92 protein-coding genes and 1 tRNA gene (1 of these 93 running past the window's edge) are annotated in these 96,685 nt (G+C 66.4%); 44 read left to right on the top strand and 49 right to left on the bottom strand.

Annotated elements, in window-relative coordinates; translation table 11 throughout:
- On the top strand, positions 1 to 243 hold a 243-nt coding region (locus tag ACFX59_RS07700; RefSeq protein ID WP_387431195.1), incomplete at its 5' end, for a transposase.
- Between the two features lie 416 nt (positions 244 to 659).
- Here the strand turns inward: ACFX59_RS07700 and ACFX59_RS07695 are convergent.
- The 5 genes from ACFX59_RS07695 to ACFX59_RS07675 form a co-directional block, all read right to left on the bottom strand.
- On the bottom strand, positions 660 to 1,772 hold the full coding sequence (locus tag ACFX59_RS07695; protein WP_309702733.1) for an S-(hydroxymethyl)glutathione dehydrogenase/class III alcohol dehydrogenase: 1,113 nt from the start codon (positions 1,770 to 1,772) through the stop codon (positions 660 to 662).
- 73 nt (positions 1,773 to 1,845) lie between these two features.
- The gene (locus ACFX59_RS07690; RefSeq protein WP_387431192.1) at positions 1,846 to 4,428 is read right to left on the bottom strand and encodes a TonB-dependent receptor; all 2,583 of its coding nucleotides are present in this window, start codon (positions 4,426 to 4,428) and stop codon (positions 1,846 to 1,848) included.
- 189 nt (positions 4,429 to 4,617) lie between these two features.
- The gene (locus tag ACFX59_RS07685) at positions 4,618 to 6,276 is read right to left on the bottom strand and encodes an AMP-binding protein (protein ID WP_387431189.1); all 1,659 of its coding nucleotides are present in this window, start codon (positions 6,274 to 6,276) and stop codon (positions 4,618 to 4,620) included.
- A gap of 201 nt (positions 6,277 to 6,477) precedes the next feature.
- The gene (locus tag ACFX59_RS07680) at positions 6,478 to 7,344 is read right to left on the bottom strand and encodes a cupin domain-containing protein (protein WP_387431187.1); all 867 of its coding nucleotides are present in this window, start codon (positions 7,342 to 7,344) and stop codon (positions 6,478 to 6,480) included.
- 174 nt (positions 7,345 to 7,518) lie between these two features.
- The gene (locus ACFX59_RS07675; RefSeq protein ID WP_307098714.1) at positions 7,519 to 8,025 is read right to left on the bottom strand and encodes an antibiotic biosynthesis monooxygenase; all 507 of its coding nucleotides are present in this window, start codon (positions 8,023 to 8,025) and stop codon (positions 7,519 to 7,521) included.
- A 179-nt stretch (positions 8,026 to 8,204) separates the two neighbouring features.
- On the opposite strand from ACFX59_RS07675, the gene ACFX59_RS07670 reads away from it, so the two are divergent.
- Both ACFX59_RS07670 and ACFX59_RS07665 read left to right on the top strand, forming a co-directional pair.
- Positions 8,205 to 9,698, top strand: coding sequence for a PLP-dependent aminotransferase family protein (locus ACFX59_RS07670; RefSeq protein ID WP_387431184.1), 1,494 nt, complete (start codon positions 8,205 to 8,207; stop codon positions 9,696 to 9,698).
- A gap of 138 nt (positions 9,699 to 9,836) precedes the next feature.
- A complete protein-coding gene (locus ACFX59_RS07665; RefSeq protein WP_387431182.1) occupies positions 9,837 to 11,243 on the top strand; it encodes an aldehyde dehydrogenase family protein in 1,407 nt (468 codons plus the stop codon).
- A gap of 431 nt (positions 11,244 to 11,674) precedes the next feature.
- Here ACFX59_RS07665 and ACFX59_RS07660 read toward each other — a convergent pair whose 3' ends face one another.
- From ACFX59_RS07660 to ACFX59_RS07620, 9 genes are all read right to left on the bottom strand, one after another.
- Positions 11,675 to 12,397 carry an NTP transferase domain-containing protein gene (locus ACFX59_RS07660; protein WP_387431179.1) on the bottom strand — a complete coding sequence of 241 codons (723 nt, stop codon included), beginning with the start codon at positions 12,395 to 12,397 and terminating at the stop codon, positions 11,675 to 11,677.
- The gene (locus ACFX59_RS07655; RefSeq protein WP_387431177.1) at positions 12,394 to 13,491 is read right to left on the bottom strand and encodes an inositol-3-phosphate synthase; all 1,098 of its coding nucleotides are present in this window, start codon (positions 13,489 to 13,491) and stop codon (positions 12,394 to 12,396) included. The genes ACFX59_RS07660 and ACFX59_RS07655 overlap by 4 nt, the downstream gene beginning before the upstream one ends.
- Before the next feature lie 6 nt (positions 13,492 to 13,497).
- Positions 13,498 to 14,346 carry a CDP-alcohol phosphatidyltransferase family protein gene (locus tag ACFX59_RS07650; RefSeq protein ID WP_387431175.1) on the bottom strand — a complete coding sequence of 283 codons (849 nt, stop codon included), beginning with the start codon at positions 14,344 to 14,346 and terminating at the stop codon, positions 13,498 to 13,500.
- A gap of 199 nt (positions 14,347 to 14,545) precedes the next feature.
- A complete protein-coding gene (locus tag ACFX59_RS07645; protein WP_387431172.1) occupies positions 14,546 to 16,876 on the bottom strand; it encodes an FdhF/YdeP family oxidoreductase in 2,331 nt (776 codons plus the stop codon).
- A 467-nt stretch (positions 16,877 to 17,343) separates the two neighbouring features.
- Positions 17,344 to 18,765, bottom strand: coding sequence for an efflux transporter outer membrane subunit (locus tag ACFX59_RS07640; RefSeq protein ID WP_387431169.1), 1,422 nt, complete (start codon positions 18,763 to 18,765; stop codon positions 17,344 to 17,346).
- Positions 18,762 to 19,655, bottom strand: a complete 894-nt coding sequence (locus ACFX59_RS07635; RefSeq protein WP_387431166.1) for an efflux RND transporter periplasmic adaptor subunit — start codon at positions 19,653 to 19,655, stop codon at positions 18,762 to 18,764. The genes ACFX59_RS07640 and ACFX59_RS07635 overlap by 4 nt, the downstream gene beginning before the upstream one ends.
- A gap of 4 nt (positions 19,656 to 19,659) precedes the next feature.
- Entirely contained in the window at positions 19,660 to 19,884 is a 225-nt protein-coding gene (locus ACFX59_RS07630; RefSeq protein WP_307098731.1) for a DUF1656 domain-containing protein, read from the bottom strand.
- Entirely contained in the window at positions 19,881 to 21,890 is a 2,010-nt protein-coding gene (locus ACFX59_RS07625; protein ID WP_387431163.1) for an FUSC family protein, read from the bottom strand. The genes ACFX59_RS07630 and ACFX59_RS07625 overlap by 4 nt, the downstream gene beginning before the upstream one ends.
- A 4-nt stretch (positions 21,891 to 21,894) precedes the next feature.
- Entirely contained in the window at positions 21,895 to 22,314 is a 420-nt protein-coding gene (locus tag ACFX59_RS07620) for a MarR family winged helix-turn-helix transcriptional regulator (protein ID WP_307098736.1), read from the bottom strand.
- Between the two features lie 215 nt (positions 22,315 to 22,529).
- On the opposite strand from ACFX59_RS07620, the gene ACFX59_RS07615 reads away from it, so the two are divergent.
- Together ACFX59_RS07615 and ACFX59_RS07610 are read left to right on the top strand one after the other, a co-directional pair.
- Entirely contained in the window at positions 22,530 to 22,970 is a 441-nt protein-coding gene (locus tag ACFX59_RS07615) for a hypothetical protein (protein ID WP_387431161.1), read from the top strand.
- Entirely contained in the window at positions 22,967 to 23,893 is a 927-nt protein-coding gene (locus tag ACFX59_RS07610) for a cation transporter (protein WP_387431158.1), read from the top strand. Before ACFX59_RS07615 ends, ACFX59_RS07610 begins: the two co-directional genes overlap by 4 nt.
- Before the next feature lie 6 nt (positions 23,894 to 23,899).
- Here ACFX59_RS07610 and ACFX59_RS07605 read toward each other — a convergent pair whose 3' ends face one another.
- A complete protein-coding gene (locus tag ACFX59_RS07605) occupies positions 23,900 to 25,726 on the bottom strand; it encodes a DUF885 domain-containing protein (protein WP_387431155.1) in 1,827 nt (608 codons plus the stop codon).
- Positions 25,727 to 25,803: 77 nt separating this feature from the next.
- Positions 25,804 to 26,259 (bottom strand): Lrp/AsnC family transcriptional regulator, encoded by a 456-nt coding sequence (locus ACFX59_RS07600; protein WP_387431152.1) that lies wholly within the window; start codon positions 26,257 to 26,259, stop codon positions 25,804 to 25,806.
- A gap of 92 nt (positions 26,260 to 26,351) precedes the next feature.
- On the opposite strand from ACFX59_RS07600, the gene ACFX59_RS07595 reads away from it, so the two are divergent.
- Positions 26,352 to 26,663: a cupin domain-containing protein gene (locus ACFX59_RS07595; protein ID WP_387431149.1), complete on the top strand. Its 312-nt coding sequence runs from the start codon at positions 26,352 to 26,354 to the stop codon at positions 26,661 to 26,663.
- Between the two features lie 220 nt (positions 26,664 to 26,883).
- On the opposite strand, the gene ACFX59_RS07590 is transcribed toward ACFX59_RS07595, so the two are convergent.
- The 4 genes from ACFX59_RS07590 to purM are packed head-to-tail and all read right to left on the bottom strand — an operon-like array spanning position 26,884 to position 29,465.
- Positions 26,884 to 27,483 (bottom strand): hypothetical protein, encoded by a 600-nt coding sequence (locus ACFX59_RS07590; RefSeq protein WP_387431147.1) that lies wholly within the window; start codon positions 27,481 to 27,483, stop codon positions 26,884 to 26,886.
- Positions 27,480 to 27,767, bottom strand: a complete 288-nt coding sequence (locus tag ACFX59_RS07585) for an MmcQ/YjbR family DNA-binding protein (RefSeq protein ID WP_387431144.1) — start codon at positions 27,765 to 27,767, stop codon at positions 27,480 to 27,482. Before ACFX59_RS07585 ends, ACFX59_RS07590 begins: the two co-directional genes overlap by 4 nt.
- On the bottom strand, positions 27,764 to 28,342 hold the full coding sequence (purN, locus tag ACFX59_RS07580) for a phosphoribosylglycinamide formyltransferase (RefSeq protein ID WP_387431142.1): 579 nt from the start codon (positions 28,340 to 28,342) through the stop codon (positions 27,764 to 27,766). Before purN ends, ACFX59_RS07585 begins: the two co-directional genes overlap by 4 nt.
- Positions 28,332 to 29,465 carry a phosphoribosylformylglycinamidine cyclo-ligase gene (gene purM / locus ACFX59_RS07575; protein WP_387431140.1) on the bottom strand — a complete coding sequence of 378 codons (1,134 nt, stop codon included), beginning with the start codon at positions 29,463 to 29,465 and terminating at the stop codon, positions 28,332 to 28,334. Before purM ends, purN begins: the two co-directional genes overlap by 11 nt.
- A gap of 83 nt (positions 29,466 to 29,548) precedes the next feature.
- On the opposite strand from purM, the gene ACFX59_RS07570 reads away from it, so the two are divergent.
- Genes ACFX59_RS07570 through ACFX59_RS07555 form a run of 4 tightly spaced genes read left to right on the top strand, consistent with a single transcriptional unit; the run spans position 29,549 to position 35,078 of the window.
- Positions 29,549 to 30,784 carry a heavy-metal-associated domain-containing protein gene (locus ACFX59_RS07570; RefSeq protein WP_387431138.1) on the top strand — a complete coding sequence of 412 codons (1,236 nt, stop codon included), beginning with the start codon at positions 29,549 to 29,551 and terminating at the stop codon, positions 30,782 to 30,784.
- Positions 30,781 to 31,389: a chromosomal replication initiator DnaA gene (locus ACFX59_RS07565; protein WP_307098758.1), complete on the top strand. Its 609-nt coding sequence runs from the start codon at positions 30,781 to 30,783 to the stop codon at positions 31,387 to 31,389. Before ACFX59_RS07570 ends, ACFX59_RS07565 begins: the two co-directional genes overlap by 4 nt.
- Positions 31,390 to 31,413: 24 nt before the next feature.
- Positions 31,414 to 33,579 (top strand): RNA degradosome polyphosphate kinase, encoded by a 2,166-nt coding sequence (locus ACFX59_RS07560; RefSeq protein WP_387431136.1) that lies wholly within the window; start codon positions 31,414 to 31,416, stop codon positions 33,577 to 33,579.
- Between the two features lie 17 nt (positions 33,580 to 33,596).
- Complete coding sequence (locus ACFX59_RS07555) at positions 33,597 to 35,078, top strand: Ppx/GppA family phosphatase (RefSeq protein ID WP_387431134.1); 1,482 nt, start codon at positions 33,597 to 33,599, stop codon at positions 35,076 to 35,078.
- Here the strand turns inward: ACFX59_RS07555 and ACFX59_RS07550 are convergent.
- Together ACFX59_RS07550 and rnd are read right to left on the bottom strand one after the other, a co-directional pair.
- Positions 35,056 to 35,358, bottom strand: coding sequence for an I78 family peptidase inhibitor (locus tag ACFX59_RS07550; RefSeq protein ID WP_387431131.1), 303 nt, complete (start codon positions 35,356 to 35,358; stop codon positions 35,056 to 35,058). The genes ACFX59_RS07555 and ACFX59_RS07550 overlap by 23 nt on opposite strands.
- Positions 35,355 to 36,533: a ribonuclease D gene (gene rnd, locus ACFX59_RS07545; protein WP_354292978.1), complete on the bottom strand. Its 1,179-nt coding sequence runs from the start codon at positions 36,531 to 36,533 to the stop codon at positions 35,355 to 35,357. Before rnd ends, ACFX59_RS07550 begins: the two co-directional genes overlap by 4 nt.
- A gap of 149 nt (positions 36,534 to 36,682) precedes the next feature.
- Here rnd and aspS point away from each other — a divergent pair, with 149 nt between their 5' ends.
- On the top strand, positions 36,683 to 38,497 hold the full coding sequence (aspS, locus tag ACFX59_RS07540; protein WP_387431129.1) for an aspartate--tRNA ligase: 1,815 nt from the start codon (positions 36,683 to 36,685) through the stop codon (positions 38,495 to 38,497).
- Between the two features lie 95 nt (positions 38,498 to 38,592).
- On the opposite strand, the gene ACFX59_RS07535 is transcribed toward aspS, so the two are convergent.
- Positions 38,593 to 39,243 carry a carbonic anhydrase gene (locus ACFX59_RS07535; protein WP_354292980.1) on the bottom strand — a complete coding sequence of 217 codons (651 nt, stop codon included), beginning with the start codon at positions 39,241 to 39,243 and terminating at the stop codon, positions 38,593 to 38,595.
- A gap of 153 nt (positions 39,244 to 39,396) precedes the next feature.
- Here ACFX59_RS07535 and lipA point away from each other — a divergent pair, with 153 nt between their 5' ends.
- Together lipA and ACFX59_RS07525 are read left to right on the top strand one after the other, a co-directional pair.
- Positions 39,397 to 40,320 (top strand): lipoyl synthase, encoded by a 924-nt coding sequence (lipA, locus tag ACFX59_RS07530; RefSeq protein WP_307104519.1) that lies wholly within the window; start codon positions 39,397 to 39,399, stop codon positions 40,318 to 40,320.
- Complete coding sequence (locus ACFX59_RS07525) at positions 40,320 to 40,778, top strand: type II toxin-antitoxin system RatA family toxin (protein WP_307098770.1); 459 nt, start codon at positions 40,320 to 40,322, stop codon at positions 40,776 to 40,778. Before lipA ends, ACFX59_RS07525 begins: the two co-directional genes overlap by 1 nt.
- Here the strand turns inward: ACFX59_RS07525 and ACFX59_RS07520 are convergent.
- The 3 genes from ACFX59_RS07520 to ACFX59_RS07510 are packed head-to-tail and all read right to left on the bottom strand — an operon-like array spanning position 40,739 to position 42,926.
- Positions 40,739 to 41,239 carry a CinA family protein gene (locus ACFX59_RS07520; protein WP_387431126.1) on the bottom strand — a complete coding sequence of 167 codons (501 nt, stop codon included), beginning with the start codon at positions 41,237 to 41,239 and terminating at the stop codon, positions 40,739 to 40,741. The genes ACFX59_RS07525 and ACFX59_RS07520 overlap by 40 nt on opposite strands.
- Positions 41,239 to 41,769 carry a hypothetical protein gene (locus ACFX59_RS07515; RefSeq protein ID WP_309702674.1) on the bottom strand — a complete coding sequence of 177 codons (531 nt, stop codon included), beginning with the start codon at positions 41,767 to 41,769 and terminating at the stop codon, positions 41,239 to 41,241. The genes ACFX59_RS07520 and ACFX59_RS07515 overlap by 1 nt, the downstream gene beginning before the upstream one ends.
- Positions 41,766 to 42,926, bottom strand: a complete 1,161-nt coding sequence (locus ACFX59_RS07510; protein WP_387431123.1) for a bifunctional 2-C-methyl-D-erythritol 4-phosphate cytidylyltransferase/2-C-methyl-D-erythritol 2,4-cyclodiphosphate synthase — start codon at positions 42,924 to 42,926, stop codon at positions 41,766 to 41,768. The genes ACFX59_RS07515 and ACFX59_RS07510 overlap by 4 nt, the downstream gene beginning before the upstream one ends.
- A gap of 93 nt (positions 42,927 to 43,019) precedes the next feature.
- On the opposite strand from ACFX59_RS07510, the gene dusB reads away from it, so the two are divergent.
- The 7 genes from dusB (at position 43,020) to hflX (ending at position 52,126) form a co-directional block, all read left to right on the top strand.
- Positions 43,020 to 44,021 carry a tRNA dihydrouridine synthase DusB gene (dusB, locus tag ACFX59_RS07505; protein ID WP_387431121.1) on the top strand — a complete coding sequence of 334 codons (1,002 nt, stop codon included), beginning with the start codon at positions 43,020 to 43,022 and terminating at the stop codon, positions 44,019 to 44,021.
- The gene (locus ACFX59_RS07500) at positions 44,005 to 45,072 is read left to right on the top strand and encodes an ATP-binding protein (RefSeq protein WP_354292984.1); all 1,068 of its coding nucleotides are present in this window, start codon (positions 44,005 to 44,007) and stop codon (positions 45,070 to 45,072) included. The genes dusB and ACFX59_RS07500 overlap by 17 nt, the downstream gene beginning before the upstream one ends.
- The gene (ntrC, locus tag ACFX59_RS07495; RefSeq protein WP_387431119.1) at positions 45,069 to 46,520 is read left to right on the top strand and encodes a nitrogen regulation protein NR(I); all 1,452 of its coding nucleotides are present in this window, start codon (positions 45,069 to 45,071) and stop codon (positions 46,518 to 46,520) included. Before ACFX59_RS07500 ends, ntrC begins: the two co-directional genes overlap by 4 nt.
- 52 nt (positions 46,521 to 46,572) lie before the next feature.
- Positions 46,573 to 48,819: an ATP-binding protein gene (locus tag ACFX59_RS07490; RefSeq protein ID WP_387431117.1), complete on the top strand. Its 2,247-nt coding sequence runs from the start codon at positions 46,573 to 46,575 to the stop codon at positions 48,817 to 48,819.
- 7 nt (positions 48,820 to 48,826) lie between these two features.
- Entirely contained in the window at positions 48,827 to 50,203 is a 1,377-nt protein-coding gene (locus ACFX59_RS07485; RefSeq protein WP_307098786.1) for a sigma-54 dependent transcriptional regulator, read from the top strand.
- A 142-nt stretch (positions 50,204 to 50,345) separates the two neighbouring features.
- Entirely contained in the window at positions 50,346 to 50,837 is a 492-nt protein-coding gene (gene hfq / locus ACFX59_RS07480) for an RNA chaperone Hfq (RefSeq protein WP_387431205.1), read from the top strand.
- Entirely contained in the window at positions 50,834 to 52,126 is a 1,293-nt protein-coding gene (hflX, locus tag ACFX59_RS07475) for a GTPase HflX (RefSeq protein WP_387431113.1), read from the top strand. The genes hfq and hflX overlap by 4 nt, the downstream gene beginning before the upstream one ends.
- On the opposite strand, the gene mazG is transcribed toward hflX, so the two are convergent.
- The 10 genes from mazG to radA all read right to left on the bottom strand — a co-directional run bounded on the left by mazG (position 52,107) and on the right by radA (position 61,133).
- A complete protein-coding gene (gene mazG, locus ACFX59_RS07470; RefSeq protein WP_387431111.1) occupies positions 52,107 to 52,850 on the bottom strand; it encodes a nucleoside triphosphate pyrophosphohydrolase in 744 nt (247 codons plus the stop codon). The genes hflX and mazG overlap by 20 nt on opposite strands.
- Positions 52,851 to 52,890: 40 nt before the next feature.
- A complete protein-coding gene (locus ACFX59_RS07465; protein WP_387431108.1) occupies positions 52,891 to 53,466 on the bottom strand; it encodes a TIGR02281 family clan AA aspartic protease in 576 nt (191 codons plus the stop codon).
- Positions 53,463 to 54,227 (bottom strand): MBL fold metallo-hydrolase, encoded by a 765-nt coding sequence (locus tag ACFX59_RS07460; protein ID WP_387431105.1) that lies wholly within the window; start codon positions 54,225 to 54,227, stop codon positions 53,463 to 53,465. Before ACFX59_RS07460 ends, ACFX59_RS07465 begins: the two co-directional genes overlap by 4 nt.
- The gene (locus tag ACFX59_RS07455; RefSeq protein WP_309695469.1) at positions 54,224 to 54,997 is read right to left on the bottom strand and encodes a TatD family hydrolase; all 774 of its coding nucleotides are present in this window, start codon (positions 54,995 to 54,997) and stop codon (positions 54,224 to 54,226) included. The genes ACFX59_RS07460 and ACFX59_RS07455 overlap by 4 nt, the downstream gene beginning before the upstream one ends.
- The gene (metG, locus tag ACFX59_RS07450) at positions 54,997 to 56,553 is read right to left on the bottom strand and encodes a methionine--tRNA ligase (RefSeq protein WP_387431102.1); all 1,557 of its coding nucleotides are present in this window, start codon (positions 56,551 to 56,553) and stop codon (positions 54,997 to 54,999) included. The genes ACFX59_RS07455 and metG overlap by 1 nt, the downstream gene beginning before the upstream one ends.
- Before the next feature lie 45 nt (positions 56,554 to 56,598).
- On the bottom strand, positions 56,599 to 56,928 hold the full coding sequence (locus ACFX59_RS07445) for a DUF423 domain-containing protein (protein WP_387431100.1): 330 nt from the start codon (positions 56,926 to 56,928) through the stop codon (positions 56,599 to 56,601).
- A gap of 2 nt (positions 56,929 to 56,930) precedes the next feature.
- A complete protein-coding gene (locus ACFX59_RS07440; RefSeq protein ID WP_387431098.1) occupies positions 56,931 to 58,679 on the bottom strand; it encodes a cation:proton antiporter in 1,749 nt (582 codons plus the stop codon).
- The gene (locus ACFX59_RS07435; protein WP_387431095.1) at positions 58,679 to 59,110 is read right to left on the bottom strand and encodes an iron-sulfur cluster assembly scaffold protein; all 432 of its coding nucleotides are present in this window, start codon (positions 59,108 to 59,110) and stop codon (positions 58,679 to 58,681) included. The genes ACFX59_RS07440 and ACFX59_RS07435 overlap by 1 nt, the downstream gene beginning before the upstream one ends.
- The gene (locus tag ACFX59_RS07430; protein ID WP_307098809.1) at positions 59,107 to 59,661 is read right to left on the bottom strand and encodes a CvpA family protein; all 555 of its coding nucleotides are present in this window, start codon (positions 59,659 to 59,661) and stop codon (positions 59,107 to 59,109) included. Before ACFX59_RS07430 ends, ACFX59_RS07435 begins: the two co-directional genes overlap by 4 nt.
- A 98-nt stretch (positions 59,662 to 59,759) precedes the next feature.
- A complete protein-coding gene (radA, locus tag ACFX59_RS07425; RefSeq protein WP_354292996.1) occupies positions 59,760 to 61,133 on the bottom strand; it encodes a DNA repair protein RadA in 1,374 nt (457 codons plus the stop codon).
- A 97-nt stretch (positions 61,134 to 61,230) separates the two neighbouring features.
- Between radA and ACFX59_RS07420 the strand changes: the two genes are divergently transcribed.
- Positions 61,231 to 62,376 carry a glycosyltransferase family 4 protein gene (locus ACFX59_RS07420; RefSeq protein WP_387431092.1) on the top strand — a complete coding sequence of 382 codons (1,146 nt, stop codon included), beginning with the start codon at positions 61,231 to 61,233 and terminating at the stop codon, positions 62,374 to 62,376.
- A 3-nt stretch (positions 62,377 to 62,379) separates the two neighbouring features.
- On the opposite strand, the gene ACFX59_RS07415 is transcribed toward ACFX59_RS07420, so the two are convergent.
- Both ACFX59_RS07415 and ACFX59_RS07410 read right to left on the bottom strand, forming a co-directional pair.
- Positions 62,380 to 62,670 carry a DUF2218 domain-containing protein gene (locus ACFX59_RS07415; RefSeq protein ID WP_307098813.1) on the bottom strand — a complete coding sequence of 97 codons (291 nt, stop codon included), beginning with the start codon at positions 62,668 to 62,670 and terminating at the stop codon, positions 62,380 to 62,382.
- On the bottom strand, positions 62,667 to 63,281 hold the full coding sequence (locus ACFX59_RS07410) for a PadR family transcriptional regulator (protein ID WP_387431090.1): 615 nt from the start codon (positions 63,279 to 63,281) through the stop codon (positions 62,667 to 62,669). Before ACFX59_RS07410 ends, ACFX59_RS07415 begins: the two co-directional genes overlap by 4 nt.
- Before the next feature lie 116 nt (positions 63,282 to 63,397).
- Here ACFX59_RS07410 and ACFX59_RS07405 point away from each other — a divergent pair, with 116 nt between their 5' ends.
- The 13 genes from ACFX59_RS07405 to ACFX59_RS07345 all read left to right on the top strand — a co-directional run bounded on the left by ACFX59_RS07405 (position 63,398) and on the right by ACFX59_RS07345 (position 75,361).
- Positions 63,398 to 64,732 (top strand): replication-associated recombination protein A, encoded by a 1,335-nt coding sequence (locus tag ACFX59_RS07405; protein ID WP_387431088.1) that lies wholly within the window; start codon positions 63,398 to 63,400, stop codon positions 64,730 to 64,732.
- Entirely contained in the window at positions 64,722 to 65,576 is an 855-nt protein-coding gene (locus ACFX59_RS07400) for a hypothetical protein (protein WP_387431086.1), read from the top strand. Before ACFX59_RS07405 ends, ACFX59_RS07400 begins: the two co-directional genes overlap by 11 nt.
- 19 nt (positions 65,577 to 65,595) lie before the next feature.
- Positions 65,596 to 65,670: transfer RNA gene (locus tag ACFX59_RS07395), tRNA-Thr, on the top strand.
- Between the two features lie 53 nt (positions 65,671 to 65,723).
- A complete protein-coding gene (locus ACFX59_RS07390) occupies positions 65,724 to 66,419 on the top strand; it encodes an endonuclease/exonuclease/phosphatase family protein (RefSeq protein WP_307098819.1) in 696 nt (231 codons plus the stop codon).
- Positions 66,419 to 68,701: a patatin-like protein gene (locus ACFX59_RS07385; RefSeq protein WP_387431083.1), complete on the top strand. Its 2,283-nt coding sequence runs from the start codon at positions 66,419 to 66,421 to the stop codon at positions 68,699 to 68,701. The genes ACFX59_RS07390 and ACFX59_RS07385 overlap by 1 nt, the downstream gene beginning before the upstream one ends.
- A gap of 99 nt (positions 68,702 to 68,800) precedes the next feature.
- On the top strand, positions 68,801 to 69,121 hold the full coding sequence (locus ACFX59_RS07380; RefSeq protein ID WP_307098822.1) for a hypothetical protein: 321 nt from the start codon (positions 68,801 to 68,803) through the stop codon (positions 69,119 to 69,121).
- 7 nt (positions 69,122 to 69,128) lie between these two features.
- On the top strand, positions 69,129 to 69,803 hold the full coding sequence (pyrF, locus tag ACFX59_RS07375) for an orotidine-5'-phosphate decarboxylase (RefSeq protein ID WP_307098824.1): 675 nt from the start codon (positions 69,129 to 69,131) through the stop codon (positions 69,801 to 69,803).
- A gap of 37 nt (positions 69,804 to 69,840) precedes the next feature.
- Entirely contained in the window at positions 69,841 to 70,482 is a 642-nt protein-coding gene (locus ACFX59_RS07370; protein WP_309702629.1) for a phosphoribosylanthranilate isomerase, read from the top strand.
- A 48-nt stretch (positions 70,483 to 70,530) separates the two neighbouring features.
- Positions 70,531 to 71,763: a tryptophan synthase subunit beta gene (trpB, locus tag ACFX59_RS07365; RefSeq protein ID WP_387431079.1), complete on the top strand. Its 1,233-nt coding sequence runs from the start codon at positions 70,531 to 70,533 to the stop codon at positions 71,761 to 71,763.
- Complete coding sequence (gene trpA / locus ACFX59_RS07360) at positions 71,760 to 72,572, top strand: tryptophan synthase subunit alpha (RefSeq protein WP_387431077.1); 813 nt, start codon at positions 71,760 to 71,762, stop codon at positions 72,570 to 72,572. Before trpB ends, trpA begins: the two co-directional genes overlap by 4 nt.
- Positions 72,569 to 73,423 (top strand): acetyl-CoA carboxylase, carboxyltransferase subunit beta, encoded by an 855-nt coding sequence (accD, locus tag ACFX59_RS07355; RefSeq protein ID WP_387431075.1) that lies wholly within the window; start codon positions 72,569 to 72,571, stop codon positions 73,421 to 73,423. Before trpA ends, accD begins: the two co-directional genes overlap by 4 nt.
- A 97-nt stretch (positions 73,424 to 73,520) precedes the next feature.
- The gene (locus ACFX59_RS07350; protein WP_387431072.1) at positions 73,521 to 74,840 is read left to right on the top strand and encodes a bifunctional folylpolyglutamate synthase/dihydrofolate synthase; all 1,320 of its coding nucleotides are present in this window, start codon (positions 73,521 to 73,523) and stop codon (positions 74,838 to 74,840) included.
- Positions 74,841 to 74,932: 92 nt separating this feature from the next.
- Positions 74,933 to 75,361 carry a DUF6628 family protein gene (locus ACFX59_RS07345; RefSeq protein WP_307098835.1) on the top strand — a complete coding sequence of 143 codons (429 nt, stop codon included), beginning with the start codon at positions 74,933 to 74,935 and terminating at the stop codon, positions 75,359 to 75,361.
- Here the strand turns inward: ACFX59_RS07345 and ACFX59_RS07340 are convergent.
- Together ACFX59_RS07340 and ACFX59_RS07335 are read right to left on the bottom strand one after the other, a co-directional pair.
- Positions 75,351 to 76,679: an AmpG family muropeptide MFS transporter gene (locus ACFX59_RS07340; RefSeq protein ID WP_387431069.1), complete on the bottom strand. Its 1,329-nt coding sequence runs from the start codon at positions 76,677 to 76,679 to the stop codon at positions 75,351 to 75,353. The two genes, ACFX59_RS07345 and ACFX59_RS07340, sit on opposite strands and share 11 nt — an antisense overlap.
- 80 nt (positions 76,680 to 76,759) lie before the next feature.
- On the bottom strand, positions 76,760 to 77,191 hold the full coding sequence (locus ACFX59_RS07335; protein ID WP_387431066.1) for a response regulator: 432 nt from the start codon (positions 77,189 to 77,191) through the stop codon (positions 76,760 to 76,762).
- Positions 77,192 to 77,297: 106 nt separating this feature from the next.
- On the opposite strand from ACFX59_RS07335, the gene ACFX59_RS07330 reads away from it, so the two are divergent.
- Positions 77,298 to 78,692, top strand: coding sequence for a pseudouridine synthase (locus ACFX59_RS07330; RefSeq protein ID WP_387431064.1), 1,395 nt, complete (start codon positions 77,298 to 77,300; stop codon positions 78,690 to 78,692).
- Entirely contained in the window at positions 78,692 to 79,228 is a 537-nt protein-coding gene (rsmD, locus tag ACFX59_RS07325) for a 16S rRNA (guanine(966)-N(2))-methyltransferase RsmD (protein ID WP_307098843.1), read from the top strand. The genes ACFX59_RS07330 and rsmD overlap by 1 nt, the downstream gene beginning before the upstream one ends.
- Here rsmD and ACFX59_RS07320 read toward each other — a convergent pair.
- The 3 genes from ACFX59_RS07320 to ACFX59_RS07310 form a co-directional block, all read right to left on the bottom strand.
- On the bottom strand, positions 79,219 to 80,493 hold the full coding sequence (locus ACFX59_RS07320; RefSeq protein ID WP_387431061.1) for an MFS transporter: 1,275 nt from the start codon (positions 80,491 to 80,493) through the stop codon (positions 79,219 to 79,221). The genes rsmD and ACFX59_RS07320 overlap by 10 nt on opposite strands.
- A 66-nt stretch (positions 80,494 to 80,559) precedes the next feature.
- Complete coding sequence (locus ACFX59_RS07315) at positions 80,560 to 82,200, bottom strand: inorganic phosphate transporter (RefSeq protein WP_387431059.1); 1,641 nt, start codon at positions 82,198 to 82,200, stop codon at positions 80,560 to 80,562.
- A 127-nt stretch (positions 82,201 to 82,327) separates the two neighbouring features.
- Positions 82,328 to 82,636: a UrcA family protein gene (locus ACFX59_RS07310; RefSeq protein ID WP_387431057.1), complete on the bottom strand. Its 309-nt coding sequence runs from the start codon at positions 82,634 to 82,636 to the stop codon at positions 82,328 to 82,330.
- Positions 82,637 to 82,843: 207 nt separating this feature from the next.
- Here ACFX59_RS07310 and ACFX59_RS07305 point away from each other — a divergent pair, with 207 nt between their 5' ends.
- Complete coding sequence (locus ACFX59_RS07305; protein ID WP_387431055.1) at positions 82,844 to 85,156, top strand: ATP-dependent helicase; 2,313 nt, start codon at positions 82,844 to 82,846, stop codon at positions 85,154 to 85,156.
- Positions 85,157 to 85,240: 84 nt separating this feature from the next.
- Positions 85,241 to 85,801, top strand: coding sequence for a glycine zipper 2TM domain-containing protein (locus ACFX59_RS07300; protein ID WP_307098853.1), 561 nt, complete (start codon positions 85,241 to 85,243; stop codon positions 85,799 to 85,801).
- Positions 85,802 to 85,860: 59 nt separating this feature from the next.
- On the opposite strand, the gene ACFX59_RS07295 is transcribed toward ACFX59_RS07300, so the two are convergent.
- Both ACFX59_RS07295 and ACFX59_RS07290 read right to left on the bottom strand, forming a co-directional pair.
- Positions 85,861 to 86,220 carry a hypothetical protein gene (locus tag ACFX59_RS07295; RefSeq protein ID WP_307098855.1) on the bottom strand — a complete coding sequence of 120 codons (360 nt, stop codon included), beginning with the start codon at positions 86,218 to 86,220 and terminating at the stop codon, positions 85,861 to 85,863.
- Positions 86,221 to 86,315: 95 nt separating this feature from the next.
- Complete coding sequence (locus tag ACFX59_RS07290; RefSeq protein ID WP_387431051.1) at positions 86,316 to 88,430, bottom strand: prolyl oligopeptidase family protein; 2,115 nt, start codon at positions 88,428 to 88,430, stop codon at positions 86,316 to 86,318.
- Between the two features lie 182 nt (positions 88,431 to 88,612).
- Here ACFX59_RS07290 and ACFX59_RS07285 point away from each other — a divergent pair, with 182 nt between their 5' ends.
- The gene (locus ACFX59_RS07285; RefSeq protein ID WP_387431049.1) at positions 88,613 to 89,437 is read left to right on the top strand and encodes an alpha/beta fold hydrolase; all 825 of its coding nucleotides are present in this window, start codon (positions 88,613 to 88,615) and stop codon (positions 89,435 to 89,437) included.
- A 31-nt stretch (positions 89,438 to 89,468) separates the two neighbouring features.
- Here ACFX59_RS07285 and ACFX59_RS07280 read toward each other — a convergent pair whose 3' ends face one another.
- Both ACFX59_RS07280 and eno read right to left on the bottom strand, forming a co-directional pair.
- Positions 89,469 to 89,789, bottom strand: a complete 321-nt coding sequence (locus ACFX59_RS07280) for a septum formation initiator family protein (RefSeq protein WP_307098861.1) — start codon at positions 89,787 to 89,789, stop codon at positions 89,469 to 89,471.
- Between the two features lie 23 nt (positions 89,790 to 89,812).
- Positions 89,813 to 91,093, bottom strand: coding sequence for a phosphopyruvate hydratase (gene eno, locus ACFX59_RS07275; protein WP_309695534.1), 1,281 nt, complete (start codon positions 91,091 to 91,093; stop codon positions 89,813 to 89,815).
- Positions 91,094 to 91,251: 158 nt separating this feature from the next.
- Between eno and ACFX59_RS07270 the strand changes: the two genes are divergently transcribed.
- From ACFX59_RS07270 to ACFX59_RS07250, 5 genes are all read left to right on the top strand, one after another.
- Positions 91,252 to 91,776 (top strand): hypothetical protein, encoded by a 525-nt coding sequence (locus ACFX59_RS07270; RefSeq protein ID WP_309695536.1) that lies wholly within the window; start codon positions 91,252 to 91,254, stop codon positions 91,774 to 91,776.
- Positions 91,773 to 92,126: a phage holin family protein gene (locus ACFX59_RS07265; protein ID WP_354293018.1), complete on the top strand. Its 354-nt coding sequence runs from the start codon at positions 91,773 to 91,775 to the stop codon at positions 92,124 to 92,126. Before ACFX59_RS07270 ends, ACFX59_RS07265 begins: the two co-directional genes overlap by 4 nt.
- Positions 92,123 to 92,374 carry a phosphatase gene (locus tag ACFX59_RS07260; protein WP_307098869.1) on the top strand — a complete coding sequence of 84 codons (252 nt, stop codon included), beginning with the start codon at positions 92,123 to 92,125 and terminating at the stop codon, positions 92,372 to 92,374. The genes ACFX59_RS07265 and ACFX59_RS07260 overlap by 4 nt, the downstream gene beginning before the upstream one ends.
- Before the next feature lie 55 nt (positions 92,375 to 92,429).
- A complete protein-coding gene (locus ACFX59_RS07255) occupies positions 92,430 to 92,870 on the top strand; it encodes a hypothetical protein (protein WP_387431044.1) in 441 nt (146 codons plus the stop codon).
- Positions 92,871 to 93,029: 159 nt separating this feature from the next.
- The gene (locus ACFX59_RS07250) at positions 93,030 to 94,859 is read left to right on the top strand and encodes a DUF885 domain-containing protein (RefSeq protein WP_387431042.1); all 1,830 of its coding nucleotides are present in this window, start codon (positions 93,030 to 93,032) and stop codon (positions 94,857 to 94,859) included.
- Positions 94,860 to 94,901: 42 nt separating this feature from the next.
- Here ACFX59_RS07250 and ACFX59_RS07245 read toward each other — a convergent pair whose 3' ends face one another.
- Both ACFX59_RS07245 and ACFX59_RS07240 read right to left on the bottom strand, forming a co-directional pair.
- On the bottom strand, positions 94,902 to 95,435 hold the full coding sequence (locus tag ACFX59_RS07245) for a response regulator transcription factor (RefSeq protein WP_307098875.1): 534 nt from the start codon (positions 95,433 to 95,435) through the stop codon (positions 94,902 to 94,904).
- On the bottom strand, positions 95,435 to 96,685 hold the 3' portion of the coding sequence (locus tag ACFX59_RS07240; protein ID WP_354293022.1) for an ATP-binding protein. It continues 63 nt past the right edge of the window; the window shows 1,251 of its 1,314 coding nt (coding positions 64-1,314); its start codon lies off the right edge, out of view; the stop codon is at positions 95,435 to 95,437. Before ACFX59_RS07240 ends, ACFX59_RS07245 begins: the two co-directional genes overlap by 1 nt.

The raw sequence follows: 96,685 nt of genomic DNA, 5'->3' as shown, positions 1-96,685 counted from the left end.
CATGGTGTGGTGCTCGACTTCAGCAGGCCTGGAAAGCCGACTGACAATGCGTTCGCGGAGGCGTTCAACGGCCGGGTACGGGCCGAATGCCTCAACGCATACTGGTTCTTGAGCCTGGACGACGCACGGGTAAAATGTGAGGCGTGGCGGCGCGATTACAACGAGCACCGTCCGCATGGCTCCCTCGGCAACCAGACCCCGATGGAGCGCGCTTTTTCGTCAGGGCAGGCATGCCTGCCCTGACGAAAAGAGAGCCGGTTTTCTCATAAAGACCGAACCAGAGACGGGGTGAGGCTCATTTTGGTCCAGACTGGCATAGTCGATGGACCACTCAGAAGGGGGAAGCTTAATCCACGATCACCCATCGCCGACCTTGCGTGGTTCACCGTAGAGGCTGGGAGGCCGGGCCTTCAGATGGCCTGACGCCATGGCTGGCCCGCAAAGCCGCACGGCAATCGAAAACGCGTGCGCCATAATTTGGAGCAGCAGGTATCGGACGGCGGCATGGCTACACCGTTCAGAGGTTTCGGCGGACTGACCGCGAGGTTCGACATGGGCAAACCTGCGGCTCACGAAGGAAAAAGCTCCTGTAGGAGGAGCAGAGCTTTTCAGCCGCGACAATCGCCGCCCGTACGCTGCGCCGCGGGGTCGCTACAATGCTAAAACAGTACGACCGAGCGGATGCTTTCGCCCTTGTGCATCAGGTCGAAGCCCTTGTTGATCTCCTCCAGCGTCAGCCGGTGGGTGATCATCGGGTCGATCTCGATCTTGCCGTTCATATACCAGTCGACGATCTTGGGCGTGTCGGTCCGCCCGCGCGCGCCGCCGAACGCGGTGCCGCGCCAGTTGCGGCCCGTCACCAGCTGGAACGGCCGCGTGCTGATCTCCTTGCCCGCCTCGGCCACGCCGATGATGATCGAGGTGCCCCAGCCGCGATGGCACGCCTCCAGCGCGGTACGCATCACCTCGGTATTGCCGGTCGCATCGAAGCTGTAATCCGCGCCGCCATCGGTCAACTCGAGGATCTTCGCGATCGTCTCTTCGCGCGACAGGCCCTTGGAATTGAGGAAGTGGGTCATGCCGAAGCGGCGGCCCCATTCCTCGCGCGCCGGGTTCAGGTCGACGCCGATGATCCGGCCCGCGCCCGCCAGCTTGGCGCCCTGGATGACGTTCAGGCCGATGCCGCCCAAACCGAAGACGACGATATTCTCGCCCGGCTGGACCTTGGCGGTGTTGACCACCGCGCCCACGCCCGTCGTCACGCCGCAGCCGATGTAGCAGCTGGTGTCGAACGGCGCGTCCTCGCGGATCTTAGCGACCGCGATTTCGGGCAGGACGGTGAAGTTCGAGAAGGTCGAGCAGCCCATATAATGGAAGATCGGCTGGCCCTTATAGCTGAACCGGGTCGTGCCGTCGGGCATCAGCCCCTTGCCTTGCGTCGCGCGGATCGCGGTGCACAGGTTGGTCTTGCCCGACAGGCACGACTTACACTGGCGGCATTCGGGGGTGTAGAGCGGGATGACATGGTCGCCCGGCACGACGCTGGTCACGCCCGCGCCCACCTCACGCACGATGCCGCAGCCTTCATGGCCGAGCACGCTGGGGAAGATGCCCTCGCTGTCCAGGCCGTCCAGCGTATAGGCGTCGGTATGGCAGATGCCGGTCGCCATGATCTCGACCAGGACCTCTCCGGCCTTGGGTCCTTCCAGATCGAGTTCGACGATTTCGAGCGGCTTCTTCGCTTCGAAGGCGACGGCGGCGCGGGTCTTCACGACAAGATTACTCCAGTGACAGAATAGGAAGGTCGGTGGGGAAGGGGGGATCGCGGGGGGATCCCCCCTGTCGTCAGAAGCGAACAGTGGCTTCCACGCCGAAGGTCCTGGGCAGCGCCCGAACCAGATAGCCCGCTCCGGTGATGCCCTCATTGGGATAGCCGCCCGGAAAATAGAGCCTGTTCGACAGGTTCTTGCCCCATACCGAAAGGGTGTAGCGATCCGTCACATAGCTGATACGGCTGTTGAACACCCAGTAATCGCCCTCGCCATTTGTATAGAGGCCCGTCGCAAGGTTCTTCAGGACGCCGCGACTATAGTCCTTGAACGAGTCGTAGTAGAAGCGGCCCGAATAGGCGGTGTCGCCATGTACCTTGATCGTGCCAGCCCCGACATCCGCCGCATCCCAGTCGAAGCCCAGGTTGATCGACGACTTCGGTGCATAGGGGAAGGGGTTGCCGCCGACGCTGACACTGCCCGCGCCCGATTGAACGCAAGACCCTTTCTGTGCCGGATACAGGCCGCTGAGGTTCAGCGCTGCGCAGCTTGCCTGATCGAAATCCTTATACTTGCTGTCGAGCAGGCCGAGCGATGCGCTGAGCGTCAGGCGATTGGTGGCGGCGAATTCGACATCCAGTTCCAGCCCCTTCATCGTGCCGTCGAGCGTGATGACGTTCGCCGTCACGCTCTGGTCGACGACCTGGCTTTGCTGGTTTTTGTAATCATAATAGAAGAAGCTGCCATTGACCTGCAGCCGGTTGTCAAGGAACCGGGTCTTGAACCCCACCTCATAGGCGTTCACTTCTTCCGGTTTGACGAAATAGACCTGCGGCGAGCTGATATAGGCCAGGCCGTTGAAGGTTCCGGCGCGATAGCCGCGACTATAGCTGGCATACAGCATGACGCCGTCCACCGGCTTCCAGTCCAGAATGGCGCGGCCCGAGATGCGGCTGGTCTTGCCGTCCTTGTTGACGCCGCCGGGCATGCTTCCCCCGGTTGCCGGGATCACCACGGCCCCGGCCTCGTTATAGACCGGCGACAGGAAATAGGGTGCGCCATAGGCGGAAACGGCGAGCATTCGCGCATTGCCCGCGTCGTCATAATAGGTGGTGATGCCATCGCGATATCGGGTGATGTCGGTCGTGTAGCGCAGGCCCGCCGTGAACTTCACCGTCGGGGTGATTTCATAGCTGCCTTCGCCATAGACGGCCCAGCTTTCGCGCTCCTGCCGGAAATGCTGCTTGCCCATAATGCCGGTCGGCACCGAACCGGCCGACAACACCTTTCCGTTGAAGCCGCCCGCCGGGTTGAACCAGGTCGAGGGCAGGCCGACGGCGGCACGCACGTCGCTCAGCAGGTTGAAGATGTCGATGGCGTTGTTCGACGTGACCGAATCCCAGCCATAATAGGCGCCCGCGATCATCTTGAACGGGCCGCTGCTGTAATCGAGCCGCATATCCTGATTGAAGGCCTTGAAATCGGACCGATAGCCGTTCGAACAGAGGCGCAGCGGGCCGCTGTCGCAATCCGTCTGTGTCTGGAGATAGAGGCCGGAATCATAGCCGGTGATCGAGGTGAGGCTGAGCCGGTCGGCAAGGTCGGCCTTCACCGTCAACACCGCCCCCTCGGTGCGGGTAACGGCGCGGCCGACGGTATCCTGTTCGATCTCGGTATCCGACAGCCCCGCCCGGCTGTAGCTGCTCGGCAGTAGACCGGCGCCCTTGGAGCCCAGTGCCTGGAACAGGGGCGAAAGGATGAAATTGGGGTTTTCATAGTCGAACAGGCCCGGGTTGGACTTGTACGGGCCAGCACCGAGAGAGGCCGCCGCGCCTCCGGTCGATTTGGACGCATAGCCCTTCAGCGTGATATCGAGCGCGTCGACCGGCTTGAACCGCATCGTGCCGCGAAACGCATAGCTCTCATCGCCGCCCGGATCGCGACCCGTCGCGAAATTCCGCCCGGACGCGCCGCCTGCCGCCGTCTTGTTCAGACCGGCGGGCATCAGATTATGGATATAGGGATCCATTTTGACATAGGTGCCCGCGACGCGGATACCGAACCGGTCTTCGACGGGGGTCAGTTCGATCGCGCCTTCGAAATTCCAGCGGTCGTAATTGGCATAGCCCACCGTCAGATACCCATTGTCGCCCTTCAGAGCGGGCTTGCGGGTGATGAAGTTGATCGCACCGCCCGTCGTGTTGCGGCCATAGAGCGTCCCCTGGGGCCCGCGGACCACTTCGACCTGGTTCAGATCATAGAGTTGCTGCCCCTGGCTCGCGCGGAAGGTCTGATAGACCTCGTCGACATAGACGCCGACCGGCGATGCCGCGCTTGCGCTGAGTTCGGTGCCGACACCGATACCGCGCAGGGTGAAATTGGGCTGCTGCGAACCATAAGCCGATGACACCTGAAGATTGGGCATCGAACCGTTCAGGTCCGACGTGTCGAACACGCCCTGGGCGGCGAGTTCCGACGACGAAATGGCCGACACGGCAACCGGAACGTCCTGAAGGTTCTCCGACCGCTTGGTGGCGGTCACGACGATCTCCTCCAATCCTCCGGCCTGCGTCTGCGCCTTGCTCGCATCCTGCGCGGATGCCGGCATTGCCGTGCATGTCGCGATGGCGAGAATGCTGATGCCCCCGACCCTTTTCATGTGAAGCTCCCTGATAAGGTCACTGCATCTGAGTGCATTGGTGACCCGTTGCGCCTGGGCATCAGCAGTCAGGGATAAAGGGGTGCGTGGATCCTGTCGCACAGCCCCGAACGCTGGTGCCAGGGATCAAGGTGCCGGATATCTGCCCCTCTTCTTAGGACCTGTTCGCCGCTTTTTGATGGGGCCAGTTCAGCTTTGATCCTGTTCCATGGCGCGCAGCATGAAGCGCTGTATCTTGCCGCTGGGGGTTTTCGGCAGTTCCGACAGGAACGCGATCAGCCGGGGATAGGCATGCGCGGACAGCCGGGTTTTGACATGCGCTTTCAGGGCATCGGCCAGCGCTGGCGTTGGCGCAAATCCCGCGTTCAGGACGATGAAGGCCTTGACCAGCTCGGTGCGGTCCGGGTCCGGCACGCCGATGACCGCGGCCTCCATCACGGCGGGATGTTCGATCAATGCGCTTTCGACATCGAAGGGGCCGATCCGATAGCCCGATGAGGTGATGACGTCGTCGGCACGCGCGATGAAGCTGACGCTGCCGTCGGGGCCCAGCTCCACCGTATCCCCCGTCCGGTAATAGCCGCCACGGATGGCGGGCGTGGGTTGTCGCCAATAGCCGTCAAACCAGAAGAGGGGAGACCGGGCGATGTCGATCGCCAGTTCGGCCGGTTCGCCCAGGCCCCGTTCGCGGCCGTCCTCATCCAGCACCGCGACCCGGTATCCGGGCATCGCGACCCCGGCCGAACCGATGCGGACGGCGTGCGACAGGCCGTGATGGTTGTTCACGAGCATGCCGGTTTCCGTCTGGCCGTAATGATCGTGCACTGGCACCGCGAGCTGGGCATCGAACCACCGGATGACTTCGGGGTTCAGCGGCTCGCCCGCACTGCTGACGACGCGCAGCATGCCCTTTACCCTGGCAGCGGCCGCGCCGCCCCCCGCCATCAGCAGGCGATACGCGGTGGGCGAGCCAGCCAGGTTGGTGACGCCGAGCCGGGCGATAAGATCGATGGCGGCCTCAGCGGAGAAGACGCCATCATGCAGGATCGTCGCCCGGCCGAGCAGCAGCGGCCCGGTGATCCCGTAATAGAGACCATAGGCCCAGCCGGGATCCGCGATATTCCAGAAAAGGTCCTCCGCTCGCAGGTCTATCGCCCATCGCATATAGGCGCCGATCGCGATCAGCGCCTTCAGGGGCACACCCACGCCTTTGGGGAGGCCGGTGGACCCCGATGTCGACATCATGAGGAAAAGATCGTTGCCCGTGCGCAGGACCGGCTCGAAATCGGTAGACATCCCAGCCACCTGGGCCTGGAAGTCGATGTCGCCCGCCACGAGCGGCTCTTCGGGCGTGCGGACGACCGCGATCGGTGGACATTGCGCGATGTCCGTCAGCTTCGCGCGATTGGCGCTGTCCGTCACGACCAGCACGGCCTTGCCGATGCCCAGCCGGTGCGCGATCGCCTTGGGGCCGAAGGCGGTGAACAGCGGCTGATAGGTCGCCCCGATACGCCAGACGCCCAGGACCGTCGCGACCAGCTCCAGCCTTCGCGGCAACAGTCCCGCTACGACGTCGCCGGGCCGGACGCCGTGCGCCGCCAGCATATGCGCGACTTGCGCCGACAGGTCGCGCAGCGCGGCGAAGCCATGATCACGGCGTGTGCCATCCGCCGCGATCGTGATGAGCGCCACATCGTCGCTATCGGCATAGCGGTCGCAGCATTCGACACAGGCGTTGATACCGTCCGACAGATGGCCCGAAAGCCGCGCTCGCTCCCGTTCAATGCAAAATTCTTCGACCGCCTTCCTGTAATCAGGGACGGCGACCGATGCCGATAGGCCGGTCATACGTTCGATCCTCTCCACGATCACGCCGCATCGATGCGGTCTCTCGGGCTTCCCACCTTGATTGTTGAATTGCCGCTGCGCCTGGCGGGAGGAGGCGTCGGCCTGGATCCATGATGATGCGTTCGCCCCTGCGGACGGCGTCTGCCGGACCGGAGTGGCGGCCCCCCAGAGGTCCCGCCACCCGTCACCGCGATCCCGGCGTTATTCGGGCAGTACGTCCCGCGTGATGACCCACAGCTTCTTCGAGAAGGGGCCCTTCGACGTCCATGTGATGTGCATGCCGGAAGACAGGCCGATCGTATCGCCCGCCTTGAAATTATGGACCTTGCCGGTATCGGTTTCCACCACCTCGACCTCGCCTTCGAGCAGCAGGATCGTCTCGTCGCCCAGCACGCCGGTATAGGGGGTCTTGAGCGCGCCCTTTTCATCGACATCGCTGCCCGCGATGCCCTTGCCCGACCGCCAGACGCCGCTCATCATCGTGCCCGTCGAACCGCCGGAGCGTAGGAAATAGAGTTCGCCCGCGACCAGGGGACCTTCGGCGGGTTCGTTGAAATGATATTCGAGCCAATCGGCGGGATTGTCGCTGGTGTGCGAGATCAGCAGATCCTGCGGCGCATTGCTCGTCGGTTCGCTGCCGTTCCAGATGCACCACCATTTCTTGAACGATGGTCCCTCGATCTCCCACTGCACTTCCAGCCCCTTGGGCGAGTTGATGATGGAACCGGGGCCGACCTTATAGCGCTTGCCGGTGGAAAGGACGGTCAGCACGGCGGTGCCGTCGATCACGCAAGCCACCTCGTCGCCGAGCGGCGAGGAATAGACGATGGTATGCGACCCGTCCGCCGTCGCGCCCGGCGCGGTGGGGCCAGTGCGCCAGAAGCCGGCCGACAGCGATCCCGACATACCCTCGGGCCGGGTCACCACATATTCGCCGTGCACCTGCATGCCGAAACGGGGCTCGACCCATTCGAACGGCAGCCATTTCTCATTGGGTTCGTTCTGCACGCCGCCATGAACCGCGTAACGCGGCAATTCCTGCACTTGCGCCGCCAACTGCGTTGCCATGCCAAATCTCCCTTGAACGAGATTGAACCGTAACCGGCCGATCGGGAAAACCATTCGGTTCCCCCCGAACGTCGACCAGGCTTGACTATCAAAGCATCACGACCGACGGCCTAGCGCCATCCCTGGCCTTTTTGATGGGGCCAGATGGCCACATTCGACCGCCTTCTCCGCCGTTCACGCCTCCATCGACGGGGCGGTCAGCGAGATGGTCTCCGCGAGGAGCGGCACATCCTTGAACACGGCGAAGCTGCTGGGCGTGTTCGGCATGACGGGGAAGTTGAAATTGCACTGGGGGCAGGGTTCGGCAAGAACCTTCTGCTCTTCCTGCAGCTCGAACGCCTTGTCCTCGACCAGCCCGCAATTGGGGCATACGCGGAGAAGCCGCGTGTTGGTCAGTTCGAAATTGGTGATGATGTCTTCCATGATCGCACCACGCGCCGCCCATGCCTTGGCGTGCTTGTGGTAGGTCGCCTGGTGCCAGTCCTTGAGCGCCGCGCGGTTCACCCAGAAGCTGACCTCGTTGAACCAGGTCGGGTCTTCGGGATGGACCCACCATGTCAGATGGAGGAAGCCGGGCAGCTTCATCAGGTGATTGCGCGTATCGGCGAAAATGACCTTGAACTTCTCGTATCCGTCCGGGCTGGAAAAGCGCACACGCTGCATACTGAGATAGATGGACATGGGATTCTCCGCTCAATGAGTCCAGCCCGATAAGCTGTGCGGTGAGGATGAAGAGCGACTTGGCCAGTCGGTAGGGCCAGTATAGCGGAAGATAATGGTGCCAGATGCCGATGGCTCTATCATTGGCGCGACCGTGCGATAGGATCGGTGCAGCTAGGGTAGCGAAGGCACGCCTGACGATGACGATGAACCTGATCATTCGTATCGACCGCGACGACGAGCGATCGCTGCAGGTGCAGATTTACGAGGCGGTCCGCGACCAGATCCTGCAAGGCACATTGGCCGCGGGCAAGCGACTGCCCTCGACGCGCAGCATGTCGGACCAGCTGGGCATCGCCCGCAACACCGTGACGCTGGCCTATGAACGCCTCGCCGCAGAGGATTATATCACCTCGCGGGCCAAGGCGGGCATCTTCGTCAACGACCGGCTGCCCGACGCGACCGTCCTGCTGCGCAATGGCCATTCGTCGGTTCAGCCCAGCCGCAAGCGGCTCCGGTTGGGCAAGAATCCCAGCTTTTCCGGGCGGGCGCCCCGATTGTGGCACGAAAGGCGATCGCGGCCGCAGTTCGATTTCTTCGTCGGGCGACCGCGCCCCGACAGCTTCCCGACCAGCTTCTGGCAACGCACGATCGCGCGGCATCTCGCTTATGCCCATGGCATCCAGACCGAATATAGCGATCCGCGTGGACTGGCCGCGCTGCGCGAGGCGATCGCGGCGCATCTGGGCGAAACGCGCGGGATGGAAGCCAGCGCCGATCAGATCATGGTCACCTCCGGCATCCAGGGAGCGCTCAACCTACTCGCCCGCATCTTCATCACCGATCGTACGAAGGCGAGCGTGGCGGTCGAGAATCCCTGTTACCAGGGTGCCGCCTTTCTCTTCGGCAGCTATGGTGCCAGCATCCGTCCGATCGACGTCGACGAACAGGGTATCGTCGTCTCGCAACTCGAAAGCTTCATGGGCAATCTCGTCTATGTGACGCCGTCCCACCAGTTTCCGACCGGCTGCACGCTCAGCCTCGACCGGCGGCTGCACCTTCTCGACTGGGCCTATCAGACGGGCAGCTATGTCATCGAGGATGATTATGACAGCGACTTCCGCTATGACGGACCACCGCTGACCGCGCTGGCCGGACTGGATCGCCGCGGGCACGTCATCTATCTCGGCACCTTCTCCAAATCGATCGGCGCGGGGCTGAGAGTGGGTTATGCGGTGATGCCGCGTCATCTTCTCGATCAGGCGCGATTGGTGAAGACATTGACCGACCATGGCGCACCATGGCTGGAGCAGGCGGTGATCGCGGATTTCCTGAAGGAAGGCGCGTTTCTCCGCCATCTGCGCCGGATCCGCCGGTCCTATATGGGCGCGCGCGACCAGGTGATCCGGTCGATCGAAGAGCATTTCCCCGGCGGCGTGCTGATGGGGCGCGAATGCGGGATGCACATGATGTGGACGCTGCCACCCGATCTCCCCGCCGCGAATGACATGCAGCGTATCGCGCTGAACTGCGGCGTCGGCCTGTATCCGTTCGCGGGCGCCGCGACGCAGGAATATGGCAATCCCGGCCGCTTTCGCGAACGCTCGCTGGTACTCGGTTATACCGGGCTGTCGGAGGAGGCGATCCGCGAAGCCTTTACCCGTGTCGCCACGGTGGTCGGCCAGCGGCGCTAGGTCGCCCGAACTGGTACCACTCTTAAGGCCGGATTTGGCTCTAGGGGATGGACCGAAAGCTTCTTAGCCTTCCTGAAAATCATCGACGTTCCTTTCGCCAGGTTGGCCGACGTCGACGACAATGCAGGAGGATGGGATATGCCTGGTTACCGGCTTCTGATCGACGGTCGATTGGTCGATGGCGCGGATAGGATGGAGGTCATCAACCCTGCGACCGAGGAGGTGCTGGCCTTATGCCCGCGCGCCTCGACAGGGCAGTTGGATGAAGCGGTCGGGGCGGCGAAGCGCGCCTTTCCGGCCTGGGCGAAGACCCCGATCGCGGAGCGACGCGCGCTGATCCTCGATCTTGCCGATTGCATGGAGGTGCATGCAGAAAGCCTGGCGCGTCTGCTGACCCAGGAACAGGGCAAGCCATTGAGCGAAGCCACCGCCGAGATCGCCTATAGCATCGCCTTCATCCGCCAGCTCGCGACCCATGACCTGCCGGTCGGGGTGCTGGAGGACAATGACAGCCGCCGGGTCGAACGGCATCGTCGCCCGCTGGGGGTGGTCGGCGCGATCATTCCCTGGAACTTCCCGGTGCTGATCGTCGCCTTCAAACTGCCATTGGCGCTGCTGGCGGGCAATACGCTGGTCATCAAACCGGCACCCACCACGCCCTTGTCGACGCTGCGCCTGGGCGAGATGATGGCCGGGATCTTCCCGCCGGGCGTGGTCAACGTCATCACCGACCAGAACGACCTGGGCACCCGTCTGACGTCGCATCCCGATATCGCGAAGATCAGCTTCACCGGATCGACCGCAACCGGTCGGAAGGTAATGGAGAGCGCGGCCGCGTCGATCAAGCGCCTCACGCTGGAACTGGGCGGCAACGACGCGGCGATCGTCCTGCCCGATGCCGACCCGGTGAAGGCGGCGACGGGCATTTTCGGCGGCGCATTCTTGAACGCCGGACAGGTCTGCATCGCCATCAAGCGCGTCTATGCCCATGCCGACATCTATGATGCGCTCTGCGCGGAACTGGCCAAGCTCGCCGAAGAAGCCGTTGTCGACGATGGGTTGAAGCAGGGCGCACAGATCGGGCCGCTCCAGAACCGGGCGCAATATGACAAGGTGAAGGCGATCATCGAAGCGGCGCGATCGGACGGTACGATCATCGCCGGGGGCGAAGTGCTGGACCGGCCAGGCTATTTCATCCGGCCGACCATCGTGCGCGACATCGAAGACGGTGCGCGGCTGGTGGACGAGGAACAGTTCGGGCCCGTGCTTCCCGTCATCCGCTACGACGATCCCGAAGACGCGCTGGCGCGCGCCAACGCGTCCGATATGGGGCTGGGCGGCTCGATCTGGTCGTCAGACCGCGATGTCGCGCATGATCTTGCCATGCGCATGGAGGCGGGCACGGTCTGGATCAACAAACATCTCGATTTCGGGCCCGGCATTCCGTTCGGCGGCGCGAAACAATCGGGTCTGGGCGTCGAATTCGCGGAGGAGGGATTCCACGAATTCACGCAGGTTCATGTCATCAACGAGGCGAAGGCCTGACCGGCCATGGCATAGGCCGCAAACAGGATCGATACCGGCGGTCACAACCTTCATGGCCGCCTATAACTCAAGAGGCCCAGCGGCCTCCTACCCTACGAATACAACCTAGGGCCGATAATGCCTTTCCCTCCCTCGCCCCTTGCAGAGGGGAGAGGGTTGCGCAGACTGGGTCTTTGCGAAAGCAAAGGCCTAGTTGGAACTGGGTGAGGGGTGGGCGCTCGCTTGGCGAGCGCGCGAGCCTTTGGGCTCGCTCAACCCCTCACCCAAGCTACGCTAGCCAGCAGGCTGGCAAGCTTCGCTAACCCTTTCCCCTGTCCAGGGGAGAGGGGAAGAAGAAGCAATCCTGAATGTCGATCGGCCCAAAGAGTCTGTACGTCAGAGCAAGACCAGTTCATCGTCGATCCGATCCACCAGATGCCGGGACGGAACACCTAAGCGTCGACTACGCCAAGACGACTTGATGCCATCCATGTTTCTGCAATGCGCCATGCCCGCTCATCGTCCACATCGATCCATCCCAGATCGCTGCAATCCGTGATGCCAGCGGCCCGGTCGGTTGCCAGGCACCGCATTCCCTCGGTGAGCGAGGGCCTGTCCAATCCGCGGAGTGCGTCGAAAAGACCCTTGCCGACCTTGAACACCCCCGTATCGAAGCAATCATAGAGGGCGAGACCCTTGCCGATGCCGACCAAGCGGTCGCCCTCCGTCTGAACGCACGTCACGTCGTCAAGATCGATCCAATCGCTATCGATCCGACGATCGATCCCGAGCGACGCGCCACCGCCCGTATCGGCGGCGGCCATTCGCCGATAAAATGCGGGTTCGACCAGATGGTCGCACATCGCAAGGATCGCCTCCTCACCGCCCAGCAGCGGTTCGGCCGCCAGCAATGACGAGCCGTTGGGATGCCGATGATCCTTTACCCGTACTGTTTCGACGTCGATCGGCCAGTCCTGTGCCGCGACATAGGCTTCGATCGTCTCTGCCTCATAGCCGACGACCACGACCGTTCGCGCCAGCCCTGCCTGCGCCATACCGCGCACGGCATGGGCAAGCAGTGTCCGCCCGTCGACCAGGCAAAGGGGCTTGAGCGCGGCGACAGCGCGAAGGCGGGAGCCTTCGCCTGCCGCGAGAACGATACCGGTTTCGATCATTCCGCCGCTTCGGCAATGAACTCATCGACGGCCTGGGCCGCAAGGTCATCGGTCATCTGGAAACGCGGATGCTTGCAGAAATACGCCGATGCCGCGTCGATCGGCCCCGCCAAACCGCGATCCTTCGCCAGCTTGGCGCACCGGATCATATCGATGGCGACACCGGCACTGTTCGGGCTGTCCTCGACCGACAGTCGCAATTCCAGGTTCATCGGCACACCGCCGAACATCGTCCCTTCCATCCGCAGGAAGCAGATCTTGTTGTCGTTCTGCCAAGGCACATAGTCGGACGGGCCGATATGAACATTGTCGTCATGCAGCCGCTCCGCAGCAACCGACTGCACCGCCTCGGTCTTCGAGATTTTCTTGGAGGCGAGGCGGCGATGATTGGACATGTTCAGGAAGTCGGTGTTGCCCCCGGTGTTGAGCTGATAGGTCCGCCCCAGCTTGACGCCCCGCTTGGCAAACAGATCGGTCAGCACGCGATGAACGATGGTGGCACCAAGCTGCGCCTTGATGTCGTCGCCAATGATCGGCACGCCAGCCTGGGTGAAGCGTTCCGCCCATATGGGATCACTCGCGATGAACACGGGAATATTGTTCACGAACGCCACACCCGCCTCGAGCGCGCATTCGGCGTAGAACTCGCTGGCGGCCTGCGAACCAACCGGCAGATAGTTCATCAGCACATCGGTCTTGGTCTCGCGCAGGGCGGCGACCACTTCCGCTTTGGACGCCTCCTTTTCATGCGCGAGCAGGAATGTCCGATTGTCGTCATAATCCGACATATGTTCGGCGACGCCGTCAAGCACATGCCCCATCCGTACCTTGGTCCCAGTGGCAGGCACGGTTTCACAAAAGACGGCGGTGCAATTGGGCTTGGCGAAAATCGCCTCCGATACGTCCTTGCCGACTTTCCGTTGATCGACGTCCCAAGCCGCGACGACGCGGATATCGCTCGGCTTATACCCGCCAAGGTCCCAGTGCATGAGCCCGACGGTCTCATTTGCGCCCTCGCGATAATAGGAAAGACCCTGCACGAGAGAACTGGCGCAGTTTCCTATTCCAACGATAGCGATATTAATGGCCGACATTATTTCTTATTCCCTCTTATTTGCCAGAACAGGATCTGCCGGTACTGCACTCAGACGATTTTCGACGATGCGGTGCTGGAAAAGTCCGAAGATGAGGATGATGTTCAGTGGGATGATTTCAAACCACCAGAACAGGCGGGGATTGGCGAAAAGGCAGGCAAGGAAAATCGCGTAGACCCGCACATTGGCGGACAACAGGCTCATCAGCCGCATAGGCCCAACGGCCTGGGCGGCATATCTTGCCGCAAACTCGGAGGGCGCATGGTGCTGCCCCAGCACATGATCCAACCGCGCGGCGACGCGATCCAATAGTCCCCAGCACAGGTCGTAAAGTCGAACCAGCGGATTGCGGCTCGGGGCAGGAGGGGCGATCAACGCCACCGCGTTGCGGCGACGGTGAAAGCGGGCCCGCTCGCTCTCGTACATGTTGGACTGGACCATGTGCGCAATGCCTGCCGCCACGGCCAGCGCCCAACCTTCCAATGTGCCAATCGACAAGGCCAGCGAAACATAGATCAGGATGAAGACGCCGTGATCGCACAACCCGTCCAGCACGCGCCCCAGCGGACTGGCGGTGCCCGTGGCCCGCGCGATCATCCCGTCCAGGCCGTCGGCGACAAGCCAGCCGACCGACAGCAGCAAGCCGACCAAGGCAAAAGGCCACATTTCCCACTGGGTGTAGGCCAGCGCCGCCAACGTGCCCAAAGCCAGCCCGGCCAGGGAAACGGCATTGGCCGAAATTCCGCGCGCAATGAACCAGGGCAAAAGAAAGCGCGCCGCTGGATGAATAATCCAGAGATTTGTCGGATCTTCTATCCGGCGGTCCCGTGACATGTCGGGGATGGTAAGCGTCATTAAATCGTAATGTATGGACTAAGCCCTACGAATAGCAAGCGATTTGCAAAAGGCCTGCCACGCGCCGATTTAGGCCGGTGGGCGTGACGGACTTGCATCCGCCGAAGTGCGCTAAATCAACGTGCTAGGCTCGAAATCCCTTGCTGTGAGCGGGGACCGCGTGCCTGGGCTCGGCTTCCGAAAAGACCAGTTCCGCCGGTCATGCCGTCGAACGATCCTCCATCCCTGGCTCGACTATCGCATCGCCGTCGCTTTCGACCGTCACGGGAATGGATTTGGCGGCGGGCGTCTTGCTGCCCACGGCATAATGCCACACCGGCATCAGGACGTTGCACTCGGGATAATAGCCGCCGATGCATCCGACCGGGATGTCATAGGCGACGACGATCATCCCCGACAAATGCCGGTCGACCCCGTCATCGGCGACGGTGCGCAAGGTCACCGCCTGCCCGACCTTCAGGCCCCGGCGTTCGATGTCGGATCGGTTCATCAGCACGATGTTGCGGATGCCGTCGATGCCCCGGAAACGATCGCTATAGCCATAGACGGTGGTGTTGAACTGGTCGTTGCTGCGCAGTGTCATCAACCGCAGCACGTCATGGCCGACGTCCGGCATATCGAGGTCTTCGTCGAGTGCCTCAGGCGTGACGAAATTGGCGCGGCCGGTATCGGTCTGCCATTCGCGCCGCTTGGCCGGCAGGTCGCGCTGGAAGCCGCCGGGCTCCCACATGCGTGTTTCATAGTCGTGGAAATTGTCGGGCAGGGTGTGGGCGATCTCCCGCCGGATCTCGGCATAGTCGGTCATATAGTCGTCCCACCGCACCTTGGGATGGGGCTCGAGCACCTGCTTGGCGAGTTCGCATAGCAGCCGGATCTCGCTGATGAGATGCGGAGAGGCCGGTGTGCGGATTCCGCGATTGCCATGTACGCAGCCAGAGGTGTCTTCCATCGACAGCGCCTGCTGGCCGGCCGCCGTCTCGTCTATCTCCAGCCGCCCGATCACCGGCAGGATATAGCTGATCTCGCCGGGGAGCAGGGCGGTGCGGTTGAGCTTGGTCAGGACGTTGACGGTCAGCCGCATCCGGCGCCAGGCAGGCTCCATCCGGCCCTGGTCCGGGATGGCACGGGCGAAATTGCCGCCCAGCATGAAGAACGCCTTCACCCGCCCTGCGAGGATCGCTTCGCACGCTTCGACCGTGTTGTACCCCGCCTCACGGGGTGGCTCGAAGCCGAATTGCTCACCCAGCCGGTCGAGTGGGAAAAGCTCGGGCTTTTCCGTGATGCCGACCGTCCGTTGGCCCTGGACATTGCTGTGGCCTCGTACCGGACAGATGCCCGCGCCGGGCCGTCCGATGTTGCCGCGCATCAGGAGGAGGTTGACCAGCATCTGCACCGTCTCGACCCCCGCACGGTGCTGCGTCAGGCCCATGCCGTAAATGCCGATGGTCGACGGCGCACGGGCATAGATGAGTGCCGTCGCTTCGAGATCGGCACGGTGCAGCCCGGAACGCCGCTCCAACTCGTCCCAATCCTGCGCCCGCAGCCAGTCGGCGAAGCGCGCGAACCCATGCGTGTGCGCGTCGATAAAGGCGAGGTCGAGGATCGGTGGCTCACCCGCCGCCAGGGCATCGTCGTGCAGCGTCAGCACCGCCTTGCAGATGCCCGCGATCGCGGCCAGATCGCCGCCATTCTTGACCTGATGATAGTCCGAACTGATCCGCGTGTCCTTGCCGGTCAGCATCTCGGTCGGCGACTGGGGGTTCAGGAACCGCTCCAACCCGCGCTCGCGAAGCGGGTTGAAGGTGATGATCGGCACCCCGCGCTGGCTGGCTTCTTGAAGCGGGTGCAGCATGCGGGGCGAGTTGCTCCCCGGATTCTGGCCGAAGAACATCAGGCAATCGGTCTTGGCAAAGTCCCCCAGATCGACCGTGCCGACGCCCTGGCCGATACTGGCGGGAAGCGCGACCGAAGTCGTTTCGTGGCACATGTTCGAGCTGTCGGGCAGGTTGTTGTTGCCATAAAGCCGGGCGAACAGCTGATAGAGATAGCTGCCTTCGTTCGACAACCGGCCGGAGCTGTAGAAGACGGTGCCGTGTTGCTTGTCGTCCACCGCGCGAAGTTCGCGGGCGATCTCCTCGATGGCATGGCCCCAGGATACCGGCACATATTTGTCGGTCGCGGGATCATAGCGCAGCGGATGGGTCAGCCGCCCCGGCTGTTCCAGATGATAATCGTCCCACCTCAGCAATTCGCTGACCGTATGTTCGGCGAAGAAGGCGGGCGTACAGCGGTGCGCGGTCAACTCCCACGCCACCGCCTTCACCCCGTTCTCACAGAACTCGAAGGGGAGCGGCGTAGCCGGTTTGACCCAAGCGCAGCTGTTGCACTGATAGCCGTCGACCTTGTTGTGGCGCGACAGCGCGATGCTGGCGCTGCCGAGCACGCCCTCCCGGCGCAGGATATTGCCGACCGATCGGGCCGATCCCCACCCACCGGAGGGGAGGCGATACGGCTTGTAAGTGGCTCTCATCGGGCATCTCCGGCCGGGGCGGCGGGCGTTTCCTTGCGAAACATTCGCCGGGTCCTGTCGTTAACCCTGTAGCGGCGGCGGCTATCCCAGATTTAATCTAAGATACGGATTTAAAAAGGAGAAATGCCATGACGGTCGGTCGCGACTATATGCTGAAAAAGACGACGGGCCCTTCGGCCCCGAAATATTTCATCGACACGCAAATTGTGCCGCGACTGGTCAACGCCGTCGGTCGAGGGGAGGTGATGCTCGACCGTTCGGCTGTCCGTCTTGGTATCCGACCGTCGGTGCTCGTTGGGGGGGCCGCATGTGTCGTGGCAGGGCTGCTCTGGAATATGCGGAGCGGCCGGTCAGGGACGACGGATCAAGCGTAGCACAGCTGATCGGAAGGGTGATTCTTATTGAGAGCTGGAACTCCGGTTGCCCGGCCATATCTCGGGGAACCCCCGGTTTTGCTGTCCGGAAGGCTAAATCTGCCAGCCGCCCCCCAATGCCAGGAACAGCTGCACTTGGTCCGCCGCCAGCCGGCTGTCCGCCGCCGCGAGCGTCTGCTCTGCGCCGATCAGCGTGCGTTGGGCATCGAGGACGGACAGAAAACCCGTGCGCCCCGCTTTGAACAGCCGTTCGGCATCGGTCGCAGCGCGAGCGGACTGATTGCGTGCGGCGGTTAGCGCCGCACGGCGATCCAGGTCCCGCGCGTAAATGGTCAGGGCGGTTTCGGTCTCTCGCAACGCGGCGAGGACCGTTCCGTCGAACCTCGCATAAGCGGCGTCGGCGTCGGCCTGCGCGCTGGCGATGCGCGCGCGGACCCGTCCACGGTTCGGAAACTCCCAGCTGATCAGGGGCCCCAGCGAGAATTTATAGGTGTCGCTGCCGAGCGCGTTGCGAAGAAGGCCGACCGAGCCCACCGAGGCGCCAAGGGTGATGCGCGGATAGAGTTCCGCTTCCGCAACCCCGATCCTGGCCGTGGCGGCATGCAATTCCAATTCGGCGCGGCGCACATCCGGACGACGTTGCAGCAGCGCCGCGCCGTCGCCGATCGGAATGGCCCGGTCGAGACGGGGCTCCTGCGTACAGGCCGCGACCTGGCGGTCAAACTCGGCGGGCGGGCGGCCGGTCAGCGTCGCCAGCCGGAACAGCGCGAGCTGCTTGGCCCCGAGCAAGCTCGGCAAGGTCGCGCGGACCTGTTCCTCCTGCGCCCGCGACCGGGTCGCGTCGAGCGCGATGCCGCGTCCGGCGCGGATCAGCCGCTGCGTCAGGTTCGTCGTGCGCGACTGAAGGGCTACCGCCTGCTGCGCGATGCCGATCTCCCGCCCCGCGGCGCAGGCATCGAGATAGGCGCGGGTCGTATCCGCCACGACGGTCGCGCGGGTCGCGTCATAGGCGGCCTGGGTCGCTGCGACATCCGCCCCGGCCGCTTCGACGGCGCGCCGGATCTGCCCGGCAAGGTCGACCTGATAGGAAATACCCGCCCGCGCCGAATAGACGAAGGACGAAGGCAGGGGGGCGCCGGGCAACAGCTCTTCCTCCGCCGATCGCTGGGCATAGCCGGGCGCGGCCTCGATCTCGGTCCGGGGCTGGCGGGCCTGCTCGGCAAGGCCGAGCGCGGCATTGGCGCGTGCGATATTGGCGCTGGCGACGCGCAGGTCCGTGTTATGAGCAAGCGCGTCCTCGACAAGTCGGTCCAGCACCGGATCGCTGTACAACTTCCACCAATGGTCCGGCAGCGGGGCAGAGGCGAAGGCCGGGGAAGAGCCGCTGACAAAGCCGCCCGTAGCACTGGGACGTTCCGCGACGGCCGTGGCGGGCCTGTGATAATCGGGCCCCGCCGCTGCACAGCCCGCAAGCAGGGCCGCCATGAGGGCAGGAGCAAGCGGGTGGCGCCTCATGCCCGTACCCCCTTGGGTCGAGCCGGTGCCGCTGGCGGCAATATCTCGACCGTCGCGGTTCGGCCAACGACCAGCGCGATCCCGGCGGGCAGCCGATCGATGGTGATGCGGACGGGGATGCGCTGTGCCAGCCGGACCCAGCTAAAAGTCGGGTTCACATTGGCGAGCAGGTTCGCGCCGGAATTGCGATCGCGATCCTCGATGCCGCCAGCGATGCTCTGCACATGCCCCGCAATGGTCGATCCTTCACCCATCAGGCGGATCTGCACGGGATCGCCGACATGGATGCGGGGCAGCTTCGTCTCCTCGAAATAGCCGATGATATGGAGCGAACTCCGGTCGATGATCGCAAATTCGGGGTGACCGGCGCTCGCATAGTCGCCGGGGCGAAGCTCCAAATTGGTGACGGTGCCAGCGACGCTGGCGCGTACCATCGTCCGGGCGAGGTTGAGGCGGGCGGTGTCCAGCGCCGTGCGGGCCTGGGCCAGCGAAGCATCGAGCTGGGCGACCTTGGCCATGCTCTGTTCGCGGACTTCCCCGGCGACCAGATCGCCCAGCGACTGGTTGCGTCGGGCCTCGCGTCGGGCCTGGGCAAGCTGCACCTGCTGGGCGGCGACCGCCGCCTGCGCCTGCGCCACGGCCAGCCGGTAACGCGGCCGGTCGACCTCGAACAACGGCGTGCCGACGGCCACCTGCTGGTTATCGCGGACGAGGACAGAGGTGACGAGCCCGGACACATCGGGCGCGACCTGAACCACATCGGCGCGGACCCGGCCGTCGCGGGTCCAGGGATCTTCCTCATAATGCACCCATAGCCGCTGCCCGGCGAACCCGGCGAGGGCGACGACCATCAGCGTCACGGCGACGCGCAGAAATGCAGTCTTCTTCATTTCACTAACCGAAAAGAGCGGCCACATCGCCGCCGTTGAGGAGCGCGGCAAAGCCCGCCCAAAGGAGAATGGTAAGCGCCACGTCGAACAGGCCGCGATGCCAGACGAAGCGATATAGTCGCAGCCGCCCCAGCACCCAGGCGATCGCTTCCGCGGCGACGAACGCCAGAATGGCGGCGATCAGCAGCGGGTGGACATAGACCCCGGCAAGATCGACTTCCCCCGTCATGCCGCTTCCTCCCGCATGTCCCAGGGAGCGGCCCCCGGAAAGAAATTGCGCCGTAGCCCGGTCAACGCGGCAAGCTCGTTCCACCGGCCTTCGGAAACCGGCAGGTCGATCGCGGAGGCGATGGCGGCATCGATCCGGTCGAGCAGGGCGGATGCGGGTATCGCCGTCGTGTCGGGGTCGCCATTGCGGAAATGCACGGCGATCTCGTTGCGCAACGCGGCCAGCACTGCGTTATCCTCGCTCCCGTCCGGCGCCAGCTGGGCCACATTCACCCCGACCCGCAGATCGCGCAGCGTCGCCATGGCGACATCGCGGTCCGCCTGGTCGACATCGCCGACCCGCGCTGCAAGGAGCCCCACCCGGTCGAGCATCCGGCTCTTCCAGCTGGCGATGGCAAGGCTGGACGGACCGGACGCGAGATCGGCCAGTTCGCGCCAGCCCGCGCGGCGCAGCCGCCGAACGGCCGTTCCCGCGCCAAGGCTGCGAAAGACACGCGTCGCAAAGATCGCGGCCGCCACGCCGACCAGCTGGGCGATGCTGCCATTGAAGAAACCGACCGCATCGGCGGAGAAATTGTTGGTCAACGCCAGCCCCCCCGCGATCCCGATGATCATCGGCATCATCCGTCCATACCAGTGCGGCAGCGCGAGCAGGGCACCGGCGATCAGGAGCATCGGGGCCAGCACCAGCGCCAGCATCTCGAAGCTGTGTACCAGCGGCAGCAGCGCAAAGAGATAGAGGGCGGTCAGCGGCAGCGACACGGCAGTCCAGATCAGGAAACCACGCTGGGCCGGAACCGGATCGTCCATCGTCGCAAAGAAACAGCATACGACGGCCGCGATCATCGCCGCCACCGCTCCCTCTGGCCAGGCGGCGACGATCCAGAAAGCGCAGCAGCCCAGGATCGCGATCGCCGTCGCCGCGGCGGACAGCGCCGCCAGCGCATAGTCCCGGTGGAGCGGGCGACGCTGCCGCTCGCGCAGCAGGGCCCGGACGGGTTCCGGCATCGGGGTGTCGGGCGCGGTCGCCTGGACAGCGACATGCCGCGCCGTGTCGAGCGCCACAACCAGCTCGCCGAGACGGGCGAGCAGATTGGCGATCAGCAGGCTACCCCATGACCGCATGGGCTCGTCCGCCGCCAGCGCGGCGCAGCGCGCGACGAGGGCGGCAGGCGCGGCACTGTCCGGCTCCCGCACCCAGCGCCGGACATCGTCGATCAGCGCCGCGACGGGGGCGGGAAGGGCGTGCAGGACGGAAAGGCTGCGTATGCGGTCCTCCACGGCGGAAACGAGCGGGACGAGTAGGACCAGCCGATCCTGCAACGCCGCCAGGACCGCCGTGGTCGGTCGCTGCGCGTCGGTATCGAACGGCACATGCGTGGCCATGACGTGAAGTTCGGTGACGTCTCCGGCCAAGCGACGGCGCTTCGCATCCGTATGCGCCAAAGGCTCCGGCGCGAGCGAGTCGACGATCCAGCTCTCCGCCTCGCCCATCACGGCCTGGATGCGCGTGCGGAGCAGGGCGGTGACGCTGCGCGGCCAGACGACCGCATGGACGATGGCGGCGCAGGTCACGCCGATCCCGATTTCCTGGGCGCGCAGCGCCGCCACCTGGAAAATCGCCTCCGGGTGGGTGACGCTGGGGAAACCGACGAGCGCCGCCGTATAGCCCGCCAGCATGAACAGATAGGATCGCGGCGTACGGTCGAGCAGCGAGACGAACTGGCAGCCCGCAACCCAGAGCGCGAGCGCAAGCGACAGCAAGATCGGCGCGTTGACCAGCAAGGGTATCAGCACGACGGTGGCGCTGGCCCCGACGATCGTCCCGAGAAGGCGGAACACGGCCTTGGATCGCACCGCGCCGGTCAGCGGCTGGCTGGTGATATAGACGGTCGCCATGGCCCAGAAGGGGCGATCCAGCCCGAGCCGGAACGACACGAACAGCGCCAGCATCGCCGCCAAGAAGCAATTGGCGGAAAATACCGCCTGCCGCACGCCGATCCGCATGGGCTCAATCCGTCTCGGACGCGCCGATCGCCTGGCTGAGCCGTTCCACCACGGTGATCGCGATGGCCAGATCTTCGGCCGGGATATCGGCAAAGAGCGCGGACCGGATTTCCGCCGAGCGGGTTTCCGCCAGCGCAGCGAGCGAACGACCGGCCGGGGTGAGATGGATCGTCTTGGCGCGCTTGTCGCTGGCATCCGGCCGCCGCTCGGCAAGGCCCGCGCGTTCGATCTGGTCGACCAGCGGCACGACCGTCGGCCCTTCGACGCCAAGCTGCTCCGCCAACATGCCCTGGCGCACCCCATCCTCCATCCGGCCGAGCAACATGACGGCAAGCGCGGACGAGTGCGAAAGCGACAGCCCTGCCAGGGCACGGTCGAGATGCCGCCTGTAGGCGCGGGCCAGCGGGATCAGCGTGGTCGCCAATCGCCGTTCCAGATGACGTCGAGAATCGGACATTTCGAAATATAGATAGCTATCTATCTATTATGGCGCAAATGGTTTGTGGGCCGTTGCGATCGGGGGCGGCCAGCGGGCAGGGCGGACAATATCACGCGCCTGACCCAATGTGCTTGCATCGAAAGGAAAATCCCGCTGCTATGGGTCATGAGGAATGTCCTTCGCATTGGCGCAGACCGTCGATGAAATTCGTCTGGCTGCCGCTTCTCCTGCTCGCGGGCTGTGGCGACATTCCGCGCGACCCCGAGGGAACGCTGGAGACCGTCCGCGCGAGCCGAGCCATTCGCGTTGGGGTGGTCGAGGGTGCCGAGCGAGGGGACATGGCGGTTGCCGACAGGATCCTGACCCGGGTTGCCGCGCGGACCGGTGCTGCGCCCATGGTCGTCGGCGGTACGCTCGAGCCGCTGCTTCTCCGACTGGAAGCGGGACAACTGGACCTCGTCGTCGGCGGGCGCTTCGACGCGAAATCGCCATGGGCAAAGCGCGTCGCGCTCGGTCTGCCGTACCGCCGCCATGAGGAAGGCAAGGCCGCGACGGCGTCGCATATCGTCGCCCGAAACGGCGAGAATGCATGGATCACGCTGGTCGAACGCGAAACGAGAGCGGAGGTGCCGGACCGATGAGCAAGGACGTCTTGCCACCTCATTTGAAACCCGTCTTCGCCCGCGCGCAACGGCTGGAGTGGTGGTCGCTGGCCTGGACGATCAGCGTGATCGCCGTCATGGGCGCGGCGATGGGGGCAAGCCAGGCGATGAAGACGGCCTGGATCGAGGATTGCCTCAGCCTGGTTCCGCCGATCGTCTTCCTGATCTCCGCCCGTCTGGAGAGACGTCCGCCCAGCGCACTCTTTCCCAACGGCTTCGCCCGTGCGCCGAGCCTCGCCTTCGCACTGGCCGCCGCCGCGCTCACCGCTCTCGGCGGCGTCCTTCTAGTGACCTCGGCGATGAGCCTGATCGGCCGGGAGCATGCCACAGTTACCTCCGTAAACATCGCGGGGCAGGAAATCTGGCTGGGTTGGCTGATGGTGGCCGCTCAGGTCTATTCGATCGTCGTGCCGATCGTCCTTGGCCGGTTGAAGCTGCCGCTCGCTCGCGAACTGAACGACAAGACGCTCTTCACGGATGCGATGACGCAAAAGGCCAACTGGATGACGGGCGTGGCCGGGATCGGCGGGGTGATCGGTATCGGGCTGGGCTATTGGTGGGCGGATGCGGTCGCGGCGGGCCTGATCTCGCTGGATATTCTGAACGACGGGCTGCGCTCGCTGAAGTCGGCGGCGGCGGAATTGATCGACGGCGCCCCCCGCGCGCTCGACGGGGAGCGCGTGGCCGACGATGCCTCGGCGCTGCATGCGGCGTTGAACGCCCGCTTCCCAGGCGCCGAGGTGCGCCTGCGCGAGACGGGGCGCGTCATCGGAGCCCAGGTCGTCGGCGCCCTGCCGGAGGAGGGCGACTATGATCCGGCGACGTTCTGGCCGGGCGCCCCGGATCGGTCGTGGCGCCTCGACCATGTCAGCTTCATCCCCCCGGAACGAGAGGGCGAATAGCGGCCGTCAGACGGCGCGGGCCCGTTCCTCGACGATCCGCTCGAGCATCGACAGCGGCATCGCGCCGGACTCCAGCACGTCATGGAAATGCTTGAGGTCAAAGCGGTCGCCCGCGATCGCCTTGGCCTTTTCGCGCGCGCGCAACCAGGCGGCGTGGCCGATCTTGTAACTGCATGCCTGACCCGGCGAGACGCAATAGCGTTCGACCTCACGCTGCGAGCGACCGGGTGCGAAGCCGACCGTGTCGACCAGGTATTTGGTCGCCTGATCATGCGTCCAGCGCTTGGTATGGATGCCGGTATCCACCACCAGCCGCGCGGCGCGGAACAGGAAGGATTGGAGATAGCCTGCGCGCTCGACCGGCGAGGCATAGCCACCGAGTTCGTCGGCCAGTTGCTCCGCATAGAGCGCCCAGCCTTCTAGATAGGCATTGAAGAAGGCGATCTTGCGCAGTGGATGGGTCGGCGCACGCTGGGCGGTCGAAATCTGCAGGTGATGGCCCGGCACGCCTTCATGATAGGTCAGGCTCGGCAATGTGTATTTCGGCCAGTCGTGCACGCTCTTGAGGTTGATCCAGTAGATCGCGGCACGCGAACCGTCGAGCGGCGCGCGGAAATAATAGCCGTTGGGCGCGCCGTCCTGGATCTCGGGCGCGACGCGGCGGATCTCGAGCGGGGCATTGGGCGGGTTGGTGAAGGCTTGCGGCAGGCGCGCCTGCATCGCCTGGACGCTGGCGTTGAGGCTGGCGAGCAGTTCGGCGCGTCCCGCGTCGGTATCGGCGAACAACTGGGTCGGCAGGCGGTTGAGCTGGTCCAGGCGTGCGCCGACGCTCCCCTTGGTCAGACCCTGGCTCTGCAGGATGGGTTCGAGCTGTGCGGTCAGCTCGGCCACCTGTTGCAGCCCCATGCGATGCACCGCGTCCGGCGTCAGGGTCGTGGTGGTCGCCTGCGCCAGGGCCGCGGCATAGAGCGCCTCGCCGTCCGGCAGCGCCCAGACGCCGGCGGCACTGCGTGCCGAAGGGCGAAGCGAGCGCAACAGCGCGATCTGGCGATCGAGCGCGGGATAGACCTGCTGGGCGACGATCCGGGCGGCGCGGCCCTGCCAGTCACCAGCGATGTTCGCCGCGCCGGTGCGGCGGGTCAGGGCCTGGACAAGCTGGCTGTCGGCCGGGGCGGGCGACCGGAGCTTCGCCATCTGGCCAAGCGCGAGATCGAGCGAGAAGTCGGGGGCGAGCCGCCCCTTTGCCGCCTCGCGCCGCTGGACCTCGGTTTCGTTATCCAGCTGACGCCCCATCAATGCGAGGCGATCGAGATAGGCTTCGGCATCGTCGGCGGTTTTGACGGGATGTGTCGAGGCCAGAAAATCGGGCAGCGAGAAATACACGCCGTCCTGCTGCGAGATCGGATAGGGCCCCTGCGGCGAGGAGAGGCCGAACTGCTCCGGGCCGACCATGTTGGACTTGATATTGTACAGCACCACTTCGCGATCGATGCGGGCCTGCGGCGATAGCGAAGCGGGGTCGACGGCGGCGACGAGCGCATGGGCCTTGCGATTGCGGGCTAGGTCCTTGGCGATCGCCTGGTAGCTGTTGTCGCTCAGCTTGTGCCGCAGATCGGCGTTCGTGCCGGTATCGAAGCCCAGCGACGTGGCGAATTCCGGCGACTGGCGCACGGTTTCGCCCAGCACCTGATCGAAGGCCGCATTCAGCCGCGTGTCCCCCGGCAAGGCCGCCGCCGCCGGACCACCCGACGCCTGCGCGGAGGCCGGGCGGGCGGGTAATGCACCGAGCCCGACGGCCGCGGCACCGGACAGCATGAAGGTGCGACGATCCATGAAATTTCCCCGTTTATGAAGCTATTGATGCCACGCTATGCGACGGGGCGGCCATTGCGCAACCCGGCCGTCGCCGATCAGGGCTTTTCCGGGCACCCCGCCCGTGCCGACAGGATGACGGTCGTCTCCACAGAGGCGATGCCCTCCACCGCCCGCAGACGGTCCGCCAGGTCCGACAAGGCCTGTGGTGACGCGACCGAGACGACCAACACCGCGTCCCGGTCGCCCGCGATGGCATAGATACGCTCCACCTCGGGCCAGGACAGGAGCGGGTCGGTGATCCGCCGACACGGGCGAACCGCCAGGCAAAGCGTCACCAGCGCCTGGACGCCTGCGACGACATCGGGCGCGATCATCGCGCTATAGCCCTGGATGATCCCGTCACGTTCCAGCCGCGCGATACGGGCCTGCACGGCGGTACGCGACAGGTTCAGCGCGCGGGCCAGCGAGGTGGTCGTCCGGCGCGCGTCATGACGCAACAATGCGACCAGCTTCCGGTCGGTCTCTTCCAGGGTCATGCCGGTCCGGTTCATGGGCGCTTTCGAAACGTCGTCACTGACGGCGATCCGCAATCTCGCCAATCACCTCGTTCCATAGCATGGGAGCCGCGACAAGGGAGGTCGTGATGAAGATCATCGAAGCAACCACGTTCACCGGCCATCGCCCCTGGGCGGCATTGGATATCGCGGAGATCGACGGGGTATCGGTTCGGCTCCACTGGACGGACCAGCCCTATATCTGGCACGTCAACGACGGTGCCGAGGTCTTTGTCGTGCTGGACGGCATAGTCGACATGCAGGTGCGCGAGCGGGGCGAGGAGCACGTCCATCGCCTGACGCCGGGGACGATCTTCCATGCCGAACCCGGCGACACCCATCGTGCCGTGCCGATCGGACCTGCGCGTGTGCTGGTCGTCGAACGGGCAGGGAGCATCTGACCGCTAAGCGACGATCTCCGGGTTGGAGGTCCCCGCCTACCGTTTGAACAAGCGGCGATAATGTCCATCTGCGGCGCGCAGAAGTGCTTCATGTGGCCCGTCCTTCGAGCGAGCGCCGATCTGGCGATTAATAGACACACCCGAGATAAGCCGCATCATCAATGCCAATGCCATCATCGCACGATGAATGGACCAGCGCCCCTCGAACTCCTGAGGGGCCTTAGCCGTGCTTCGTCACCCAAGCGGCGTTCAGCTTGGCCATCGTGCCGTGACGATCCCGCAGCCGCAGCCCTTCCAGGCGCAGCGTCCGGCCCCGCAGCAGGCGACCATGCGTGCTCCAGATCACGTCGTACAGCCCGCTCGCCGTCCGCGCGGTATCGCCGTCCCAATAGCGGGTCGTGATCAGCACCGGCAGTCGGCCTTCCTTCGTATCTGCCTGGCCATCGGTCAGGGCCAGGATCGGGTCGGCGATCGGCCCCGCATCGATCACGGGGTCGCCCACGGGCGCCTGCCGGGCGATCCCCGACTTTGCCGGGAAATCGATCGTCACGTCCTGCAGGTCATGATTCGGGTCACGCAGCGCGAGGCGGCGGCCGTCGCCTTCGGCGGTCGCGGTCAGGTCCAGCCGGGCACGCTCGTTGCGTTGCGCGCTGGCGGCGGCGGCCTTGTCGGCGGCATCGCTACGGCGCTGCGACCAATTCAGATAGAGCGTCAGCGCGGCGACGAGCAGACCTGCCACGGCCACGAACTCGGCCAGGCTCAGCAATCGCCGCCGCGACTTGGCGCGATCGGTGGCCTCGTCGCCGGCCGATTGGCTCATCGCCCGCCCGCCTCGAGCAATTCGGTCGGCGCGACCAGTTCCCAGCTGCGCGCGATCCGGTCCTCGATCAGCGTCCAGTCGCTGTCGGCCGACAGCGCGATGCTCGTCCAGTGCGGCGCGGCGCCTTCGTCGGCGACACACAGGTGTAGCCCAGACGCCCCGTCAGCGACCCGCGCAAAGGGCTCGCCTTCGACCAGGAACCGGGTTTCGCCGTCGTGCAGGTCCTCGGTCACACCGGGCAGCAGCAGGGCGATGTCGCGAATGCGGGCCAGATTATCGGTCATCGGCGCACGAACTCCGAGAGGATGCGGGGATAGAGACGATGTTCCTCGACCAGAACGCGCGCGGCAAGTGCCCTGGCATCGTCACCCGGCAGGATCGGCACCTCGGCCTGACCCAGCACCTTGCCATCATCCAGTTCCTCGGTCACGATATGGACCGAGCACCCCGCCTTGGCATCGCCCGCCGCGATCGCGCGCGCATGGGTGTCGAGCCCCTTGTAGAGCGGCAGGAGCGAGGGATGGATGTTAAGGATACGGCCCTCCCAGCGGCGCACGAAATCGCCCGACAGCAGCCGCATATAGCCCGCCAGCGCGATCACCTCCACGCCCGCGTCGCGCAGCGCTTGGTCGATCGCAGCCTCATAGGCGGGCTTGCCGATCCCCTTGGGCGACAGCGCGAAGGTCGCGATGCCCCGCTCCGCCGCCCAGGCCAGCCCGGCCGCCTCGGGCTTGTCCGAGGCGACGAGGGCGACATGATAAGCCGGGTCGCCGCCCTGCGAAGCGGCGACCAGCGACTGCATGTTGGAGCCGCGGCCGGAAATCAGGATGCCGACCTTGACCGGGCCGTCAGGCCGCATGGGTCGCCGTCCAGTCCGCCTTGGCGCTCCACGTGCCCGCCGAGCCGGTGACGGTGCAACCGCGCTCGCCCGCCTCGATCCGGCCGATGGTCAGCACAGTTTCGCCCGCTTCGGCCAGGGTGGCGGCCAGCGCTTCGGCCTGGTCGGCCGCGACGACCACCGCCATGCCGATGCCGCAGTTGAAGGTGCGCGCCATTTCCTCGGGTTCGATCCCGCCCTGCGCCTGCAGGAACGCCATCAGGCGCGGCTGTTCCCAGCGATCCGCATCGACCACGGCATGGACGCCCTTGGGCAGGACACGCGGGATGTTTTCGAGCAGACCGCCGCCGGTGATGTGCGCGAGCCCCTTGATCGTCCCGGCCTTGAGCGAGGGGAGCAGCGAGCGGACATAAATCCGAGTCGGCGCCATCAGCGCCTCGATCAGCAGCCGCTCCTGATCGAACAGCGCGGGGCGATCGAGCTTCCATCCCTTGTCGGCGGCAAGGCGGCGGACCAGCGAGAAGCCGTTGGAGTGGACCCCCGACGAGGCGAGGCCGAGAATCACGTCGCCGTCGGAAATCTCGCTTCCCGTCAGCACCTGGTCCCGCTCGACCGCGCCGACGCAGAAGCCCGCCAGATCATAGTCGCCCGGCGCATACATGCCCGGCATCTCGGCGGTCTCGCCACCGATCAGCGCGCAGCCCGCGATGCGGCAGCCTTCGGCGATCGAGGCGATGACCCGCTCCGGAACATCGCCCTCAAGCTTGGCGGTGGCGTAATAATCTAGGAAGAACAAAGGCTCGGCGCCCTGTACGACCAGGTCGTTGGCGCACATCGCGACCAGGTCGATGCCGACCCCGTCATGGCGATCATGCTCGATCGCCAGCTTCAGCTTGGTGCCCACGCCGTCATTGGCGGCGACCAGCAGCGGATCGGTGAAGCCCGCCGCCTTAAGGTCGAAGAAGCCGCCGAACCCGCCCAGATCGGCGTCGGCGCCCGGCCGCCGTGTCGCCTTGGCGAGCGGGCCGATCGCGCGGACCAGCGCGTTGCCCGCGGCGATCGAAACGCCCGCATCGGCATAGGTGTAGGGAGCGCCGGTTTCGGCGGGCGACGGGGTGGTGGACGGCGTGCTGTTGTCGGTCATGTTTGCCCGTTAGCTATATCGCGCTTGGATTTCCACGCCTGCTTCGCCAAAAGGCCGCGATGCGTTTGCGATTGCCCTCATTGATGTACGGCCTGACCGCCCTTGTCGCGGTGGGCGCGGGGGGCGGTGCGGTCCTGGCCCAGATCGAAGGACAGGATCGCGGCGTCGCGCCCGTCGACAGCGGCGGTGCCTATGAAGTCACCGGCGTGACGGTCGACGTGTCGGGCAGCACGGCAGAGGCCGCGCGGCTCGGCGGCTGGCGAATCGCGCAGCGAAAGGCCTGGGCGATGCTGGCGCAGCGGTTGGGGCGTGGCGGCGTCGGCGCGTCCGACGGCCTGCTCGATTCGCTCGTCTCGGGCATCGTGGTGGAAAATGAGCAGATCGGGCCGACCCGCTATGTCGCGCGGCTGGGGGTCCTGTTCGACCGGGTGCGGGCCGCCTCGGTGCTGGGCGTGTCGGCCTATGCCGATCGCTCGCCGCCGATGCTGGTCATGCCCCTCCAGATTTCGGGCGGCAGCGCGCAGATGTTCGAGAGCCGGACGCCGTGGCAGCTGGCCTGGGCGCGCTTCCGGACGGGCAATAGCAGCATCGACTATATCCGTCCCTCGGGCACCGGCATGGATCCGCTGCTCCTGAATGCGGGGCAGATCGGTCGCCGGTCGCGTGGCTGGTGGCGGACGATCCTCGACCAATATGGTGCGTCGGACATCCTGATCCCGGTCGTCCGCCTCTATCGCCAATGGCCCGGCGGGCCGGTGATCGGCGTCTTCGAGGCACGGCACGGCCCCGACAATGTCCTGCTCGGGACGGTCACGCTACGCGTCGGCAGCACCGATGCGTTGCCGCAACTGCTCGATACCGGCGTGGCACGGCTCGACGGCCTGTACCAGCGCGCGCTGGCGGGCGGGACGCTTCATCCCGATTCGACCCTCGCGCCGCCGCCCAAGCCGGAGGTGCCGATCACCGACGACAGCATGGGCGGCGACGAACCTGTCGCCGGCATCGATAGCGCCATCGCCCCGTCGGGCGCGGGGATATCGGTCACGCTGCAATATGATGCGCCCAGTGCCAGCGCCGTCGCCAATGCCGAAAGCCTCGTACGCGGCATTCCGGGGGTCGTGCGCGCCGCCACGACCAGCCTGGCACTGGGGGGCGTGTCGTTGATGGGCGTGACCTATGACGGCGACCCCGAGCAGCTTCGCCGCGCGCTGGAACAGCGCGGCTATCAGGTTTCAGGGTCCGGCACGACGCTTCGCATTCGTCGCGCCCCCCAAGTCCAGGCGCCTGCGCCTCCATCGGATAATGTGATCACCGGATGAACCAAATGGCGCTTCCGCTGGAATGGCCAGCGGACCCCTTGTCGGACGCGTTCCTGCTGACCGATTCCAACCGGCTTGCCGCGCGCATGCTGGAGCAATGGGAAAAATGGCCGACCATGGCCGCGATCCTGACCGGCCCGCGCAAATCGGGGCGGTCGCTGCTGGCGCGCATCTTCGCCGCGCGCAGCGGCGGTACGATCATCGACGATGCCGAGCGCGTGCCCGAGGTCCAGATCTTCCATGCCTGGAACACGGCACAGGCGGAACGCCGACCGCTGGTCATCGTCGCCGACGCCGCGCCGCCGCGCTGGGCGGTCAAGCTGCCCGACCTGCGGTCGCGGCTCGCCAATAGCAGCCTGGCCGAAATCGGAGCGCCCGACGACGAGCTGGTCGCCGCCCTGTTCGAGCTGCTGTTCCAGCGGCGCGGCCTCGATGCGCGGCCGGATTTGATCGAATGGCTGACCGCGCGGATCGAGCGTAGTCACCTATCTGTCATCCGCGCGGTGGATATGCTCGATCAGGGGGCGATGGAACGGCGCGCGCGCTTATCGATTGCCCTTGCACGTTCCACCCTGATCGGGGCCGGTCTGATCGCCGAGCCCTGAGCCCCGCGAACCAAGCGAGAAACGATGACCCGGCCTGCCCATATCGCGCAAATGTCCGAACCGGACGACGATCATGTCACGCGGGAGCCGAACGGGCGCTATTTCAATCGCGAGCTGTCCTGGCTGGCCTTCAACCGTCGCGTACTGGAGGAGGCGTGCAACACCGCGCATCCCCTGCTCGAGCGGCTCCGCTTCCTGTCCATCTCGGGCTCGAACCTCGATGAATTCTTCATGGTCCGGGTTGCGGGCCTGAAGGGGCAGCAGGCGCAGGACGTCGAACAGCGCTCGGTCGACGGACTGACGCCGGGGCAGCAGCTGAACGAGATCGTGGCCGAGGCGGACCGGCTGATGGCCAGCCAGCAGGAGGTCTGGGGCGACCTGCGCAACCTACTCGACGCGGCGGGCATTTTCGTGTTGCGCCGCGATGCGATCGATGCCGAGGCCAGCGCCTGGCTGGAGGGGCATGTCCGCGACCAGATCTTCCCGATCCTGACCCCCCAGGCGCTCGATCCCGCGCACCCCTTTCCGTTCATCCCGAACAAGGGGCTGTCGATGATCTTCGACCTGACCCGCGTGTCGGACAAGGCGCCGATCCGCGAGCTGGTGATGATGCCCCCGACGATGCCGCGCTTCGTTCGTCTTCCGGGCGAGGGGACGCGCTATGTGTCGATCGAGACGATCCTGCGCCGCTTTTCCGGGCTGCTCTTCCCCGGCTATGTCGTCAACGGCGCGGCGACCTTCCGCGTTCTTCGCGACAGCGATATCGAGATCGAAGAGGAGGCCGAGGATCTGGTCCGCTATTTCGCCAATGCGATCAAGCGGCGGCGGCGCGGCCGCGTCATCCGGCTGGAGCTGGAGACGGGGATGCCCGACGAACTGGCCGACGTGCTGCGCGACGAACTGGGCGGGACGGATGCGATCATCACCGAGAGCGGAAATCTGCTCGGCATCGGCGATCTCGACATGCTGGTCGATGCGGATCGGCCGGACCTGAAATTCCCGCCCTATACGCCGCGCTTTCCCGAACGGATCCGCGAGTTCGCGGGAGACTGCTTCGCCGCGATCAAGGCCAAGGACATCGTCGTCCACCATCCGTACGAGACGTTCGAGGCGGTCATCGCCTTTCTGAAGCAGGCGGCGGTCGACCCGGATGTGGTGGCGATCAAGCAGACCCTCTACCGCGCGGGCAAGCAGTCGGCGGTCATCAACGCCCTGATCGCGGCGGCCGAGGCGGGCAAGTCGGTGACCGCGATCGTCGAACTGAAGGCGCGCTTCGACGAGGAGCAGAATCTCTACTGGGCCTCCGCGCTGGAGCGGGCGGGCGTCCAGGTCGTCTATGGCTTTATCGACTGGAAGACGCATGCCAAGGTGTCGATGGTCGTCCGACGCGAGGGCGGCGACTTCCGCACCTACTGCCATTTCGGCACGGGCAATTATCATCCCGTCACCGCGCGCATCTATACCGATCTCAGCTTCTTCACCGCCGACCCGGCCATCGGGCGCGATGCGGCGCAGATGTTCAACTACATCACCGGCTATGTCGAACCCGTGGCGATGAGCCGGGTCAGCCTGTCGCCGCGCGACCTGCGGCACAATCTGATGGCGCTGGTCGATGCTGAGATCGCCCACGCCCGCGCGGGCCGAAAGGGCAGCATCTGGGCCAAGATGAACTCGCTCGTCGATCCGCTGATCATCGAGAAGCTGTACGAGGCGAGCGGTGCGGGCGTCGAGATCGACCTGATCGTGCGCGGCATCTGCTGCCTGCGCCCCGGCGTACCCGGCCTGTCGGATCATATCCGGGTGAAATCGGTCGTCGGCCGCTTTCTAGAGCATAGCCGCATCTGGGCGTTCGGCGACGGCAAGGCGCTGCCCCATGACGCGGCCAAGCTCTTCATTTCCTCGGCCGACTGGATGCCGCGCAACTTCGACCGGCGGGTCGAATATATGCTGCCCATCCTCAATCCGACCGTCCACGACCAGATCCTCGACCAGGTCATGGTCGCCAACCTGCTCGACAATGAACAGAGCTGGGAACTGGAGCCGGATGGCCGCTATGTCCGTGACGAACCGGGCGATCGCCCCTTCAACCTGCATCGGTATTTCATGACCAATCCTTCGCTTTCGGGGCGCGGCGCCGCGCTCGACACCAGCAAGGCGGTGCCGACCCTGTCGCTCCGGCGGCAGCGCTGATCGGGGGCGGCGGAACCATGGCAGCAATCCGCGCGCCGCGTACGGCGATCATCGACATCGGCTCGAACTCGGTCCGTCTCGTCGTCTATCAGGGTCCGGCGCGCCTGCCCGCAATCCTGTTCAACGAGAAGGTGATGGCGGGTCTCGGCCGAGGCCTCGCCGCCACGGGGGCGATCGACCCGGTCGCGCTGGGCAAGGCGCGGGTGGCGCTGGCGCGCTTCGCCAGCCTGGCGCGGGAGATGGGGGTGAGCAGCCTGCGCACCGTGGCGACGGCGGCGGTGCGCGATGCCGCCAATGGGCAGGAACTGATCGACTGCGCCGAGTCGCTAGGGCTCGAGGTCGAGCTGCTGTCGGGCGAGCAGGAGGCCAAGGGGGCGGGCGAGGGGGTCTTGTCCGCCATTCCCGATGCCGACGGGATCGTCGGCGATCTGGGCGGAGGCAGCCTGGAACTCGTGCGGGTGCGGGACGGTGGGGTCGAGGACCGGGTGTCCTTTCCGTTCGGCGTGCTGCGTATCCCGGCGCTGCGAGAGCGCGGCGGCAAGGCGTTCGAGCGGCAGATCGGACGGCTGATCGAGGAGGCGGGATGGGAGGGCCGCGGTCGGGGCCTGCCCTTCTATCTCGTCGGCGGATCGTGGCGGGCGCTGGCGCGGCTCGACATGACGCTGGCCGAATATCCCCTGCCGATCATCCATCACTATGAACTGACGCCGACCGATATAGCGAGGCTGTCGCGGACCATCCCGCATCTGTCCAAGGCGCGCCTGCGCGACGTGAAGGGCCTGTCGTCCAGCCGCGCGGCGACGCTCGGCGATGCGACCGCGCTGCTGAGCGTCCTCCTCAAGCATCTGGGCAGCAGTACGACCGTGGTGTCCGCCTATGGCCTGCGCGAAGGGCTGCTCTATGGCAATCTGGACGCTCGCACCCGCGCCCAGGATCCGTTGATCGTGGCGGCGCGCGAGGAGGGGCGGTTGCTCGGGCGCTTTCCCGAACATGGCGACCTGCTCGAAAGCTGGATCGCCCCGCTATTCGCAGGGGAAGCCGCCGCCGAGGCGCGGCTTCGTCACGCCGCCTGCCTGCTCGCCGATGTGGGCTGGCGCGCCAATCCGGAATTTCGGGCCGAACGCGGCGTGGAGATCGCGCTCCACGGCAACTGGGTCGGGATCGACGCCACGGGGCGCGCCATGCTGGCCCAGGCGCTGCACACGAGTCTGGGCGGAGGGCTGGACGTACCGGCACCGCTCGCCGAACTGGCGACCCCGGCGCAGTTGAAGCTGGCGACGAGCTGGGGACTGGCGATCCGGCTGGGCCAGCGGCTGAGCGGCGGCCTGGAGGGGCCGCTGGAGCGGACCAGCCTCGTTATGGGAACGACCAGCTTGGGCCTCGCGATGCTGGACGAGGACCGGGGCTTTTACGGCGAGGCGGTCGAGCGCCGCCACGCCGCGCTCGCCGCCGCGCTGGGGCGGACGGCGACGCGGATCAGCCGCACCGAATCCGCGTGATCCGTCCCTCGGCATCGGTTTCCAGGTTCAGCCGGTCGGTGCGATAGTCCATCGTGACCGCATCGCCCGGCGCAATCACCCGCAAGGTTCGCGCGCCGGTGCGCTTCAGCACGTCGGCCCGCATCGCCTCACCCCAGCGCTTGCCGATCAGGTCCGCGACGCGGGCCTCGCCGCACTGCATCGGTAGTTCCGCCATCTGCTCGCCGCGCGACGGCGGCGTTCCGGTCGGGGTACAGGCACCGATCGCTATCAGCGCGACGAGGACCACGGCCCGGTTCATGCCACCGGATCCTCGGTGCGGACCATCTTCAGCTTGCCGCCCTTGACGACGAAGCCGGTGCGCCCCTCGACCAGATCGAGCGCGTCGCGCCCGAACTGCTCGAACCGCCAGCCATCGAGTACCGACAGGCCGCTGCGAACCCCCGCCGCCAGCATCTCCAGATCGTCCGACCGGGCCAGCAGGCGCGGCGCCACGTCGATGTCGCGCGCGCGGATCTTGAGCAACAGCTTGAGCAGATCGGCGACCAGCGCGCCCTCGCGCCCCAGCCCTGGCTTGCGATCGTCACGCGCGGGCAGTTCGTCGGCGTCGAGCGGCGTCGCGCCCTCCAGCGCCTCCATCAGGCGATGACCGATGTCGTTGCCCGCCCAAGTGGCGGACAACCCGCGCACCTTGGCGAGATCGGCCTGCTTGCGCGGCGGATGCCCGGCCAGGTCGGCCAGCGTCTCGTCCTTGACGATGCGGCCACGCGGCAGGTCCTTGGCCTGCGCCTCCAGTTCGCGCCAGCGGGCCAGCGCCTTCAGACGGCCGAGCATGTCGGGCTTGCGACCCGATACGCGGACGCGCTTCCAGGCGCTGTCGGGATCGTTGGCGTAATGCGAAGGATCGGCCAGCCGCTCCATTTCCTGGTCCAGCCATGCGCCGCGCCCGGTCTTGCGCAGCCGTTCCAGCATCTTGGGGAAGATGGCGGAGAGGTGGGTCACGTCGCCGATCGCATAATCGACCTGCCGCTGGTCGAGCGGGCGGCGCGACCAGTCGGTGAAGCGGGCGCCCTTGTCGATCGGGATGCCCAGCCAGCTGTCGACCAGGTTGGAATAGCCGATCTGCTCGCCCTGGCCCAGCGCCATGGCCGCGATCTGGGTGTCGAACAGGGGGTGGGGGGTCTTTCCGGTCAGGTTATAGATGATCTCGATATCCTGCCCACCGGCATGGAAGACCTTCAGAACCTCGTCATTGTTGACCAGCAGGTCGAGCAGCGGCGTCATGTCCAGACCCGGCGCCTTGGGGTCGATCGCGGCAGCCTCTTCGGTGTCGGCGATCTGGATCAGGCACAGCTCCGGCCAATAGGTGCTTTCGCGCATGAACTCGGTATCGACCGTGATGAAGTCGGCTTGCGAGAGGCGGGCGCAGAGATTGGCGAGCGTGGCGCTGTCGGTAATCAACGGATGAACGTGCATCGCATGCACATAGCCGCACGCGCGCGGGTTGACAAAGAGGAACGCGCAGGTGCCCCTTCGGCATGTGGAGCGGGCACTGGGGGATTGACAAAACAGGGGTGGGCGGGGAAGCGGCGTCACTTTCCCCAGACGTTCAGAGAATGCTCGCCATGCACGCCTATCGTACTCATACCTGTGCCGCGCTGACGGCCGACGCCGTGGGCCAGACGGTCCGCCTGTCCGGCTGGGTCCATCGCAAGCGCGACCATGGCGGCGTCCTCTTCGTCGATCTGCGCGACCATTATGGCATCACCCAGATCGTCGCGGACAGCGATACCCCCGCGCTCGCCGTCCTGGAGGCGGTGCGCGTCGAGTCGGTCGTGACCATCGACGGCGTGGTGAAGGCGCGCTCGGCGGGCACGGTCAACGCCAATCTGGCGACCGGCGAGATCGAGGTGTTCGCGCGCGGCGCCACCGTGTTGTCGGCCGCCGAGGAACTGCCGATGCCGGTGGCGGGCGAGCAGGAATATCCGGAGGATATCCGCCTGCGCTATCGCTTCCTGGATCTCCGTCGCGAGACGCTGCACGCCAATATCGTGCGCCGGACCCAGGTCATCTCCGACATGCGGCGTCGCATGGAGACGGCGGGCTTCACCGAATATTCGACCCCGATCCTCACCGCCTCCTCACCCGAGGGCGCGCGCGACTTTTTGGTGCCCAGCCGCATCCATCCGGGCAAGTTCTACGCGCTGCCGCAGGCGCCGCAGCAGTATAAGCAGCTGCTGATGGTCGCCGGGTTCGACCGTTATTTCCAGATCGCGCCCTGCTTCCGCGACGAGGACCCGCGCGCCGACCGCCTGCCGGGCGAATTCTACCAGCTCGATCTGGAAATGAGCTTCGTCACCCAGGAAGAGGTGTGGGAGACGATGGAGCCGGTGATCGGCGGCATCTTCGAGAAGTTCGCCGATGGCCGCACCGTCACCCCGACGGGCGAGTTCCCGCGCATTCCCTATTCGGAGTCGATGCTGAAGTACGGCAACGACAAACCCGACCTGCGCAACCCGCTGATCATCACCGACGTCTCCGAGCATTTCACGACCTCGGGTTTCGGGCTGTTCGAGAAGATCGTCGGTTCGGGCGGCGTCGTCCGCGCGATCCCGGCGCCCAAGACCGCCGAGAAGAGCCGCAAGTTCTTCGACGAGATGAACGAATGGGCGCGCGCAGAGGGTCATGCGGGTCTGGGCTATGTCACCCGCAAGGGCGGCGAGTTCGGCGGGCCGATCGCCAAGAACCACGGCACCGAGGGCATGGAGGCGATCTATGCCGCGCTGGGCCTGGGCCCGGATGACGGCCTGTTCTTCGCGGCCGGCAAGGTCGATGCGGCCGCCAAGCTGGCCGGCCTCGCCCGCACCCGCGTCGCCGAGCAGCTCGGCCTGATCGAAGAGGGGGCCTTCCGCCTCTGCTGGATCGTCGACTTCCCCTTCTATGAGTGGGACGAGGACGAGAAGAAGGTCGAGTTCGCGCACAATCCCTTCTCGATGCCGCAGGGTGGCATGGAGGCGCTGACCACCGCCGATCCGCTGTCGCTCAAGGCCTATCAGTACGACCTGGTCTGCAACGGCTTCGAGATCGCGTCGGGTTCGATCCGCAACCAGTCGCCCGAACTGATGGTCGCCGCGTTCGAGAAGGTCGGCCTGTCCAAGGCGGATGTCGAGGAGCGTTTCGGCGGCCTCTACCGCGCGTTCCAGTATGGCGCGCCGCCGCATGGCGGCATGGCGGCCGGTGTCGATCGCATCGTCATGCTGATCTGCGGCGCACAGAATCTGCGCGAAATCTCGCTGTTCCCGATGAACCAGCGTGCCGAGGACCTGCTGATGGGCGCGCCCAGCCTGCCCAGCAACAAGCAGATGCGCGAGCTGTCGCTGCGCTCGACCGCCGAGCCCAAGAAGGATGTGGATCAGGTCGTCGCCGCTTCGGCGGGCTGATCCCACCCGACGGGCACAGAAAAAGGGCGGGCGCCGGATGCGGCGTCCGCCCTTTTTTCGTGTCATGTCCGGGCCGGGGGCTCGGACCGACTCTCTCAGGCCGCGACCAGCGATGGGGAGGCGGGCTTGAACTCGCCGCTCTCGTCCATCAGGTGCAGCACGCCGTCGGCGATCGCGAAATAGGCGCCGCGCAGGGTCAGCTTGCCCGCTTCCTCACGCTTGGTGACGAAGGGGAAGGTGCGCAGATTGGCGATCGAGGTGCGAACCGACTCGAGCTCCATCTCGCGCATCGCGTCCGGGCTGTCGCCATGCTTGGCGATGACCTTTTCACGCGCACCGTCGAGCAGGTTCACCCAGTCGGAGATGAAGCCGCCTTCGCCCTGCGGGGCATGGGCGAAGCCCTGGGTCAGCGCGGCCTTGCAGCCGCCGCATGCGCCGTGGCCCATGACGACGACGTCGGTCACTTCCAGCTGCGTCACCGCGAATTCCAGTGCAGCCGACACGCCGTGATGCCCGCCGCCCGTCTCGAACGGGGGAACCAGATTGGCGACGTTGCGCACGACGAAGATCTCACCGGGCAGCGTGTCGAAGATCTGGGCCGGATCGACGCGGCTGTCCGAGCAGGCGATCACCATCACCTTGGGGCTCTGGCCTTCCTTCAGTTCGGCCCAGCGGTCGCGCTGGCGACGCCAATCGGAGGTCCGAAAGCGCTGATAGCCATCCACGAGGTCGTTAAAGTCGGTCATTGCTCTCTCTTATCCAGTTAAGGAAGCCACGCTATAGCAGGCGAACCCGGGCATGGCCGTTTCGGTTCCATATCAAATTGTGTCTGTCCACGGATATCGCGCTGCGTGTCAGCGGGCATTGTGTCCGACCGGCTGCATCGCTATTTCGCGGGCATGAACGAGTTGACACCGTTGGCTGCGCCCGCGCGCGCACGCAAGCCCGACTGGATCCGCGTCAAGGCACCGACGAGCGCCGGTTTCGCGGCGACCCGCGAGCTGATGCGCGCCAAGAGCCTGACGACCGTCTGCGAAGAGGCGGCCTGCCCCAATATCGGGGAATGCTGGTCGAAAAAGCATGCGACCGTCATGATCCTGGGCGACACCTGCACCCGCGCCTGCGCCTTCTGCAACGTCAAGACCGGCATGCCGCGCAAGGTCGACGCGATGGAGCCGCAGAATGTTGCCGATGCAGCGGCGCAGATGGGCCTGAAGCATATCGTCGTCACCTCGGTCGACCGCGACGACCTGCCCGATGGCGGCGCATCGCAATTCGTGAAGGTCATCCAGGCGCTGCGCCGCACGACCCCCGACACCACCATCGAAATCCTGACGCCCGACTTCCGCAACAAGGCGCAGGCCGCGATCGAGTCGATCGTCGAGGCGCGGCCCGACGTGTACAACCACAATCTGGAAACGGTGCCCCGGCTTTACCCGACGATCCGTCCCGGCGCGCGCTACTACGCCTCGCTGCGCCTGCTGGAGAGCGTGAAGCGCCACGATCCGTCGATCTTCACCAAGTCGGGCGTCATGCTGGGGCTGGGCGAAGAGCGGCTGGAGGTCCATCAGGTGATGGACGACATGCGTTCGGCCGACATCGATTTCCTGACCATGGGCCAGTATCTCCAGCCCACGCCGCGCCATGCCAAGGTCGCCGAGTTCGTCACGCCCAAGGCGTTCGACGCCTATGCCTCGATCGCCCGCGCCAAGGGCTTCCTGCTCGTCGCCAGCTCGCCGCTGACTCGGTCCAGCTATCATGCGGGTGACGATTTCGAACGGCTGCGGACCGCGCGCGAGGCGAAGCTGGCCAGCGCCCGGTAATGCCCAAGCATAGCGAAACACGGCATCTGCCCTATACGCCGGAGCAGATGTTCGACCTGGTCGCCGACGTCGCCCGCTATCCGGAATTCCTGCCCTGGGTTTCGGCGATGCGCGTGCGGTCGGACTCGGACACCGAGACGGTCGCCGACATGATCGTCGGCTTCAAGGGGCTTCGCGAGACCTTCACCAGCCGCGTCACCAAGGCGCGGCCGGAGGCGATCGATGTCGAATATCTCGACGGGCCGCTCAAATATCTGCGCAACAACTGGCGCTTCCGGCCCGAGGAGCAGGGTTGCGCGGTCGACTTCACCGTCGACTTCGCCTTCAAGAACCGGGTGTTCGAGATGCTGGCGGGGCAGGTGTTCGGCACCGCGCTCCGCCGCATGATCGGCGCGTTCGAGGACCGCGCAGCCAGGCTTTACGGCAACAACAACTCCAACGCCAACAGCGCCGCCTGAAGCCGGATCGCGCCGCGGCCGATTTCACCGAATTCGTGCCGCTCGGCCTTGATCTCTTCGGGGTCGCCGTCGCGAAGCGCCTGGGCGAAGACAACCGTTCCGACCGGCTTCTTCGCCGTGCCGCCGCCGGGCCCTGCCACGCCGGTGATCGCGACGGCGATATCGGCCTCGCTCGCCGCCAGCGCACCCTGCGCCATCGCCCAGGCGGTGGCGGTCGACACCGCGCCGAACGTGTCGATCATGTCCGGGCTGACGTTCAGCAGCTTGATCTTGGCCTGGTTGGAATAGGTGACGAAACCCGCCTCGACCACGTCGGACGAGCCGGGGATTTCGGTCAGCGCGGCCGATACCAGGCCGCCGGTGCAGCTCTCGGCCAGCGCGACACGGCGGCCGATCGCCCGGTTGGCGACGACGGCACGCTCGGCCAGCGCGACCAGTTCGGGAGGAAGAAGCACGTCCATCAGCGGTTTCCGTTGGGGCAGAGGGGCAGGTCGGGCACGGCGACCTGTCGTCCGCGCGCCTTTTCGCTTTTGAGATATTGCAGCGCAGTGACGATCACCGCCGCCATGTTGCGCGGGGGCAGGGGGGCGAGCTGCGTCACCAGCCGGTCGATCGTCCCGCAATCCTCCAGCCCGATCCGCCCGACGATGAACGGGACCAGCAGGGAGGTCAGCAGCGGCCGGGCATAGTCGGACTGGAGCAGCGTATCCACGGTCGGATCGGACAGCTTGACGATCGCGGCGCGCGCGGTCGGCCATGCCTGATCGGCCGAGGCTTCGTATTTGGAGATGAGCGTGCCGTTGCCGCGGATCAGGCTGTTGGCGGGCAGCCGCGCGCCGCAGACCCGGCCGGTTTCGCGCAGAATATCCGGCATGGCGACCAGGGTCATCGCCTCGGCCTCGGGCGGTGTGATGCAGGCCCGTTGCTGCGCCATCGCCGCCTCCGGGGCGATGAGCGAGGCCAGCGCGGCGATCAGCGCCAGCCGCTTCACGCCGCCGCCCCGCCCGGCAGACGAACGGTCGCCACCGCCTGCGTCGCAATGCCTTCGCCGCGCCCGGTAAAGCCCAGCCGCTCGGTGGTCGTGGCCTTCAGGCTGACCCGGCCCTGATCGATACCCAGCAGCTCGGCGATCCGCGCGACCATGGCGGCGCGATGCGGCCCGATCTTGGGCGCTTCGCAGATGATCGTCAGGTCGACGAAATCGATCCGACCCCCCTTGTCGGCGATCAGCTTGGCGGCGTGCTGGAGGAACTGCCCCGACTCGGCCCCCTTCCATTGCGGATCGCTGGGCGGGAAATGCGTGCCGATATCCCCGGCCGCGATCGTGCCGAGCAGCGCGTCGGTCAGCGCATGGAGCGCGACATCGGCGTCGCTATGTCCCGACAGGCCCTGATGGTGCGGGATCAACACCCCGCCCAGCCACAATTCCTCGCCGTCTTCCAGCCGGTGGACGTCATAGCCCATGGCCGTCCGGGTTTCCCAGGTCAGGCGCATGTCCGCGCCGTTCAGGTCGTCGGGATAGGTGATTTTTTCGAGCATGGCATCGCCCTGCACCAAAGCGACGCGTCCGCCAAGCCGTCGTACCATCTGCGCATCGTCGGTCGCCTCCGCATCGGCTGGCCAAGCGGCATGCGCGGCGACCACCGCCTGCAGGTGAAAGCCCTGCGGCGTCTGCACCCGAACGACGCCGTAGCGCGGTACGATCTCCCCCAGCACCGCATCCCTCTCGCGCGCCAGCGTGTCCGCCACCGGCAGGACCGGTATCGCGCCATCGGCCGATGCCATGCCCGCCAGCACCCGGTCGATCACCTCGGCCGAAAGGAAGGGGCGGGCGGCGTCGTGGATCAGCACCTGCTCCACCCCCGCAAGCGCCAGGTGCCGCAAGCCCCGCGCCACTGATTCGCGCCGCGACGCACCGCCCGGCTCCACCCAGCCGCCCGGCAGGATGGCGCGGGCCTGGTCCAGCCGATCCTCCGCCACCACGGTCAGCACCATGTCGATGCCGGGATGCGAGAGAAAGGCGTCATGGCTCCAGCACAGCATCGGCCGCCCGCCGAGATCGCGGAACTGCTTCGGCACGCCGCCACCCATCCGGCTGCCGCCACCCGCCGCGACGATCAGCGCGGCGATCTTTGCTTTCTGGCTCATGGCGACGTCGCCTAGCGGCTTTTGCAAGTCCCCGCCAATCTTGCCTTCCTGACCATCTTGGGATAGGGCGTTGCTTATTTTTCAGGCAGTTTGATGCGTAACCTCGCCCCCATTCAGGTCGGTCCCGTCACGATCGACAGCCCCGTCGTCCTCGCGCCCATGACGGGCGTGACCGATATGCCGTTCCGCACGCTCGTCCGCCGCTACGGCTCGGGGCTGAACGTCACCGAGATGATCGCCAGCCAGGCCGCGATCCGGGAGACGCGTCAGTCGATCCAGAAGGCTGCCTGGCACCCCCTCGAAGAGCCGGTGTCGATGCAGCTGGTCGGCTGCACCCCGCTGGAGATGGGTGAGGCCGCCAAGCTCAATGCGGATCGCGGCGCGGCGATCATCGACATCAATATGGGCTGTCCGGTGCGCAAGGTCGTCAACGGCGATGCCGGCTCGGCGCTGATGCGCGACCTGAAGCTGGCGTCCGCGATCATCGAGGCGACGGTGAAGGCGGTCGACGTGCCCGTCACGCTGAAGATGCGGATGGGCTGGTGCCATGACAGCCTGAATGCCCCCGAACTCGCGCGTATCGCCGAGGATATCGGGGTGAAGATGATCACGGTCCATGGCCGTACCCGCAACCAGATGTACAAGGGCAGCGCCGACTGGGCGTTCATCCGCAACGTCAAGGACGCGGTCAGCATCCCGGTGATCGCCAATGGCGACATCTGTTCGATCGACGATGCCGATGCGGCGCTGGACCAGTCGGGCGCGGACGGCATCATGATCGGGCGCGGTGCCTATGGCCGTCCGTGGCTGCTGGGCCAGGTGATGCACTGGTTCGCCACCGGCGAGCGTCGCGCCGATCCGCCGCTGGACGAGCAATATCGTGCGGTTACCGAACATTATGACGCGATGCTCGAGCATTATGGCACCGAGACCGGCGTCAACATGGCCCGCAAGCATATCGGCTGGTACACGCGCGGGCTGCATGGCTCGGCCGATTTCCGCAACAAGGTGAACCAGGAGGCGAGCGCCGACCGGGTCAAGGCGATGCTGTACGACTTCTACATGCCGCAGATTGAGCTTGCCGCCGCTGCCTGAGCCGACCCGCCATGGCCGACCGGGTTTCGCCGCGCTGTTCGGGGCGCTGCCCGTGGCTGTGGTGGTGGTCGATCCCGACAATCGCATCGCCCATGCCAATGGCCTGGCCGAGCAAATGCTCAACCTGTCCGAGCGGGTGATGGTCGGACAGCCGGTCGAGGCGATACTCCCCCCGCCGGACGCGCCGCGCAGCCGCGATGGCCATGGCTTTGCCGTGTACGATACCGAGATCGCGATGCCGCGCGGTCCCAAGATCCGGGTCGATTTCGTCGAGGCGCAAATTCCCGACCATCCCGGCTGGCGCGCCATCACGCTGCACAGCGCCGGCCCTTCCCGGCGGCTGGGCCATGCGTCGGAGCGCGGCGCGGGTGCGCGCGCGGCGGTCGGGGCAGCGGCGATGCTCGCGCACGAGATCAAGAACCCGCTGTCGGGGATACGCGGTGCCGCGCAGCTGCTGAACGGCGGGGAGTTGACCACCCTGATCACCACCGAGGTCGATCGCATCGCCGCGCTGATCGATCGGATGCAGGATTTCAGCGATACCCGGCCGTTGCCGCTGGTACCGGAAAATATCTATCCGCTGCTCGCCCATGCGCGCAGCGTCGCGCTCGCCGGGTTCGCCAGGGGCATCCAGATCGAGGAACGGTTCGATCCCTCGCTGCCGCCCGCGCGGATCAACCGGGACGCCCTTCTCCAGATCGTCATCAACCTGCTGAAGAATGCGCGGGAGGCTGTCCGATCGGTGCGCAACCCGCGGATTATCCTGACCACCGCCTATCGACACGGCATGTCGGTCAGCACCGGCGAAGGGCAATCGCGCCTGCCGCTCCCGATCGAAATCTGCGTGATCGACAATGGCCCCGGTGCCCCGTCCGATATCGCCGACCATCTGTTCGACCCGTTCGTGTCGGGGCGTCGTGAGGGGCAGGGGCTGGGGCTGGCGCTGGTCGACAAGCTGGTCCGCGACATGAGCGGGATCGTCCAATATGCCAGAGAGGGTACACCGGAAATGACCGTGCTGCGTCTATTGCTGCCAAGGGCACGGGCATGAGCCATGTCCTGGTCGTCGATGACGACGCCGCGATCAGGACCGTCGTCGGGCAGGCGCTTCGCCGCGCCGGACATGAGGTGACAGCGGTCGAGACGCTGGCCCGGCTCGATCGCGTGCTGACCGGCGGTGCCCCCGACGTGCTGGTGACCGATGTGATCCTGCCCGATGGGGACGGGATCGATCATATCCGCAGCGTCGCGGCGCGCTTTCCGGCCCTGCCGATCATTATCCTGTCCGCGCAGAACACCCTGACCACCGCCGTGCGCGCGGCGGAGGTCGGCGCCTATGAATATCTGCCCAAGCCCTTCGATCTCGATGCGCTGACCAATGCGGTGGCCGGGGCGCTGGCGCGCGGCGGCGTGCTGGTCGAGGACGGGCTGGGCGAGGACGACCGCGCGCTGCCGCTGATCGGGCGGTCGCAGGCGATGCAGAGCGTGTATCGGATCATCGCCCGCGTCGTGGCCACCGACCTGACCGTCCTGATCTCCGGCGAGTCGGGCACGGGCAAGGAACTGGTCGCGCGCGCCATCCATGATCTCGGCCCGCGCCGCCAGGCCCCCTTCGTCGCGATCAACATGGCGGCGATCCCGCGCGAGTTGATCGAGGCGGAGTTGTTCGGCCATGAACGCGGCGCCTTTACCGGCGCGGCACAGCGCAATGCCGGTCGCTTCGAGCAGGCGGCGGGCGGCACGCTGTTCCTGGACGAGATCGGCGACATGCCGATGGAGGCGCAGACCCGGCTGCTCCGCGTGCTGCAATCGGGCGAGTTCACCACGGTCGGCGGTGCGCGGACGATCCGCACCGATGTTCGGATCGTGGCCGCCACCAATCGCGATCTCAGCCAGCAGGTGACCTCGGGCCAGTTCCGCGAGGATTTGTTCTACCGGCTCAACGTCGTGCCGATCACCCTGCCGTCCCTGCGGGAGCGGCGGCAGGATATTCCCTTGCTCGCCCGGCATTTCCTGGAGAATGCGGCGGCTCAGGGGCTGCCCCGGCGCAAGGTCGATGCCCATGCCCTTGACGTGCTGGTCGCGCATGACTGGCCGGGCAATGTCCGCGAGCTGGAAAATCTGATGCGGCGGCTGGCCGTGCTGGCGCGCGACGAGGTGATCGATGCCGAGGCGGTACGCGGGATGCTGGGCGAGGCGCCGCCGACCCTGGCCGCTGGCGGCGCGCCATCGGACGGCGATCTGGCGGCGGCCGTCCGCACCTATCTGGCCCGGCTCGCTTCGGAACGCCCGGCGGCATTGGACGACGGCACGCTTTATGATCGCGTCATTAGCGAGGTCGAGCGCCCGTTGATCGAGGCGATGCTGGCGCGCCATGGCGGCAACCAGCTTCGCACCGCTCGAGCGATGGGGATCAACCGCAATACCTTGCGCAAGCGGCTCGATACCCTGCGAATTGCCGTGGGAAGCGAGGACGAGGGGCTCGAACCGGCCGCGTGATTTTTTGGAATTGTGGCTTGCAGGACACGCTCGACGTTGTACGATTGCAACGATGTTGGCGTTCCTGAAGCCTGCTGGTCCTGCCGAAACGCCGCGATCCCGCTTCGCGGTGACCCCGGCGATCGAGCTGGCGGTGATCGTCGGCGCGGTTGCGATCGCGATCGGGACCTATTGGTTTATCGCCCGACAGCATGATGCGCAGGGACTGATCGCACCGCCGGTCATTGCGGGCCTGCTCGCGCTTAACCTGGTGCCGGGCATCCTGCTGCTGATGCTGCTGGGGCGACGCGTGGCGATGCGCCGGGCGGCGGAATCGGCCGTTGGCGGGGGCGGGCGGCTGCACGTCCGGCTGGTCGCGATCTTCTCGCTGACCGCCAGCGTTCCGATCCTGCTGACCGTCGTCACCGCATCGATGATGTTCCAGTCTTCGGCCGAATTCTGGATTTCCGATCGCGCCCGCAAGGCGTTCGGTGACGCGATGGATATCGCGCGCCAGTCGCAGCAGCAGATCATCAACCGCTGGATCCTCGCCGGGCGCGCCATGTCGAAGGACCTGGGGCGCAACTTGCCCTTGCTTCGCGAAAATCCGCGCGATTTCCACAATTATATGGCGCAGCAGACGATCGTGCGCGACCTGGAGGAGGCGGTCCTCTTTTCCTACGACCCCAAACAAGGGTTCAAATTCTACGATTTCTTCAACCAGCCCTCCGACGCCAGCTTTCGCAATCTGGTGACGCCCGATGTGATCGGACAGGCGGGGCGTTCGGACCAGCCGGTCGGCGGTGCCAACGAACAGCGCGTCTGGGTCGTCACGCCCTTGCCCGACAGCGGTAATGTCATGCTCTATGTCGGGACCAGCGTGAACGCGGCCTTTCTCAGTCAACAGCATTTCGCGGCCGAGGATGTGGTCGATGGCTATCGCGCGCTACAAGGCCGGGCGCGGTCGCTCCAACTGAAGTTCAACCTGGCGCTGCTCGCCGTCGCATTGCTGATCGTGGGGATCGCGGTGTGGATCGCGCTGGCGGTGGCCGACCGGCTGGTTCGGCCGGTCGGCGAGCTGGTCGATGCCGCACGCCGGATCGCGGGCGGCGACCTGACCGCGCGCGTGCCCGATCCCCGGACCCGTGACGAAGTCGGTACGCTGGCCAATGCCTTCAACCAGATGACCGGCCAGCTCGAGCAGCAGAACACCGAACTGGTGACCGCCAATGCGCAGCTGCACAATCGCCGTGCGCTGATCGAGGCGGTGATGGCGGGCGTGTCGGCAGGCGTCGTCGCGGTCGGGCGCGATCGGCAAGTGCGGATCGCCAATAATTCGGCCGACCTGCTGCTGGGTGCGGACCAGGGCGGGCTGGTGGGGCGCAAGCTCGGCGATGTCGCGCCCGAACTGGACGAGCTGCTCGATCAGGGGCGGCGCGAGGCGACGGTACAGGTGGCCTTGCACGGCGACATGCGGACACTGGCGGTGCGGATCGCGCAGACCGCGGACGGCCCCATCCTCACCTTCGACGACATCACCCAGCAGCTCCTCGACCAGCGCCGCGCCGCCTGGTCCGACGTCGCGCGCCGGATCGCGCACGAGATCAAGAACCCGCTGACCCCGATCCAGCTCGCCGCCGAGCGGCTCCAGCGCCGCTATGGCAAGGTGATCGATCCGGAGGACCAGACCTTCGGCCGCCTGACCGAGACGATCGTCCGCCAGGTCGGCGACCTGCGCCGCATGGTCGACGAATTCTCGTCCTTCGCGCGAATGCCCAAGCCGGTTTTCCGCGAAGAGGCCATTGCCGACATCTGCGCGCAGGCGATGTTCCTGCACGAAGTGGCGCATCCCGACGTGACGTTCGAGATCGTGCAGGACGACCCCGCCCCGACGCTCGTCTGCGACCGTCGCCAGATGAGCCAGGCGCTGACCAACATCGTCAAGAATGCGGTCGAAGCCATTGAGGGCAGGCCGGAAGGGGCCAAGGGCGGCAAGGTGGTGATGACCGTCGGCCAGCAAGCGAGCATGGTCACGATCACCGTCGCCGATAACGGCGTCGGCCTGCCGCCCGAGCGCGATCGCATCATCGAACCCTATATGACGACCCGCGCGCGGGGCACCGGCCTGGGTCTGGCAATCGTCAACAAGATCATCGAGGAACATGCCGGCACGATCGGCTTTTCCGACAATCCGACCGGCGGCACCATCGTTTCGATGATGTTCGACGCCGGAGCCCTCGCCGCACTGGATCAGGGGGGCGCCGAACCCGAACTGGCTGGGGAGGGCCAGCTCACCGCTTTGACTCGTACCCGGACGTAAAGACACCATGGCTTTGGACATTCTCGTCGTCGATGACGAACTTGATATCCGCGAACTGGTCGCGGGCGTGCTGGAGGACGAAGGCTATGACGCCCGCGTCGCCGCCGACAGCGATTCCGCGCTGGAAGCGATGGCGGTGCGGCGGCCTTCGCTGGTCCTGCTCGACGTGTGGCTCCAGGGATCGAAGCTCGACGGACTGGAATTGCTCGACGAAATCAAGCGGCGCGATCCGTCGATCCCGGTGCTCGTGATCTCCGGCCATGGCAATCTCGACACCGCCGTTGCCGCGATCCGCAAGGGGGCTGCGGACTTCATCGAAAAGCCGTTCGAGGCCGAACGCCTGTTGCTGATGGTCGGTCGCGCGACCGAGACCGAGCGGCTGCGGCGTGAGAACGCCTCGCTGCGTGCCAGTGTCGGACGCGAGAACGACCTGACCGGATCGTCCAGCGCGATCAACGGCATCCGCGCCACCCTGAAGCGCGTCGCCGCGACGGGCAGCCGGGTGCTGATCATGGGCGCGGCGGGTGTCGGCAAGGAGGTCGCCGCGCGCCTCCTCCATGGCTGGAGCAACCGCGTCGACGCGCCCTTCGTCGTGGTCAGCGCCGCCCGGATGACGCCCGAGCGGGTCGAGGAGGAGCTGTTCGGGGTGGAGGAGGGGGGTGACCTCGTCCGGACAGGCCTTCTCGAACAGGCGCATGGCGGCACGCTGTTTCTCGACGAGATCGCCGACATGCCGATCGCGACCCAGGCGCGCATCCTGCGCGTCCTGACCGATCAGAGCTTCACGCGGGTCGGCGGTACGCGCGTCGTCAAGGTCGATGTCCGCGTCGTATCCGCCACCGCGCGCGATCTGACCCAGGAAATCGCCGAGGGACGTTTCCGCGAAGACCTTTACTACCGGCTCAACGTGGTGCCGGTGACGATCCCCTCGCTGGCGGAGCGGCGCGAGGACATTCCTCCGCTGGTCGAGCATTTCATGGCGCATTACGCGTCCGAGCGGCGCGTACGCACGCCCGAGATCGCACCCGATGCGATGGTCGCCATGCAATCCTATGATTGGCCGGGCAATGTCCGCCAGCTGCGCAACGTCGTCGAACGCACCATCATCCTGGCACCGGGCGATCGGCTTGCCAGGATCGACCTCGACCTGCTGCCCGCCGAAGTGCTGGGCGAGGGGGCCGATATGGGTGGCGGGGGCGCCACCGCCATCATGGGGGCACCGCTCCGCGAGGCGAGGGAAAGTTTCGAGCGCGAATATCTGCGCGTTCAGATCCGGCGCTTCTCGGGCAATATTTCACGCACCGCCAGCTTCATCGGAATGGAGCGCTCGGCGCTTCATCGCAAGCTGAAGCTGCTCGGGATCAGCGAGACGCGCGAGGATTGATCGGTGCCGGGTGTCCGCCCCCTCTGGACGAATGCCCGGCGAGACCATAGATACTCGAGGCGTTCGGCGCACGGGCGCGGTTCCGACGCCGGGAAACGGCGCAATTCGCGGGCACGGACCCGCCAAGAACAAGGGCTTCCCCATGGCCGACAAAGCGGGTTCGCTTCAGGACCTCTTCCTCAATGCACTGCGCCGCTCCAAGGCGCCGGTCACCATGTTCCTCGTCAAGGGCGTCAAGCTGCAGGGCATCGTGACGTGGTTCGACAACTTCTCGGTCCTCCTGCGTCGCGATGGTCAGTCGCAGCTGATCTACAAGCATGCCATCTCCACCATCATGCCCTCGGGCCCGCTGGACGTGGCCGCCATCGTCGACGGCGTGAACGAACAGCAGCGCAAGACCCCGCTTTTGCAGGAAATTTTCCTGAACGCGGTGCGCAAGTCCGAAGACCCCGTCACCATGTTCCTGATCAACGGCGTGATGCTGCAGGGCCAGATTGCGGGCTTCGACCTGTTCTGCATGTTGCTTCAGCGTGAGGGCATGGCGCAGCTCGTCTACAAGCATGCGGTTTCCACCATTCAGCCCGCACGGCCGCTGAACCTGGCGGAAGAGCAGGCGGGATCGGCCGAGGATTGAGCACCGGTTTCGATCGCGATCGCGGCGAATTCGCGCGTGGTGCCCGGACCGTCATCGTCCTGCCCGACCAGGGCGATGCCGCCCGTGACGCCGATGCGCGCCTGGACGAAACTGCCGGGCTTGCCATGGCGATCGGCTTGGACGTGGTCGAACGGATCGCGCTACGCGTTCGGGCACCGAAACCCGCTACCCTGATCGGCAGCGGTCAGGTCGAGCAGGTCGCGCAGCAGGTCCGCATGGAGGATGCGCAGCTTGTCGTGTTCGACGGCGCGCTGACGCCTGTGCAGCAGCGCAACCTCGAAACCGCGCTGGAGGCCAAGGTCATCGACCGCACCGGCCTGATCCTTGAAATCTTCGGGGAACGGGCCGCGACCGCCGAAGGGCGATTGCAGGTCGAACTCGCCCATCTGGACTATCAGGCGGGGCGGCTGGTTCGCAGCTGGACCCATTTGGAGCGTCAGCGCGGCGGCTTCGGCTTTCTTGGCGGCCCCGGTGAGACGCAGATCGAAGCCGATCGGCGGATGATCCGCGATCGCATGGCACGGTTGCGGCGCGAACTCGATCAGGTCAGCCGGACGCGCGGGCTCCACCGCGACCGACGCCAGCGCGCGCCCTGGCCGGTGATCGCGCTGGTCGGGTATACCAATGCCGGAAAATCGACGCTTTTCAATCGACTGACCGGCGCTCATGTCATGGCGAAGGATCTGCTCTTCGCCACGCTGGATCCGACCTTGCGCCAGATCCAGTTGCCCGGCATCGACAAGGCAATCCTGTCCGACACGGTGGGTTTCGTGTCCGATCTGCCGACCCAGCTGGTAGCCGCATTCAAGGCGACGCTGGAGGAAGTGGTGTCGGCCGACCTGCTGATCCATGTCCGCGACATCGCGCATCCCGATTCCGAAGCGCAGCGCACCGATGTGGAGGCGGTGCTGACCGAGATCGGTGTCGATCCCGAAACGCCTCGGTTCGAGGCGTGGAACAAGGTCGATCTGGTCGAGGGCGATCTACGCGAAGACCTGCTGACCGAGGCCGCGCGACGGCCGAATATCGTCGCCTTGTCGGCGATGACGGGCGAGGGGGTCGATGACCTGATCGAGCAGGTCGCAGCGGCTCTGACCTCCGGCCACCGCCGCTACCGCGTCACGCTGGACGCGGGCGACGGGGCGGGGGCGGCTTGGCTGCACGCGCATGGCGAGGTGCTGGATCAGACGATCGAGGATGACGAAGCCGTTTACGACGTGCGGTTATCGGAGGCAGATTACGACCGCTTTACCCGCCGCGTTCCTTGACGCTCTGCCAAAGAGCTTCCTTGCCTGCGAGGTCGAGTGCAGCGAAACCGTCGCCCGCCTCGGCCTCCATGGCACGGAAGCGGCACTCGAACTTGCGGTTGCCGGCGCGAAGGGCGGCTTCGGGATCGACGCCATGGTGGCGCGCCCAGTTGACGACGGCGAACAGCAGGTCGCCAAATTCCTCTTCCAGCGTGTCGGGCGTGGCTTCGGCAATTTCCTGAAGCTCTTCGTCGATCTTGGCGCGCGGCCCCTCGGCATCCGGCCAGTCGAAGCCGACCCGCGCCGCACGATTCTGCAATTTCTCGGCGCGCATCAGGGCCGGAAGGCCTAGCGCCACGCCGTCCAGCGTTCCCTCGGCGGCCCTGGAGCGGCGTTCCTCCGCCTTGATCTGCTCCCACAGGTAATGGCCGCCCGAGGCCGCGTTGCCGAAGATATGGGGATGACGCCGCTCCATCTTGTCGCTGATCGCGGCCACGACATCGGCAAAGGTGAAATGCCCCTGATCCTGCGCGATCTGCGCATGAAACACGACCTGGAGCAGCAGGTCGCCCAGTTCGTCCTTGAGCTCGGCCATGTCGCCACGGGCGATCGCATCGGCGACTTCATGCGCTTCCTCGATCGTGTATGGAGCGATGCTTTCAAAACTCTGCGCCACGTCCCATTCGCAACCGGACTGGGGATCGCGTAGGCGTTTCATGATGGTCAGCAGCCGTTCGACAGCCATATATCCTCGCGTATGATAATACGTATTATGTAAAAATAGGTCAGTCTTGCGGGTTGAGTACCAAGGTCCCCCTGTCGACTTTCCACCCCTTCAAACGCCGCAGGACGTTCATGCCGATCACGTCCTGATCGCCAAAGGCTGGCGAAACGACGGCACCGACATCGTCCAGCGCAATCGCTCCGATCTCCAACTCCCGGATCGTCGCATGGTCAGCGGTGATCGTGCCATTGGCGGTATCGATTATCCGCGGAAACGGGCTTTCCTTCAGGTCGAGCCCCGCCGCCTTGGCAGTCGCGACCGATAGCGCCGTCGTGGTCGCGCCGCTGTCGACAAGCATGCGACGCGGAACGCCGTTGATGCGCGCCATGACCCAGAAATGACCGTCCTTGGCCACGGGAATATGCACCGAGCCTTGTGGTGCAGCAGCGCCCGGCCAGAGAGCGGCCAAACGGTCGCGCTGGGCCAAGATCAGAAAGCCGATGCCGAAAATGGCGATCCAGGCCAGAGCCATTTGCAAGGTTCGGCGCAGCGGGATACGCCGCGCGGCCAAGGCACTGAGCGCGAAAAGCAGGATCAGGCCAAAATAGACGAGGTCCGCGGCCCGATCGGCAGTCACGGGATCAGGTCCATGCCGTCATAGGCGGGCTCCACCCCATCGGGCAGTTCCCGGCGCAAGGTCGCATAATCCATCGACTGATCCATATGGATCAGCACGCTCTGCCTTGGCCGCAGCATCGCGATCCAGTCCAGCACCGATGGCAGGTCGGCATGGGCAGGATGCGGATGGCGGCGTAGCGCATCGACGATCCAGATATCCAGATCGCGGTAAAGCGCGGCCATCTCCGGCGTCAATTCATGGAAATCCGTGGCATAGCCGATGCTCTTGCCATCGCATTCGAACCGGAAACCCGCCGAACGGGTTCGCCCGTGCGGCTGATCCACGGTGCGGATATGAATGTCGCCGATCGTCAGGCTGTCGCCCAGCTCGGTCATTGTCGCGGTCGGCGGATAGCCGGTCTTGCCGTGAAAGACATAGCCGAAGCGGTTTTCGAGCGATGCGGCGGTTGCCGGCCGGGCATAGCCGCTCACCGGCTCGCCCAGGGCATGGAAGATCTGCCGCAGGTCATCGATACCATGGCAATGATCGGCATGGTCGTGGGTCCACAGGACCGCATCGACCGTGGCGACATTCGCGGCCAGCAACTGCTCGCGCATGTCGGGGCCGGTATCGATCAGAATGCGGGTATCGCCATGCTCGACCAGCGCGGCCATACGCATCCGCCGGTTGCGCGGCTCGGCGGGATCACATGCGCCCCAGTCGTTGCCGATCCGGGGCACGCCCGACGATGTACCGCACCCCAGGATGCGAAGCTTCATGCGCGCGTCTTCGAAAACAAACGATGAAAATTCTCGGCAGTAGCGCGGGTCAGATCCTCGAAGGATTCCCCGCGCAGATCGGCCAGGAATTGCGCGGTGTCGGCCACGAAGGACGGCTCCCCCGTCTTGCCCCGATGCGGTACCGGCGCCAGGAAGGGCGCGTCCGTCTCGATCAGCAGACGGTCGAGCGGCAGCCGCGCAGCCGTCTGTTGCAGATCCTTGGCATTCTTGAAGGTTACGATGCCCGAGATCGAGATATAAAAGCCCAATGCCAATGCCCTGTCGGCAAAATCTCCACTCGCCGTGAAGCAGTGGATTACCCCGGGATAGGCCCCCTTCCCCATCTCGTCGGCCAGGATTTCGGCGGTGTCGTCCTCCGCTTCGCGGGTGTGGACGACAAGCGGCAGGCCGGTTTCGCGACAGGCGGCGATATGCGCGCGAAAGCTCGCCTGCTGGCGCGCGCGGTCGCTATGGTCGTAGAAATAGTCCAGCCCGCTTTCGCCGATGCCGACGACGCGCGGATGCGCCGCCCGCTCGATCAGCTTGGCGGTATCGATATGGGGATGCGCATCGGCCTCGTGCGGATGGATGCCGACCGTCGCCCAGACGTCGGGCTCGCGCTCGGCAGTGGCGATGACGGCATCCCATTCGTTCTCCCGCGTGGAGATGTTGAGCATCGCGGTCACGCCGCGGTCGCGTGCGCGCGCCAGTACCGCCTGATCCTCCGCCAGCCCCTTATAGTTGAGGTGGCAATGGCTGTCGGCAAGCATCAGGCGTCCGCCTCGGCCGGGATTTCCAGCCGCGGAAAGGCTGGGGACGGCGGGGACAGCGGCACGCCATTGGCGGCACGGCGAGCATACCACCCGTCATCATCGATCGCGGCATGATCGCGCTCGTCCGCGCCCAGCGTATCGAGCACCAGCCCCGCCCCGCGCGGCGTAACAGGCAGGATGGCGATCGCCAGCATCCGGATCGCGCGGACCAGCGTGCCCAGCACGGCGTGCATCCGCTCCGGATCGGTCTTGCGCAACGACCAGGGCGCCTGCACGTCGATATACTGGTTGCAGGTATGGACGCCGCGCATCCACGCCTCGATCCCCTGGCTCAGCGCCAGATCATCAAATGCGGTCTTCAGCGCGGCGCAGGCGACGACCACCTCTTCCAGCAAGACGGCATCGGCCGGATCGCTCCGCCCCGCCTCGGGCAAGGCGCCGCCCAGATTCTTGGCGATGAACGACAGGGTGCGTTGCGCCAGATTGCCGAAGCTGTTGGCCAGTTCCGCGTTCACGCGGGTCACGATCGCCTCGGCCGAGTAGGAACCGTCCTGCCCGAAGCTGACCTCGCGCAGGAAGAAATACCGCAGCGCATCGACGCCGAAGGCATCGGCGAGACCCATCGGATCGACCACGTTGCCGACCGACTTCGACATCTTCTCGCCCCGGTGGAGCAGGAAGCCATGGCCGAACACCGATTGCGGCAGCGGCAGGTCCGCCGACATCAGGAAGGCAGGCCAGTAGACGGTGTGGAACCGCACGATGTCCTTGCCGATCAGGTGCAGATTGGCGGGCCAGAAACGCGCCAGTTCGCTGTCCTTGTCGGGATAGCCGGTGCCGGTCAGGTAATTGGTCAGCGCGTCGACCCAGACATACATGACGTGGCCGGGGCTGTCGGGCACCGGCACCCCCCAGTCGAAGCTGGTGCGCGAGACCGACAGGTCGGACAGCCCGCCCTCGACGAAGCGCATCACCTCGTTCCGGCGGCTTTCGGGGCGGATGAAATCGGGATTGTCGCGATACAGGTCGAGCAGCGGCTGCTGATATTTGGACAGGCGGAAGAACCAGGTCTCCTCCGCCGTCCATTCCACCGGCGTGCCCTGCGGCGACAGCTTGGTGCCGTCGTCGCCGACGGTCAGTTCGCTCTCGTCGTAAAAGGCCTCGTCGCGAACCGAATACCAGCCTTCGTAGCGATCGAAATACAGATCGCCCTTGTCCTGCATCGCCTTCCAGATCGCCTGGCTCGCGGCATAGTGATCGGCGTCGACGGTGCGGATGAACCGGTCATAGGAAATGTCAAGACGATCCGCCATGACATGGAAATGACTGGACATTTCGTCGGCGAACTCACGCGTCGAAATGCCGCGCGCACGCGCCGCCTGTGCCATTTTCAGGCCATGCTCGTCGGTGCCCGTCTGGAACAGAACGTCGCGCCCCGCCTGACGTTGAAAGCGGGCGATGACGTCGGCGGCGACCATCTCATAGGCATGGCCGATATGCGGACGGCCATTGGGATAGTGGATCGCGGTGGTGATATAGAATGGATCGGCCATGGCTGGTCCCTAGAACATCGCCTCGCGCAGGTGAAGCCGCCGCGTTCAGCCGCGCAAGGTCCAGGCGAACCAGAGCCATCCGCCGATCAGGACCGTTCCCCCGATCGGCGTGACCGCCCCCAGCCAGCGCGGCGCGCCAAAGGCCATGGCATAAAGCGTGCCGGCAAAGATCGCCGCCCCGATCACGAAAGCCCATGCCACCCCGCGCGCCTCGAAGCGCATGGCGACCAGAGCGGCGACGGCATGGATCAGTTGATATTGGCCGCCGGTGCGCAGCCACTCGACGGCCGCGCCCTCGGCCCGGTGCGCCCCGAAGGCCCCCGCCGCAATGGCAATCGCGCCCGACAGCGCCGCCAATATCGCCACCAATCCCATGGTCAGCCCTTCCGTTCGTCCTGCGTGATGATCCGGTCGTTCGCCGCGCGCAGATCGCCCGCCTCGGCCTGGGCGGCGAGTCGTTCCTTGTCGCGCGCGCGATACATCGCCTCGACCCGTTCGATCTCCGCCTCGCCGACATCGAGACTGCCCAACGCCAGCCGCGCCATCTTGACCGCGGACTCCAGCACCTCGCGGACCACGTAGGCGGCCGGGCCGCCCTTCAGCCGCAGCACCGCCCGCCGATCATAGGCGCGGACGAACAGCGCCGCATTCGGGAAGGCGGCATGGACGCTTTCCAGCAGATCGAGCGTGATCTGGTCGTCGTCGAGGCAGAACAGGATCAGCTCGGCCTCTGCCGCGCCCGCCTGGCGCAACAGGTCGAGTCGGGTGCCGTCGCCATAATAGACCTTGGCGCCGAACGAGGCGGCGATGTCGATCATCTCGATATCGCGGTCGATCAGCGTGACGGGAATGTCGCTGGCGATCAGCATCTGCGCGACCGTCTGGCCAAAGCGCCCATAACCGACGATCAGGGCGTTGGCACCGTCGGTCACCGGCCCCTGGCGCTCACCGCCTCGGGTAATGACTGGTTCCTCGCGAATGCTGCGCGTCGCACGCATCAGGAACGGCGTGGTCGCCATCGACAGGGTGATGATCGCGCCGAACAGGCTCGCCGCCTCGGGCGCGATCAGATAGCCCTGCTGGGCCTGGGCGAACAGCACGAAGCCGAACTCGCCGCCCTGGCTCATCAGCAGGCCCAGCGCGAGCGCGGAGCGCCAGTTCATCCGGAACGCCAGACCGATCAGCGCGATGACCCCGGTCTTGGTCGCGATCAACGCCAGCGCCATGACCGCGACGAAGACGGGCCGCTGGGCGATGGCGGGCAGATCGAGCATCATGCCGACCGCCAGGAAGAACAGGCCGAGCAGGATCGAGCGGAAGGGCTCGACATCGGCCTCCAGCTCGTGCCGGTACGGGCTGTCGGCCAGCATCACGCCCGCGATAAAGGCCCCCAGCGCGGTCGACAGGCCCAGCATCTCCATCACCGCCGCGCTGGCGATGACGGTAAAGAGGCCCGCAAAGACGAACATCTCGCGTTCGCCCATATTGCCGATCAGGCGGAAGAGCGGGCGCAGCAAGAAGCGCCCCGCCACGATCAGCCCGATGATCGCGCCGACCGTTTCAAGCGCGAGGATCCAGCCAGGCGGCCCGGTATGATCGGCGGGATTGCGCGACATGGCCGCGACGATGGTGATCAGCGGGACGATCGACAGATCCTGAAACAACAGGATCGAGAAGGCCCGCTCGCCAAAGGGTGTCCGCAACCGCCCCGAGGACTGGAGCATCGGCAGCACCTGCGCGGTCGATGACAAGGCGAGCGGCAGGCCCAGCGCCAGCGCCGCCTCCAGCGAGAAATGGGCGAGCAGAACGATACCGCTGATCGCCAGCCCGCAGGCGGCGACCTGGAGCAACCCCAGTCCGAAAATCTCGTGCTTCATCCGCCACAACCGGGCGGGGTTGAGCTCCAGCCCGACGATGAACAGGAGAAGCGTGATGCCGATCTCGGCAATGCCCAGCTTCGACTCGGCGTCGCCGACCAGCCCCAGGACATGCGGACCGACGACCGCGCCCGCGACCAGATAACCCAGCGTCGCGCCGAGCCCCAGTCGGCGGAAGATCAGAACGAAAGCGAGACCGAAGCCGAACAGGATCGCGCCGTCACGGATCAGCGAGACCTCGCCATGCATCAGCGCCGCGCTCCCGCTTCCTGCGCGGCCTCGGCGGCGGCCTCGAAGGCCAGCCGGATCGAGGGGTGGCGCGCGGTATAGGGCAAGGCGGGGGCAAAGACGTCGAGCCCCGGCCAGTCGGGCACCTCCCCCTGCCCGCTCGCCAGCCAGTCGGTCAGGCGATCGCGGGCGGCCGCGAGTTCGGACGGGGTGCGCCCCACGACATGGCCTGCCAGCAATGCCGAGGATGCCTGACCCAGCGCACAGGCACGGACCAGCATCCCCACCTCGCTCACCCGCCCGTCCTCGTCCAGATTGACGTCGACGGTGACCCGGCTGCCGCAAATGGGCGAGCGGCGCTCGACACTGGCCATCGGGTCGGCCAGGCGGCGGTCATGCGGGATGGCCGTGGTCAGCCGCAGGATCTCGGCATTGTAGAGGGGGGCGGTCATGACGGCGTCTCGCTGTTAGAGGCGGCGGGCGGGGTGGGCGCGCCGAAGACGGGAAGCCCGCGACGGCGGCGATCGACGAAATCGGCGATCCCGGCGCTGGTGGCGTTGAGCAGCTTGTAGGTCCGGCTCTTGACCATCCAGTCGGGTCGCCGGGCGGGACCACCGCTGACCGTATCGACCATCAGAGCGACGACCAGGAAGACGAGGCTGGCCAGGATCAGCCCCTTGAGCGCGCCGAAGCCGAAGCCCAGCGCCCGGTCGACCGGCCCCAGCACCGAGGTCCGCGTGCGCTGTCCGATTGCCCGCGCGACCAGCCGCCCGCCGAGATAGGTGACGCCGACGATCAAGGCGAAGGCCAGCACCGCCGCGCCCGATACGGTGCCAACCACGCCGGTCAGGGTCTGGGCCAGCGGAATATGGAACAGCTTCAACGCGGCGACCATTGCGACCCAGGCGAACAGCGCCAGCACCTCGGTCACGAAACCGCGCAGGAAACCCTGGATCGCCGCGCCGAACACCGCGATAAGGACAAGAATATCAAGGGCCGTCAACGCCTGGTGTCCAACTCTTCAACCCATCCGTCATGCGCCCGGCGGGAATGCCATGTCCGCCCGGCTGGCGGGGACAGGCGGGGCGACACCTCCCCTCGCTACCCCCGGCCCAGCATATGGTCAACGAACTCGGCCAAGGTTCGAAAGCCGGTCATCGCCAATCCGCCCTCGTCCCCGGCCATCGCACGCGGGAGCATGGCCTTTTCGAAGCCCAGCTTGCCCGCCTCCTTCAACCGCAGCGGGCCATGCGCGACCGAACGGATTTCGCCCGACAGCGCGATCTCGCCGAACACGATCGCGGTCGAGGGCACCGGACGCTCCGACAGCGCCGAAATGAGTGCGGCGGCGACCGCTAGGTCGGCAGCGGGGTCCTGCACGCGGTATCCTCCGGCGATGTTGAGATAGACCTCGGCCGAGGAGAAGCTGAGCCCGCACCGCGCCTCCAGCACCGCCAGGATCATCGCCAGCCGCCCGGAATCCCACCCCACGACCGCCCGGCGCGGCGTGGCGCCCGAGGCCAGGCGGACGGTCAAGGCCTGGATCTCGACCAGCACGGGCCGCGTCCCTTCCAGGGCGGGGAAGACGGTCGCGCCGGTCATCCCCTCCTCGCGATTGGTCAGGAACAGCGAGGACGGATTGCCGACCTCGGCCAGCCCCTCGGTCTGCATGGAAAAGACGCCGATCTCATCGGTGCCGCCGAAGCGGTTCTTGATCGCGCGCAGGATGCGATATTGGTGGCTCCGCTCGCCCTCGAAGGCCAGCACGGTGTCGACCATATGTTCGAGCACGCGCGGACCCGCGATCGATCCGTCCTTGGTGACATGCCCGACAAGCACGACGGCGGTGCCGCGCTCCTTGGCGAAGCGGATCAGTTCCTGACCCGAGGCGCGGACCTGGCTGACCGTGCCCGGCGCGCCTTCGATCAGGTCGGAATGCATGGTCTGGATCGAGTCGATGATAAGGAGCGCGGGCGGCGTGCCGATCGACAGGGTGGTCAGGATGTCGCGTACCGAGGTCGCCGCCGCGAGCCGGACGGGCGCCTGCCCCAGCCCCAGCCGCCGTGCTCGCAGCCGGACCTGATCCGCCGCTTCCTCGCCCGACACATAGGCGACCGGCCGCCCCGCCATTGCCAGCTTCGCCGCCGCCTGAAGCAGCAGCGTCGACTTGCCGATCCCCGGATCGCCGCCGATCAGCGTCGCCGACCCCTCCACGAAGCCGCCGCCGAGCGCCCGGTCGAGTTCCGCGATGCCGGTTGCCATCCGGTCGGGCAGCGGAATATCGGCGTCCAGCCCGACGAGCTGGATCGCCCGTCCGCCGCCCTGCAAATTATGCTTGGCGGCAAAGGGGGTCATCTGGACCGGCGCTTCCTCCAGCATGGTGTTCCATTCGGAACAGTCGGGGCATTGCCCCTGCCAGCGGGAGGATACCGATCCGCAGGATTGGCAGACATAACGCTTCTGGATCTTGGCCATGACGCCCATGTAGCGTCGGCGGAACGTAAATGGAACAGAGCGCAGCATGCGCGCGGGAGTGGTCATCCGGGCGTCACCCGGCTATGGGCAGGATTCCATGACCCCAGACCAGTTTCGTGTCGCCCTGTTCAGCGGCAACTATAATTACACGCGCGACGGCGCGAACCAGAGCCTGAACCTGCTCGTCGGCCATCTGCTCGCGCGCGGAGTCGCGGTGCGCGTCTATTCGCCGACCTCCTCGACCCCGGCCTTTCCGCCGGTGGGCGATCTGGTCGACGTGCCGTCGATCCCGATGCCGCTGCGTGCCGACTATAAGCTGGCGCGTGGCCTGCCCGCCAGCGTGCGCGCCGATCTGGAGGCGTTCGCGCCCAATATCGTCCATGTCTCCGCCCCCGAATTTCTGGGTCATGCGGCGGTGCGCTGGGCACGGGATAAGGGGGTCGCCTCGCTCGCATCGGTGCATACCCGGTTCGAGACCTATCCGGCCTATTACGGCCTCGGCTTTCTGGAACCGGCAATCATCCGGTTGCTCACCCGCTTCTACAACAAATTCGACCGCATCGTCGCCCCCAGCCCCAGCATGATCACCCTACTGCGCGGCTGGGGCGTGACGCCGCCGATGAGCATCTGGTCGCGCGGGATCGATCACGACCGTTTCCGCCCTTCGCGCCGCAGCCTGGAATGGCGTCGTTCGCTGGGCATCGGCGACGACGAGGTGGCGATCGGCTTCCTTGGTCGACTGGTCAAGGAAAAGGGCCTCGACGTCTTTGCCGAGGCGCTTGCCGAGTTGCGCCGCCGGGGCGTGCCGCACAAGGTGCTGGTCGTGGGCAAGGGCCCCGCGCAGGACTGGTTCGCCAAGGCGACGCCCGATGCGATCTTCGCAGGCTATCAGACCGGAGACGATCTGGGCCGGGCCGTCGCGTCGATGGACATCTTCTTCAACCCCAGCGTGACCGAGACCTTCGGCAACGTCACGACCGAGGCGATGGCGGCGGGCGTGCCCGTGGTGGCGGCCAATGCCACCGGGGCGATGGACCTGGTGGTCGAGGGCGAGACCGGCCATCTGGTCGGCGCGCGCGACATCAACGGCTATGCCGACGCGTTGGAGCGGATCGCCACCGATCCCGACCTGCGCCGCCGGTACAGCGAGGCGGGCCAGGCCCGCGTTGCCGATTACCGGTGGGACAAGGTGAACGAGGCGGTAATCGACGCCTATCGCCTGCTGTTCGCCGAGCGGGCCTGACGCTCAGCCGTCGCGCCAGTCGAAGGTCAGCGGCGCCTCGCGAAAGGCGAAACGGTCGAGATGGCTCGATACCACTTCGCGCATCCGGGCCGTGTCGCCGTCTTCGGGCACGTGCAGCACGATGTCGAGCGTCTCGCTGGCCGCGCGCATCTCCAGCCGCGAGCCGTTGGGAAAGGTGATGGTCCCCTCTTCCGGGGTAAAGACCACCTCCATCTTGTGGCTCCAATGCTTGGCAAGCTGCTGGAGATAGCGGCTGGCCGACAGGGTCGGTACGCGGGTGACGGAGATGGTCATTTCAATCGCTCCACTTTCTGGGCCAGTTCGTCGATCATGGCGGTCACCTGGTGCAGCATGTCCTGCGAAACGTCGCCGCGTCCGAACCGCTCGCCCAGCGCAACGCGCAGATTGCCCATCGCCCGCCGGATCGGTGCCGAGTCAACCCGCTCGCGATGTTTGCCGAGCGCGCTCAGTCGGGCAATCAGCGCCTCGACCTGTTCGGCATGTTCGGCAAGATGCGCAAGCCCCGTATCGGTGGCGGCGAAGCGCTTCTTGGCACCCTGGGACTGCTGTTCCTCGATGAAGCCCATTTCGTCGAGCAGCGTGATCGTCGGATAGATGACGCCCGGACTGGGGGCATAGGCGCCGCCGGTCAGCGCCTCGATCGCGCGGATCAGATCATAGCCGTGGCGCGGTTCGTCCGCGATCAGCCTGAGCAGGACGAGGCGGAGTTCGCTGCCGTCAAACATGCGCGGACGACGCCCGCCGCCGGGACGCTCGCCCCCCATGAACCAGTCGCCGCCGCGCGGCCCCCGGAACATGCCTTCCCGATCGGGCGGCCCGAAATGCCACCGGCCGCGCGAGTGGCCATCGCCATGCTCGCCTCTGTGATGATGATGGTGTCGCATAAGTCTTCCTTGTTTCGATAGCATCAAGATATATCTTTGATCGGAAGCGTCAAGATGCTCTCCGATATATCTTCACGGAGAGGTGACGACCGCATTCTCATTTCCTACATGGAGGCATGGCCGATCTGTTCGCGGGCATGGACCCCGCCCCCTCTCCCGCCCCGCCCCCGACGAACGCGCCGCTCGCCGACCGTCTTCGCCCGGAGCGGTTGGAGGATGTCGTGGGGCAGGATCATCTGACCGGCCCCGGCGGGGCGATCGGACGGATGGTCGCGGCGGGGCGGTTGTCCTCGATGATCCTCTGGGGACCGCCGGGCACGGGCAAGACGACGATCGCACGCCTGCTCGCCGCCGCGGTGAACCTGCGCTACGCCGCAATCTCTGCGGTCTTTTCCGGCGTGGCCGAGCTCAAGAAGGTATTTGCGGAGGCGCGCGAGCATGCCCGGATGGGGCAGCGCACCTTGTTGTTCGTGGACGAGATCCACCGCTTCAACCGCGCGCAGCAGGACGGCTTCCTGCCCTTTGTCGAGGACGGCACGGTCACGCTGGTCGGCGCGACCACCGAGAACCCCTCCTTCGAGCTCAACGCCGCACTCCTCAGCCGCGCACAGGTACTGATCCTCCACCGGCTGGGACAATCCGCGCTCGAACAATTGCTGGAGCGAGCCGAGGCGGTGATGGAACGCCCCCTGCCCCTGCTGGACGGCGCGCGCGAAGCCCTGATCGCCAGTGCCGATGGCGATGGCCGTTTCCTGCTCAACCAGGCGGAGACGCTGTTCTCGGTCGACCTCCCGGAGCCGCTCGACGCCGCCGGGCTGTCATCCTTTCTCCAGCGCCGCGTGGCCGTCTACGACAAGGATCGCGAGGGGCATTACAACCTGATCTCCGCGCTGCACAAATCGATCCGGGGATCGGACCCGCAGGCGGCGCTCTATTATCTCGCCCGGATGCTGACCGCCGGAGAGGAGCCGCTCTACGTGCTCCGTCGGCTGACCCGAGCCGCGATCGAGGATATCGGCTTGGCCGACCCACAGGCACTGACCCAGTGCCTGGCGGCCAAGGATGCCTATGAGTTTCTGGGCTCGCCGGAGGGCGAGCTGGCGATCGTGCAGGCCTGTCTCTATTGCGCGACCGCGCCCAAATCCAATGCGGCCTACAAGGCACAGAAACAGGCTTGGCGGACCGCGAAGGAAACGGGATCGCTGATGCCGCCCGCCAATATCCTGAACGCGCCCACCAAGCTGATGAAGCAGATCGGATATGGCGCGGGCTATCAATATGACCATGACGCCGATGGCGGCTTTTCGGGGGCGAATTACTGGCCCGACGAACTGCCGCCCCAGCCCTTCTACGAACCATCCGGCCGTGGCCTGGAGAAGCGGATTGCCGAACGCATGGCCTGGTGGGACGAGCGGCGGCGCGCGCTCCAGGGCGGCGGCGATGAAGGCTGATCAATTTGCGGAGTTCGTCGCAATCGACTGGTCGGGGGCGCACGGCACGGCGCATTCCGGCATCCGGATGGCCCGCTGTGGTCTTGGCGACGCCGCGCCCGGCATCGTCGCGCCGCCGGGACGGGCCTGGTCGCGGGAGGGTATTGCAGCATGGCTGATCGCAAGGCGCCATGAACCGCTGCTGGTCGGTTTCGACTTCAGCTTCTCCGCCCCCTTTGTCGAGCGGGGCGCGCATCTTCCCGGCGATCCCGCTACGCCGGATGCCCGCGCGCTCTGGGCCCATGTCGAGCGGAGCTGCGACGATCCCGATCTGGGCGCGCGCAGCTTTCTCGAGGCGCGGCGGGGGCGGCATTTCTATCTCGGTGCCGCCGATGGGCGAAAGGCGGATTTTCTCCACTGGCGCCGCTGCGAGGTCGCGGTCGACGGCACCCGCAAACCCTCGACCGTCTATGACGCGATCGGCGCGTCGCAGGTCGCCAAAGCCAGCTTTTCGGGCATGCGCCTGCTGCACCGACTGGACGGACAGGTCGCCATCTGGCCGTTCGATCCCGTGCCGCCCGCCGGCATGACGGTGGTGGAAATCTATACCACGATCGCCGCGCGCGACGCCGGGCGGCCCCGGGGGCGTAGCAAGATGCGGAGCGCCGAGACATTGGATGCCGCACTGCTGCATCTCGGCAGCCGGACCCATGATCCCCTGGCCGTCTATGACGATCACAGCACCGATGCGATCCTGACCGCCGCATGGTTGCGCAAGGTCGCGGCGCGACCCGACTTGTGGCACCCGGCGGGGCTTACCCCGCAGATCGCGCAAACGGAGGGCTGGACCTTTGGCGTCGCTTGACGCTAGGGGGATCGGCAACGCCGGATTAGCACAGCGGTAGTGCAGCGGTTTTGTAAACCGAAGGTCGGGGGTTCGATCCCCTCATCCGGCACCACCTCCCAGACCCTGGGTGGCACCAAACGCCCCGCGCGGCGTTTCAGTCGCGAAATGATCAAGGTCGCGAGCTACAATATCCGCAAGGGGATCGGCGCCGACCGCCGCCGCAATCCCGACCGTATCCTCGACGTGTTGCGCGAGGTCGATGCCGACATCATCGCGTTGCAGGAAGCCGACCGTCGCTTCGGGGAGCGCGAGGGCGTGATCCCGCTCCATCTGCTCGACGAGCATAGCGCGTGGAAGCCCATCGTCTATGGCATGAAGGCGCGTTCGCTCGGCTGGCACGGCAATACAATCCTGGTGCGCAAGTCGACCGAGATCCTGGATTTCGAGGCGATCCACCTCCCCTCGCTGGAACCGCGCGGCGCGGTCATGGCCGATCTGCGCACGACGGCGGGGGTGTTGCGGGTGGTGGGGATGCATCTCGACCTGTCGGGGTTGTGGCGGCGGCGGCAGGCGGCGGCCATCATCTCGCATCTGACGAGTTGCATCGATCGCCATCCCACGGTGATGATGGGCGACCTCAACGAGTGGACGCGCGCCGCCGGCTGTCTGCGCGACTTCACGCGGGACTTTACCCTGGCCGAGACGGGGCCGAGCTTTCATGCCCGGCGGCCGATCGGGCGGCTGGACCGGATCATGGTATCGCCCGAATTGCGCATCGCCGATTGCGGCGTTCATGCCACGGCCACCTCGCGCAAGGCATCGGATCATCTGCCCATCTGGGCGATGATCGGACGGCATTGATGCGCGAGAAGGAATTGCGGCTGGCGCTGGTCTGCTATGGCGGGATCAGCCTAGCCGTCTATATGCACGGCATCACCAAGGAAATCTGGCGGGTGGTGCGCGCCAGCCGCGCCTCGCATGAAGGCGACGAACCCGCCTCGGCGGTCGATGCGGTCTATCACGATCTGCTGGACGAGATGGCGGCGCGCGGCGGCGTGCGGGTGCGTATCCTGGCCGACATCATCGCGGGGGCGAGCGCCGGGGGGATCAACGGCATCTTCCTGGGGCAGGCGCTGGCGACCGGCCAATCGCTCGATCCGCTGACCGACCTCTGGCTGGAGGCGGCGGACATCGAATCGCTGATCGCGCCCGAGGCGGCGCCGACCTCGCGCTTTTCCAAGATGTGGGCGATGCCGATCGCATGGATGGCGGCGGGCCGCAGCGGCGAGAAGCTCGACCTGCTGGACGAGGAAACGCGCGAGGAGGTGCGACGCAAGGTCGGTCATCTCATCCGCTCGCGCTGGTTCGAGCCGCCCTTCGCCGCCGATGCCTTCACCACCCGGCTGCTCGATGCGTTCGACCGGATGGCGGCGGCCCCGGCGGGCAAGCGCCTGCTTCCCCCCGGCCAGCCGCTCGACCTGTTCGTCACCGTCACCGATTTCACCGGCCAGCCCCAGCGGCTGCGGCTCCATTCGCCGGGCGAGGTGGTGGAGACCGAACATCGTATGGTGGTCGATTTCACCGACAGCGGCGGCGGCAGGCTGGCGGCCATCCCGGAACTGGTGTTCGCCGCGCGCGCGACGTCGAGCTTTCCCGGCGCATTCCCGCCCTTCATGGTCGGCGAGCTGGACCGGGTGCTCGAAAGCCGCGACCAGAGCTGGGACAGCCGCGACGCCTTCCTGCGCCGAGTCCTGCCGCGCCATCATGCGGCGGGGGCGGCGGACAAGGCGGTGCTGATCGACGGCTCGGTGCTGGTCAACGCGCCCTTCCGTCCCGCCATCGATGCGCTAGGTCGTCGCCCTGCCCGGCGGCAGGTGGATCGCCGCTTCGTCTATATCGATCCCTTTCCGGGTATGCATTTCCGCCTGCCCGGCGGCGGCGGCCATCCCGGCTTCTTCCAGACGATCATCGGCGCGATCAGCGAACTTCCCCGGCAACAGCCCATCCGGGACAATCTGGAGGCGATCGCTGCCCGCTCGGGGCGGATCGACCGGATGCAGGCGATCGTCGCCGCGATCCGCGAAGAGGTGGAGTTGGAGATCGAGCAGCTGTTCGGCGGCACCTTCTTCCTCGACCGCCCCACCGCCGCACGGCTGGCGTCCTGGCGTGTCCGCGCCCAGGCGGCCGCCGCCGCAAAGGCCGGGTTCAGCTATGCCGCCTATGGGCATCTGAAGGTCGCCAACGTCATCGACGCGCTGACAACGCTGCTGTCCGACGCCATTGGCGACGAAGGGCCGCAACAGCGTATCCGGCTGCGCGCGATGGTCGAGCGGACGATCGCGGCGCGCAGCGTCGAGGGCGACGCGATCTCCTTCACCGGCGGCCCGAGCAACGGTGCCAAGACCTTCCTGCGCGTCTTCGACCTGGGCTATCGCATCCGGCGACTGCGCCTGCTGGCGCGGCGGCTGACCGAGCTGGAGGCGGATCACAGCGAGGCCGAGCTCGCCCCGGTGCGCGACGCGATCTATGATTCGCTCGCCGACTATCTGGAACGCCAGCATGGCAGCGCGGATGCCATAGGGGCGGACGATCTCCGCAACATGCCCGACGATGGCGCGGCGCTGCTCGACCGGATCGCGGTACGGTTCGACCTGATCCGGCTGGATGGCGAGGCCGATGCACGGCTGGCGGCGGCCTTTGCCGGGCTCCCCCGCGTCGCTCGACGGACGCTGCTGCTGACCTATCTTGGCTTTCCCTATTTCGACGTGGCGACCCTGCCGCTGCTCCAGGGCGAAGGGCTGGACGAGTTCGATCCGATCAAGGTCGATCGCATCGCCCCCGATGATGCCACCGCGATCCGCTCGGGCGGCGCGGAGGCGACGTTGAAGGGAATCCAGTTCCTGACCTTCGGCGCGTTCTTCAGCCGCAGCTACCGCGAGAACGACTATCTCTGGGGCCGTCTGCACGGGGCGGAGCGGATGATCGACATCGCCATCTCCACCCTGCCCCCGACCATCCGGCTGAAGCCGGGTCGCGTCGCCGCGTTCAAGCGCCGGGCCTTCCTGGCGATCCTCGATGAGGAGGCGGCGCGGCTGACTGCGATCGCCCCGCTGATCGCCTCGCTTCGCCAGGAGATAGGCTGACAGGCTGGTCATGCCGGACCAACGCCGCTAGACCCGCCTCGCCAAGCGATGTCCGGTGCCGGTAGGGCGTTCGGACGAGAGAATGACGCGGAGAAGCGCATGCAGTTCCTGAAAATGCTGTTCTGGTGCCTGCTGGCCTTTCTGGCCGCGGCCTTCACGATCGGGAACTGGACGACCGTGCCGATCCGGCTGGTCGGCGGGCTGGTGGCCGACGTCAACCTGCCGCTTCTCCTGTTCCTGACCTTCCTGATGGGGCTGGTCCCGACGCTGATCTGGCAGCATGCGGCACGCTGGCGTCTTCGCCAGCGGCTGAGCGCGGCCGAGCGTTCGCTGGCCGCCGTCTCGGCGGAGACCGACGCCTATGCCGCCACCGGCCCGGTCGCCGCCCAGCCCATCGCCACCCCCCAGCCCATGGTCTGATCCCTTTATGAGCAACCGCATCTTCGTCGCGATCGACACCCCCGACCTCGCCCGTGCCCAGGCGATGGCGAACAAAGTCCGCCATCATGTCGGCGGGCTGAAGCTGGGGCTGGAATTCTTCTGCGCGCACGGCGCGGGGGGCGTGCGCGAGATGGCGCATATCGGGCTGCCCATCTTCCTCGACCTGAAGCTGCACGACATTCCCAACACCGTCGCCAAGGCGGTCCAGTCGCTGGGGCCGCTCGCCCCGGCGATCCTGACCGTCCATGCCAGCGGCGGTCGCGCGATGCTGGAGGATGCCAAGGCCGCCGCGCCGACCGGCACCAAGGTGGTGGCGGTGACGATGCTGACCAGCCTCGACGCCAATGATCTGTCGGATACCGGCGTCACCGGCTCCCCCGCCGATCATGTCCGGCGCCTCGCCGATCTGGCCGCCGAGTCCGGGGTGGACGGCATCGTCTGTTCGGGTGCCGAGGTCGCGGCGGTGCGCAAGGCTTGGCCCAAGGGCTTCTTCGTGGTGCCGGGCGTCCGTCCGGCGGATGGTCCCGTCGGCGACCAGAAGCGCGTGGTGACCCCGCGCGCCGCGCTGGACGCCGGGGCCTCGATCCTGGTCATCGGCCGCCCGATCACCCAGGCCGAAGACCCCGACGCCGCCGCGCGGGCGATCGCCGCGACGCTTTGACGATATTCGCAACAGTCCTCTCTTTTCGGAGCTGGCCATGACGACCACTGCCAAGATCTGCGGACTGACGACCCCCGCCACGCTCGACGCCGCGCTGGGCGGCGGGGCGAGCCATGTCGGCTTCGTGTTCTTCCCCGCCTCGCCGCGCCACCTGACCTTCGACGTCGCGGCAGGACTGGCGGGGCGGGTCCCGGGCCATGTCCAGCGCGTCGGCGTCTTTGTCGATCCCGACGACCAGCTGCTGGAGGCCGCGGTGCGCGCCGGAATGCTCGACGCGATCCAGCTTCACCGCACCGCCCCCGCGCGGGTGGCGGCGATCCGGTCGAAATTCGACCGCGAGGTCTGGGCCGCCGTCGCCATCAAGGTGCGCGCCGATGTCGACAAGGTCCGCGACTATGCCGGAGCGGCCACGCGTATCCTGTACGATGCCAAGACGCCCGACGACGCATCGCTGCCGGGCGGCATGGGGCTGCGCTTCGACTGGAGCCTGCTCGACGGAGTACGCCATCCGCTGCGCTGGGCACTGTCGGGCGGACTGGACGCGGGCAATGTGGGCGAAGCGATCCGCCGAACCGGCGCGCCGCTGGTCGATATATCCTCCGGCGTCGAGAGCGCGCCCGGCGTCAAGGATATGGACAAGATCGCGACGTTCCTTAAAGCCGTTGCGACAAATCAGTGACAGGATCGTTTGCAGGGGTCGCCTTTGCAAACGCCCAAGGGAAACGAGATGAACGCCCCCAATTCCTTCCGTGCGCAGCCCGACGAGCGCGGCCATTTCGGTGATTTCGGCGGCCGCTATGTCGCCGAGACGCTGATGCCGCTGATCCTCGACCTGGAACGCGAATATCGCGCGGCGCAGGTCGATTCGGCCTTCAAGGCCGAGTTCGACGACCTGATGACCCATTATGTCGGTCGCCCCAGCCCGATGTACTATGCCGAGCGCATGACCGAGACGCTCCGCGCCAGCGCGCCCGAGGGCAAGGGGCCGAAGGTCTATTTCAAGCGCGAGGAACTGAACCACACCGGCGCGCACAAGATCAACAACTGCATCGGCCAGATCCTGCTCGCCAAGCGCATGGGCAAGACGCGGATCATCGCCGAGACGGGCGCGGGGCAGCATGGCGTGGCGACCGCCACGGTGGCGGCGCGCTTCGGCCTGCCCTGCACCATCTTCATGGGCGCGCGCGATATCGAGCGTCAGGCGCCCAACGTCTTCCGCATGAAGCTGCTCGGCGCCGAGGTCCGCCCGGTGACCTCGGGCGCGCAGACGCTGAAGGACGCGATGAACGAGGCGCTGCGCGACTGGGTCGCCAATGTCCACGACACCTTCTACATCATCGGCACCGCCGCAGGACCGCATCCCTATCCGGAGATGGTCCGCGACTTCCAGGCGGTGATCGGCACCGAGTCGAAGGCGCAGATGCTGGAGGCCGAGGGGCGGCTGCCCGACCTGCTGATCGCCGCGGTCGGCGGCGGATCGAATGCGATCGGCCTGTTCCACCCCTTCCTCGACGATCCCGAGGTCGCGATGCTGGGCATCGAGGCGGCCGGGCATGGCCTGAACACCACCCAGCATGCCGCCAGCCTGACCGGCGGCAAGCCGGGTATCCTGCACGGCAACAAGACCTATCTGCTGCAGGACGAAGACGGGCAGATCGCCGAGGCGCATTCGATCTCGGCCGGGCTCGACTATCCGGGGATCGGGCCCGAGCATAGCTGGCTGAACGACACGGGCCGCGTCGTCTATGAGGGCGTGACCGACACCGAGGCGCTCGACGCGTTCCAGCTGTGCTGCAAGGTTGAGGGGATCATCCCCGCGCTGGAATGCAGCCATGCGCTGGTCGGCCTGATCCGCCGCGCGCCGCTGATGAACCGCGACCAGATCGTCCTGGTCAATATCTCGGGCCGGGGGGACAAGGACATCTTCACCGTCGCCGAAGCGCTGGGAGCCAAGATGTGAGCCGGATCGCCGACACCTTCGCCCGCTGCGATGCGGCGGGGCGCGCCGCGCTCGTCTGTTTCGTGACCGCCGGGGATCCGACCCCCGCCGACACCGCCGCGATCCTCGACGCGCTGGTCGAGGGGGGCGCGGACCTGATCGAGCTGGGCATGCCCTTCACCGATCCGATGGCCGACGGCCCCGCGATCCAGAAGGCGAATATCCGCAGCCTGGGGGCAGGCACCCGCACTGCCGACGTGCTGGCGATCGCCAGCGCCTTTCGCGCGCGCCATGCCGAGGTGCCGCTGGTCCTGATGGGCTATGCCAATCCGATGACGGTGCGCGGCCCCGAATGGTTCGCGCAGGCTGCGGCTGGCGCAGGCGTGGACGGCGTGATCTGCGTCGACGTGCCCGCCGAGGAGGACGACGCGCTGGGCGTCGCATTGCGGGACAAGGGCATCGCCTCGATCCGGCTGGCGACCCCGACCAGCGACGCCGTGCGGCTGCCGACGATTTTGACGGGTGCCGATGGCTTCCTCTATTATGTCTCCGTCGCGGGCATCACCGGCCAGCAGCAGGCGGCGCAATCCTCGATCGAGGATGCAGTCGCCAGGCTGAAGGCGGCGACGAACCTGCCGGTCGCGGTGGGTTTCGGCGTCCGTACCCCCGACCAGGCGGCGGCGATCGGCCGGGTCGCCGACGGTGTGGTCGTCGGCTCCGCCATCGTGGATCTGGTCGGCGAACATGGCGCGGCGGCGCCCGCCCCGGTCCGCGCCTATATTGAAACTCTGTCGTCGGCGATCGCCGACGCGCGCAAGGAACTCGCATGAGCTGGCTCAACAGCGTCCGCAACGTCATCCCCTTCGTCGCCAAGCGGGAGACGCCCGACAATCTCTGGCACAAGTGCAAGGGATGCGGGCAGATGGTCTTCAGCAAGGAGCTGGAAGACAATCTGAACGTCTGCCCGAAATGCGATTATCACGACCGCATCGGGCCGAAAGCGCGTTTCCGGCACTTGTTCGACGAGGGCAGCTGCGCCGAGCTGTCGTCGCCCAAGGTGCCCGAGGATCCGCTGAAGTTCCGCGACTCCAAGCGCTACACCGACCGCCTGAAGGTCGCCCGCGCCAATAACGGCGACGCCGACGCGCTGGTCAATGCGCGCGGCACGATCCTGGGCAACAAGGTCGTGGTCGGCGTGCAGGACTTCGCCTTCATGGGCGGCTCGATGGGCCTAGCCGTGGGTGAGGCGTTCGTGCGCGGGGTCGAGGCGGCGATCGCCGACAACTGCCCCTATGTGATCTTCACCGCCTCGGGCGGCGCGCGGATGCAGGAGGGTATCCTCAGCCTGATGCAGATGCCGCGCACCACGGTCGCCATCCAGATGCTGCACGATGCGGGCCTGCCCTATATCGTCGTGCTGACCGACCCGACCTCGGGTGGTGTGATGGCCGCCTATGCGATGCTGGGCGACGTCCAGATCGCCGAGCCCAAGGCGACCTTGGCATTCACCGGCCGCCGCGTGATCGAGAGCACGATCCGCGAAAAGCTGCCCGACGATTTCCAGACTTCGGAATATTATCTGGATCACGGCATGCTCGACATGGTCGTCCATCGCCACGATCTGCGCGAGCGGCTGGCGACGGTCATCGGCTATCTGACCGCCTCGCGTCAGGCCGCCTGACATCCCGATCGCGAAGCGTCGCCTTTTCGCCGCGACGCCATTAGAGGGGCGGGCCGAGAGGTCCGCCTCTTTTTCATTCCCTTCACGAGACCGGCCGATGCCCGATCATGCCCGATCCCAAAACCCCGCCGTGCAGGCGCAACTCGACCGGCTCTGGTCGCTGTCGCCGGGGGCGGACATATTGGGGCTGGAACGGATCACGACGCTGCTCGCCCGGCTGGGGGATCCACAGCATCATCTGCCGCCGGTCTTCCATGTCGCCGGGACCAACGGCAAGGGATCGACCTGTGCCTTTCTGCGTGCCGCGATCGAGGCGTCGGGCCAGGCGGTGCATGTCTATTCGAGCCCGCATCTGGTTCGCTTCAACGAGCGCATCCGGCTGGCGGGGCGGCTGATCGACGACACCGCTCTGGCATCCGTGCTGGACGAGGTGCTCGACCATGCCGAGGGGATCGGCGCGAGCTTCTTCGAGGTGACGACCGCCGCCGCCTTTCTCTGCTTCGCGCGGACCCCGGCGGCGGCGACCATCGTCGAGGTGGGCCTGGGCGGGCGGCTCGACGCGACCAACATCCTGCCACCCCCCGCCATATGCGGGATCGCGGCGCTGGGGATCGACCATGAAGCCTTTCTGGGCAGCAGCCTGACGGGCATCGCCCGCGAAAAGGCTGGGATCGCCAAGGCGGGCACCCCGCTGGTGACGATGGACTATGCCCGGCCGCTGCGACAGGCGATCGCGGAGGTCGCCGAGGCTGCGGGCGCACCGATGCTGGCGCGTGGGGAGGCCTGGTTCAGCCGATCCGGTGGCAAGGCCATTCTCTACGAGGACCGGCAGGGCACGATCACCCTCCCCCGCCCCGGCCTGTCGGGCCCGCACCAGTCGCGCAATCTGGCCTTGGCGGTGGCCATGGCGCGGCATCAGGCGGCGGTGACGATCCCCGATAGCGCGCTCCAGGCCGCAGCTACGCAGGCGCACTGGCCCGCGCGGATGCAGAGGCTGTCGTCCGGCCCGCTGACGCAGGTCTTGCCCAAGGGAAGCGAATGTTGGCTGGACGGCGCGCACAACCCCTCCGCCGCGACGCCCGTGGCGCGAACCATGGCCGGGTGGAAGGCACAAGGGCCCTGTGCGCTGGTGCTGGGCATGCTGGCCAACAAGGATGCCGGGCCCGTCCTGCATAGGCTGGGCGCGATGGTGGACCTGGTCGTGACCGTGCCGGTACCACATCATTCCTGCCACGCGCCCGAGGACCTCGCCGGGCAGGCGCGCCGTCAGGGGCTGTCGGCCGAAGCAGCCACCGATCCGGCCGATGCCTTGGTCCGGATCGCCGGGCATTTCGACCGCCCCGCCAGGGTTCTGATCGCCGGATCGCTCTATCTGGCGGGGCAGGTGCTGGAAGCGAATGACGAGGTGCCGCAGTGATGCGACGAACCGATAACGCATCACGCTTTATTTGCGATTGACTATCAATAGCGTCGGTTTAGCATGAGCGGGCAAATACGGAGTCCCGCCCGATGGCCGAAACCACCACGCTCGCCACTGCCCTGCCTCATATGCTCCCGGCCTGCCCCCATGCCCGGATCGCGTTGTTCGCGATCCGCCGGATGGGCGCGCACGGGCTGGCCGATGCGCGGGCCGCGCACACCCTGTTCACCGTCTTCGGGCAGGATTTTCGCCGCCCGCTTATCCTGATGCGGACGCTGATGGCCGATCTCGCGGCGCATGCCTCGGGCCAGATCGCGATCGCGCCGTGCTGCTGCGGGCGGATGACGGCGGCGGAGGCGGCCTTGCTCACCGTCCTGGCGCAGATGGAGGTGGCGCCCGAAAAGGCCCGCTTCCTGATGAGCGATCTCCTCGGCGCCCGGCGGATCGACGGGGTCCTCGCCAGCGCGGCGGCGGTCAGCGCCGCCTTCGCCGATGAGGGGCGGCCGATCAGCCTTTGACGGCCACGTCGGCGCGGGTGTCGCCTTCCCCCTCGACGCCCGCACTGCCGATCGATCGGTCGATCATCCCCGACCGCGCCATCCAGCCGAACAGCATGACGCCCGGCAAGGCGATGACGGTGGTCAGCAGGTAGAAGTCGACATAGCCGAACCGCTCGACCAGCGCCCCCGCCGTCGTTCCGCTCAGGATACGCCCCAGCACGCTGGTCGCGGCCGAGATCAGGGCATATTGCGCGGCGGTGAAACGCAGATCGGTCAAGGCCGAGAAATAGGCGACCAGCGTGACGCCGCCGATCCCGCTCGCGAAATTCTCGAACCCGATCGCGCCCGCCATGCCCAAATTGCTGTGCCCCGCCGCCGCCAGCCCGGCGAAGGACAGGTTGGACACCGCCATCAGCACCAGGCTGATCATCACCGATCGCTTCATGCCCAGCCGGGCATAGAGAATGCCGCCGACGAACACACCGACCAGCAGCGCCCAGAAACCGACCCCGACGTCGTAAAAGGCAATCTCGTCCTTGGAAAAGCCCAAATCGTTGAACAGCAGGCGGAAGGTCATATTGGCCAGCGTGTCGCCGATCTTGTGGACCAGGATGAAGGCCAGCACGAGAATCGCACCCTGCCGACGAAAGAACTCGGCAAAGGGGCCGACAACCGCGCGAACGATTCCCTCGGCCGGGCGGCGTGCGGTGATTTCGGCATGCCGCGCGGGCTCGCCCATGATCAGCGCGGTCAGTAGCGCGGGCAGCGCGAAGGCGCAGCTGACGATATAGGCGATGCTCCACCCCGCCCGCGCCGCGATCACCAGCGACAGAGAGGCGACCAGCGCCGATCCGATCCGCCAGCCATATTGCCCCATGCCCGCGCCGACGCCCAGTTGGCGCGGCTCCAGCAATTCGATGCGATAGGCGTCGATCACGATGTCGAAGGTCGCACCGGCAATGCCCAGCGCGATCGCGGCCATGGCGGTCTGCGCCAGCGAGACGCGGGGGTCCGAAAGCCCCAGCCCGACCGCCGCCGCACAGACGAGCGCGGCGACCACGAACAGCCAGGATACGCGTTGGCCCAAACGGTGCAGGACGGGGATCTTCACCCCCTCGACGATCCAGGCCCACAGCCATTTGAGATTATAGGCCAGGATGACGAGCGCGAAGGCGGTGACGCTCTTCTTCTCGATCCCCGCCTCGGCCAGACGGCTCGCCAGGGTCGCATTGATCATGGTCAGCGGAAAGGCGGAGGATATGCCGAGCGCCAGTGCGGCGAGCGGCGCCGGTTCGATATAGGGCCGTACCGCATCCACCCAACGCCCACTCGCCATAACCGATCCGTTTCGCCTCGACTGCAAAGCGCGGACCGTAGAGGGCTTGGCCGATGGGGGCAATGTCGCCGGTTACGGCGTCAGGCGCCCGCGAACAGGCGGAAGCCCGCAGGCAGACGGCTGGGCGGCTTGCCGGTCCGGCGCTCCTCGATGACCGTGATCGCACCCAGCAGCTCGCGCGGGCCATAGGGCTTCATGAGAATGCCCTCGGCCAGTCCGTCCGCCTCGTCGGGGGGCGTTCCGGTCAGGAACAGCACGGGTATGCCCCGCGCCCGCGCCGCGCGCGCCACATCGATTCCGCTGCCGTCGGCCAGCCTGACATCGGCCAGAACGAGGTCGATAGGCGTGTCGCCCTCGATCAGCGTCACCGCCTTGCTGGCCCGGTCGACGGTCGCGACGACCTCGTAATCGGCGTCGGTCAGGACATGTTCGGTGTCAAACGCGACCAGCGGCTCGTCTTCGACCACCAACAGCTTGGTCAGCTGTCGCTTCTTTCGCCCGAAGAGTCTCATCCCGTATCGGCCCGTCTTTCTTGCCCGCTCTTGCGCCTAACGCATTGTCGGGGGAAACGACGCAAATATTTTCCTTTGCGCGACACCCTATGTATCAGCGTGGATCATGACACCAGAACAACGTATCGCCAAGCTGCTGGCCCGGGCCGGGGTCGCCTCGCGCCGGGAAGTCGAGCGGATGATCGCCGAGGGTCGGATCGCGCTGAACGGCACGACGATCGACACGCCCGCGACGCTGCTTTCCTCGCTCGACGGAGTGACGGTCGACGGCCAACCGGTCGCCGCGCCCGAACCCACGCGGCTGTTCCTCTACAACAAGCCCAACGGCCTGTTGGTGACCGAACGCGATCCCGCCGGGCGGCCGACCATCTATGACCGTCTGCCCGCCGGGCTTCCCCGCCTCGTGCCGGTCGGTCGGCTGGACCTCAATACCGAGGGGCTGCTGCTGCTAACCACCGATGGCGGGTTCAAGCGCCAGCTGGAACTGCCCGCGACCGGGGTGGAGCGGACCTATCGCGCACGCGCCTATGGCGACGTCACCCAGGCGCAGCTCGAGGAGCTGATCCACGGGGTCGAGATCGACGGTATCCGCTATGGCCAGATCGACGCCAATCTGGAGCGTCGCACGGGCGCCAATGTCTGGATCGAGATGACCCTGCGCGAGGGCAAGAATCGCGAGGTCCGGCGCGTGCTCGAACATCTGGGCCTTCAGGTCAGCCGCCTGATCCGCCTGCGCTATGGCCCCTTCGTCCTGGACGATCTGCCGGTGGGCGAGATCGGCGAGGTCAAGGGCGCGCAGATCGTCGAGTTCCGCAAGACCTTGCTGGGCGGCATCCCCGCCGATGCCGTCCGCCCGACGCCCCGCGCCGGTTTCCGCACGCCGCCCACGAATGCCAAGCCGGAACGCCCGGCCCGTCCCGAGGCAAGGCGCACGGCGGACCAGGATGCCCCCCCCCGGCGCGACGCCAAGCCTCGCGCTTCGACACCGTTCGGCGAGCGCGCGCGTCCCGGTGCACCACGCTCCGGCGACCGGCAGGAGCGTTCCTTCCGTCCGCGATCCGAAAACGCCCCGTCGGCGCGCGGTGCGCGTGACGAGCGTCCTGCCCGTGGCGAACGGCCGTCCGGGGGGGAGCGTCCCTTTCGCTCCCGGACGGATGCCGGACCGAGCGGGCGCGGCGTTCGCGAGGATAGGCCTGCACGGGGCACCGAACGTCCCTTCCGATCGCGTCCGGATGCCGGACCCACGGGACGTGGCGCTCGTGACGAACGGCCGGCGCGTGGCGGCGAGCGCCCCTCCGGAGGGGATCGTTCGTTCCGGGCGCGGTCCGACGCGGCGCCCTCGGCGCGGGGTGGTCGCAACGAGCGGCCCCCACGTGACGAGCGTCCCTCGGGCGGTGATCGGCCGTCGCGGGGTCCGCGACCGCCCGCACCATCGGGCGGCGGACGCCCCTTTGGCGGTGGACGTAACGGACGGCCCGGTCGTCCGGGAGGAAATCGCTGATGCGCGTCATTGCCGGAGAATGGCGGGGTCGCCCGCTGGTCGCGCCCAAGGGTGACGTTACGCGCCCGACCGCGGATCGCACGCGCGAAGCCCTTTTCTCGATGCTGGCGGCGCGGCTGGGCGATTTCGAGGGGCTGGCGGTCGGCGACTTCTTCGCGGGATCGGGCGCGCTGGGGATCGAGGCGCTGTCGCGCGGCGCGGCGTCGTGCCTGTTCGTCGAGCAGGATCGCGGGGCTCTGGACGCGCTACGCGCCAATCTCGCCAAGCTGGGGGCGACGGGCGATGTCCGCGCGACCTCGGTGCTGGCGCTGGGCCCCGCGCGCCAGCCGCTCGACCTGATTCTGATGGATCCGCCTTATGGCACCGGCGCGGGCGTCGTGGCGCTCGACAAGCTGACCCGGCTGGGCTGGGTGGCGGCGGGCACCTGGATCAGTATCGAAACGGCCAAGCAGGAAGAGATCGACCTGCCGGGCTTCGTCGTCGACGCCTCGCGCGTCCATGGCAAGGCGCGGCTGACCCTGTTGCGTCAGGGCTGAGGCAGGCTCCGCCCCCGCATCAACGCCAGCCCGGCGAGGCTGAGCAGGCCCGCGGCGACCAGATAGCCGCCGACCCAGTTCAGCCCGCCGCGCTCGGTCAGCGCCTGTGCCGCGATCGGCGCCAGCGCGCCGCCGATGATCCCGCCCAGATTGAAGGTCATCGAGACGCCGGTATAGCGCACCCCCGCCGGAAACAGCGCGGGCAGCCAGCCGCCCAGAGGACCATAGGCGAAGCCCATCACGAACAGCGCCGTCGCCAGCCAGACGAAGACGATGGCCAGCGATCCCGATCCCAGCATCGGCCCCATCGCGACGCCGACCACCGCACATCCGGCAAAGCCCAGCGCCAGCATCATGGGCGCACCACGGCGATCGGCCATCACGCTCGACACCACGACACCCAGCGCCAAGAACAGGATCGCGACGAGCTGGACGCCCAGGAACGCCTCACGCGGATAGCCTAGGGCGCTGGTGCCATAGCCCAGCGCAAAGGCGGTCGCGAGGTAGAAGATGGCGAAGCAGGCGATCACCCCGCCCGTCCCCGCCAGCAGCGCACGGCCATGCCCCTGCAACAGCGTCGCGATCGGCACGCGCGGCAGGGCCTCGGTCCGCTTGGCCTCGGCGAAATCCGGTGTCTCGGTCAGCCGCAGGCGGACCCACAGGCCGAGCATCACCAGCACCGCGCTGGCCAGGAACGGCAGTCGCCACCCCCAGGCGCGGAATTGCGCATCGGTCAGGACGAGACCCAGGAGCAGGAAAAAGCCGTTCGCCAGGATGAAGCCGACCGGCGCGCCGAGCGGGGGAAACATGCCCCAGGTGTTGCGACGCCCCGGAGGCGCATTCTCCACCGCCAGCAGCGCCGCACCACCCCATTCGCCGCCTAGCCCCAGGCCTTGCCCCAATCGGGCGATGCACAGCAGCAACGGGGCGATCCAGCCCGCCTGCGCATAGGTCGGCAGGAAGGCGATGGCGACGGTCGATCCGCCCATCAGCATCAGGCTGACCACCAGCGTCGACTTGCGCCCGACCCGGTCGCCGAAGTGACCAAAGGCGATCGCCCCGACCGGCCGCGCGACGAAGGCGAGCCCGAAACTGGCATAGGACAGCAGCAATTGCGCCGCCGCCGAGGAGGCCGGGAAGAAGAGCGGGCCGAACACCAGCGCCGCCGCCGTCGCATAAATATAGAAATCGTAGAACTCGACCGCCGTCCCGGTCAGGCTGGCCAGCAGGATATGGCGGTGCGAAGGTGTCGAGGCACGGGTCATCCGCCCGCTGTGGCAGAAGCCAAATACCGCCGTAAAGACCTATAAGCTGCGACCCGGCGGGCCGGATCAGCCCGCCAGCACCTCGGTCAGCTTGAGCAGCAGCGAATAGAGCGTGCCCGACAGCAGCATCGCGACCGGCAGGGTCATGATCCAAGCGAGCGCCATGTTGCGGATTGTCCGCGCCTGGAGCCCGGCGCCATTGGCGACCGAGGCACCCGCGACGCCGGAGGACAGGATATGCGTGGTCGACACCGGCCGCCCCAGCTGGTCGGCGAGCAGGATCGTCGCCGCCGTCATCAGCTCGGCCGCCGCCCCCATGCCATAGGTCAGATGCGTCTTGCCGATCCGCTCGCCGACCGTGACCACGATCCGCCGCCAGCCGACCATCGTCCCCAGGCCCAGCGCCAGGGCGACCGTGATCTTCACCCAGAGCGGGATATAGCGGGTGCCACGCTCCAGCTGCTTGGCATAGCCGTTGAGCGACTCGATCTGACCGGCGGTGAAACGGCTCTTGGCACCTTCGTCCTTGGTTACCATCCGGGTGGTATCGAGAACCAGGTACATGTCGTTGCGCAAATTGGGAACGACCGCCGCCGGTACGCGGCTGAGCGTGCCGTAATCGGCGATCCGCTCGCCGATGTCGTGCGACAGGACCGACAGGCCTTCATAGACCTGCGGCGTATCGATCGTCTTGGCGCGTACGCCATCAACGACGGCGGCGCGGGCCTGGTCCAGCGAGACCGCATGGCCGGTCCCGTGCGCGGCATAGGCGGCGGAGGCGATGTCGGCGCTGCGGACAAAGGCGGGCATCGCACTTTCGGGCAGCGTCCGGTTGAGCGCATAGGCCGTGGGCGCGCAGCCGATCAGGATCAGCATGATCAGCCCCATCCCCTTCTGCCCGTCATTGCCGCCATGTGCGAAGCTGACCGCCGTGCAGGTGAAGATCAGCAGCGCCCGGATGCCGCGCGGCGGGGGCGTATCGCCCTCGGGTTCGCGATACAGGCGGTCGTCGCGGAAAAACCGCTTCATGACGAGGAGCAGCATCAGCGCACCGGCAAAGCCGATCAGCGGACTGAACAGCAGCGCGGATAGCACTTTCCGCACCTGCTCCATGTCGACGCCCGATGTGCCGGGGATGCTGGACAGAAGCTGGTTGGCGAGGCCGACGCCCAGGATCGACCCGATCAGCGCATGGCTGGACGAATTGGGCAGGCCCACTGCCCAGGTCGCCAGATTCCAGATCACCGCCGCCAGCAGCAGCGCGAAGATCATCGCGAACCCGCCTGCCGATCCGACATGCAGCATCAGGTCGATCGGCAGCAGGGTGATGATCGAATAGGCGACCGCGCCGGAGGAGGTGACGACGCCGAGGAAGTTGAAGAAACCCGACCATATGACCGCCACCGGCGCGGGAAGCGAATGGGTGTAGATCACCGTCGCCACCGCATTGGCGGTATCGTGGAAGCCGTTGACGAACTCGAAGCCCAGCGCGATCAGCAGAGCCAGGCCCAGAAAGGCGAAGACACCGACCGCCATCGGCTCGCCGACCCGCGCCGTGTCGGTCAGGATGCTGACCCCCGCATAGGCCAGGCCGCCGACGATCAGCGCGAGGAAAATCCACCGTCCCGACGGATGCAGCGACGCATCGAGCTTCGGTCCACGAATGCGAGATTCGGATTCCCCGCCGGCAAGCGCATAAGGTGTCATGATGAACGTCCGTTGCGCCACGGAGGTGACGTTTTTATGACGCTGGGCCCGTTAGCCGTGGCGAATGCCATGCCGGGATGCGGCGGGACGCCCTCGTGCGACGTCCCGCCCTATCCCGGACAGGCCCTTATCGCGTGCTGGCCAGCATGACGGGGGCGGCGAGCAGCGCGGCGACCTTCACGGCGGCGTCGGCCTGCATCTCCGCGCGGCACCGGGCCACGCCTTCGTTCTGCGCCAGATCATTGGTCATGGTTCCGCATGCGATCGCCGCCGCGCGGCGAATGCGGGCGTCGAGCATCGCCCGGTGATCGGGTCGATGGAGATCGAGATCGGCGTGACGGACCTTGATGCTGACCGGTTCGCGCAGCTGCGCCTGGACGGAGGCACCGGACAGGACAAACGAGGTCGCAAGGGCGACGGCAAAGATCTTGCTCATGGGAAGCTCCTGCATGGGGTCATGCCCGTCACGGCGGCGTCGGTGTTTCCACCCCGTCGCTCGTCGGCACGCACCGCCCCTAGGCCGCCGGCATGTCGGTTTCGGGTCGGGCGTGGGACGCCCGTGTGACATATCCCGCTATGCCACAGCATCGCCATCGAACGGCCGAAGGTTGCCCCGGCGGCCAACGTTCCCTAACTGTTCGCGATGACCGTCGCTTCCTCCGCCGATCCCGCCCGGATTTCCACCGGACAAATGGCCGATTACCCCTATCTGCGCACGCTGAACCCGGCACAGCGTGAGGCGGTGCTGACCACCGATGGCCCGGTCCTGGTGCTGGCGGGCGCGGGCACGGGCAAGACGGCGGCGCTGACCGCGCGGCTGGCGCATCTGCTCTACACCCGCAAGGCCTGGCCTTCCGAAATCCTGTCCGTCACCTTCACCAACAAGGCCGCACGCGAGATGCGGGACCGCGTCGGGCGGCTGGTCGGCGATGCCGTCGAAGGAATGCCATGGCTGGGCACCTTCCATGCCATCGGCGCCAAGATGCTGCGCCGCCATGCCGAGCTGGTCGGGCTCCAGTCGAACTTCACCATCCTCGACATCGACGACCAGCTTCGCCTGCTCAAGCAGTTGATCGTCGCGGCCGATATCGACGAGAAGCGCTTCCCGGCACGGGCGCTCGGCGGGTTGATCGACGAGTGGAAGAACAAGGGGCTGGTCCCCGGCGACATCGATGCGGGCGAGGCCGAACGCTACGCCAATGGCCGTGGGGCCGAGCTGTATCGCCAGTATCAGGACCGGCTGCGCAGCGTGAACGCCTGCGACTTCGGCGATCTGCTGCTCCACATGCTGACCATCCTGAAGACGCATCGCGATGTGCTGGAGCATTATCAGCAGCGTTTCCGCTATATCATGGTCGACGAATATCAGGACACCAACAGCGTCCAGTATCTCTGGCTGCGGCTGCTGGCGCAGGCGCGCAAGAATATCGCGTGCGTCGGCGACGACGACCAGTCCATCTATTCCTGGCGCGGCGCGCAGGTGGAGAATATCCTGCGCTTCGAGCGGGACTTCCCCGGTGCCAAGGTCATCCGGCTGGAACAGAATTACCGTTCGACCCCACATATCCTGGGGGCGGCGTCGGGCGTGATCGCCAATAATGGCGGACGGCTGGGCAAGACGCTGTGGACCGAACTCGACGTGGGCGAAAAGGTCCGCGTGCTGGGCGTATGGGACGGCCCCGAAGAGGCCCGGCGCGTCGGCGAGGAGATCGAGGCGGCGCGGCGCTCCGGCACCTCCTATGGCGATATTGCGATCCTGGTCCGCGCCTCGCACCAGACGCGCGAGTTCGAGGATCGCTTCATCGCGATCGGCCTGCCGTACCGGATCGTCGGCGGCTTCCGCTTCTACGAGCGCGCCGAAATCCGCGATGCGCTGGCCTATCTGCGGGTGGTCAACCAGCCATCGGACGATCTGGCGTTCGAGCGGATCGTCAACGTTCCCAAGCGCGGGCTGGGCGACAAGGCGCTGGCCAAGATCCACCAGCTGGCACGGGCCGAGGGGCTGCCGCTGACCCTGGCCTCGGCGCGTATCCTCGACACCGACGAACTGACCCCGCAGGCACGGCGGAGCCTTGGCAATCTGATCGGCGATATCGCCCGGTGGCGCGACATGGCGCGCGACCTGCCGCATCCCGAACTCGCCCGACAGCTGCTGGACGAGAGCGGCTATACCGCCATGTACCAGAACGAGAAGTCGGCGGAGGCGGCCGGGCGGCTGGAGAACCTGTCCGAACTTGTCCGCGCGATGGAGGATTACGAGTCGCTCGGCGCGTTTCTGGAGCATGTGTCGCTGGTCATGGAACGCGACGGCGACCAGCGCGAGCCTGAGGTGACGATCATGACGATCCACGCCGCCAAGGGGCTGGAGTTCGACACCGTCTTCCTCGCGGGCTGGGAGGAAGGGCTGTTCCCCTCGCAGCGGGCGATCGATGAAGGCGGCACGCGCAGCCTGGAGGAGGAGCGGCGCCTCGCCTATGTCGCGATCACCCGGGCGCGGCGCAAAGCGGTGATCCTGCATGCGGCCAATCGCCGCATCTATGGCCAATGGACCTCCAGCCTGCCGAGCCGCTTCGTCAGCGAACTGCCGCCCGAGCATATCGACAGCGAGACGAGCATGACCGGCGGCGAGAGCCTGTGGCGCGCCAACTGGTCCGAACATGCCGACCCCTTCGCCAATGTGGCGCGGGGGACGGGGCGCGGGCCGGGCTGGCAGCGGGCAGCGACCAGCCAGAGCGCGACGCCGACCCGCCCCGCGCGGATCGTCGAGTCGCGCGCACCCTCGGTCGGCTTGGGGCAAAAGGGGCGCGACGACTTGGGCGTGGGCGACCGGGTCTTCCACCAGAAATTCGGATATGGGGCGATCGCCGCGATCGAGGGCAACAAGCTGGAGATCGATTTCGAACAGGCGGGGCGCAAGCGGGTGATGGACAGCTTCGTCACCAAAAGCGTCGCCTGATCCGGGGGCGCCGTTCAGGAACCATATCGATTCGTAGCCGTATCGGTCGCATCGCCCGATTGTCCGGGCGCTGGAGGATAACCGATGGGCTTTCGCCGCCTGGCCACCGTCGCCATCACGACGGCCGTCACCCTGACCGCCATTCCCGCCACGGCACAGACCGCTGCCGACGATGCGCGCTTCCGCGCGGCTCAGGCGCGGTTCGACCGGGAATATCAGATCTACCGTCAGGAGGCCGAGCTCTACCTGTCGCGGCGCGAACGCGGCGGATATGACGACGGCTATGACCGCCCTGCCCCGCCGCCGCCCGGCGGTCCCGGTGGCTATCGTGTCGCACCGTCGATCCCGGCGGATGGCTATGCCAATGGCGAACCCTATTACGACCCGGTCGGCGATTATCGGGACGGCCCGCAATATCGCGAGCGCGTGCTGCAACCGCAGGACCGTGTCTATGCCGGCACCGACGGACGCTATTATTGCCGCCGTTCGGACGGCACGACCGGCCTGATCATCGGCGGCGCGGCGGGCGGCATATTGGGCAATCTGGTCGGCGGGCGAAGCAGCACGATCGCGACGCTGCTGGGCGCGGCCGGTGGTGCGCTGGCCGGGCGGTCGATCGAGCAGAACCAGGTCCGCTGCCGCTGATCCGACATTTGGGGGCGGTCGGGGAACACCCGCCCGCCCCGGATTTCAGCGATGCCCGATCAGGCGGGATCGACCATCATCAGGGCGCAGTTCCTGTACTTTTCCGCATCCCGCTCGAACAGCGCGCTGGCGGGGAAGCGGCGCGGGGTCAGGCGCAGCGAGCCCAGGCCCGCCAGCTTGAACGTCCCCATCTTTTCCTCGCGCGGCGGCTTGCCGTCCCGCTCGACGGTCGTGGCATCGACGTACAGCTCGTCATGCCGCGTGTAGATCACATGGGGCGCCAACACCACTTCGCCGCGATTATACATGGCGGACACCGCCTGCATCTTCACAATGGCTTCGAAGATGATCGCAGGAGCGCCCGCCGCCGGCTCAGCCGGACGGCGCTCGGTCGTCGTCATATCGGTCATGCCCTGCATTTGCCCGTCCTGCCGCAACGCAGCAAGAGCAATTACGCCGCAATCGCCCATCGATAAAGGACGCGAGCGAACGGCATGCGCTCGCGCCCCCTGGTTCACTTCGCCGGGCCCATCAGTTTCTGCGCGAAATAGACCATCTGCTGGGCATTGAGCCGGGCACCCTGCGCGATGTCTGCGTCGCCCGAATGGCCGCCCGCCATATCCTCGTAGAAGAGATAGGGGATGCCATATTCACCCAGCCGCGCCGCGAACTTGCGGGCATGTTGCGGCCCGACGCGATCGTCCTTGGTGGTCGTCCAGATATAAGGCTCGGGATAGGCGACGCCCTTGCGGATATTGGCATAGGGCGAGATCTTGCGCAGGAACACGGCCTCTTCGGGCACGTCGATCGAGCCATATTCGTCCTTCCACGAATCGCCCGCCGCGATCTTCTGGTAGCGGACCATGTCGAGCAGCGGGACCTGGATCGTCACCGCCTTCCACAGCTCGGGATGCTGGGTCAGTTCGACCCCCATCAACAGGCCGCCGTTCGAGCCGCCATAGATGCCCAGCTTCTGCGGGCTGGTGATTTGCCGCGCGAACAGGTCCTTGGCGACCGAGGCGAAGTCGTCATAGATGATCTGCCGCTTGGTCTTGCGGCCCGCATCATGCCATTTCGGCCCGAACTCGCCGCCGCCCCGGATATTGGCGAGCACGAACGCCCCGCCGCGCTCGGTCCAGATCTTGCCGGTCGACCCCAGATAATAGGGCAGCCGCGCAATCTCGAACCCGCCATAGGCGGTCATCAGCGTCGGCGTGGTGCCGTTCAGCTTCGCGCCCTTGGGCAGCACGACGAAATAGGGGATCTTGGTGCCGTCGGTCGACACCGCCTCATATTGATGAACCGTCGCGCCGGTCGCATCGAACCGGGCGGGCAGCGTCTTGAGCACCTGCGGCGCGGACGGTTTCGCCGCATCGAAGCGCGACAGGACGGTCGGGGTCGTGAAGCCCGAGGTCGACAGATAGACGATGTCCGACCGGTCGCTCGTGCTGGCCACGTCGACGGTCATATTGTCGGGCACCTGCACCGCCGAGGACGCCCAGCCGGTGGCGGTGGGGGCAAAGACGCTCGCCCGCCCCCGGACATTGTCGATATAGGTGATGACCACGCGGTCCTTCGTGGTCGACACGCCCTCCACCGCCTGGCGCTCGGTCGGGGTGAACAGTGCGCGCGGGGTGATCTTGCCCGCCTCCAGCTCGGACAGTGGCGACCAGACGACCGAACCTGCCGGGAACGAGCCCCATGCGTCGCTGGTCTGGAAGATCACGCGGCCATCGACCATTCCGGCGGGGAAGGCGCGCGCGGGCATGGCAATCGGCTTGGCCCCACCCTGCGGCGTCCAGAACAGCTTGTCGCCGCCGAAAAAGGTTCGCCGCCGCTCGATCACGACCGCGCGATGGCCCTGGGCATCGGTCAGCACGCCCGCATAGGTGCCCAGCTCGTCCGACGGCTCGCCGCGGTAGATCTCGGTCGCCTGCGACAGCGGCTGTCCGCGCCGGACCATCTTCACGACGAAGGGATAGCTCGACTTGGTCAGCGTCCCCTGCCCCCAGTCCCGGCTGACCAGCAACGTGTCCTTGTCCAGCCATGCCGCGCCCTGCTTCGAGGTCGACAGGCGGAAACCATCGGGTACGAAGCCGCCGGTCGCCATGTCGAACTCGCGATACTCGATCGCATCCTCGCCGCCCTCCGACAGCGCGACCAGGCAGAACCTTTCCTCAGGACTCAGGCAGCTAACGCCCTTCCACACCCATTTCTTGCCCTCGGCCTTGCTCAGCGCATCCAAGTCGAGCAGCGTCGTCCAGCGGGGATTGGCGGTGGCGTAGTCGGCCTCGGTCGTCCAGCGCCACAGCCCCTGGGGGTGATCGGTGTCGCGCCAGAAATTGACGATGCGGCCATACATCTGGCCCGGCATCGGAATGCGATCCTTCGCCGAGGCGATCGCCAGCGCCTCCTGGTAGAAGGTCTGATAGCGCGGATCATTCTGCAACCGGGGCAGTGTCTTGGCATTTTCGGCCTCGACCCAGGACAGCGCCTTGGCGCCGTCCTTGTCCTCCAGCCAGATATAGGGGTCATTCTCCGTCATCGTGCTCATCTGGGCCATCGCCGGGGCCCCCGCAACCTGTGTCGCCAGCATCGATCCGGCCAGCATCCACCGCCATCCCCGCATTCGTCATGCTCCATATCCTGAATGGGAGCGAATGTGACTTCATCACCCGCCGGTGGCAATGCGTTACGTCCCGAAAAATCGCACGCGGTCCGCATGGCACTGATGGCGGCATGGCGACGGAACGGTGGCTCGGGCGGCCCGTTCCCCCTTCTGCTTACCGCAAGAACGTCAAGGAGTTGGCGATGCCTTATGTGAAGACGCGTGACGGGACCGACATCTATGTCAAGGACTGGGGCGAAGGCCGTCCGGTCGTCCTCATCCATGGCTGGCCGCTGTCCGCCGATATGTGGGACACGCAGATGATGGGGCTGGCCGAAGCCGGTTTCCGCGCCATCGCCTATGATCGGCGCGGCTTCGGTCGTTCGGGTCAGCCCTGGTCGGGTTACGACTATGACACGCTGTCGGACGATCTGGCCGATGTGCTGGAGGCGACGGGCGCGCAGGATGCCGCGCTGATCGGCTTTTCGATGGGTGGCGGCGAGGTGGCCCGCTATATGAGTCGCCACGACGGCAAGGGCGTGATCGCGGCCGGGCTGATCGCTTCGGTCGTTCCCTATATGCCCAAGACCGACGACAATCCGCAGGGCACCGACCAGTCGGTGTTTGACCAGATCGCCCAGGGCCTGCGCGACGACCGCGCGCATTTCCTGCGCCACACCTTCTTCAAGCAGTTCTTCGGCGTGGGCTATATCTCCAGCCCGGTCAGTGACGAAGTGCTCGACTGGGCGACCGGCGTTGCGATGCAGGCGGGGCTGAAGCCCACGCTGGCCTGTGCCGAGGCATTCAGCCAGACCGATTTCCGGCCCGACCTGCCCGCCTTCCGCGTGCCGACATTGGTCGTCCATGGCACCGGCGACCAGACCGTGCCGATCGATCCGGCAGGCCGCGCGGCGGCGGCGGGTATCGCCGGGTCGCAACTGGTCGAATATGACGGCGCGCCGCACGGGCTCAACGTCACCCATGCCGATCGCCTGACCGGCGACCTGCTGACCTTCCTGGGTCGATAATGGAAAAGGGCGACCCCCGGCGGGGTCGCCCTTATTTCAACGGGACGATCACCTCGTCCGGGTGCGCGACGTTCAGTTCCTTGCGCACCATCTCATCGACCATGTCCGGATTGGCATGGTCGGGATCGAGCAGCGCGACACGGTTCTTCAGGATGGTCCGCCGCTTGTCGAGCGCGGCATAATCCTGTTCGCGCTTCACCAACTGCCGCTGATACTCGCCGTAAGCGAGCAGACCGTTGCGTCCCAGCACCGCATAGGCGCCGAAGAACGCAACGATCGTCAACCCGAGCGCGGGCAAGGCAGCCCGCCGCATGGTCCGCATGAAAGGCGTCGACTTGGTCACAGCGGCCATAATTGTATCGACGCCCTTCGATTTCAAGCGCGGATCAGAATATCGCGACCGGCATAGCGCGCCGAGTCGCCCAGCTCTTCCTCGATGCGGATCAGCTGGTTGTACTTGGCGAGCCGGTCCGAACGCGCGAGGCTGCCCGTCTTGATCTGGCCGCAGTTGGTCGCGACCGCCAGGTCGGCGATGGTCGCGTCCTCGGTCTCGCCCGAACGGTGCGACATGACGGCGGTATAACGCGAACGCTGCGCCAGCGACACCGCCTCCAGCGTCTCGGTCAGCGTGCCGATCTGGTTGACCTTCACCAGCAGCGAGTTGGCATAGCCGCCCTCGATGCCCTTCTTCAGACGCTTCGGGTTGGTGACGAACAGATCGTCGCCGACCAGCTGCACCTTGTCGCCGATCAGGTCGGTCAGCGCCTTCCAGCCTTCCCAATCGTCCTCGGCCATGCCGTCCTCGATCGACAGGATCGGGTACTGGCGGGTCAGGTTCGCCAGATATTCGGCCATCTCATGGCTCGACAGGATCTTGCCCTCGCCCGAGATATTGTACTTGCCGTCCTTGAAGAACTCGGTCGCGGCGCAGTCGAGCGCGATCATCACGTCGTCGCCCGGCTTGTACCCGGCCTTCTCGACCGAGGCCATGATGAAGTCGAGCGCTTCGGTGGTCGATGCGATATTGGGGGCGAAACCGCCCTCGTCGCCCACGCCGGTCGCCAGGCCCTTTTCGTGCAGCGCCTTCTTCAGCGTGTGGAAGATTTCCGAGCCGCAGCGGACCGCCTCCACGATATTCGCCGCGCCGACCGGCATGATCATGAATTCCTGGAAATCGATCGGATTGTCGGCATGCTCGCCGCCATTGATGATGTTCATCATCGGCACCGGCAGCAGGTGCGCCGAGACGCCACCGACATATTTGTAGAGCGGCAGGCCCCGTGCCTCGGCCGCCGCCTTGGCCACCGCCAGGCTGACGCCCAGGATCGCGTTGGCGCCCAGACGGCCCTTGTTCTCGGTGCCGTCCAGCTCGATCATGGCGCGGTCCAGATCGGCCTGGTCCTCGGCGTCCATGCCCAGGATCGCGTCGGTGATCTCGTCATTGACCGCCTCGACCGCCGCCTCGACGCCCTTGCCCATCCAGCGGCTCTTGTCGCCGTCGCGGCGTTCGACCGCCTCATGCGCGCCGGTCGACGCGCCCGAGGGTACGGCGGCGCGGCCGAAGCTGCCGTCTTCGAGCAGAACGTCCACCTCGACCGTGGGATTGCCGCGGCTGTCCAGGATCTGGCGCCCGTGGATGTCGATGATTGCGGTCACGTAACGATGCTCCTACATCAGCCTTGAAGGTCTCGGCGGCGCTCTATCGCGTGACACGACGAAGGGCAATTGCGGGAAAAGCATGGAACCGTGCTTCCGTCACCGGGGTTAGAACGCAAATCGCCCGGTGATCCGGGCCTTGGAGAAAGGATTTTCCTATGGTCGACACCGACGGCACATTGCCGACGACGCAGAGCACCACTCCCAATTTCGCGGGCAATGCGGGCGTGGCGCCCGAAGTGGCTCCGTTCGCCAGCGAGGCGGAGGCGCATGACAAGCCCAAGGCGGGACTGGCGGATGCCAAGCAGTCGGTCAAGGAAGGCGCCACCAAGGTCCAGCAGCAGGCGGTGGACAAGGTCTATGCGCTGGCGGGCGACGGCAAGGCCAAGGCGGGATCGGCACTCGATCAGGTCGCGCAGCTGCTCAACGATGCGGCCGGCCAGGTCGATGAGAAGCTGGGCAGCCAATATGGGCAATATGCCCGTTCGGCGGCCGACAGCGTGACCTCGCTGTCCGGCGCGATCAAGGACAAGGACGTCGAGGAACTGCTCGACGACGCCCGCGCCTTCGTCGCGAAGAGCCCGGCGGTTGCGATCGGCATTGCGGCGGCACTGGGCTTCGTGCTGGCGCGCGTGGTACAGTCGGGTATCGAAACCCGCGAGCCGGGTGACGCCACGGCGTGACCCGGGCGGCTGCTCCCCTATCGGCGCGGGTGCCCGAGCCCGAGACGCTGACCTCGCTGGTGTCGCAGCTGGTCGATGACGGTCGCTCGTTCATCGCGGCGGAGATCGATCTGGCCAAGGCGAAAGCCAGCGACAAGGTCGGCCGTTATCGCAGCGCGGCGATCTTCTTCGGTGCGGCGGCGGTCCTCGGGCTTGCGGCGCTGGTCGCGCTGCTCGTCGGGCTGATCCTGTCGCTGACGCCGTTGGTCGGCCCCTTTGGCGCGACGCTGATCGTCGTCGGCCTGGTCGTCGTCATCGCAGGCGTGTTGGCGATGATCGGCAAGGGCCGCTTGGCGGGAGGTGCGGCATGACCGTCGCCGAAGCCGAATTGCGGGCCGCCGAAGCGCGCGAGCGGTTGAACAAGACCGCCTCGCGTATCCAGGCGCGACTGGAGCCGCAGGCCCTGGCCGCACAGGCGCGGGATGCGGGCCGGACCGCAGCCAAATGCGGTCTGGAAGGGGCGAAGAACAATCCCGGCGCGGTGGCGGGCGGCGTCGCCGTCATCGGGCTGCTGCTTAATCGTCGGCGGATCGCACGCCTCTTCAAGCGCAAGCGCTGATTTGGTTTTCCGGCGGATGCGCCCGTCGGCACCGTAGTTCAGAAGGATGATCGCAATGACCACCGAAATCCCTACCGATCAGCAAAATAGCCGGCTTCGCGAAACGCTGGACCATGGTCGTGAGACCGCGTCGCATGCCTATCACGATGCCAAGGACAAGGCCGGCGAGATCGCGCAGAAGACCGCGCGCACCATCGAGGGCAATCCGCTGGGCATCCTGGTCGGCGGCCTTGCAGTGGGCGCGCTCGCCGGGGCGCTTATCCCGCGTTCGCCGCGCGAAAAGCAGCTGCTGGCGCCGATCGGCAAGAAGCTGGGCGAGACCATTCGCCAGGCCACCCAGGCGGCGCGCGAGACCGGCCTTCGCGAGCTGGAGGAAGCCGGGCTGACGAAGGACGCGGCGAAGGACCGTGCCAAGTCGCTGTTCGACGATGTCGTGAAGGCCGCCAGCAATGCCGGATCGGCGGCGGCCAAGGCGGCGGCGAACAAGTCAGCCTGACCCCGCCAGAACCTCAAAATGAATGACGGCGCGCCGGACCCATAACATGGGTTACGGCGCGCTTTTCATGAGGAAGCGAAGCGGACGACCGCGCCACCTTGTCGCCGGGGATTGCGGTTTATAGGGATAGGATCTCCTCGATCAGAACGGGATTTCCGCTTGCGCCTTCTGCCCCTTGCCGCCTTGCTCGCTGCCGCCACCCTGCCTGTTCCCTTCGCCATCGCGGCCGCCCAGGCGCTGCCCCCGACGCCCGTCCAGCCCGGCGAGGGCAAGGAGGATGCCCGGCTGCAGCAGCTTTTCCATGACAGCGACGAAGCCAGCCTGGCGCGCAATCCGATCAGCGGTCTTTTCCGGGGCGACATGCGTCGCGCCGACCGGATCGGCGACTTCTATTCAGACGCCTATATCCAGGCCGAACGGCAGGCGGCGGAAAGCGATCTGAAGCGGCTCGGCCAGATCGACCGTGCCCGGCTGACCGCGACCAACCAGATCGCCTATGACGTCTTTCGACAGCAGACCGAAACCACGCTCAAGGGCTATGCCCCCGCCATCGTCGCGCTGACCATCGTGCGGCCGATGGACCATTTCTACGGCATCCAGACCTTCTATCCCGAATTCGCCTCGGGCCAGGGCGCGGCGCCGTTCAATACGGTGGCGGACTATGAGAACAACCTGAAGCGCAACGTCGAGTATGCGCGGCTGCTCGATGAGGCCATCGGTCGCTTCCGGCAGGGCATGGCGAGCGGCGTGGTTCAGCCCAAGCTCGTCGTTCGCAACATGATCGCGCAGTTCGACAATCTGCTCGCCGGGCCGGTCGAGCAATCGACCTTCTACGGTCCGGTCCGTCAGTTTCCCGCCAGCGTTCCGGCGGCGGATCAGGCGCGGCTCAAGGCCGCCTATGCCACGCAGATCCGCGATGTCATCCTCCCCGCCGAGCGGCAGATGCGGGCCTTTCTCGCCGATACCTATCTGCCCGCCGCGCGCGACAGTATCGGCCTGTCCGGAATGCCGGGCGGCGACCGGCTCTATGCCTATCTGATCGAGCAGAATACCACCCTGCCGCTCAAGGCCGAGGATGTGCACCAGCTCGGCCTGTCCGAAGTCGCGCGTATCCTGAAGGCGATGGAGGTGCAGAAGCAGGCGGTCGGCTTCAAGGGCAGCCTGGCCGATTTCTTCACCTTCCTGCGCACCGACACGCGGTTCCAGCCCCAATCGGCGGCACAACTGCGCGAGGGCTATGAGGCGATCGGCCGCCGTATCGACGCCCGCGTCCGCGAGCAATTCTCGCTGATCCCCAAGACGCCGCTGGAAATCCGCCCCGTACCCGCCTTCAAGGAAAAGACCGATGCGGGCGGCTCCTATCAGGGCGGCACGCCCGACGGGACGCGGCCGGGTGTCTTCTATTACAACACCTATGACCTGCCCTCGCGCTATATGTGGGAGATGGAGACGCTCTATCTCCATGAAGCGGTGCCGGGGCATCATTTCCAGATCAGCCTGGCACAGGAGAATGCGGCCCTGCCCGCCTTCATGCGCTTCGGCGGCAACACCGCCTATGCCGAAGGCTGGGCGCTCTATGCCGAGACGCTGTGGCCCGAACTGGGGATGGAAACCGATCCCTATCAGCGCATGGGCGGCCTGAGCGACGAGATGCTGCGCGCGATGCGGCTGGTGGTCGATACCGGCATCCATGCCAAGGGGTGGAGCCGCGACCAGGCCATCGCCTATATGCTGGCCAATTCGCCGATGGCGCGGACCGATGCCACCGCCGAGGTCGAACGCTATATCGCCATTCCGGGCCAGGCGCTGGCCTATAAGATCGGACAGATCACGATCAGCCGCGCCAAGGCCAAGGCGAAGGCCGAACTAGGGGCGAAGTTCGATCCGCGGCGCTTCCATGCGGTGGTGCTGGACACCGGCGCCCTGCCGATGCCGGTGCTGGAGAAGAAGATCGACGACTGGATCGCGGCAGAAAAGCGCCGGGGTTGATCGACCGGGGGAGCGGCACATGGTCGCTCCCCCGGCACCGCGTCAGGGAACGTGGCGCTTTTCGAGTTTACGCGCCAGCGTCCGGCGGTGCATCCCCAGCCGCCGCGCGGTTTCCGAGATGTTGAAGTTGGTATCGGCCAGCGTTTCGTTGATCCGTTCCCATTCCAGCGTCTTGATCGAGCTGGGGCGATCGGTGATCGCGGTCGTCGCATCGCCGCTCGCCTTGTGGAAGGCCGCCTCGATATCGTCGGTGTTGGACGGCTTGGCGAGATAGTGGCACGCCCCCAGCTTGATCGCCTCGACCGCCGTGGCGATGCTGGCGAACCCGGTCAGCACGACGATCAGCATTTCGGGATCATGCGCATGGAGGGTCTGCACGCATGCCAGACCCGAAGCCTGCCCCAGCTTGAGGTCGACCACGGCATAGCGCGGCGTCATCTCCGCCAGCGTCGCGACGAGCATGTCGGGCGTTCCAGCCACCCGCACCTGATAGCCGCGCCGCTCGAACGAACGTTGCAGCGTGCGCGCGAAAGTCTCGTCATCCTCGACGATTATCAGCGATCGTTCGCCGTCCATCACATGTCCCGATCCGAAAAGCCTATCATGCTGAGAGGTAGGGTCAGCGTCACCGTCGCGCCACCCTCGACGCGGTTGATCGCCTCGACCCGCCCGCCCAGCTTGCGAACCACGCTGGAGGCGAGGAACAGACCCACGCCGTGCCCCTCGCCCTTGGTCGATTGCTGCGGTCGTCCGAATTGCGCCAGGGTGGCGGCGGTGAAGCCGGGGCCACGATCGGAGACACGCACCGCCACCACCCCGCCCTCACGCACGACGCTCAGCCCCACCCAGTGCGGCGAAGCCTCTGCGGCATTGTCCAGCACGTTCCACACCGCCTGCTTGATCGCCGGGTCGGACACGATCGGGGCATCGTCATCGATCGAGCGATAGTCGAGCGGGATCTGACCATGACTGCGCCGCCATTCGCCGACGATCGCATCGATGAAGCGCCCCACCTCGGACAGTTCTGCGGCCTCGCCGCGTGGTTCGCCCGCCGATTGCAGGATGCTGGTGACGATCGCCTTGCACCGCTGCACCTCGGCCTGCATTTCGGCGATCTCGCCCATCAGCTCGGCGTCGTCGCGCAGCTTGGGGACGCGACGCCAGTCGCTCAGGATGACCGAAAGGCTGGCCAGCGGCGTACCCAGTTCATGCGCCGCCCCCGAGGCGAGCAGGCCCATGCGGACGATATGCTCCTCCTCCGACGCCTGCTGGCGCAGATCGGCGAGCCGTGCGGCGCTGCGCCGCAGATTGCGGCTGATCCGGGTCACGAAGAGGATCAGCAGCCCGGCGACGATCGCGAAGCTCAGCCAGTTGCCCAGCGTGTGGAGCCCGGCAATGTCGCCGAACAGCCAGGACGGAAAGGCCAGCGGGCGGTGATGCAGCGACAACAGGCCGAAGCACAGCCCCGTGATCCCGGCCAGTGCCCAGGCGGACCAGGTCTCCAGCAAGACCGCCCCGAGCACCACCTGGATCAGATAAAGCGAGATGAAGGGATTGGTCGCCCCGCCCGACAGGAACAGCTGAAGCGTCAGCGTGCCGACATCGAACATCAGCGCGAACAGCAACTCGGTGTTGGTGATCCGGTGGAAGCGAAGGCGCAGATGGCTGAGCAGGTTGATACCCACCGCCATGGCCAGCACGCCCATCATCGCCGCCACGGGCAGCTGCACGCCCATGATGCGGTTGACGACCAGGATCGTCACCAGCTGCCCCACCACCGCCATCCAGCGCAGATGGATCAGCTGGCGCATGTTCGCCGTGCCCGC

Source organism: Sphingomonas sp. NCPPB 2930 (assembly GCF_042867205.1).
In the GTDB taxonomy this organism is placed as follows: domain Bacteria; phylum Pseudomonadota; class Alphaproteobacteria; order Sphingomonadales; family Sphingomonadaceae; genus Sphingomonas.
This window is presented reverse-complemented; position numbering and strand designations above follow the sequence as displayed.

Bases quoted from the DNA above. Each gene is read 5' to 3' on its own strand.
- ACFX59_RS07690 (WP_387431192.1), bottom strand. From the start codon at position 4,428: ATGAAAAGGGTCGGGGGCATCAGCATTCTCGCCATCGCGACATGCACG.
- ACFX59_RS07685 (WP_387431189.1), bottom strand. From the start codon at position 6,276: ATGACCGGCCTATCGGCATCGGTCGCCGTCCCTGATTACAGGAAGGCG.
- ACFX59_RS07680 (WP_387431187.1), bottom strand. From the start codon at position 7,344: ATGGCAACGCAGTTGGCGGCGCAAGTGCAGGAATTGCCGCGTTACGCG.
- ACFX59_RS07675 (WP_307098714.1), bottom strand. From the start codon at position 8,025: ATGTCCATCTATCTCAGTATGCAGCGTGTGCGCTTTTCCAGCCCGGAC.
- ACFX59_RS07670 (WP_387431184.1), top strand. From the start codon at position 8,205: ATGACGATGAACCTGATCATTCGTATCGACCGCGACGACGAGCGATCG.
- ACFX59_RS07665 (WP_387431182.1), top strand. From the start codon at position 9,837: ATGCCTGGTTACCGGCTTCTGATCGACGGTCGATTGGTCGATGGCGCG.
- ACFX59_RS07660 (WP_387431179.1), bottom strand. From the start codon at position 12,397: ATGATCGAAACCGGTATCGTTCTCGCGGCAGGCGAAGGCTCCCGCCTT.
- ACFX59_RS07655 (WP_387431177.1), bottom strand. From the start codon at position 13,491: ATGTCGGCCATTAATATCGCTATCGTTGGAATAGGAAACTGCGCCAGT.
- ACFX59_RS07650 (WP_387431175.1), bottom strand. From the start codon at position 14,346: ATGACGCTTACCATCCCCGACATGTCACGGGACCGCCGGATAGAAGAT.
- ACFX59_RS07645 (WP_387431172.1), bottom strand. From the start codon at position 16,876: ATGAGAGCCACTTACAAGCCGTATCGCCTCCCCTCCGGTGGGTGGGGA.
- ACFX59_RS07640 (WP_387431169.1), bottom strand. From the start codon at position 18,765: ATGAGGCGCCACCCGCTTGCTCCTGCCCTCATGGCGGCCCTGCTTGCG.
- ACFX59_RS07635 (WP_387431166.1), bottom strand. From the start codon at position 19,655: ATGAAGAAGACTGCATTTCTGCGCGTCGCCGTGACGCTGATGGTCGTC.
- ACFX59_RS07630 (WP_307098731.1), bottom strand. From the start codon at position 19,884: ATGACGGGGGAAGTCGATCTTGCCGGGGTCTATGTCCACCCGCTGCTG.
- ACFX59_RS07625 (WP_387431163.1), bottom strand. From the start codon at position 21,890: ATGCGGATCGGCGTGCGGCAGGCGGTATTTTCCGCCAATTGCTTCTTG.
- ACFX59_RS07615 (WP_387431161.1), top strand. From the start codon at position 22,530: ATGAAATTCGTCTGGCTGCCGCTTCTCCTGCTCGCGGGCTGTGGCGAC.
- ACFX59_RS07610 (WP_387431158.1), top strand. From the start codon at position 22,967: ATGAGCAAGGACGTCTTGCCACCTCATTTGAAACCCGTCTTCGCCCGC.
- ACFX59_RS07605 (WP_387431155.1), bottom strand. From the start codon at position 25,726: ATGGATCGTCGCACCTTCATGCTGTCCGGTGCCGCGGCCGTCGGGCTC.
- ACFX59_RS07600 (WP_387431152.1), bottom strand. From the start codon at position 26,259: ATGAACCGGACCGGCATGACCCTGGAAGAGACCGACCGGAAGCTGGTC.
- ACFX59_RS07595 (WP_387431149.1), top strand. From the start codon at position 26,352: ATGAAGATCATCGAAGCAACCACGTTCACCGGCCATCGCCCCTGGGCG.
- ACFX59_RS07590 (WP_387431147.1), bottom strand. From the start codon at position 27,483: ATGAGCCAATCGGCCGGCGACGAGGCCACCGATCGCGCCAAGTCGCGG.
- ACFX59_RS07585 (WP_387431144.1), bottom strand. From the start codon at position 27,767: ATGACCGATAATCTGGCCCGCATTCGCGACATCGCCCTGCTGCTGCCC.
- purN (WP_387431142.1), bottom strand. From the start codon at position 28,342: ATGCGGCCTGACGGCCCGGTCAAGGTCGGCATCCTGATTTCCGGCCGC.
- purM (WP_387431140.1), bottom strand. From the start codon at position 29,465: ATGACCGACAACAGCACGCCGTCCACCACCCCGTCGCCCGCCGAAACC.
- ACFX59_RS07570 (WP_387431138.1), top strand. From the start codon at position 29,549: ATGTACGGCCTGACCGCCCTTGTCGCGGTGGGCGCGGGGGGCGGTGCG.
- ACFX59_RS07565 (WP_307098758.1), top strand. From the start codon at position 30,781: ATGAACCAAATGGCGCTTCCGCTGGAATGGCCAGCGGACCCCTTGTCG.
- ACFX59_RS07560 (WP_387431136.1), top strand. From the start codon at position 31,414: ATGACCCGGCCTGCCCATATCGCGCAAATGTCCGAACCGGACGACGAT.
- ACFX59_RS07555 (WP_387431134.1), top strand. From the start codon at position 33,597: ATGGCAGCAATCCGCGCGCCGCGTACGGCGATCATCGACATCGGCTCG.
- ACFX59_RS07550 (WP_387431131.1), bottom strand. From the start codon at position 35,358: ATGAACCGGGCCGTGGTCCTCGTCGCGCTGATAGCGATCGGTGCCTGT.
- rnd (WP_354292978.1), bottom strand. From the start codon at position 36,533: ATGCACGTTCATCCGTTGATTACCGACAGCGCCACGCTCGCCAATCTC.
- aspS (WP_387431129.1), top strand. From the start codon at position 36,683: ATGCACGCCTATCGTACTCATACCTGTGCCGCGCTGACGGCCGACGCC.
- ACFX59_RS07535 (WP_354292980.1), bottom strand. From the start codon at position 39,243: ATGACCGACTTTAACGACCTCGTGGATGGCTATCAGCGCTTTCGGACC.
- lipA (WP_307104519.1), top strand. From the start codon at position 39,397: ATGAACGAGTTGACACCGTTGGCTGCGCCCGCGCGCGCACGCAAGCCC.
- ACFX59_RS07525 (WP_307098770.1), top strand. From the start codon at position 40,320: ATGCCCAAGCATAGCGAAACACGGCATCTGCCCTATACGCCGGAGCAG.
- ACFX59_RS07520 (WP_387431126.1), bottom strand. From the start codon at position 41,239: ATGGACGTGCTTCTTCCTCCCGAACTGGTCGCGCTGGCCGAGCGTGCC.
- ACFX59_RS07510 (WP_387431123.1), bottom strand. From the start codon at position 42,926: ATGAGCCAGAAAGCAAAGATCGCCGCGCTGATCGTCGCGGCGGGTGGC.
- dusB (WP_387431121.1), top strand. From the start codon at position 43,020: ATGCGTAACCTCGCCCCCATTCAGGTCGGTCCCGTCACGATCGACAGC.
- ntrC (WP_387431119.1), top strand. From the start codon at position 45,069: ATGAGCCATGTCCTGGTCGTCGATGACGACGCCGCGATCAGGACCGTC.
- ACFX59_RS07490 (WP_387431117.1), top strand. From the start codon at position 46,573: ATGTTGGCGTTCCTGAAGCCTGCTGGTCCTGCCGAAACGCCGCGATCC.
- ACFX59_RS07485 (WP_307098786.1), top strand. From the start codon at position 48,827: ATGGCTTTGGACATTCTCGTCGTCGATGACGAACTTGATATCCGCGAA.
- hfq (WP_387431205.1), top strand. From the start codon at position 50,346: ATGGCCGACAAAGCGGGTTCGCTTCAGGACCTCTTCCTCAATGCACTG.
- mazG (WP_387431111.1), bottom strand. From the start codon at position 52,850: ATGGCTGTCGAACGGCTGCTGACCATCATGAAACGCCTACGCGATCCC.
- ACFX59_RS07460 (WP_387431105.1), bottom strand. From the start codon at position 54,227: ATGAAGCTTCGCATCCTGGGGTGCGGTACATCGTCGGGCGTGCCCCGG.
- ACFX59_RS07455 (WP_309695469.1), bottom strand. From the start codon at position 54,997: ATGCTTGCCGACAGCCATTGCCACCTCAACTATAAGGGGCTGGCGGAG.
- metG (WP_387431102.1), bottom strand. From the start codon at position 56,553: ATGGCCGATCCATTCTATATCACCACCGCGATCCACTATCCCAATGGC.
- ACFX59_RS07445 (WP_387431100.1), bottom strand. From the start codon at position 56,928: ATGGGATTGGTGGCGATATTGGCGGCGCTGTCGGGCGCGATTGCCATT.
- ACFX59_RS07440 (WP_387431098.1), bottom strand. From the start codon at position 58,679: ATGCATGGCGAGGTCTCGCTGATCCGTGACGGCGCGATCCTGTTCGGC.
- ACFX59_RS07435 (WP_387431095.1), bottom strand. From the start codon at position 59,110: ATGACCGCCCCCCTCTACAATGCCGAGATCCTGCGGCTGACCACGGCC.
- radA (WP_354292996.1), bottom strand. From the start codon at position 61,133: ATGGCCAAGATCCAGAAGCGTTATGTCTGCCAATCCTGCGGATCGGTA.
- ACFX59_RS07420 (WP_387431092.1), top strand. From the start codon at position 61,231: ATGACCCCAGACCAGTTTCGTGTCGCCCTGTTCAGCGGCAACTATAAT.
- ACFX59_RS07415 (WP_307098813.1), bottom strand. From the start codon at position 62,670: ATGACCATCTCCGTCACCCGCGTACCGACCCTGTCGGCCAGCCGCTAT.
- ACFX59_RS07410 (WP_387431090.1), bottom strand. From the start codon at position 63,281: ATGCGACACCATCATCATCACAGAGGCGAGCATGGCGATGGCCACTCG.
- ACFX59_RS07405 (WP_387431088.1), top strand. From the start codon at position 63,398: ATGGCCGATCTGTTCGCGGGCATGGACCCCGCCCCCTCTCCCGCCCCG.
- ACFX59_RS07400 (WP_387431086.1), top strand. From the start codon at position 64,722: ATGAAGGCTGATCAATTTGCGGAGTTCGTCGCAATCGACTGGTCGGGG.
- ACFX59_RS07390 (WP_307098819.1), top strand. From the start codon at position 65,724: ATGATCAAGGTCGCGAGCTACAATATCCGCAAGGGGATCGGCGCCGAC.
- ACFX59_RS07385 (WP_387431083.1), top strand. From the start codon at position 66,419: ATGCGCGAGAAGGAATTGCGGCTGGCGCTGGTCTGCTATGGCGGGATC.
- ACFX59_RS07380 (WP_307098822.1), top strand. From the start codon at position 68,801: ATGCAGTTCCTGAAAATGCTGTTCTGGTGCCTGCTGGCCTTTCTGGCC.
- pyrF (WP_307098824.1), top strand. From the start codon at position 69,129: ATGAGCAACCGCATCTTCGTCGCGATCGACACCCCCGACCTCGCCCGT.
- ACFX59_RS07370 (WP_309702629.1), top strand. From the start codon at position 69,841: ATGACGACCACTGCCAAGATCTGCGGACTGACGACCCCCGCCACGCTC.
- trpB (WP_387431079.1), top strand. From the start codon at position 70,531: ATGAACGCCCCCAATTCCTTCCGTGCGCAGCCCGACGAGCGCGGCCAT.
- accD (WP_387431075.1), top strand. From the start codon at position 72,569: ATGAGCTGGCTCAACAGCGTCCGCAACGTCATCCCCTTCGTCGCCAAG.
- ACFX59_RS07350 (WP_387431072.1), top strand. From the start codon at position 73,521: ATGCCCGATCATGCCCGATCCCAAAACCCCGCCGTGCAGGCGCAACTC.
- ACFX59_RS07345 (WP_307098835.1), top strand. From the start codon at position 74,933: ATGGCCGAAACCACCACGCTCGCCACTGCCCTGCCTCATATGCTCCCG.
- ACFX59_RS07340 (WP_387431069.1), bottom strand. From the start codon at position 76,679: ATGGCGAGTGGGCGTTGGGTGGATGCGGTACGGCCCTATATCGAACCG.
- ACFX59_RS07335 (WP_387431066.1), bottom strand. From the start codon at position 77,191: ATGAGACTCTTCGGGCGAAAGAAGCGACAGCTGACCAAGCTGTTGGTG.
- ACFX59_RS07330 (WP_387431064.1), top strand. From the start codon at position 77,298: ATGACACCAGAACAACGTATCGCCAAGCTGCTGGCCCGGGCCGGGGTC.
- rsmD (WP_307098843.1), top strand. From the start codon at position 78,692: ATGCGCGTCATTGCCGGAGAATGGCGGGGTCGCCCGCTGGTCGCGCCC.
- ACFX59_RS07320 (WP_387431061.1), bottom strand. From the start codon at position 80,493: ATGACCCGTGCCTCGACACCTTCGCACCGCCATATCCTGCTGGCCAGC.
- ACFX59_RS07315 (WP_387431059.1), bottom strand. From the start codon at position 82,200: ATGACACCTTATGCGCTTGCCGGCGGGGAATCCGAATCTCGCATTCGT.
- ACFX59_RS07310 (WP_387431057.1), bottom strand. From the start codon at position 82,636: ATGAGCAAGATCTTTGCCGTCGCCCTTGCGACCTCGTTTGTCCTGTCC.
- ACFX59_RS07305 (WP_387431055.1), top strand. From the start codon at position 82,844: ATGACCGTCGCTTCCTCCGCCGATCCCGCCCGGATTTCCACCGGACAA.
- ACFX59_RS07300 (WP_307098853.1), top strand. From the start codon at position 85,241: ATGGGCTTTCGCCGCCTGGCCACCGTCGCCATCACGACGGCCGTCACC.
- ACFX59_RS07295 (WP_307098855.1), bottom strand. From the start codon at position 86,220: ATGCAGGGCATGACCGATATGACGACGACCGAGCGCCGTCCGGCTGAG.
- ACFX59_RS07290 (WP_387431051.1), bottom strand. From the start codon at position 88,430: ATGCGGGGATGGCGGTGGATGCTGGCCGGATCGATGCTGGCGACACAG.
- ACFX59_RS07285 (WP_387431049.1), top strand. From the start codon at position 88,613: ATGCCTTATGTGAAGACGCGTGACGGGACCGACATCTATGTCAAGGAC.
- ACFX59_RS07280 (WP_307098861.1), bottom strand. From the start codon at position 89,789: ATGGCCGCTGTGACCAAGTCGACGCCTTTCATGCGGACCATGCGGCGG.
- ACFX59_RS07270 (WP_309695536.1), top strand. From the start codon at position 91,252: ATGGTCGACACCGACGGCACATTGCCGACGACGCAGAGCACCACTCCC.
- ACFX59_RS07260 (WP_307098869.1), top strand. From the start codon at position 92,123: ATGACCGTCGCCGAAGCCGAATTGCGGGCCGCCGAAGCGCGCGAGCGG.
- ACFX59_RS07255 (WP_387431044.1), top strand. From the start codon at position 92,430: ATGACCACCGAAATCCCTACCGATCAGCAAAATAGCCGGCTTCGCGAA.
- ACFX59_RS07245 (WP_307098875.1), bottom strand. From the start codon at position 95,435: ATGGACGGCGAACGATCGCTGATAATCGTCGAGGATGACGAGACTTTC.